The organism is Holophagaceae bacterium, from assembly GCA_016720465.1.
Taxonomy (GTDB): Bacteria; Acidobacteriota; Holophagae; order Holophagales; family Holophagaceae; genus JANXPB01.
The window spans coordinates 1601788-1716842 of record JADKKO010000004.1; the positions used below are offsets into that span (position 1 = coordinate 1601788).

Below are 115055 nucleotides of genomic sequence, written 5' to 3' on the forward strand. Positions count from 1 at the left end.
GGGGCCACCTCCAGCCGTCCATCGGCCATCTGGAAGGTCCAGAGATCGCTGCCATCGTTCCGGGCCGGCCAGCCGTCGAAGGCGCAGATGCCCTTGGCGCGCAGCAGTTCACCCCCGCGGGGCGGGCCTTGAAACAGCGCTTCCAGAGCCGCGGGATCGATGGGGTGGTCCCACAGGATGGAGAGCGAGCGGGCTTCTGCGAAGCTCGGACCTTCAGGCTTGAGCCAACCTTCAGGCAACGGCCGGACATCCCCGAGCCAGGGGTCCGGGGCGCCGGGTGGCGTCTCGCCCTGCCGGGATGGCGCCAGCTCGAGGTGGGGAAAAGCCTGCCGGATCTCGCTCTCCCAAGCCAGGGCCAAGGAAGGGTCCAGATCCGCTTTGCTGATGTGCACCAGGCTGGCGAGGGCGATCTGCCGGCGCAGCAGATCCCGATTCCGCAAGTGGTCCAAAGGGCCGAGGCAGGACACGATGGTGAGGCAGCCCGCCAACCGCAGCCGGCCCTGGAGCCCAGGCTCGTGTTCCAAATCCAGCAGCTCCGTGGGATCCGCCAGTCCCGTGGTTTCCATCACCACGCGCTCCGGCCTAGGCCCGGTCGGCCGGTCGCACCATGCGGCCAGGGCCGCCACCACGTCGGATCTGAGGCTGCAGCAGACGCAGCCATTGACGAGGTTGGCGATGTCCGCCAACTCCGGGCGCTCGGCGTCCACCAGGGCGCCATCCACGCCCACGGATCCGAACTCATTGATGAGCACCGCCACGCGGCGTCCCTGCGCGAGTTCGCGTTTGAGCAGCCGATTCACCGCTGTGGTCTTGCCAGAGCCCAAGGGACCCGTGACGATGAGAACTTCGATCATTCATCCACCCTGCCTCCATGATGCCTTCAACCGACGCCGCCTACATTGCACTCGTGAGCCTGGCCGCCGCGGGGGCGAGGGCTTTGCGGCGCGGACTGCCCCTGGGCTGGCGGTTGCGGCTGGAAGCCTCGCCCCCCGAAAACCTCCAGCCGGGGTGGGTCTGGCTCCACGCGGTGAGCGTGGGCGAATTGATCCTTGCGAAAGGCCTTGCGGAGAAATTGCTGGAGGCCCGGCACCGGGTCCACCTCACCACGGGGACCGCGGCCGGCCTGGCCCTGCTGGGCGAGCGCATCCCGGCCTGGGACCAGGGCAGGGGCTTGCTGAGCGGCGGCGCCTTTCCAGTGGACGATCCGGAGGGTTTGCGGCCTTTCCTGCGAACTCCGCCCGGCGCGTTCATCGCGCTGGAAACGGAACTCTGGCCGAATTTGCTGCGCCAACTGGAGGGTCTTGGAGTCCCCCGGATCATCGTGAATGGGCGGCTGACGGCACGCAGCAGCGGTCAAAGCGGCTTGGGCGGACTGGGAAGGCCCTGGCTCAAGAGGGCCGCGGAAAGGCTCAGCCTGGTGGCGGCCAGGGATGCCGAATCTGCGGACGCCTTCCGTTCCCTGGGCGCCCCCAAGGTCGCCCTCGGCGGCAACCTGAAAGCCGATCTGCCTTCACCGGCGCCCCTGGCAGCCCGTTGGGAGGGCCTTCGGAGCGCCTGGCAGGAAAGTCCGGTCCTCGTCGCCGGAAGCACTTTGGAGGGCGAAGAAGCCCTGGTGCTGGAAGCGTGGATGCGCTTGCGTTCAGATCACCCTTCCTTGCGCCTGATCCTCGCGCCGCGCCAACCCAAACGCTTTCAGCCGGTCGCTGAGTTGTTGAGGGAGCAGGGCCATGGCTTCCTCCGTGCCTCAGGGACCTGGCCCGAGGGCGTGGACCCGTGGCGATCGGTGGGAATTCTCTTGTTGGACACCCTCGGGGAGTTGCCGGCCGTTTATGGGGAGGGCACGGTCGCCCTGGTGGGGGGCGGCTGGCGGGGGAAGGGGGGGCACAACCCCCTTGAGCCGGTCCGATGGGGAATCCCCACTCTGATCGGTCCGGGGTTCCACAATTTCGAGGATTTGGTCGGACCCCTCCGGGCCGCTCACCGGCTGAATGTGGTCGAGGAACCGGGCTTGGAAGCCGCCATCCAGTCCGCCCTCGAAACAGCGCCTCTGAGGGGACCCGGCTGGGGTGGGACGGCCGACCTTCCGGAGGGCCTTGCGGGCGCTCTGGAGACTGTGTGGAATCTGCTGCGGCCCTATCTGCCCGCAGCGATGGGGCCAGGCATCCTTGAAAAATAACCCGTGATTTCCGGTTATTTTGTTACGGCCTAATAGCTGGTCCGCTATCGTAGGGACCAAGTTATTTTGTCGCAGCGGCTTAGTCGATTTGAACACGTGCGGAGATCCGGTCCGATGCAAGAACAACCCCCCCATGTTCTGCTCGTTGACGACGATCCAGCCGTGCTGGGGATGGTCTCGGACGCCCTGAGCCATTTCGGAATCAATGTCCATGCCTTTTCCGAGGGGGGGCCGGCCTTGGCCCTGCTGGAGGATCCGGACTCGCCGCCCATCGACATGGTCATCTCGGACATCAACATGGATGGCATGGATGGCTTCGATGTGATCCTCCGGGTGAAGGACATCCAGTCCAATATGCCCGTGGTGCTCATGACCGGGCAGGCCTCCCTGGAGTACGCCGTGCGGGCCATGCGCATGGGCGCGGCGAACCTGTTCCAGAAGCCGCTGGCCTTGAAGGAGCTGGTGAAGAACGTATTCCACCTGGTGGAGATGCACCGCGAATTCCGCTTGGCCCAGGATGGGCTGAAGGGCCTGCTCAAGGAAACGCGCCATTTTTCCTTCCGATGCGACGAACTCGACATCGGCAGCATCGTCCGCCATCTGACGGACCGGCTGGTGCCCATGGGATTTGCGTCGCCATCAAATGTGGACGTCATTTCCATGGCCTTCCACGAGGCCCTGGTGAACGCATTGGAGCACGGCAACCTGGAGCTGGATTCGGCCATGAAGAGCGATGTTTTCAGCGAGACGGATCCCTACACGGCCCTGCGGCTGGAGCGGCTTTCGGATGAGCATTTCGCGTCCCGGACGGTGGACGTGTTCATGGAATCCACGCCCGACCGTTTCGTCGTCACCATCAGCGACCAGGGCCCCGGATTCGACACCTCGCAGGTGGAATACGCGGCGGAGGATTCCCTCCACAAGCAGACGGGGCGGGGACTTGCCATGATCCAGATGGTCATGGATGAAGTCGGCTTCAACGAGAAGGGCAATCAGATCCAGCTGGTGCTCAAGAAGAAGCCCTGACAAACGAACGAAGGCCCCGCTGCGCGGGGCCTCTTCGCCTGATCCATGCACCGATTCCTAGAGCGCGCCTTCGATGAAGGCCTTGATCTGAGGTTTCGGCTGGCCGCCGACGATTTTGCCCTCGGGCTTGCCGTTCTTGAACAAAATCAGGGTGGGGATGGACATGATGCCGTACTGGCCGGCCACTTCAGGATTCTCATCCACGTTCATCTTGACGAATTTGGCCTTGCCGCTCATCTCTCCCGCCAACTCATCCAGGATGGGGGCGATCATCTTGCAGGGACCGCACCAGGGAGCCCAGAAATCCACGAGGGTGACACCATCCTTCACCGTTTCTGAGAATTGGGCGTCGGTGATGTGGGCGACGAGGTCTGACATGGGACTCCTTCTGGTGTTGGGTGTTGGGTCGAGCGGATCGCACAAGGGGACTCTTCGATCCAGGGCACGGGCCCCAGGATACCAAGGCTTTGGCGGGCGGGGGCAGGGAGGCGGCAGGAGGCATCCTGCCGCGTTCGGATTTTGTGACTCAGGGCACCGGGATCAATCCGTCGGGCGGATGGGAATTTCCCCACTGGGCAATAGTGAAAATGCTCATGTAGCGTTCATTGGTTTCCCGCAGACGCTGCGCCAGCACCTCGCAGAGGGCATAGAGCACTTTGAGGGCGAGGTGGTGGTGGGATTCGATGAGATTCCGCAGATCCTTGAGCGGAATGAAGAACAATTCGGTGCCTTCGTGGGCGATGGCATCCGCCGCCCGGGCGGAAAAATCGATCAAGGCCATTTCGCCGAAAAAGGCATGGGGCTCCAGGACCGTCAAAGCTTCTTCCCCTGTGGGGCTGCTTTTGGAAATGCGCACGGAGCCCTTCACGACGATGTAGAGGCCGTCACCGGGATCCCCTTCCCGGAATATGTAATCGTTGCCTTTGTATGATTTGACCTGGCCGATGATGAGAATCTGGGCGCGCTCGGTCTCATCCAAGTTTCGGAACAGGGGCGATTGGGTCAAAAAGGCGGTGTTGATCACGTCGATCACCGGGGCGCCGGGGCGCTGACGAGTGCCGGATTCAGGGGAAAAATGGCACGGTAGAGGCTACGTCGAGGCCGAAGCCTCGGAGCCCAATGTACTTGGTTTCGTGCCGGCTGAGGAGCCGCATTTCACGGATGCCCAACTGGCGCAGAATTTGGGCCCCCACTCCCACATCGCGATCGCTCGGTCCCACGGTCGCCTTGGCCGGCGATTCGCCCTGGACTCCCTGGGTCGATGCGTGGCGCCGGAGGTAGACGAGGACCCCGCGGCCCTCGGCCTGGATGGCCTTCATGGCGGCCTGGAAGGCGCAGGAGCCTTCCGCGGCGAATCCATGGAGGTCCTCCGGCAGCGATTCAAGGTGGACCCGCACCAGGGGTGGCGGGCCGGACAGGTCCCCCATGGAGAAAGCCAGGTGGCTGCCGCCGTCCAGAAGGCTGGCGAACTTGTGGATCCGCAAGGGGCCCCAGGCGGTGGTGGATTCACGGACTTCCAGCTCCTTGACGATCGGATCGATGCGCAGCCGGTAGGCCACCAGGTCTGCGACGGTCACCATGAGCAGGCCGTGCTTCCCGCAAAAGGGGATGAGATCCGGCACCCGGGCCATGGTGCCGTCGTCCTTCATGATTTCGCAGATGACGCCGCTCGGGTGGAGGCCCGCCATCCGCGCCAAATCCACAGAAGCCTCGGTCTGGCCTGTCCGGGTGAGCACGCCGCCAGGCCGCGCCCGGAGCGGAAACACATGGCCGGGTTTCACGAAATCCGAAGCCTTGGCTTCTGGCGCGATGAGCGCCTGGATGGTGAGGGCACGGTCCTGGGCGCTGATCCCGGTGCTGGTGCCGAGGCGGGCTTCGACCGAGACGCAGAAGGCCGTTTCGAAAGGGCTCGTGTTGTCCCGCACCATCAGCGGGATGTGCAGGCGGTCCAGGGTTTCGCCTTCGAGGGCCGCGCAGATCAGCCCCCGGCCGTGGGTGGCCATGAAGGCGATGGCTTCCGGGCTCACATGCTCCGCGGCGAGGGTCAGGTCGCCCTCGTTCTCCCGGTCCTCGTCATCCACGACGACCACCATCCGGCCCTGGCGGATTTCAGCGATGGCCTCCTCGATCGGGGCGAATGGACCGTTCATGGGTGCCTCGGTTCTGAAAGAATTTCGACGGTTGGGAGAGGTTGGGCTTGCTGTCAGGGCTCATGTTAGGATTCTAGGACACAGCGATCATCTGAATCTTGAGAGGAATACTCTAATGTCCCAGGGTCTCATCCAAGGGTCCATGCGCGAAGCACCATTGCCTGACATCATCCAGTTGGTGAGTCAGGGTTCGAAGACTGGTTGTTTCAACGTGGTGGACGATTCGCGCCGCGCCAAGATCTACCTCAAGGACGGCCGCATCATCCATGCGGTGAGCAGCACGACCGAAGGGCTCGACGCCTTCTACGAAGTGGCGCTCTGGTTGGATGGCAGCTACACCTTCGAAGAAGGCGACCAGAACATTTCGCCCACCATCACCAAGCCCAACGCATCGATCCTGATGGAAATGGGCCGCCGCATGGACGAATGGCGGGTCATCAGCCAGAAGATCACATCCCTGGATCTCTATCCCATCTCGATGCTCCTTCCGGGGGAGACGCCGACGGGCGTGAATCCTAGGGAAGCCAAGCTCCTGGGCATCGTCACGGGCTGGTATTCCGTGGCGGAGCTGGCCGAGGTGACCCAGAAACCCGTCCTCACCGTGGCCAAGGATCTCTACGGCCTGGCCATGGCAGGGCACATCACGCTGAAGGGCGTCCGGTCCGGTAAACGGCCCGTCATCGATGTGCCCAATGCCCCTGCCGCTCAACCGGAGCCCGCGGCCGAACCGGTCCAAGCTTCAAGCGAACCCCCGAAACAAGAAGCGCCCCAAGGTTTCCCGCTCGCCGAGGATTCAGGCGCTTTCCCAAGCGCCATCGCGTCGGGCCCGATTTCCACGCCCCCCCCCGTTTCCGCTGCTCCTACCCATCACATCACCGTGCCGGCTCCCCCCATGGACCCGGTCCGGATGGCCAAATACACGGCCTTCACGCAGCGCATATCGGTCACCGCCAAACAGGTATTGCCGGTAGAACACCATGAGATGGTGAACCGCCTCCAAGCCAAGGCCACCCAGTCCCTTCTCAGCGGCGGCGGCCCCGATGCCGTCAAGGAGATGGCCCTCGGCGTTTCACGCTCCGCGGTGGATGCTGGAGCGGACGCGGAACTTGTGAAGTCCTTGAATGCACAATTGAAGGCGCTCTTCTCGAGCAAATAAAAGGAACCCTTATGCGCCACCGTGGATTATTGGGCCTCGCCGGGGCTCTGCTGGCTATTGTATTCCTGGGACTGGCCTGCGTGGACGTGCCCGGCGGCGGAACCACCGGCGGTACGGTGCTCTACGCCTACGACAACAATGCGCACCAGCTCATCGCATGGGACGCCAGCGCTTTCTACGAGAGCGACAGTCCCACCACGCTGAAGGTCGTGGGCAGCAGCGTCTTCGAGAACAAGATCGGAAATCTGTCCTGGGGCGGCCTCTGCATCGATTCCAGCAAGAACCAGCTCTACCTCGTGAACGAGGCCACCGGAGATGTGGTGCGGGTGAGCAATATCCGCAACCTGAGCGGCACGATCTCTTCCTCCAACACCCAATACGTCGCCAGCTTCGCCCTGGGGTCCAGCAGCGACCGGCTGCCCTCGGGGAAATTCGGCCAGACGGCCGTGGACTCGGCCACGGGGACCTTATACGTCACAGAGAAGAACGAAAGCGACACGCGCATCTGGGTGGTGTCCGGCGCCGGCACAATCCCGGAAGGGGCCACGGTGCAGCCGAGCTCCATCGTGGTTTCCGGCGATCGTGAGTGCACGGGCATCGCCGCCGGAGGCGGCGGCCAGGTCTTCGCCTACTTCAATTCCGGCAACGCCATCGGCATCGTCGACCAGATCAATGGCCCGAGGCTGAGGAAAGGCACTGCCGGCGGGTTCACGAAGGACACTTCGGTGCTCGTGGGCACGAACACCACGCTGGGGAAATACGGAGCCCTGGCTCTGGACACAGGAAACAACCTGCTCTTCGTGGCCCGGCACAATGTGGATTCCGCGGCGAGCGGAATTCCGGTCCTGGCCTTCTCCATCGGCAAGTTCAATGGCGGCGGATACAACCAGGGGCCGGATTTCTCCCTGGGGACCGCCGCGGACCAGGGCAGCATCAGGGTTCTGGCGCACCCAGGCAACAAGGAATGGCTGGCCGCCCTGAATGCCACCGGCGAGGCGCCCGCCAACGTGATCCACATCTGGAAGCTTCCGCGCGATAGCGCCTCGACCGTGAAGATCAAGAACATCACCTCGGCGCTCTTCAAGGGCATCGCGTTCGACGGAAACAATTGATGCTGCAATTGCGGCTGCTGGCCCTGCTGTTCCGGGATGTGCTTCGCGACATCCTGCGGCACCGGGGACAGCACGCGCTGGCCGTGATCACACTGGCCTCGGGGTTGCTGCTGGCCGGCGGCGGATTGCTGCTGGTGGAGGGGCTGGATCGTTGGGTGGACCGCCTGGAATCCATGGCCAAGATCACCATGTACGCCGCTGAAGGCACGCATCTCGACGAAGCGGAAGCGCGCCTCAAACGCGACCCCAGGTTCGTCTCGGTCCGCAGGGTCTCCTCGGCCGAAAACACCCGGAGTTTCCTTGCCACCACCCGCGAAGCGGGGCTCATGCTCCAGAGCCTCGGACAGGAGGCGCTGCCCGAAAGCCTCGAATTGACCCTCCGTCCGGAGCTGCTGCCCGCGAAAAAAGCGATGGCCGTGGGTGAAAGCCTGAAGGAAGTCCCTGGCGCCGGGGATGTCGTGGTGGACCAGGAGCGGCTGGAAGCCATGCAGCGCAACGGCCGCGTGCTGCGGAACGCCCTTTCGAGCCTGGGCCTTCTGCTGCTGCTGGCGGCGGGATTCGCCACGGGAAATGTGATCCAGATGACAGTCCAAGCGCGCAATGATGAGATTTCCATCATGCGGCTGGTGGGTGCAACCGAAGCATTCATCCGCCGTCCCCTCATCCTCGAAGGAGCGGTGCTTGGCCTTGCAGGCAGTGGTCTCGCCCTCACGGGGCTCTTCGCGGCCTGGCTTCCTGTTTCCAGGGGCTGGGGCGGCATCTCCCCGTTTCTAGTGAATCTCGCCCGGGAAGGATTTTTTTCATGGCGCAGCATCCTGGTATTGACCGTCGTGGGGGCCGCCACTGGCGCGGCCGGCGCGGCCTGGGCCTTCCGTGCCACCCAGAAGGAAGAGCGCCAGATGCAAATCGCCATGGAGCGAACCAGCTAAGCAGCGCCCACAAGGCCGCCTGCTTTTTCTAAAGAGGGAGCACACATGATGCGCAAGCAGGAAGCCCTTGACTACCATTCCCAGGGCCGCCGAGGAAAGATCGAGGTGGTCCCTACCAAACCCACCAGCACCGCGCGGGACCTGGGGCTGGCCTACACGCCCGGCGTAGCCGAACCCTGCCTGGAGATCGAGAAGAATCCCGAGGACGCCTACAAGTACACGGCCAAGGGGAACCTGGTGGCGGTCATCTCCAACGGCACCGCGGTGCTGGGGCTGGGACACATCGGCGCGCTGGCCGGCAAGCCGGTCATGGAGGGGAAAGGCGTCCTGTTCAAGCGTTTCGCGGACATCGACGTGTTCGATATCGAAGTCAATGAACTGGACACCGAGAAGTTCATCCAGATCGTCAAGGCCCTGGAACCCACCTTCGGGGGCATCAACCTGGAGGACATCAAGGCGCCGGAGTGCTTTGAAATCGAGAAGCGGCTCAAGGCGGAGATGAACATCCCGGTCTTCCACGACGACCAGCACGGCACCGCGATCATCTGCACCGCGGCGCTGTTCAATGCCTGCGAGCTGGTGGGGAAGAACCTCGGCGAGCTGAAGGTCGTGTTCAGCGGGGCGGGAGCGGCGGCCATCGCGTGCGCCAACATGATGATCGCGGCCGGCGTGAAGCTGGAAAACCTCTGGCTCTGCGACACCAAAGGCCTCGTGTATGAAGGCCGGACGGAAGGGATGAACAAGTACAAGGAGAAGTTCAAGAAACCCACGGCCGCGCGCAGCCTCGGGGACATCATCCCGGGCGCCGATGTATTCGTGGGCTGCTCCGCCAAAGGCGTGCTGACGCCGGAAATGGTGCTTTCCATGGCGCCGAACCCCATCGTCTTCGCCATGGCCAACCCGGATCCGGAAATCGACTATCCGACCGCCAAGGCCGTCCGCAGCGACATCATCATGGCCACCGGCCGCAGCGACTACCCCAATCAGGTGAACAACGTCCTGGGCTTCCCGTTCATCTTCCGGGGCGCCCTGGATTGCCGGGCCACGGAAATTAACGAGGCCATGAAGCTGGCCGCTGCGAAAGCGCTGGCGGCCCTCGCGAAGGCGGACGTTCCTGAAAGCGTGTCGAAGGCTTACGCCGGGCAGAAGTTCACCTTCGGCCGCGAATACATCATTCCCAAGCCATTCGATCCCCGCGTGCTGCTCTGGGTCGCCCCGGCCGTGGCCAAGGCCGCCATGGACACCGGTGTGGCCAAGGCGCCCATTGCCGATTTCACCAAGTACGTCGAACACCTGGAGGGGCTGCAGGGCCGCAGCAAGGACGTGATCCGCACGGTGCTGCACCGCGCCAAGGAAGACCCCAAGCGCATCGTCTTCCCCGAAGGCGACCACCCGCAGATCCTGAAGGCCTGCCAGACCATGGTGGATGAAGGCATCTGCATTCCGATCCTGCTCGGCCACGTGGATAAGATCCGCAGCCTCATCGCGGAGCTGCATCTCGATCTTCGGGATGTGGAAATCCTGGATCCGGAATTGGTGGAGTGGCGGCCGGCCGCCGTCGAGCTCTATTACGAGCTGCGAAAGCGCAAGGGCGTCACGCGCTTCGAGGCGGACCGGCAGACCATGCGCCGCATCGTCTTCGGCGCCCTGATGTGCCGCATGGGCCGGGCGGACGGCCTGGTGTCGGGCCTGACCCAGCACTATCCCGAGACCATCCGACCCTGCCTTGAAATCATCGGTCCGAAAGAGGGTGTGCGGAAAGTCTGCGGTGTCTACACCCTGGTGCTCAAGAACCGCGTGGTCTTCTTCGCGGACACCACCATGAATGTCGAACCCACGGCCGAGGAACTGGCGGAGATCGCGATCCTCACCGCGGATCTGGCGCAGAACCGGTTCGGCATCGAACCGCGGGTCGCCATGCTCTCCTACAGCAATTTCGGCAGCGTCACCCATCCCATCGCCAAGAAGATGCAGGAGGCCGCCCACCTCGTGCAGATGCAGCGCCCGGACCTCCATTGCGATGGTGAAATGCAGGCCGACACGGCCCTCAGCGCTGACATCCTGGCGGAGAACTATCCCTGGGCCGATGTCCAGGGCGGCGCCAACGTGCTCATCTTCCCCGGCCTTTCGAGCGGGAACATCGCCTACAAGCTCATCCAGCGCCTTGCCGGGGCCGAAGTCATCGGCCCCATCACCTGCGGCATGAAACAGCCGACGAACATCCTGCAGCTGCACAGCGACTTGAATGACATCCTGCACCTGACCGCGTTGACCGTGGTGGAGGCGCAGCAGAAGGCTTGATCGATCGGGGGCGGTGGGGCGCGAGGGCGCTTCACCGCCTCATCCGCGTTCCAGCTTCTCCATCCATTTCACGAGCTCTGGATCGCTCCCATCGCTGCGGTCCATGGCCGCGCGGAAATCATCCAGGGCCTTCACCGCTTCGCCGCGCCTGAGGTGGACCAGGCCGCGTTCCTTGTAGGGCAGGCTATCGTCCGGGTCGAGGAGCTGGAGATGGGTGGAAGTCCACAGGGCTTCCTCCCAGGCTCCGGATTTCATGAAACGCAGATGCAGGTTGCGGACCAGGCGCGTGATGATGGCGCGGTGGGGCGTGGGTTTCAGCATGTCGGGTTTGAAGCTGACCCGGTTCGAAGTCGCCCGGGCGACCAGGTCCGCGGCCTCCTCTTCGCCGACGGCGCGGCCGCCGTGGAAAGGATCAATGCAGAGCAGTCCTCCGGTTGACCGCAGCCCCGCGAGAAAATGGCCAGGCAGCCCGATGCCGACGGCATCCAGGCCCAGGCGCCTGGCCACGTCGATCCAGACGATTGAAAGGGAAATCGGCAGGCCGCGCCGACGCGAGATCACCAGGGGCAGCACCGCGTTGCGGGGATCCTCATAGGACTCCCGGTCGCCACGGAGGCCCACGTGGCGGAAGAGATAGTCATTCACCGCGTCCAGGGCCTCCATCGTGTCCCAGGGCAGGGGCATGCGCCCCGCCAGCCGATCGGCCCAGTGTTCGAGCAGGCCCAGGCACGGGCTCGGATCGGGATCCTCCAGCAGCGGTGCGACGGCGTGCATGGCTCCTTCCGCCAGCTGTCCGCAGCCTGGATCGCGCAGCAGGAACTCATGGAGAGACATCCGGAACTACCTGCCGCCGGCGCGGGCGCGCCAGACCCGGCCCACGATGAAGGCGAGCAGCCCGATGCCCATGGCCCAATACACCAGGGGGGTGAAGCTGCTGGTGGCGGCTTCCACTTTTTTCTTTTCCTCGGCCTTACGGATGTTCTCTTCGATGGAGAGCTTCTGCCGGATGTCGCGGGCATCCGCGACAGCTTTCTTCTGGGACTCCCGCGTCTTCTCAAGGTCCTTCACCGTGGGGTCCTGGCCTTCGGGCGCGTTGTCCTGGGTGTCCTGCAGGATGAAAGCCGAGTGGTTCACGGCCTGGAGGCGCGGGCGCCGATGGCGGTTGCGGGAGGGTCGACCGGAAGAGGCCGGTTGGAAGCTGCCCTCTTCGGGGACCTGCTCGTGATCGCCGGCGCTGTAGTCCAAGGATTCAGCAAGATCCTGGATATCCTGGCGCATGCCTTGCATTTCGCGGTGTTGCCGGTTGAGCAGCCCGCCATGGAGCCACAGCAGGCCCACCTGCGCGGCGAGCACCGCCACCAGGGCCGATTGAATCCAGACAGGCTGCCGGGGGTGTGGCGACTCGTTCATCATGCATCCCTTCCCAGAATCAATAGGGTACGGTCATCCCGGTTCTGAGTCTCGAATTTCGCGACGTCCTGGAACACCGCTTCGCAGGCGGCCCTGAGGCTTCCGACCCCCCAGAGCCGCTGCAGTTGCATGCGGAACCGGTCCAGCCCGTATTGCTCGCCCTTGTGGTCCATGGCTTCCGTCAAACCGTCGCTGTAGAGCACCAGCCACTCCTTGGGCTGCAGCAGGCCTTCCTGGATCTGCCAGTCGCCTGGACCTGCGGGGCGGAGGCCCAGGCCCCGGCCGTGGGGATTCAATTCCGTGGTTTCGTGCGGCTGGGTCCCCTGGACGAGCAACGCCGGAGGATGGCCGGCCCGGGCGAGCCGGTAGTGCCCATCCTCGTCCCACTCCAACAAGCAGAGGGTCAGGAAATCGCGCTGGCTCATCAAAGTGCGCAAGGTGTGGTCGAGGGAGGGCAGGATCTCCTCGAGGCTTTGGTCTTCCCGTTCCGTGGCGAACTCCAGAAGCGCGATGGACTGGCTCATGTACAGCGCACCAGCAAGTCCCTTGCCGCTCACATCGCCGACGGCCGCGAGCCAGGAGCCTTTTCCATCGGCGGAACGCCGGTGTTTCACCCAGAGCAGGTCGCCTCCGGTTTCCAGGGCGGGGTCCAGGCGGAGGGCCAGATGGAAGCCCGGGGTTTCCGGCGGTGTGGTGGTGATCATGCCTTTCTGGATGTGACGGGCCGAAGCCAGTTCCTGCTCCATGCGGCCCTGGTCCAGCAGCCTCTGGTGCAGCACCGCCGTATCGAGCACGATGCCGGCCTGGATGGCCACTTCGCGCAGGAGTTCCCGGTCCTCGCGACCGTAATTCAGTTCGGAATATTTGCCTCCCAGCAGCAGAGCCGTGTGGGGCTTCTCGCCCACCAGGATCAGCACCAGCACCTGGGCTTCCAGGGCATCGATGTGGGCGCGGAGGGAAGGATCCTGCTCCCGGATCCAATCGGCCTCGTCGCTGCCCAGGCCCAACACCAGCTCCCGGTTTTCCACTGCGTGCCGGACCAGGGAAGCCGGGATTTCGAAGGTCCTCGCGGGGTAGGAGGCACCGTCTTTTTCAGCGGCTGGAAGCTGGAGGGAGCGGCTGCCGAAAGGCAGCATCAGCATGGTCTGGGGACGGAAGGCATCCCTCAGGGTGGCCTGCAACCCCGCCAGCAGCGCCTCCTCGGAAAAGCGTTTCTTGGTTTCGCGAAGCTGGCCCAGGATGATTTCCCGGGTGGTGGAGAGGTCCCTGCGGAAACCTTTCCGCACGGCCTTCAACATGCGCCGCAGGAGCCACCCGACGGGCAGGGCCGAGAGTCCGAGCAAGGCGCCGATCCAGGCGGGCGGAACGGCCGTCATGCCCTGTGCGAAAAGCCAGGCCAGGCCGCCCAGATAGCACAACAGGACCGTGCCGAGCACCAGGAAATAGGAAAGCCAGCGCAGGATCGCGCGCCGCACATCCAAAAAGCCATGCCGCACGATGGCGTAGGCGAAGGCCAGGGGCAGCAGGGGCAGGGGCGTGAAGAAGACCCAGGCTTCGCGGCGGAAGAGCAGGCTGTTCTTGAAGACGAAACCCAGCACCACCAGCGCCACGAAATCCAGCATCACCGCAGAAGTGAGGATGAGGGCCGGCAGCAAGGCGCGGCGCCGCGAGGCCGGAAGATGCCAGGCCCCGCGCCAAAAGCAGATCGCGCCGGCGATCGCCGCGGCGAAGATCAGGCTCGTCACCAGCAGCTGGAACTTGGGGCCGAACAGGGCGGTGATGAACCCTCCCACCGCCTCGAATTGCCGGGGATCCACATGGGTTTTGAAATATTCCCTGAAGGCCTGCAGCAGGCCGAGCAGGAGGTTGAAAAACCCCACTAGGCCGAAGACCAGGTAGAGCCCCTGGAGGAACCGCCGGTTCTTCCGCAGCGGGAAGGGGTGCGGGAACCGCAGGAAGAAATGGAACCACATGGGAGGCAGCAGCCCCACGGCGAGGCTTCCGAACAGCACCCTCACCCCGTTGAGCCAGGGCGGAAGCGTGCCCAGGAATGGCCGCACCACCAGGGGGACCAGCAGGGCCAGGACGCCCATGTAGAAGAAATGGCGGGCGACTTTGCGCTGGGCCGAGGACACCACCACCAGCAGGCCCAAGCCCCAGGCCACCAGGGCCGACACCACCACGAGCAGGCCGGCGATGCTGAACGGCTTCACCAGCCGGACCGGCTGCTGCAGGGTGCGGCCTTCGCGCTCCAGGGTGTAGACCAGGATGCGGCCCTCGCCTTCCTCGTTGATCCGGTTCTGGGCGTCGTTCAGGGTCTGGGGCGTCACCTTGCGGCCGCTGATGGCCTTGAGCACATCGCCTTCCAGCATGCCTGCTTCCTCGGCCACGCCATTGGGCAGGATCTCCCGGATGACCACCCTGTTCCCCTCCACCACCCAGGAGCACTGGTCATCGGAATAGGAGTAGACCCATTGGAACAGGGCGAAGGATCCCAGGCAGAGCAGCAGGCCCAGTAGACTGGTGAAGATCAGCCGGAACTTGATGCGCTGCAGGGAAGGGGACACTGGATGCCTGAGGAAAAGCCCTGGTGGATTCTGGTGGGTGGGATGCGGAGGCTGGGAGGGGCCCTTGCCGAAGAGCTTGCCCAGGATCATGCGCTGGTGTTGACCGGTTCTCAAGACGCTGATGGGGAATGGTCAACGGAGCTTGCCCGCCGCACTCAGGTCCGGACCTTCCGGTGGAATGCCATGGATCCGGAGCTTGGCCCCCTGATGATGGCAGACCTGGATGGACTTGAAAGCGCCGGAGTCCGGTTGGCCGGGGCGGTGATCGCGGCTGGGACGTTCCCTGAACAACCATTCGGGGCGTGGACCGCGGAGGAACTGGAAATTATCTGGCGCGTGAATTTGAGCTTTCCCATGATGTGCGCCCAGGCGCTTGCGCCAAGGCTCGCCGACCGGAGCTGCATCCAATTCCTGGTGGATACCTGCATCCACCGTCCTTTCCTGAAAAGGCTGCCCTACAGCGCCTCGAAGTCCGGCCTCGCTTCACTGGTGCCTGGCCTGGCGCAGGTGCTCGCCCCCCGCCTCCGGGTGGTCGGCCACGCCATCGGAACGGTGCTTCCCGACCCTTCCATCGACCCCGCCTGGCTGGCCTCCCAAAGCCTGCTCGGGCGCAACGGGGGCCCGGCGGATGTGGCCCGCAGCCTGAGGTTCGCAGCAGCAAGCCCCTACCTGACCGGGGAGATCCTCACGCTCGATGGCGGGCGACGCTGGCGTTGATCCGGGCCATGGCAAAACGGCCCGCGCTGCCCAGCGATCACCACCCTGGGCATCAAGGCCGGTCCGCCATTGGAAACACCTGTTTTTAAGCAGCGGCCTAGGGATATTCCGGAACGGGTCCTAGACTTGAAGGTTTGGACAAGGTCCACGTGCGATTCAAGGTCAACGAGATCTTCCACAGCATCCAGGGCGAGGGCACCCGCGCCGGGCGGACCTGCGTCTTCGTGCGGCTCACGGGATGCCCGTTGCGCTGCGTCTACTGCGACACGGCGTACGCCTTCCATGAAGGCGCTTTCATGGGGCTGGAAGAAATCGTCGCTGAGGTTAAGCGGCGATTGGGACCGCCCCGGAAGGGGCCGGATGCGCCCTTCGTGGAACTCACGGGCGGTGAACCGCTAGCCATTCCAGGTGCGCCGGAATTGTTGAAGTCCTTCCTGGCCCTGGGCTGCGAGGTGGCCGTGGAGACAGCCGGAAGCCACGACATCGCCCCGGTGCCGCGCGAGGTCATCAAGATCATGGACCGCAAGACTCCGGCCAGCGGCGAAGGCCATCGCTGGCTGGAATCGAACCTGGACCACCTGGTCCCCGGGCAGGATGAATTGAAATTCGTGATCATGGACCAGGCGGACTACGAATGGTCGAAAGCCTGGTGCTCGGAACGGGATGTGTGGGACCGCTTCACCGTGCTGTTCAGTCCCGTGCACGGCGATCTTGATCCGGTCTGGCTGGCCGAAGCCATCCTCAAAGATGCGCTGCCGGTGCGGTTCCAGATCCAGCTCCACAAGCTGATCTGGGGGCCCGACCGCAACGGCGTCTAGGCGCCCTCGCGGGGTCCCGGGGCGGCTTCCTATTGCTTCCACTGCTGGAGCTGCTGCTCCAGCGGGCCGGTCACTGCGGCGCCCTGCTTTCTGGATCTGGCCATGGCCAGGGCTTTTTCCGTGAGTTTCACGGCCTGGGCCTTGTCGCCATGGAGATGGAGCAGGCGCGCCTTCACCGCCAGGTTGGCGGGCTGCTCGTTCAGCTTGATGGAGCGTTCGATCCAGCCCAGCGCCTCGCCCATGTGGATCTCCTGGTCGACGCAGTACAGCGCCGCATCGCTCATGAGCTTCCAATCATTGGGCCGTTCCCGCATGGCCTTGCGCATCTTCGCGGTGACGATCTCATCCACATCCACCTCGACGATCAGGCTCACGCGGAGCTTTTCCCAGTAGAGATCCACGTACGCCGTGGCGCTGCTGGCGGGGTAGATCTCGTAGGTCAGCCACTCCGTGTGGGGCACCGCTTTGGGTTTCACGTCCAGGCGCAGCACATCCTCGCGGGGGTCGTATTCCCAGGCTCCCTGCTGGCGGGCGCGTTTGTTCAGGATCACCGTCCAGCGGTCCTGATAGGGGATGGAGAAAAGCGCGTAGGTGCCGGCCGCCACCTTCTGCCCGTTGACCTGCACCGGGTCGCCGAAGCGGATGGTGGTGGCTGCATTGGCGCCGGTGCGCCAGACCTGCCCGTAGGGCACGAGGCTGCCGAAAATCTGCCGCCCCCTCACCGCGGGCCGGTGGTATTGGACTTCCACCGTGGTGGTGCCGATGGTCTGTGAGACGCTGGCTGAAGGGCTCAGCTGGGGGAAGATCGGAGGCGCCTGGGCCGGGAGCGGCCATGCGCAAGCAACCGCCAGGGAATAATATGCAGCTTTATGCATCATGCGCCTTTGACTCCGGATTTCCATTCGGCGAGTTCCCGCTCTTTGTCCGCGAACCATTCCTTGGGTGGCTGCTTGCCGGGGGGCAGCGCCCGGGCGGTCTGGATGGCCTTCTCCAGCCACGCGGCCGCCTCGGGGAGCTGGCCCTGCCACCGCAGGATCCGGGCCTTGGTCTCCTGGTTCCAGAAACTCGTTCCGGCCTTGAGGCTCTTGTCGATCCAGGCGCTGGCGAGGTCGGCCCGGATCTCATGCCTCTGGCAATAGTCCGCCGCCTGGTGCCAGGGCACCCAGTCGGTGTCCGGCGCGGCGGCCAGCTTGGATTCCAGGTGCTTCCAGTAGATCGCCCTGGTGTCGAAGGCCACCGGGAAGCCCACCCTCACCGCTTCCCAGGACAGCTCGATCCGGGCGCTGGATTCCCCGGTGAGCCGGATCCGGAAGTCCAGCCATTCTTCATAGGGAACGCTCTCCACGCCCACCTCGAACCGCAGGAGGTCATCCTTCGCGTCGTAGGAATAGGAGCCCCACTGCTGGGCCTTGCGGCTCAGGACCAGAGTCCAGCGGCCAGGTCCGGGGATGGCGAACAAGGCGTAGGTGCCTGCCGGGACCTCCTTGCCGGCCACCTTGCAGGGGTCGCTGAAGGTGATGGTCGTCGCCGCGTTGGCGCCAGCCCGCCAGACCTGGCCGAAGGGCACCAGGCCGCCCCAGATGACCCGGCCCTTCACCGCGGGCCGGTTGAAGGTCAGCTTCACGGAACTGATGCCGATGTCCTGCGACAGGGTGGTTGCGGGGCTGGTTCGGAGGGGCGTGAGGCGCACCGGTTCGGCGGGCTTCGCCGCGGGTTGGGCGGCTGGGGCCGGGGCCTGGGCCGAGAGCATGGCCGGGGCAAGGAGGAGGGAGATGGGAAGGCGCATGGAAGCTCCAGGCTTTGTTTGGAGTTTAGGGCGTGTTTCAACTCGAGGCGCGGCCGCTTTCAGAATCCATTGGCTCAGTACCCCCGCCCGCGGTCCACCACGTTCAGGACGGGCCGGCCCTCGGCGAAGCGGTGCAGGCTGTCGAGAATGTCCGGGATCAGATCCTTCGGCGTGGAGGGACCGCTGTGGTGGGGGGTGACGGTGACCTTCGGGTGGCGCCACAAGGGAGAGCTGGAGGGCAGGGGTTCTTCCAGGAACACATCCAACACCGCCCGGCCCAGGTTGCCTGAATCGAGGGCTGCGAGCAGGTCTTCCTCCCTCACCAGATCGCCGCGGCCGACGTTGATGAGGGTCAGGTTGGAATTCCCGTGGCTCAGGAAGCGCGCATCCACCAGGCCGCGGGTCTCGGGGGTGGAAGGGGCCGCGAGCACCAGGCAGCGGGCCGCGGGCAGCAGTTCCGGCAATCCATCCGGGGTCCGCAACGGGAATTCGCCATCCTCCCGGGCGTTCCGCACCAGGCCGGTGACATCCATTCCCAGCTCTCGCAGGGCCCGGCCGATCTGTCTCCCGATGCGGCCGAAACCCAGCACCAGCGCGCTCTTGCCGCCGAGGTCCTCGGGGATGAGCTTGGGATTCCAGTGGACCTCCGCCTGCGCGCGGGCGCATCCCTCCAGCCGCTGCGCCTCGCTGAGCAGGTGCCCGCAGACGTAGCGCGCCATCCAGAACCCGAAGTGGCCGTCAGCCCGGGAGATGGGAATCTGAACGGGCAGTTCGGGGTGGGCTACCAGGTGGTCCATCCCCGCGCCGCTGTTCTGCACCCAGGCGAGCCTGGGCATCCCGGCGGCCAGGCCGGCCGGAAGCTGCCAGCAAAAAAGCGCTTCGGCTTCCGCCAGCCAGGCCGGGTCGATGGAGGCCCAGTCCCGTGGATGGGCGCCCCGGATGTCGAGGCGGGGCTCGGCCTCCTTCAATGTCGGAACCCATTCCGCAAAACGATGGTGGATGACTGCGAGCTTGCGCCCAGGATTGCCCATGGATCCAAGATTCCCGAATTAGCGGCTGGGGGGAAGATTCGATTTTTTGTTACAGATCACATCGGATTCCTGGAATGCTATTTAACGATGGGCCGATGCCCAAGGAGGATTCATGAAGAAGCTCGTACTCACCGCCCTGGTCGCTGCCTTCGCCGTGTCTGGTTTCGCCGGTGACACCAAGAAGTGCGATCCCGCGAATTGCAAAGACAAGGCCTGCACCGAGAAGGCTGACAAGAAGGCCTGCAAGGAAGCTTGCAAGGATGCCTGCAAGGACAAGAAAGCCTGCGAAAAGAAGCCCGAAGCCGCCAAGGCTCCGAAGGCCTGATTTCCGACAACAGGTCCAACCCGCATGGCTGAATCCTCGGCCATGCGGTTTTTTTTTAGGCCGAGGCAGGCTCTAGGCTTTCCCTCGCGTGGTAGCTGCTCCGCACCAGCGGGCCGCTTTCCACACGCTGGAAGCCCATTTCCAGGCCCTTCCGGCGGTACATGTCGAATTCCTCAGGGTCCACATAGCGGTGGAGCGGCAGGTGCGACCGGGTCGGCGGCAAATACTGGCCCAGGGTGGCGATGTCCACGCTGGCGGCGCGCCAATCCTTCATCAGCTCCAGCACCTGTCCGGGGGTCTCGCCAAGGCCCACCATGATGCCGCTCTTGGTGCGCAGGCCGGGATGCGATGAGTCCCGGCGCGAAGCCGCCCGGCGCAGGACCGTCATGGATTGCTCGTAGTCCGCGTCTGGACGCACGCGTTTGTAGAGATGAGGCACCGTTTCCACGTTGTGGTTGAGCACTTCAGGGCGGGCCGCCAACACGGCATCCAGCGCCTGGCCGTCGCCGCGGAAATCGGGGATCAGGACTTCCACGCCGCAACCCTTGTTCAAAGAATGAATCCAGCGAATGGTATCCGCGATGTGCGCTGCGCCCCCATCCGGCAGATCATCGCGGTTCACCGATGTCACCACCGCGAACACAAGGTTGAGCGAGGCCACGGCTTCGGCCACCCGCTGGGGTTCCTCGGGGTCCAGACCACCGGGCTTGCCTTTGCCCACGCTGCAAAATCCGCAATGCCGCGTGCAGATGTCTCCCATCAGCATGAAGGTGGCCGTGCGATGCACCCCCCAGCATTCGTGCAGATTGGGGCACCGGGCCTCCTCGCAGACGGTGACAAGCTGCTTTCCGCGCATCAGGGCGGCGACCTCGTCCACGACTTCGGGGGCCGGGATGCGGATCTTCAACCAATCGGGGCGCTTGCCGGGGAGGACAGGGGGGCGGGCCATTCAATGATTCTCCAGGGAGTTGTTGCAATACGCAACGAGGTGGGGTCCGCGAAGGAGGCATCCCGAGGCCAGGCGCTTGGCCGAATCCGAATCCATGCCGCCAGATATCATGGGAATGAATGGTTTTGTGAACTGTGACGAAATACCGGCTGCTTGGCCCTTCTCTTGCCACTTCCCAGGGTGTAGAAATTTAGAAGGCCACAAGCTCAACCGGCAACCACCCCCTTGCCTATTCAGGCAGGCTTTTCTAGAGGTACTCATGCGCCGCACTCAACTCGCCCTTCTCGCCGCCGCCGCGATTCTCGCCGTGGCCGGCCCCGCCGATGCCAAGCTTCCCTATGTGAAGAAGGCCAAGGATCTCGGCTTCACCTACATCCAGAACTGCGCGTCCTGCCACGTCGACAAGATGCCGAAGAAGGAAGCGAAGGGCGAACCCTTCGGCGAAGTCGGCAAATGGCTGATGGCCCAGAAGGCCAAGAACAAGGCCGCCGAAGTGGATGTGGCTTGGCTGAAGGACTACAAAGCCAAGTGACCGTCCGCTTCCGTCATGAAGCACTGATGGCTTGAATGGCGGATTGAAAGACCGGACCCGGCAGATTCCGATGAAGGAATCCGCCGGGTCCGCTTTTTTGTTCCCAGGCTGCCGGTTGGGGGCCCTAGTTGCTGAGCTTGGCGTCCTCGACGATCACGGCGTAGGTGTATCCCGATCCGAAATCCTTGTTGACCCTCACGATGCCCTTCACCAGGACCACATCGCCGACTTTGGCCGTGCCCTGGGTGGTGATGGTGAGGTCATTGTCGCCTTTGCCGGCATTGCCGCTTCCATCGCGGAGATGGATCCAGTTCTTGCTCATGACCTGGGAGGTGAACTTCACGACCTTGCCGCGGACGGACACCGGCTTTTCCTTCAACTCCGTTTTTTGAGCATGGATCTCGGCGACGGTCCGCGCATCCGGGCCCGTTGCCTTGTCCACCTTCACATCCGGAACGCCGTCGGGCCCCTTGGCCGCCGCAGCGTGCTGCATGGCTGGATTGGCAGAGGCCGCAGGAGCCTCCAGGGTGCCGAAGAACACCACATCGAATTTCCGCTTCAGCGTCTTCGATTCGAAGTTGTCCATCTGCATGGGATTGAAGACGGTGACCTCAGCGCCCTTCGCGAGCTTGGTCTCCGGCACCGCCGCCCAGACTTCACCTTTGGCGCTCTGGATTTTGAGGTAGCTGTAAGGCGAAGCATCGATCCGTTCGAGGAGCTTGCCCGTCAGGTTGTTGGCCGGGGCCGGGGCCATGGCCGGGGCGGCGGCAGCTTTGGCTGCCTCAGCCTGGGCCGCGGTCGGCGGATTGTTTCTTTGGCATCCCGCTAGCGCCGCAAGGGCGAGGAGAAGAGCTGGAAATGGGCGCATCGGCGAAACTCCATGAGAAATGGATTGTTGCGGGCTGGACTCCCCGCTCTTCCCAGAATAAACCATTCCGGCCCCCGGACTCCTGAGATGGGCATCACATGCCTTTTTGTTCCCGTCCCGGGGATTGGATGCCGCTGCGCTACAATCGTCCCATGCCTGAACTGCCTGCCCCTGAGCCCCTGCTTGAGCCCCTGCAAGCCCCGGCTGCCCCCTCGCGGATCTTTGAACCCCCGAAAGGTTTCGAGACCAAATTCAGGGATCTGCCCCTGCACTTGTCGGCCTTCGAGGGCCCCCTGGACCTGCTGCTGCACCTGATCCGGGAGCAGAAGCTGGACATCGTGAATCTACCCATGGCGGACGTCACGCGGCAATACATGGACTACCTCCTGCTCATGGAGGAATTGAACATCGAGATCGCTTCGGAATTTGTGGCCATGGCGGCCCAGTTGCTCCAGATCAAGTCGAGGCTGATGCTGCCCCGCGCTCCCCAGGGATTGGGGGAACCGGATCCCCGCGAGGACCTCATCCAAAGGCTGCTGGATTATCAACAGGTCAAGGAAGCCGCAAGGGAACTCTCCGCCCGGGAATCCGCCTGGCAGTCCGTGGTCTACACCAAAGGGCTGGATATCCAGGAGCATGCCCGCACCGAGGAGGAGCCGATCCGCGCGACGCTGTTCGACCTCCTTTCCGCCTATCGGGATGCTCTGAAACGCCTGCTGCCGCCGCCTCCGGTGGAATTCCGCACACCGCCCAAGAGCATCGAACAGCGCATCCAGGAAGTCCTCGCGCAGCTTGCGGACCACGGCTGGAAGCCTTTCGCAGGCCTGCTGGCCGACGCGCTGACCCGCGAAGAACTGGTGCTGACCTTCCTGGCCCTGCTGGAATTGGTGCGCACGGGGCGGATCAACCTGGTCCAGGTCGAGGCCTTCGGCGAGATCCGCGTGCAAGCGGCCTAGAGGAGCGGTATGGAACCCATGGATCCCGGTCTCGTGGAGGAATTGCGCAAGCATGTGGCCATGGCCCGTGTGATCGGCTTCTCCCTCTGCTTCCTGGCGCCGGCCATCTACCTGCTGCTGCTGGTCCAAATGGCGTTCCATGGGAATCCCCGGCCGCTGGTGGCCGGGTTCCATTCGGTGCCCTGGGGCGATCTTCGGATCATCGTCCTGTCCATGGCCGGCCTGGCCCTCCTGGCTGCGGGCCCCTACCTGGTCCATCGGTTCTGGGCCCGGGCGAACGCGGCTGAGACAGCTGAAGGAGTCTTCGCGAATCTCCGCGCCGGCCATATCCTCCATTGCGCAATGCTCGAATCGGTCGCGATTTTCGGCCTGGTATTGGGCTTCACGGTGGGCACCGGGGCGGGTCCCGTCTGCCTGGTCATGTCGCTGGTTCCGCCGGTGGGCTACCTGTTGTTCGTGCCGGGGGCGCGGCCGCGGCTGCGCCTGCTCTCGCTCCGGGCCGCGGGGCTTCCCGGAGGGCGCCTCGCTGGCCCGACGGACCTCCATCAGGGAGATGGCCGTGGCGCGCCTTGAAGATGCGGACCTAGACGCCCTGCATCGCGCTTATCGCTGGGCCTACCTGGCCGGATTGACGCTTTGTGTTTTCTGGCCCTTGATGCTGCAACTGGCGTTCACCGAATTCATCGCGCCAGGGCAGAACCCGCCTGATGGAGTCGTCAAGCAATTGGGCTACACCTTCACCGGCCTGGTGCTGCTCTGCGCGGCCTTCGTGACCTGGCGGTCAGGCAAGGTCCGGGCTGGCTTCTGCGCCTTAGCCGCCGCAGCCAGGCCCAGGGCGATGGCCCGGGAAATCCTGCTCTATTCGGCGCTCTTCGAGGTGAGCTGCTTTTTCGGTTTGGCCTATTGGGCCCTGGCGGGGCATGAAGGCGTGCGCTTCGCCCGCAGCTTCATCGTGCTCACCAGCATCATGTTCTTCTGCTTCGTGCCGCGTTTCGACGCATGGCGCCGCGCCGCCGAAGGCGAGGCCTGAACGATCCGCTTATTCGGGCGGCATGGCCAAGTTGTTTTGTCGCGTGGGCCGACTCAAGGTTATGCTTGGTGACTCTTACTGCTCCCATGGCCCAAAAACCCCCAAAAGACCAACGCGCCAAGCCCGTCGAGGCTGACCGCACTGTGCGCCTGCCCCGGAAAGGCCTGGGACTCGAGAAGGATGAACCCACCCAGGCGCTTCAAATGGGCGCGCCCGCGGCCGATTCCACGCTGCGGTTGAAGCGGGACGAGATGTCGTTGGAAGAGCCCACTGTGGCGCTGAAGGCCGGTGTGCCCGCCGCCGACTCGACCCTGCGGTTGAAGCGGGATGAGATGTCGCTGGAAGAGCCCACCGTGGCGCTGAAGGCCGGTGCGCCCGCCGCGGACTCGACCCTGCGGTTGAAACGGGATGAGATGTCGCTGGAAGAGCCCACCGTGGCGCTGAAGGCCGGCGTGCCCGCCGCGGACTCGACCCTGCGGCTGAACCGGGACGAGATGTCCCTGGAAGAGCCCACCCAGGCGCTGGAGCGGCCTGCGCTGCGGACCGCGATGGAAGTGATCGACGAGGCGACCAAGGTCGAAACGCGCCAGGCGAAGCCTTCGGTGATGCTGCCGGATGCCACGGATATCCCGTCCTGGGAAGAATCCACCCAGTTCTTCACGCCACCTGCCGGTGGCCACGCGGACTCGACGCTCCACCTGCCTCGTCCGCTGGAGCCCCCCCCGGCCGCGGTGGATCCCAGCGATTCCATGGATGAGACCTTCCCGAACGCTCCCGCGGCGCCCAAGGGCCAATCATCGCCACCCGCGCCCATGGAAGCGGCCAACCTGATGCAGGTAGTGGAAGGCCCGGACCTGGAAGAAGACACCCTGGTCCTGCCCGACCTGCACGAGCTGGATGAACTCCAGAACGCCATGAAATCCACCACGATGATGCCCGTGATGGAAGCGCCCGCGGCTCCGGAACCGCCCGAGCCCATGGAAGCCACCACCATCCTGCATGTGGAGCCAGCCGCCGAACCCGCGCCAATGGCGAAGACCATGGTGATGCCCGTGATGGAAGCGCCCCCAGCGCCGGAGCAACCCGAGCCCATGGAAGCCACCACCATCCTGCATGTGGAGCCAGCCGCCGAACCCGCGCCAATGGCGAAGACCATGGTGATGCCCGTGATGGAAGCGCCCTCGGCGCCGGAACAACCCGAGCCCATGGAAGCCACCACCATCCTGCATGTGGAGCCAGCCGCCGAACCCGCGCCCGCGCCCATGGCGAAGACCATGGTGATGCCCGTGATGGAAGTGCCGCCAGCGCCGGAACCGCCCGAGCCCATGGAAGCCACCACCATCCTGCACGCGGAGCCAGCCGCCGAACCCGCGCCCGCGCCCATGGCGAAGACCATGGTGATGCCCGTGATGGAAGCGCCCCCGGCGCCGGAACAACCCGAGCCCATGGAAGCCACCACCATCCTGCACGCGGAGCCTGCCGCTGAACCCGCGCCTGCGCCCAGGGCGAAGACCATGGTGATGCCGATGGTAGAACCGCCATCGGCTCAAGAAAAACCCGGGCCCATGGAAGCAACGACCATCATGCCCGTTTCCGCCGAGGATCCATCGGCCTACCTGACCCGTCAGGGCCAGTCCCCTTGGCCCCCATCTTCCAAACCGGTGGAGCAATCCCCGGCTTCCACCCAATTGATGTCCGAGTCTCTGCTTTCCATGGCCAAGGAGGCCACCAGCCGCGACCTTGATTCGGCCCTGGCCCCGGTGCCCCCGGAGGTCACGGCGATGGAAGATGATTCGCCGCTGGCCAGAGCCTCGGAACCGCCCGCTGCGCACCCCCCGGCGCGCCCCTTCGGCCACGCGCAGGACCGGACCGTTGACACCTCCTCGGGCATGGCGATGACCCCCTCCACGGTGCTCATGCCCGTTCAGCCCCCGCTGGAGCCCACGGCGCCCATCCAGCGCCCGGCACCCGCGCCCACGCCCATGCCATCAATAGCAGCCGAAAAGCCAAGGCCGCAGGCATCGCAGCCGATGCCATCCGGGCCCGCGAAACCCAGGCCTGGCGAACCTGTGGCGGCCGTCGTTCCGCCGTCGGTTCCGGGCTATCCCGACCGCCATGTGCCGGCCCCGCCCCCTCCCCCCAGGCCTCAGCCCAAACCCGCGGCCAGTCCTGTCAAGGCGCTCAGCCCGGCTCCCCTTCCGATGGCGGCGCAGGCCAAGGCCGCCGGAAGCTCCTCCAAGCTCTGGATTCCGATCGCCATGGGTTTTTTACTTTTGGTCATCGGCGGAATCTATTTCGCTTTTTTCAGGACTTCCCTGAAAACAAACCTGCCGCTGGTGGCCTTGCCCAACCAGGGCAGCGAACCCAGCCTGCCGGTCCCGGCGGATATGCAAGGCACCCTCGCCCAGGCCAAAGGCGGCGACAGCAAGGCCATGCACATGCTCGGGGTGAGCTTCTACTACGGCCTCAACGTGCCCCAGAACAAGGCCGAGGGCCTGCGTTGGATGCGCAAATCCGCCGAGGCGGGCAATGAAAAGGCCAAGAGCGATCTCCGCCAGATGGAGTCCGAGGGCCGCTGATCAGGTCGGCTAGGCCTCGGGCGCGGAGTCGCGCCAGGCCAGCACCTTCGCCACCGCCGCAGGGCCGATGGCCGCGCGGAGATCAGCCTCCGGGACGGTTCGCACAGCCCCAACGCTTCCGAAGGATTGAAGCAGTTTTTTGGCTGTTGCGGGGCCGATCCCCGGGATTTGCGTGAGCTCTGTCTGGAGGGTGCGCTTGGCCCTGAGATTCCGGTGATAGGTGACTGCGAAACGATGGGCCTCATCCCGGATGCGTTGCAGCAGTTGTAGCACCGGGGAGGATTTCGGGATGCGGAAGGGTTCGCTCCGGCCCGGACGGAAGACCAGTTCCTCCTTCTTCGCGAGGCTGGCCAGTTCGAGATGGTCGAGCCCGAGATCCTTCAACGCTGCTTCGGCCGCATGCAACTGGCCCAGGCCGCCGTCGATGAGCACGAGGTTCGGGAATTCCTGGCCCTCTTCCTTCAAGCGCTTGTAGCGGCGGGTGACCGCCTCGTGCATGTTGGCGAAATCATCGTTCTGCTCGTTGCTCATCTTGAAGCGCCGGTAGCGCGCCTTGTCCGGGACACCGTCGCTGAAGACCACGCAGGAGGCCACCACTTCGCGGCCCTGGCCATGGCTGATGTCGAAGCACTCCATGCGGCGCGGGACGTGGGAGATGCCAAGGAAGGCCTGCAAGCCTTCTAGCACGGCTTCGTTCAGCCGGGCCGGTTCGAACTTCCGTTCCAGGGCCATTCGCGCGTTTTCCTGGGCCATGGACAATAAATCGACTTTTTCACCCTTTCTCGGGATATGGATGGCGGGTTTCGTCCCCCTCAGGGTGCCCAGCCAGTCCCGCAGGAGGTCCGCATGTTCGGGCTCCACTTCCACCAGGATCCGGGCCGGGACGGGTTCCACGGCATAGACCCGTTGCAGCACTTCAGCCAGCACCGCGCCGTCGAAGGTCTCGATGTCGTCCAGGATGTATTCATGGCGGTCCACCATGCGCCCTTCGCGCATGACCAGCCGATGCACGCAGGCCCGGCCATCCAGCACCGCGGATCCGTACAGGTCCGTATCCTCCTGGTCGGAGCTGGCGGCCTTCTGCCGCGTGAACCAGGCGTCCAGCTGCTGCAGCGCGTCGCGGTGGTGGGCCGCCAACTCGAAGGCGGATACCTCCGCGGCCTTCCACATGGCCGCTTCCAGGCGGGACTTCAGCTCATCCCGCTTGCCTTCCAGGAAGAGTTTCGCTTCCTTCGCCTGCTCCGCATAGGCTTCCTGCGACACTGCGGCGATGCACGGGGCTGTGCAGCGGTGCAGCTGGTACTTCAGGCAGGCGCGCCCGCGCTTGCCGTCGATGTCGATGTCGCAGTCGCGGATCTGGAAGAACCGGTAGACCAGTTCCGCTGTCCGGTAGGCGGTGCTCGCCGGGAAGAAAGGCCCGAAATAATAGGCCTTGTCCTTGAGGACCTTCCGGGTCACATAGACCTTGGGGAAGGCCTCCCGGGTGAGCTTCACGTAGGGATAGCTCTTGTCGTCGCGGAGCAGGATGTTGAAGGGCGGCCGGTGCTCCTTGATCAGGTTGTTCTCCAGGACCAGGGCTTCCAACTCTGTTTCGCAGACGATGAATTCCAGGTCCCAGATGCGCGCCACCAGCCGACGGGTCTTGGCGTCCTTTGGGGAGGCGGTGAAATAGGACTTCACGCGGTTCCGGAGCACCTTGGCCTTGCCGATGTAGAGCAGGTTTCCTTCCGCATCGCGATACAGGTAGCAGCCGGGCTGCGTCGGCAAGTCCGGCAGTTTCCGTTGTAGGAAAGGGCTTTTGTCGAGGTTCGTTCGGGGCGCCACTCATCGAGTCTATCTCAGCGCTTGAAGGACCGCCGGATCATGATCAGCAGGAAGAGCGCGAAGCCGCCCATCACGATGATCCCCCAGTTTTCGTTGGAGAAATCGCCCATGTGCGATCGGTAGTTTGTCGTCTTCTGGGCGGGGTCGCCGCTGGAATCGCTGGGGGTTTCCTGCAGCACGGAGAGCAGGGGGAGGCCGGGGCGTGGCATGGAGGAGTTCCGAGAATGGGTGGTGACGATTCTAGCGCGCCGCGCGCCAAGCGGATCAATGCGGAATATTCTGGATCCATGCTGAAGCTCGAATCCTTCCCCGTCGGCCCCCTAGGCTGCAACTGCAGCCTGCTCTGGAACCCGGACACGGGAGCCGGCCTTGTGGTGGACCCGGGCGGAGATGGCGCGAAGATCCGCGCGCGGGTCGCGCAGGCGGGATTCCGGGTGGAGGCTCTGCTGCACACCCACGCCCACTTCGACCACGTCGGCGCCACCAGGGAACTGCAGGACCTATGGCAATGTCCCGCCTACCTGCATCGCGGCGACGGCTTCCTCATCGAGAACCTGGACATGCAGACCGGAGGGTTCGGGTTTAGCGCAATCCCGAAGCCCGACATGCAGGATCTCAACCCTGGGGACATCTTCGCGGGACTGGCCACGCTCCACACGCCCGGGCACACACCGGGCTCCTGCTGCTTCCATGGGGACTTCGAGAAGGGGAAGCTGGTGCTCGCCGGCGACACGCTGTTCTGCGGCGGCATCGGCCGCACGGATCTCTGGGGCGGCGATTTCGGCCAGTTGGAACAGAGCATCCAATCCCAACTCTATGAGCTGGATGCGGGAGCGCTGGTGATTCCCGGCCACGGGCCGGCCACCACCATCGGCGAGGAGGCCGAGAACAACCCTTTCGTCAGAAGGAGCTGACCTTTCAGGTCTTCGCGGGCGCTGGTTTGGGGGGCTTGGGATCCGGCGCGGCGGCCAGCAGGTTCGTGAGCAACGATTGCCCGGCCGGAATGAGCGTGATGGTCGCGCCGCCGTCCAGAATGCGCTGGGTTTCCATGACGGTGAACATGGCTTCGGAGACAGCGGGATCGCGGGAGATCTCATCCAGAGCAGCGCCGACGATCTGGGGGCGGATGGCGCCGGCTTTCGCGAACTCCACGGCCGCCTGGCGCTCGGCGGTGCTGCTGATGATGTTCACCTGATTGGTGCCGTCCTGCTTGATGGACGAGGTCACCTGGCGCAGCCGGTTGACGACCTTGCTCTCGATCTGGCGGATCATGTCGTGGTCCCGGAAGTGCACCTTGCGGATGTAGATGGATCCCAGCCGGTAGCCCCAGTCGTGGGATTGCGGCGAGACCTCATCCCGCACGGTCTGGCTCATGGTGTGGCGGTTGGCCATCATGTCGCTCAAGGGCATGTTGCTGAGGCACCGGACGGTGGAATTGCTCACGTTGGCGCCCAGCGAACCGCGGGGGTCCGTGTTCTTGAACAGGTAGGCCACGGGGTCGCTGATGAACATCTCGTACCAGATGCCGATGCCCATGGGCGCGCCTTCTTCGGAGTTCACGGGCTGGCTGCGCAGGTATTCCTGGTCCAGCCGCAGATCGATGTCGTAGCACTTGCCGACCCAATTGATGAAGAGCGCCCGCCAGCCGAGCTTGAACCACAGGATGTGGAGACCGGGCTCGTCCAGCACCGCGATGACTTTTCCGAAGAGCACGTAGACCTTGCAGCGGCGCTCCTGGACGATGGCGTAGAAGCCGAACATCCGCGAGAGGGCGAACAGGATGGGCACGCCGATGAGAGCGGCGAAAAAAGCGGCGAAAGCGGCGATGAGGGTCAACATCACTTCACCTCCTTCACCAGGCGGCCAGCCTGGGCGTAGAGGCCGAGACCCACGTTGCGCACGTAGGCACCGAGGGCAGCTTCGCCGCCATTGGCCTTGAGTTCCGCAAGCTGCGAGGCCATGAGCCGCAGGGGCTCCACCTCGGCCTGGGCCTTGAGGGTTTCGATCTCCACGGCCCGCCTGGACTGGACGATCTTCTGGTCCGCGGAGGCCTGGGCCAGGCTGATGTCCGAGGACACCTGGTTGTGCGCGGTGTTGATGGCCGCCAGGGCCGATTCCACTTCCGGGGGCGGGTCGATGCTCGTGATGAGCGAGGCGTCCAGCTGGACCCCGTAGCGGGCGGCCGAGGAGCCGCATTCCTTGTCCATGTGCTCGTTGATGTCGCGCAGGTTCTTGCGCAGGTCATTGATTGAAATTCCCGTCTGGACGGCGGGCGTGCCGTCGGCGGCGTTGGGCGCCTCGAAGTTGGCGATGCGCTCCCGCAGCACCGACACGAAGTAGCCCATCACATGGGCGATGGGATTCTTCACGCCGAACACGTAGGCATAGAGGTTCCGCTCGCTGATCTTGAAGCGGATCTGGCCCGAGAGGCCCGTGTTGAGCTGGTCCTTGGTGACGGCCTCCAGCACGGTGCCGCTCTGGTTGGCGCTGGGCGTCATGGGATCGAAGGCCATGCTGACGGTCTCCGTAGCGATGGAGACCTTGTAGACCTGTTCCCAGGGCCACTTGAAGTAGGGGCCGCCCGGCGGGATGACCCGGACCTGGGGATAGGTGTAGCGCAGCTTCTCGTCGGCGTTGAGGGATGCCGAGATGGGATCCTCGGCGGTGGTGGCGTCCCCCAGGCGCTGGGCCCGCCCGAAGGAAGTCTTCACGGCCCGTTCGTTCTGGTTCACGGTGAAGATCCCCGCCACCAGGTAGCGCACGAGGAACCAGGCGATGAATCCCAGCAGCAGGCCAAAGGAAATTCCGGCGGTTATTTCGGGCAGCATGGCAACTCCTGGGATTTGATGCCTGAGTGTATCCAGAGCGGTGCGGATGAACATGTGCTGTCGGGCACGATCAGCCGACTCCTATTGGTAGTGAAGCAGGTAGTTACCCCTTCGTGCGAAGATAGGCCATCTTTCCGGAGGATGATATGGAAGCGATGTTCGCTGGCATGACATGCATGACGCCCATCCTCGTGTTCATCGCCATCTGGGTGCTGAGCTGCCTGCGCGTGGTCAACGAATACGAGCGGGCGGTGATCTTCCGGCTGGGGAAGGTGCTGCCGCAACCCAAGGGTCCGGGCCTCATCGTGATCTTCCGGCCCATCGACAAGGCGGTGGTGATCTCCCTGCGGACCGTCGTGCTGGAAGTGCCGAGCCAGGATGTCATCACCCGCGACAACGTGACCCTGAAAGTCTCCGCGGTGGTCTATTCGAAGGTGGTGAATCCCCTCCAGGCCGTCGTGGGCGTGGAGAACTACCAGTGGGCCACCAGCCAGATCTCCCAGACCACGCTCCGTTCCGTGCTCGGCGAAGTGACCCTGGACGAATTGCTGGCGGACCGCGAGAAGCTGAGCGGACGGCTGCGGGAGATCATTGATTCCGCGACTGAACCTTGGGGCGTGGAGGTCACCGCCGTGGAACTGAAGAGCGTGGACCTGCCGGAGCAGATCCAGCGCGCCATGGGCAAGCAGGCCGAAGCCGAGCGGGAAAAGCGCGCCAAGATCATCGCCGCCGAAGGCGAGCTCATGGCCAGCCAGCAGCTCCTGGACGCAGCCAACAAGTTGAGCCAGAACCCCACGGCCATCCAAATGCGCTACTTGCAGACGCTGACGGAAATCGCCGTGGAAAAGAACAGCACCATCGTCTTCCCGCTGCCCATGGAAATCATGAAGGCGTTTGAGAAAATCACAGACAAGAAAGACTGAAACCGCGAAAGCCGCGAAAGAACGCGAAAAAAATATGCTTTAATTCGCGTCCTTTCGCGGGATTTAGCGGTTCTATTTTTATGAGAACATCGTCCGCGGAGGATCCATGGAATTAGGCCCCTGGGACGTCCAGATCATCAGCGGCGGCACCTTCCGGCTGGACGGCGGCGCCATGTTCGGCACGGTGCCCAAGGTCGTCTGGAACAAGATCTACCCGGCGGACGAGGACAACATGATCCTCATGGCCACCAACTGCCTGCTCATCCGCGGCGAGGTGGACGGCGCGAAGCACGTGATCCTGGTGGACAACGGGAACGGCGACAAGGAGCCGGACGATTTCATGGCCCGCTTCAAGTTCCAGGGCCGGGGCGTGCTGGATGCCGGACTGGCGGAGCACGGCGTGAAGCCCGAAGACATCACCCTGCAGATCCTCACGCACTTGCATTTCGACCATGCGGGCGGCAGCACGCGCTTCGATGAGGCGGGCCGGTTGGTTCCAAGTTTTCCCAATGCCCGCTACCTCGTGCAGAAAAAGGATCTCGAGGACGCCCGGCATCCGCACCTGCGCGTGAAGGCCAGCTACCTGGCCAAGAACTGGGAACCACTCGAAGCCGCGGGCCTGCTGGAGACCGTGGAAGGCGACGTGGAAATCCTCCCTGGCATTTCCGTGCGTCTGGTGCCCGGGCATATCGAGGGGCTCCAGGCGGTGGTGGTCCGCGGCGGTTCGCGGAAACTCATGTACATCGCCGATCTCATCCCAACCGCGCGCCACATCCAACCGGCCTGGGTCATGGGCTACGACCTGGACGTGGTCACCTGCGTGGATGTCCGGCAGCAGCTGCTCTCGGAAGTCGCCGGCACGGACACGGTCCTGGTGTTCGAGCACGACCCCGAGATTCCGAGCGGCACCGTGGGCCAGGATGCGAAGGGAAGGTACGTGGTCACGCCGGTCCTGGTGTGAGCGGTTGGGAAAGCTGGTCTTTCTCGTCTCCCAGCGGCGGCGCGAGGGGGCTCCAGGTCCTGGGGATCACGATGCAGGAGCCTTGGATCAAGTCCTGGATTCAGCCCGGACCACGAGCACATCTCCCTGGGCGTTGCGGATGACCCGGTCGGCGGTGCTGCCGAAAAGGAGCGCGTCCAGGGCGCCATGGCCCACATTCCCGATGACCAGCAGCGTATCGGCGTCCGCTTCCGCCACCAGCATCCTGGCGGTGTTGCCGGCTCTGATGAGGGAGGTGCTCCCCGGGTAGGCCGCCAGCCACTCGTCCAGCAGATTCTTGGCATCGGGTTCCAACTTCTGGAACCACCCTGGATCCGCCATGGGCGCGTAGGGCTGGAAGACCGCCTGGGCTGGCTGGGGCATCACGTGCATGGCGATGAGCGGAACCTTGAGCCGCGCCGCCCATTGGGCGGCCCGTTCCAGGGCCCGACGGCTGGCTTCGGAAAAATCGATGCCGACGAGGACGCGGTTGATCATGGGAACCTCCATGGATCGACCCCAACATAGGTCAGGGAGGTCGTCGCTTTCCGCACAACCTCCCAGAACGCTCGTTGCAGGCCTCCCTTGGCGGCCAGGCCGGGACAGCCGCAGGCCGCGCCCCGCGGAGGATTGCTGCTAGGCTCTCTCCGTGCGCATGGCCCTGCTGTGGAAGGTGCTGGGATCGGCCCTGGGGGGCTACGCTGCCCTCTGCCTGCTGGTGGTGGCGTTCCAGCGCCGGCTCATGTACTTTCCAAGCCGCCTGCCGGAGGCAGATGCTGTGCGGGAAGCCAAGGGCCTGGGTCTGGCGGCGTGGCGCGACGAGCAAGGGAAGCTCATGGGCTGGCGGACGCCGGAAGCCAGGCAGGGCGTCCGGGTGCTGGTCTTCCACGGCAACGCCGGCTGCGCCCTGGACCGCGGCTACTACCTTCAACTATTGGGAAGCGCGGACGTGATCCTGTTCGAGTATCCCGGTTACGGCCCGAAGGCTGGCGAACCATCCCAGGACGGCTTCGTCCGAAGCGCTGTGGAGGCCCTGGCCCAGTTGCGGAAGGAATCTCCGGGGCCCATCTGGCTCCTGGGGGAAAGCCTGGGCAGCGGCGTGGCTTCGCAGGTGGCCGCCCGCAGCCCTTCGGAGATCACGGGCCTGTTGCTGGTCACCCCCTTCGCGCGTATGACCGACGTCGCCGCCCACCACTACCCCTACTTGCCGGTGCGGTTCCTTATGCGGGACCGCTGGGATAACGTGTCGGCGCTTGCGGGCTTTCCAGGACCTATCGGCCTCTTCATCGCTGGCCGCGACGAAGTGGTCGGTGCGGCCCAGGGACGCCTGCTCGCGGCCAGCCTCGGCCCCCGGGCCCGGCTCTGGGAGCAGCCCGAGGCCGGCCACAACAGCTTCAGCACCCGCCCCGAAGCCCACCCCTGGCCGGAGATCCGCGGCTTCCTGGCGGGATCCCCGGCTTCTGCCAAACCGACCGGGCCTTAACGGAAGATCTCCCCCAGGAAGTCCTTCATGTGACGCCAGCTGCGGATGGCCGCGGGCTGGTTGAAGGCGGCCCCCTTGGCCGGGTCGTTGCCCGCCTCCTTCTGGGTGAAGGCGTGCACCGCTCCAGCGTAGGCGATGAAGATATAGTCCGCCTTGGCGACCCTGGGCGTTTAAGAACTGAGAACTCCCGTTTGCTGGCCGTGACATCATATTTGCCATATTCGGCCCAGCCCGGTGCAGACCATGGCCTTCCTCGAAGGAACTCGGATCGGCCCCTACGAGATCGTGGGCAAGATCGGCGCGGGCGGCATGGGGGAGGTGTATAAGGCGCGGGATCCCAAGCTCGGTCGCCTGGTGGCCATCAAGGTGCTGCCAACTGATTTCGCGCAGGATCCCGAGCGCTTGCGGCGCTTCGAAACGGAGGCGCGCTCCGTCAGCGCGTTGAACCATCCGAACATCCTGACCGTGCATGATCTCGGCACCCATGACGGTTCACCCTTCCTGGTCATGGAACTGCTGGAGGGCGAGACGCTCCGGGAACGGATGGCGGGCAAGCCTTTGCCCGCGCGCAAGGCTGCTGAGATCGGTCTGCAGGTCGCTCGGGGCCTCGCCGCCGCCCACGGCAAGGGGATCATCCATCGGGATCTCAAACCCGAGAATCTCTTCATCACGCTAGAGGGGCACGTCAAGATCCTCGACTTCGGCCTCGCCCGGATGCGCAGCGCCGAGAGTCTCGGAGGCAGTTCGGAGAATGGTTCCACCGTGGCTCTGGGAACCCGTCCGGGGATGGTGATGGGGACGGTGGGATACATGGCCCCCGAGCAGGTCCGGGGGGAGGAAGCCGGTCCCGCCGCGGATATCTTCTCCATGGGATGTGTGCTGTTCGAGATGCTCGCGGGGCGAAGAGCCTTCCAGGGCGACAGCGCGGTGGCGGTCCTCAATGAAATTCTGACCCAGGATCCGATGGGAGAGGGATCGGGGCTCGGAGGGGTTCCCCTCGGATTGGGCAAGATCGTCGAACGCTGTCTCGAGAAGCTGCCAGGTGATCGCTTTCATTCAGCTCATGACCTCGCCTTCGCCCTGGAAGCGGCTTCGATGCCCGGTTCCGGATCGGCAGGGCAACTCCCACGGAGAGGCCGCGAGCCCAGGAAATTGCTGCTGGCCATCGGTGCGATCTTCCTGATCGCCGCTATTTCAGGAACTGGCTGGTGGCTAGGGCGACGGTCGGCGCCCAACCCGATGCCCACCTTCAAGAGCGTGACTTTCCGCAGGGGGACAGTGCTTGCGGCGCGATTCACACCCGATGGCCAATCCGTGATCTACACCGCCGGCTGGGAAGGGGAGGCCCCGCGCATGTTCCACAAGCTTCTGGATAGCGAGGATGCTGTTCCCCTGGGTCCGCCGGGGGCGATAATTCTTTCAATTTCGCGCAAGCGGGAGCTGGCGGTGCTCCTAGAATCCCACCTGACCGGACCCTTAAGTAGAACCGGCACTTTGGCCACCATGTCCATCGCTGGGGATTCACCTAAGCCGATCGAGAACGACATCAGCGCCGCGGACTGGTCGCCAGTCACGGGGGAGCTTGCGATGGTCCGAGACCTCAACGACCATCAGCGGCTTGAATTCCCGAGGGGAAAGCCCCTCTATGAGACCACGGGCTGGCTCAGCAGCCTTCGCTTCTCCCCGGATGGAACCGAGATCGCCTTTCTGGAGCATCCCCTCCGAGAGGACGAGAGCGGCTACCCGGTCCGGTTGCAGCTCGCCGCCTCCAAGGCCCGTTGGCCCGACGCCAAGGCCCGTAGCGCCTTGTTCTACGGCATCGCATGGAGCCCGGACGGGAACGAGGTTTTCTCCGCCCAAGGCAAGCGGGTCACGGCGATCGATCGTGGGGGGAAACAGCGGATCGTGGCAAAGTTGCCGCGGGGGGCCGCCATCCACGACCTTTACTCCGATGGCAGGATCCTCCTGGGCGAGTATTCCATGGGTGTGGGGATGGCCTGTGTGGATGAGAAGGGCCAACGGGACCTCTCATGGCTCAGCTGGTCGCTCGTGATGGACATGATGCCTGACGGAACAAAGGCGGTATTCACCGAATTCGGGACCGCTAAGGAGCCTTGCGTGTCGGCCCTGCGGGGCCTTGATGGCTCGCCCGTGGTCCGCCTGGGAGAGGGCATGGCAACGGGCATCTCACCGGACGGAAGCCTGGTGGCCGCCATCAACCTCGCAACCCAGCAGATCGTCCTTCTGCCAACCGGCGTCGGGGAGGCCCGGATCCTGCCCTCCCACGGAATTCTCAGCTCGGCCCACGCGCGCTTCCTCCCTGATGGAAAGAACATCGTGTTCTATGGACACAAAGCAGGGCAGGCCCCATGCATCTTCGTGCAGGGGATCGATGGCGGGGAACCAAGGGCCCTCGGCGGGAAGGGGGCCGGATTTGGCATGCTGGCAGTCTCCCCTGCTGGTGATCGGGTCGTAGCCACAGGCCCTGACCGGCGCCCGTGGATCTTCCCTCTTACCGGGGAGGCAACGCCTTTTCCTGGAGGAGTGAAGGGAGACTTAGCCATCTGCTGGGGCGCGGATGGGAAGGCGGTGTTCTTCCACTCCCATGGCACCATCCCAGTGCCCATTCGAAAGGTAGATGCTTTCACCGGGCGTTCCGAGGTCGTGCGCACCCTAAGCCCCTCCGATCCAACCGGCGTGCAGTGGGTCGGCCCCGTCGCCATGACCGCCGACGCCAAACGCTACGTATTCAGCTACCACCGCGTGATTTCCGATCTCTATTTGGTGGAGGGCATGGAATGACACCCCTCCCCCGGAACCCGACTAGGTTTCGGAGAAACCACGGAGCGCCGCGGGAACCTGGGGGAATCGTGTGGGCGCCGGGCAGCTTCGTTTTCATCGGTCCATTCGAAGGCATGAATCCTTGATTGATGGAATGCACGCGGTTCTGGATGTCGATTCCAGGATTGGGGAGTAGAGTTTGGGGCGGATCATCCCAAACCCAAACCCACTTTTCCAGGAGGACGCCATGCCCCTCGGCAAGCGCGTGACAGCGGAATTTTTCGGAACCCTCTGGCTGGTCTTCGGCGGCTGTGGCAGCGCGGTGCTGGCGGCGGCCTTCCCGAGCGTGGGCATCGGCCTGCACGGGGTTTCGCTGGCCTTCGGCTTGACGGTGCTCACCATGGCCTACGCCATCGGCGGGATTTCGGGCTGCCACCTGAATCCCGCGGTCTCCTTGGGCCTGGCGGTGGGCGGCCGCTTCGATTGGCGGGATGTGCTGCCCTACTGGGCGGGACAGGTGCTGGGCGCCATCGCCGGCGCGGGACTGCTCTTCAGCATCGCCAACGGCGCGCCGGGGTTCGACCTGGCCGGCGGCTTCGCCAGCAACGGATTCGCGGAGCACAGCCCCGGCCACTACACCATGGTGGCGGCGCTGGTGATGGAAGTGGCCATGACCTTCTTCTTCCTGTTCGTGATCCTGGGCAGCACCTCGGACAAGGCTCCGGCCGGCTTCGCGCCCATCGCCATCGGCCTCTGCCTGACGCTGATCCACCTCGTCAGCATCCCCGTCACCAATACCTCCGTGAATCCCGCCCGCAGCACCGGGCCCGCCCTGTTCGTGGGTGGCTGGGCCATCAAGCAGCTCTGGCTCTTCTGGCTCGCTCCGCTCTTCGGCGCGGCCCTGGCGGGCTTCATCTATCCCATCGTGTCCGATGAACGCTAGATCCTGGAATTGCGGGATGTGAATTCCGAGCGGACCGCGGTCTGCATTGTAATATAAATTAAATAATTGCATTTATTTACAAACACCACAGATGGGATGATATATATCACAAATTGGCCGGATTGATTGTATTCGCGGGTGGCGGATGTCTATCTTGGTTCGACGGTTCTAGGGCCGGTGGATCTTTCAGAAAAGGCCGTGGGAACGTCCCCGAAGGGAGACCCGATCCCATGTACCCAAGTACGAAGATTCCAGTCCAGGACTTCCTTGAGGCGATCCCGGCCCCGCACCGGAAGGATCCGCACGCCCTGCTCCAGATCCTCATCCAGATCCAGCACGCCTACCACCACGTCCCGCGGGAAGCGGCGGCGCGTCTGGCGGAGGACATGAAGGTCCCGCTGGTCCGGATCCAGGGGCTGCTGAGCTTCTACAGCTTCCTGAGCGCGGAGCCTCAAGGCGACTATGTCATCCACTTCAGCGACAACATCACCGACCAGATGCTGGGCAACCGGGATCTGGCGGCGCGCCTGTGCCATGGCCTCGGAGTGAAGCTGGGCGAGACCAGGAAGGATGGCCGCGTCAGCATCCACCTGACCTCCTGCACGGGGATGTGCGACCAGGGGCCCGCGGCGCTGGTGAACTACCTGCCGGTGACCCGGCTGGATCCGGAGCGCATCGACCGCATCGTGGACCTGGTCAATGCGCAAGTGCCCCTCCAGGATTGGCCGCCGGAGTTCTTCATCGTGGAAAGCCAGATCCGCCGTTCGGACGTGGTCTTCCGCCAGCCGATCAAGCCCGGCGAAGGCATCCGCGCGAGCCTGGAGCGGGGCGGGGCCTTCCTTCCGGAATGGGCCGAGGACATGGCCCCCAACGACGCCCGCAAGCACCATCTGGAGCGGGGGGGCGCCGAGACCCTGAAGGAGATCTACAGCTCCGGCCTGCGGGGGCGGGGCGGGGCCGGCTTCAAAGCCGGCATCAAGTGGGAGTCCGTGCGCGACGGCAAGATCGGCGGCCGCTACGTGCTCTGCAACGCCGACGAAGGCGAGCCGGGCACCTTCAAGGACCGGGTCCTCCTCACGGACTATGCGGACATGGTCTTCGAGGGCATGACCATCTGCGGGCATGTGGTGGGTTCCAAGAAGGGGATCCTCTATCTGCGCCAGGAGTACTGGTACCTGAAGGAACGCCTCGAACAGGTGCTGAGGCTGCGCCGGGAGGCGGGTCTGCTGGGTACGGGAATCCTGGGCACAGCCCTGGATTTCGACATCGACATCCATTTCGGCGCGGGCGCCTACATCTGCGGCATGGAGACGGCCATGATCAAGAGCATCGAGGGCCGCCGTGGAATCCCGCGGAGGCGCTGGCCGTTGCCCGTGCACCAGGGCTATCTGAAACGGCCCACGGTGGTGAACAACGTGGAGACCTTCGCCGCCGCCACAGTCATCAGCGCCAAGGGGGGCGCCTGGTTCGCCCACAACGGCACGGACCAGTCCACCGGAACGAAACTGTTCTGCGTGTCCGGCGACTGCCAGCGCCCCGGCATCTACGAGTATCCCTGGGGCGTCAGCGTCCACGAGGTGCTTCGTGACTGCGGCGCCCTTGATGCCCAAGGCGTGCAGGTCGGAGGGCCTAGCGGCACCATGATCAACGCCCGGGAATTCGACCGCTCGGCCTGCTTCGAGGATCTGGTCGGCACGGGCACCCTCATGGTGTTCGGCCCCCACCGGGACATGTTCCAGGCGGTGAAAAACTTTGCCCTCTTCTTCCAGCACGAGAGCTGCGGCCTCTGCGCTCCCTGCCGCGTGGGAACCACCCTCCTGGCCAACTACGTGAAGAAATTCGAGCGGGGCTGCGGCTCCCCGGTGGACCTGGAGGAGATGCGGCACATCTCGGGATTGATGAAGACCATGGCCCACTGCGGCCTCGGCCAGATGGCGAACCTCCACATCACCGACAGCATGGAGAAGTTTCCGGGCATCTGGCAGAACCGCATGAAGACCACGGAATTCATTCCCGCCTTCGACTTGGATGGGGCCCTGGAAGAAGCGCGGAGCCTCACCGGCCGCACCGATCCCGAAGCCCACTTCACGGCCGACGCGGCATCCCTGGAGGCCTGAGCCATGACCAGCACCTTCTTCCTCGATGGCAAAGAGATTCCCTTCAAGGAGGGGCAGACCGTCCTTGAGGCAGCCATGGACGCGGGCCACTACATCCCGCACCTCTGCTGGCGCCCGGAGCTGGAACCCCATAGTTCCTGCCGGCTCTGCACCGTCATCATCAGCGGAAAGCCCTTCTCCTCCTGCACCCAGCCCGCCATGAAGGGCCAGAAGGTGGAGTGCGACACAGAAGCGCTGAATGCCATGCGGCGGGCCGTCACCCAGTTCCTGTTCATCGAGGGCAACCACTACTGCCCCTCCTGCGAGAAGAGCGGCGGCTGCAAGCTCCAGGCGACTGCCTACCACATCGGGATGCAGGACAGCCATTTCCCGCACCAGTTCCCGAAGCGGGAGCGGGATTCCAGCCACCCCGAAGTGAACCTCGACCGGGACCGCTGCATCCGTTGCGAAACCTGCGTCCGGGCCAGCCGCCAATTGGATGGCAAGAACGTCTTCGCCATCCACGGCCGGGGCATCCGCTCCAGGCTCGCGGTGAATTCCCCCACGGGGCTGCTGAAGGATAGCGAAATCTCGCCAGGGGACATGGCCGTGAAGCTGTGCCCGACGGGCGCTCTGACAGTGAAGCGCGTGGGCTTCGAATTTCCCATCGGGCAGCGCATCTACGACAAGGAAACCATCGCCACGCGGGAACTGCGGGAATTCGCGAACCGGGAGGCCGTCCATGGCTGAGAAACTGAAGGTCGCCACCTGCTCCCTGGCGGGCTGCTTCGGCTGCCACATGTCCCTGCTGGATATCGACGAGCGCCTGATCGACCTCCTGGAAGTCGTGGAGTTCGACCGGAGCCCCATCGACGACATCAAGCACATCAGCCAGCCCGTGGACCTGGGCCTGATCGAGGGCGGCGTCTGCAACGCCGAAAATGTCCATGTGCTGCTGGAATTCCGGAAGATGTGCAAGGTGCTGGTGGCGGTGGGCGAGTGTTCGATCACCGGCGGGATCCCCTCCATGCGCAACAGCTTCACCCTGAAGCAATGCCTGGAGGAAGCCTTCATCCGCGGGATCGGCACCGAGAACGCCCATATTCCAGATGATCTGGAGATACCGCTGCTCCTCGACAAGGTGCGCCCGCTCCACCACATCGTGAAGATCGACTACTTCCTCCCCGGCTGCCCGCCCTCCGCGGACGCCTTCTGGCACTTCCTCACGGAACTCATGGCCGGCAACGATCCCAGCCTTCCCAAGGAACTCATCCACTTCGATTGAGGGGCGGCCACCGATGGTCCCCGAGGTACTCCCATGACCCCCACCGCGAGCATGCAACTGGAAACGGCCGCCCATCCCGAGGCGCTGAAGCGCACGGTCATCGAACCCATCACCCGGGTGGAGGGCCACGGCAAGGTGACCCTGCTCATGGATGAGCAGAACCACGTGAAGCAGGCCCGGCTCCACATCGTGGAGTTCCGCGGCTTCGAGAAGTTCATCCAGGGACGCCCCTACTGGGAGATCCCGGTCCTGGTCCAGCGCCTCTGCGGCATCTGCCCGGTGAGCCACCACCTGGCCTCCGCCAAGGCCGTGGACGCGCTGGTGGGCGCGCGCAAGCTCACGCCGACCGCCGAGAAGTTGCGCCGGCTGCTCCACTACGGGCAGACCCTCCAGAGCCACGCTTTGCATTTCTTCCACCTGGCGAGCCCCGATCTGCTCTTCGGATACGACGCGGACGTCGCCACGCGCAACATCATCGGCGTCATCCAGGCCCATCCGGGCATCGCCGTCCAGGGCGTGAAGCTCCGCAAGTACGGCCAGGAGGTCATCCGGGTCCTGTCCGGAAAGCGCGTGCACGGGGTCTTCGCGGTCCCCGGCGGCGTGAACAAGGGGCTCACCAAGGAGGACCGGGACTACCTGATGATGGATCTCGAGCAGGTCATCGAATGGTCGAAGGGAGCCGTGGACATCGCCCGCGGCCTCTACACCGGGAACCTGGAGGAGAATGCTTCTTTCGGAGCCTTCCGATCCAACTTCCTGAGTCTGACGACCCCGGACGGGAGCTTCGAACTCTACGACGGCGGACTGCGGGCCACGGATGCCGACGGGGGGCGCATCTTCGACCACGTGGCGACCGAACACTACCTGCGGCACATCCACGAGGAAGTGAAATCCTGGTCCTACATGAAGTTTCCTTTCATCGTGGCCCTGGGCAACGACGCCGGGTGGTACCGGGTGGGCCCGCTGGCCCGCATCAACAATGCGGAACGCATGCCGACCCCCATGGCCGAAGAGGAGCGGCGCCGCTTCGCGGCCCTGGGCGAGGGCGGACCGGTGCATGCCACCATGGCCTACCATTGGGCCCGCATGATCGAGATGCTCTATGCCGCCGAGGCCATCCGGGAGCTGCTCGAGGATCCGGACATCCTCGGCCGGGACTTGGTGACCCAGGGCGAACGGAGCCTGGAAGGCGTGGGCGTCATCGAGGCCCCGCGCGGCACCCTCTTCCACCACTACCAGATCGACGAGAACGATGCCGTGGTCAAGGCCAACCTGATCGTCTCCACCACCAACAACAACACGGCCATGAACACGGCGGTGCGCGAGGTCGCGGCCCGCTACCTGGATGGCAAGGAACTCACCGAGGGGCTGCTCAACCACATCGAGGTGGCCATCCGCGCCTACGATCCCTGCCTCTCCTGCGCCACCCACGCCATCGGCAAGATGCCTTTGGCGGTGGAACTGCTGGATGCGGACGGATGCCTGGTGGATCGGCGGGTGAAGCACGCAGATGGCACCAGCGGGGACAGGTGAATCCCTCCCCGCATCCCCCGGTCCCGCCCCGCATCATCGTTCTGGGCTGCGGCAATCCCAGCCGGGGCGACGATGCCCTCGGTCCGCTGCTGGTGGAGCGGGTGGGGCATTGGATCCGACTGCATCCGGACAAGCCCGTGGCGGCCGTGGAGGACTTCCAATTCCAGGTGGAGCACTGCCTGGACCTGGAAGACCGGGAGCTGGCGCTGTTCCTGGACGCGGCGGCCTCTGGGCCGGAGCCCTACGCCCTGGCGCGCCTCCAACCCTTGGCGGATGCCAGCTTCAGCACCCACGCCCTGACGCCCCAGGCGGTGCTGCATGCCTATAGGGCCCTGGGCCACGGGGAGCCGCCGCCCTCCTTCCTCCTGGCGGTCCGGGGCCGTTCCTTCGAGCTGGGGGAGGACCTGAGCCCCGAGGCCCGCAGCAACCTCGAAGCGACCTGGGCCATGCTGGAACAGCTCCTGGAAACCGCAAGCCTGGACCATTGGGATCGGCTTTGCACGCCTTCAGCGCAGGGCCTTCTTCTGGGCCTGGATCAGCGTGTCGAGGGATTGCAGGAACCGTGAGCGGTCCCTGGCCTCGAAGGGCGCCGGCCCCCCGCCGGCCATGCCCATGTCCCGCAGTTGGGCCATGAGCTCCCGGGTGGCCAGGGCGTCGCCCATGGCGTCATCGGTGAACACCTTGCCCCGGGCATCCAGCACCCGCGCGCCCTTGGCGAGGCAGCGCGCGGCCAGGGGGAGGTCCGAGGTGACGGCGATATCGCGGGCCGTGACGCGCTCGGCGATCCAGTCATCAGCCACATCGAGTTGCCCGCCCCGCACCACCACCATCTCGAAGAGCGGATCCCGGGGGATGCGCAAGCTGGAATTGGCCACCAGATGCACTTTCAGCCCGTAGCGCTTGGCAACGCGAAAAATTTCATCCTTAACCGGACAGGCGTCGCCATCCACGTAGAGTTCGATCACGACTGGCTCTCGCTCTGGGCGCGGGCCTCCACCGCGCGGGCCAAGCCATCCAGGACTTCCCGCAGAGTCGCCGCCAGGGCCGGGTCCACGATGCCGCCATCGGACTTCACGCGGCTGCGGCCGAAGGGGATGGGCTGGGAAATCCCAGGAAGGATGCGGGCCGACATGACCGCAAGGGTCTGGGTGAGCCAGGCCAGGGCCTTCTCGCCTCCGGTCGCCCCTGGCGAACTGCTGAGGGCCGCCACGGGCTTGTCCACGAATTCCCCCGAAGCCACGGTCCATTCCAGGGCGTTCTTGAGAATGCCCGGCATGCCGTGGGCGTATTCAGGTGTGCAGATGAGAACGCCCTCCGCTCCACGGATCAGAGCCCGAAAGACCTGGACCGGCTCCGGCGCGTCCTCCGTTTCCAGGCCCGGATCGAAGGGCGGCAGTCCCGCCAGGCCTTCATAAATCGTGATGCGGAACCCGGACGGGGCGAGGGCCTGCGCCGCCCGGAGCAGGGCCGTGTTGGAGGATTCGGAGCGAAGGCTGCCGGAAATGGCGAGGATGTCCATGGAGGACATCGTAGCGGAGGAAGCTGACTCGACCATGCACCTTCCCCGTGAGTGTTAACAGTCGCTCTCAGCCCTTTTTACGTGCCCAGATCTTCGCGAGGTAGGGCAGGGGATCGGGGAATTCGCAGGCGGTGCGGCCCGGATCGAAGGCCACCGGACCGATGCGGCGGATGGCTTCCTCGGCGGCCTTGCGCAAGGTGGCGTTGCGGCCGCCGATGCCGATCACCACGTACATCATCGTGCGCCGCGTCCAGTTTTCGGCCCGGTGGATGTCGGCTTCAATGCGCTTGAGATAGCGGAGCGATGCGGCCTCGTCGAGCGAAGCGCCATCTTTGGCGCAGTGCCCCACCAGGGACCAGCCAGCCCGCTGCAATTTTGGGTCCGCGAGCCAGGCTTCGCGGATTTTCGCGGCCATGGGGGTTCGGCTGGCGAAGGCGGCCAGCGCCTCGGCGGTGGAGGAATCCTTCACTTCCGAAGCCCAGGCCTTCAGTTCCTTTTCGGTGATGGCGCCGGTATCGGCAATCATGCAGGCCAGCAGCCGCGCATCGTGGTTGCCGGTCTGCCACAGCTCGGAGGCCAGGGTGTGGTCCACCTTGATGCGCTTCTGGAGCTTGGCGAGATCGCCGAACTTCACGCCGAACAGGGGTTCAACGGCTCCATGGCGGCACCAGGTCTTCCGCGTCTGTTCGCTGCCGAGGTCTTCCAATTCCTGAATTGCATCATTCAAGTTCATGGCGCCACCAAAGGTTGATTCCGATGATGAAGAGGACCTGTGCCAGGGGAATCCAATTCTTTCACTGTGATCACCACCTTCCCCTTGTGGTGTCCTTTCCCGAAATACCTCATGGCTTCGGTCACCTCGCTCAACCGGTAGGCTCCGTCGATCACCGGCACCACCTTCCCCGCTTCGAAAAGCTCATTCATGTAAGCCAGATCCTTGTTCTGCTTCAGGGCCACGAGGCGGATTTTCTTCTTGGTGGTGAGGGCGATCCAGGGCCCCAGCAGCAGCGCCTGGAAGAGCCGCGCCATGGAACCACCGACGGTGACATAGGTTCCCTGGGGGCTCAAGGCGCGGGCGCAATCCAGGATCGAGCGGCTGGTTTTCACATCGAGGATCAGGTCGTAGGCCTGTCCATTTTTCGTGAAATCCTGCCGGGTGTAATCGATGACATGGTCCGCGCCCAGGGAGCGCAGCAGCTCCAATTTCCCAGGGGCGTCCACGACGGTCACCTCGGCCCCGAACTGTCGGGCGATCTGGATGGCGAAGGTGCCCACACCCCCACCGGCGCCGTTGATCAGCAGCTTTTGTCCGGGCGCGAGCCGCCCCTTGTCGAGCAGGCCCTGCACCGCCAGCATGGCCGCCTGGGGGACCGCCGCCGCCTGCTCGAAGCTCATGCTCGGGGCCTTCAGGGCCAGATCCTTCTCGCGGGCGCAGACATACTCAGCGAAACCGCCCCAGCGGCCGCTGAGATCCCCAAACACCTCGTCGCCGGGCTTGAACGCCCGCACCTGTTGGCCCACAGCCTCGACCCGCCCGGCGATGTCGGATCCCAGGATCTGTTTCTTCGGTTTCAGCAGGCCGAAGATCAGCCGGTTCACGAAGGAGGTCCCATCGAGGCCACCCAAATCCCAATCGTTGATGGATACCGCATGAATTTTGATCAGTACTTCATCATCCTTGGGGACAGGTTTATCAATCTCTTTCAATTCAAGCACATCCGGTGATCCGTATTTCGTGAACACGATGGCTTTCATGGAATTTCCCTGTGGGCACCGATGGGTATGGGTGGAATGGAAGGCCAGACGTTTGATGGATCACCCTGGGATTTCAGCCTCCGCAAGGTGAGCCAGCAGCGCGAGGAAATCGTCAGCTCCGGAGAGCTTTCTTCAACAGGCTGATCTGGCCGGAATGGTAGACGCAGTGGGACACCAGGCCATGGAGCATGAAACCGACGGTGTAATCCTTGCCCGCGACCTTTGCATCCAGGGAAGCGTCCGAAAAGCCGGAGACCACGGCCAAGAGCCGTCGATTGGAATCCTCGAATTTCGCCAGTGACGCAGGCCAATCAGCGGGCTCTGCGGGAAAATCTCCTTCCGGCGGTTCGCTCGCCATTTCGCCTTGCAAGCGAATGAAGAAGACTTCCTGCCATCCGGCAATGTGCAGAATAAGTTCCCGTATCGAATGAACGCCCGGAAAGGGTTTTGCTGTGGCTTCTTCAGCGCTTAGGTCGGACAGGATTTCTGCCAGTGAAAGGCCGTGCCAGGGATGGCCATGAGCCATCTCCTGGATTTCGTCAACCAGGTTCGCAAGTTCAGACATGTGATCACCTTACTCCGTGATTGTGGTGACTGTTTCAAGGTTGAATCGTGGGTTTCTCGGCGACGTTTTGGTGAGGTGGCCTGACGAACAAAGTTAACCGGCCCAACCAAGGGCCGGAAATCTAAAGCATATTGGCGGGTAGCGCACGGTTGGGCCCAAGGCGAACAAGGGATCAGTCATTGTGGTGCCCTGGCTGGATTAAATTCGCCTCAATCTCAAGAAACTCTTCTAGAGACTTATTTGAGATTGTCGGCAGTGTCTTCAACTTTCGTTTCTTCTTTTCAGTATGTTTGAGTTGCTTGGTTAGATGGTCAAGCTCCATCCAATAGGTGCCATCAGAATCGGCTTTGCGCTTCGATTTAATGTAATCCTGAGCGAGAGCAGCATAAGGTAACACCCAGGAACTGAATGAATTCCATACAAGTTCTTCGTTCACTGCTCCGCGATGGACAAGTAGCCCAAGGGTCTCGAAAAATCCAAGAATTTCATCCAGCTCCGCAGATTCCTCGCCATCTTTCAAAGCTTTCGCTGCCTTCATTCGAGTGTCTCTCATCATTGAAGAGTTGAACTGTCCTTCCAGCTTCAAAAGGAGATCAACTCCGAGAGCCAGGCGTGATAGCCGGACTTGATAACAAGTGATGGCAACAACAATCAGTGTGGCAAGCGCAGTGGCCCAGACAGCTGTTTCACTCGGGTTGACCATTCAATACCTCATTACTGATGGAGATGCCGAACTATGAGATGGCCTTACTACCTTGGCCACAGCCACCCAAACGTCCCGGCGGTCAGCAGCGCGTAAATGATCGCATCGGCCAGGTCCTTCAGGACGGCGCTCCAGGGGCGGCCCATCCAGATGGCGCCGGGGAGGGCGCCGAGGCCGTAGGCCATGAAGGTGGCGGTGCCGACGACGCGGAAGACGGTCAGGTAGTGCATTTTCTCCGGCAGGGTCACGTGGCCGATGTAGGCGGCGAAGAGGGAGACCGCCACTGTGAACAGGAACCAGGAGATGAATGAGGGCCCCATCTTCGGCACCCCATTGGGCCGGAGGGTGAGGAAGCCCAGGGGGCCGTCCGTGTACTTCTGCTTCATCGCCTCGCCGCCCATCTCCTTCATGTCGGCGCAATAGGGCAGGACGTACTGGCCCGGCGCCGGGCTGGTCTTGCGGATGGCGTCCCGGACCTCGTCCTCGTTGGCCAGTTGGCGGTAGTCCGAGTTGTGGTACTTGAGCACCATGTGGATGATGCCGCTGGCGACGAACACGAAAACCGCCGAAAGCAGGATGGGCAGCCAAAGGCTTGGGAGCGAGAGCATGGGACCTCCGGGAGTTGGATTTCGGATGGCGGGGGTTGGAAAGTGAGGCCCAGCTTAGCGCTGCGTCCTGCGGTGTCAAGCCCGATGGCCCCGCGCGGCCCCTGGGGCGGTGGTTTCCGAATGCTATCCTGGCCCTCAGGAGACGACTGGCCATGCAGCCGATGCCGATCACTTTGGAGAGAAAGCAGCCACGAAGGGACACGAAGAAAAAACTTCGTGTGGCTTCGTGGCTGCATTCACTTGACGGTCTCGGCCACGCCCCCGTCAAAGTCCCATGAAGCCTAGATCGAAGGTGGTACCGGCGCCTGGGGACAAACCCGGACTTCATCCACGCAATCCCCACCGCCAGGGCTACGATTTCGGCCAGCTCATGGCGAGCTGTCCTGAACTGCGGCCTTTCGTGGGGCCCAACGCCCATGGCGGCGAGTCCATCGATTTTGCGGATCCGGCCGCGGTAAAGATGCTAAATCGGGCGTTATTGAAGCATGTTCATGGAATCGCCCACTGGGACTTGCCACCCGGTTTCCTGTGTCCGCCGGTGCCGGGCCGGGCGGACTACCTGCACTACCTGGCGGACCTGCTGGCCGAAGGCCATGGCGGCGTGGTCCCCACGGGAGCGCGGGTGCGGGTGCTGGATATCGGCGTGGGCGCCAACCTCATTTATCCGCTGGTGGGCCAGGCCACCTTCGGCTGGCGGTTCCTGGGTTCCGATATCGATGCGAAGGCCCTGGCGGCGGGGCGGCGGATCCTGGCGGCGAATGGCCTTTCGCAGGCCATCGAATTGAGACAGCAGCAACCGCCGGCGATCTTCCGGGGCCTCCTGAAAGACGACGAAACCTTCGACCTGTCCCTGTGCAACCCGCCCTTCCACGCTTCCCTGGAGGAAGCCCAGGCGGGGTCGCAGCGCAAATGGACGAACCTGGGCCGGGGCGGTGCCAGCACGGCCACGCCCGCCTTGAATTTCGGCGGGCAGGGCGGAGAACTCTGGTGCGTAGGCGGCGAGGCGGCCTTCCTGCGCCGCATGATCGAGGAGAGCGCGGCGATTCCCGAGCGCTGCCTGTGGTTCACCAGCCTGCTTTCCAAATCCTCCAATCTGCCGGGGATCCTGCGCGCCCTGAAATGGGCCCAGGTGCGAGCCCAGCGGGTCATCCCCATGGCCCAGGGCCAGAAGCGGAGCCGCATCGTGGCCTGGACTTACTTCTCCCCGGAAAGCCGGGAGGCCTGGGCGCGGGAGCGCTGGCGAACGCGCTAGTGCCGCAGACCCACCGGGGGAAGGAAGGCTCCCGGGTGGGCTGGATCCTGGAAGCGGATCGTGGGATCGCCATCGGCGATGAGCAGGTCCGGCCGGCCATCGCCATTGAGGTCCCCCATGGCCACGGACCGGGGACCGTAATATCCGTTGTAGATGGCCCGGATCCCGAAGGCCGCCGGCCCGGCCTCGCTGGATTGGAAAATCGTGAGGCTGCCGGGCCAGCCGGGCGCTCCGTAATTGGCCACCACGATCTCCGGCTGGCCGTCGCCGTCGAGGTCCCCGATGGCCAACGCGCAGGCGGAGGCGTCCTGGGTCACATAGTCCTTCAGGGGCAGGAAGCGGCCCGCCTGGCCTGGATCCTGGCGGAGGATCCCCAAAAGGCCCAGGCGCCCCGCATCCTCCAGGGCCAGGGCCACATCCTTGCGCCCGTCGCCATCCAGATCCGCAACTCGCACCTGATTGGGATAGCTCCCGAGGGTGTAATCCACGGCCGCCAGGAAGGCGCCGCTCAGGGCGGGGGACTGGAGCAGCACCGACAAGGTTCCGGCCCCGGTGCCTGCCGCGAGGTCCAGCCGGCCGTCGCCGTTCAGGTCAGCGATGGCCAGGCAGGTGGGCTCGGCATTCAAGGGCACCATCACGGGGCTTCCAAACGCGGCCAGCCCGGTCTGGAAGAAGATCATCAGATTATTTCCGCCCCGGGCCGCCACGGCGATGTCCACGTCGCCGTCCCCGTCCAGGTCACCCAGGGCGAGGTCCAGGGGATCCCGGTTGCCCAGCGCCAGGCTCCGGGGGGGCATGACGGTCAGGATGCTGGGACCCGTGAGCAGCAGGGAAAGGGTGTTCCCCGCGATGGGGCCCGGAATCATCTGGGTATTCGCCACCACCAGATCCGGGAGGCCATCTCCATCCAGGTCAGCCGCCGCCAGGGCGATGGGGTCCGAGCCCGCGTCCTGGCGGATGGGATCCTTGAAGGTCCCGGGCCGGGTGGCGTCCTGGTAGCGGCGGCTCACGAAGCCCGGGTGGGGCGCCCCGCCGCCGTAGGTCGCCAGGGCGGTCACCGCGTCGGGCCGGCCATCGGCGTCGAGGTCGGCGATGGCCACAGAGCTGGCTTCGTCAAAGGGGCGGTTGTCCCGGTGGTAGGTCGAGGATCCGCCGCAGCCCGCAAGGAAGAACAGGGATGCGCCGAGGCCCAGGCGGTTAAGGGGGCAGGTCGGTCGAAGCATGGACATCCTCCACTTGAAGCGCGAAATTCGTCTATCAGGATGGGGCGGGGCCTGGATCAGGCAAGGTCAACCGATGTTCACATCGCGGCCCTGCACCCTGCGACAATTGATATCCCAGAAAATTGCTTTATCGAGGTCTCATGGCTCGCCGTCCCGAACAAGTCCGCAAATCCGTGAAGGACCATCTGGAGGATCTGCTCAAGGGCCACCGGGAGGCAGCGTTCACCGGGCCGGAATCGGCGCTGAAATACCTGCGGCGGACCCTGGAAGGACAGGGCAGCCTGCCCAATGCGGTCAAGGCCGTGGCCTATGATGCGGTCGCGGACGCGGAAGCCCAGCTCCAGCGCTGGGAGGCGGCGGACGAAGCCGTGAAGCTGGTGCTCGCCCATCTCCCGTCCCTGGAAGAGGATCTCGGCCATGGCTACCGGGCCCGCCTGGAAGCCATGACCTGCTTCGAGCGTGGCATCCAGGCCCGCAGCGAGCTGGGGGATTTCCACGGCGCGCTGGAACTGTGCGAGCGCGCCATGGAGTTGAACCTCGGCGCCCATTACACCGCAAAACGGGACAGCCTGGACTGGGCCAGGTAGGGCTGGCCACGACGGCTTTCCATCCGCCTTGGCCGGGCATGGAATTTGTGGCAATTGGTACAGTTCGGACCGGCTCCGTGGATAGGCTCCAGGGAAGAGTAAGCTCGGATTCCAGGCCCGGTTGCCTGCATACGCGTAACCGCCCCATCAAGGAGACCGCCGTGGAATTCAAAGACAGCCAGAGCGCGCTGAACCTGCTCAAGGCCTTTGCCGGGGAGAGCCAAGCGCGGAACCGCTATGCCTTTGCGGCTGGGATTGCCCGCAAAGAGGGTCTGGAACATGTGGCTGCCATCTTCGAGGAGACCGCGGACAACGAGAAAGAGCACGCCAAGCTTTTCTACAAGCAGCTTGCCGGACTGGCTCCGGGGGCTCTGGAGATTGCCGCTGTCTATCCGGTGGTATCCGGAGACACCGCCGCCCAGCTTCAAGCCGCAGTCGACGGCGAAAATGAGGAATGGACCTCGCTCTATCCCGAATTCGCAAGGATCGCCCGCGAAGAAGGTTTCCCCGAGGTCGCCAAGACCTTCGAATGGGTCTCCAAGGTGGAGAAGGAACACGAGGCCCGCTTCAAGCGGCTGCTGGACCACGTGGTGAACGGCACCGTGTTCCAGCGGGGCGAGAAGATCTATTGGCGTTGCCGCAATTGTGGCCACATCCACGAAGGCACCATGGCGCCCAAGCTCTGCCCCGTCTGCTTGCACACCCAGGCATTCTTTGAACCCGTGGCGGAACGGTTCTGACCGACAGGCGCCAACGGTCGGGATTGAACGGGCACCTGGGTTAGAATGTAGCCAACGCCAAGGTTTCCCATGTCCTTCACTCCAGGTTCCAAGCACGGCCAGATGGCCGACATCAACATGACGCCGATGATCGACGTGATGCTGGTGCTGCTCATCATTTTCATGGTGGCGGCGCCGATGTTGACCACCGGGGTGGATGTGAACCTGCCAGAGGCCAAGACCGGCAAGAGCCTGGAAGCTGAGGCCCTGACCGTGACCCTGACCGACGACGGCCGCATCCAGTTCGGCAAGACCTTCGTGCAGCTCGGTGTGCTGCAGAAACAGCTGCGGGAGCAGGCCAAATTGGACCGTAAGCGCCCGGTGATGGTGCGGGCGGACCACAATCTGCCCTACGGCCGGGTCATCGCGGTGGTGGACAGCATCCGCGAGGCGGGCTTTTCCCAGGTGGGTTTTGTCACCCAGGCCTCCCTGGAAGCAGAAAGTAGGTAATGAGCCAGGAATTGTACGTCCTCCTCCAGGAGCGCGCGGCGCTGGGACGGATCCGTTTCCCGGTGGCGCTGGCGGTGGGCGGGACGGTGCTGGGCCTGCAGTTGGGGCTGGTGGCCCTTTCGGTCTTCGTGGGCCGGACCCAGGAAGGCGCTCCCGAAGCGAAGAAAGTGACCTGGGTGACCCTGCCGGGCGTTGCACCCACCGGACCCAGCGGCGGCAGCGGCCCCCAGATCCAGGGCGACACGGGCCAGCGCATCCGCCGCGTGGAGGATGTCGCCCCCAAAGTCACCGAGCGGCCCCCAGGCCGGGTGCCGGATGTGGTGGGCAACACCAAGGCCTCGGCGCCCATCAAGGGCACGAACCCCGATGCCGCCAGCAAGGGCAAGAGCGCGGATTTCTCGAAGGGCAAGACCGCCGCGGCCAATCCGAAAATCGGCGCGGCAGGGCAGGGCGATGGCAGCGGAGTCGGCGTGGGCGTGCCCATACCGGGACTGCGGGCCAGCGGCACCTCGGATGGCGGGACGGGCCTGGTGGGCGGCCTGGACCAGAGCAATTTCCCCTATGCCTGGTACGTGCAGAACATGCAGAACACCATCATCCGCAACTGGAGCCGCACGACCAATGCCCAGGGGCGGGTCGGCGTCTACTTCCGCATCCTGAAGGACGGCACGCTGGAAGGCTGGAAGGTGGAGAGCCCCAGCGGCAATTACGCCCTGGACCAGAGCGCCATGAACGCCGTCCGCCGCACCGGCCACATCCCCCCGCTGCCGGATGATTTTCCGGGAAACGAGCTGGGCGTGCATTTCTGGTTCACCTATCTGGGGAATTAGGGCCGGGGCTTCGGTCCCGGGGCATCAATTCAATCCATAACTCCGCCGCAGGAACCACTCCCACACCGCGGCGGGCAGGATCGCCTTGGCCCATCCGGCCAGCCGGGCTTCCGGGCGGATCAGGATCCTTCGGGGCGGATGTTTCCGGGTGAGGGCTTTCAGGATGCGGCGGGCGGCCTGCTCGGGGCTTCCGGCATAGCGCTCGGCCTGCCGCTTCCGGGTCCTTATGAAATTCGCGAGTATGCGCGCGTAGGGCGTGCCCTGGACCCGGTCTGGCAGATCGCCCCAGGTCTTGGCGATGGTGTCGCGGAATGAGCTGGCCACCGCGCCGGGTTCCACCAGCACCACGGGAATCTCCCGCCCGATCTCCAGGCGCAGGGTCTCCGCCAGGGCCACCACCGCATGCTTCGACGCATTGTAGGGCCCCGCCAAGGGGATGCTCAGGCGGCCCAGCATAGAGGCCACCTGGACGATGCGGCCTTCGCCCCTCGCCGCGTTCTTGCGGATGAGCGGCAGAAAGGCGTTCGTGACCGCCTGGAGCCCCACCACGTTGGTCTCGAATTGCGCCCGCAGTTCTTCGGGCCTTACGAATTCGAGGGGACCCATCTGCCCGTAGCCGGCGTTGTTGATGAGGGCCACCAGGCGCAGGCCGGAACAGCCCGCGACGGCGTCGGCGAGACTGTCCGGAGAGGTCACGTCCAGACCCAGCCGGCGCAGGTCCTCGCCATCGGGGAGGTCCGCCAGATCAGGCCAATGCCGGGCGGTGGCCACCACTCCCCAGCCAGCCGCCCGGCAAACGCCCACCAAGGCCTTCCCGATGCCCGAGGAGCAGCCTGTGATCAGGACCCAGGGGCGGGAAGGCTCGGACACTTCTATTTTTTCGCTCCGGCCTTCTTCGGCGCCGCGGTCTTGGGCTCAGCCTTCGCCGGGGCGGCCTTGGATTCCACGGAGGTGGCGGTCATCGCATAGAACACGGTCACCTTGTCGCCCTTCTTCAGGCCCTCGGCGCCCTTGGTGCCCTTGGGTAGGTTGATCTGGAAGGCTTCGCTGCCCTTCGTCACCGTGATGGTGTCGGCGCTGATATCCGTGATGGGACCCGTCACCTGGTAGCTCTTGGCGCCCGCGGCGTAGCCGAGGATGGCGCAGGCCAGCAGGCCTCCGGCAATGAGGAAGGAAGATCGAACGCGCATATGCGCCTCCTAATGATGTGATTGAGGGAATGAATAGAAGGTCCGGACCATGCTAGCACTGCCGCGTGCCGGGCCGTTCACTGCGCGTTGTTCTCGAAATCATTGAAGAGGATCTCGAAGGTGTCCGGGTCGTCCCACATGATCCAGTGCCAGGCATCCACGAAATAGGACACGGTGAGTTTGGGGAGCGCGTCGAGCCCGATCTGCTTCAGGGCTTCTTTTTCTTTGGCGGGATCCGGGGACAGGACGGTGGAGGCGAACAGCGTGACCGGCACCTTGATGGTGGCGGCCCGCGATCCCAAGGAATCAATGCCCAGCGCCCGGATGTAGGCCTTGAGCACAGGCGCGGGAACCTTCAAGCCGTCCTTCACCAGCTTCGTTTTCTGGGCCTCGCCTTTGCAAAGCCCGCCGAAGAATTCCGTTAGCGCTGCGGTGGCGTTGGCGTCCAGATCCTTTTCGAGCTTGTCCGTGACTGCCTTTGAAATGGGCGCCAGGGCGCTGTCCACGAGGATGATGCCCCGCGTGGTCTTGGGATCCGCAAGGGCCACGCGGACCGCGATGGCCCCCCCGATGCTGTGGCCGACGAGGACGACCGGTTCCATTTTCTGCTTGCGGATGAGTTTGACGATCTCGCCGCCGATGGCGTCCAGATCTGCGGAGCCATCTTTCATGGGCAGCGCAAAGCCGTTGCTGTCGCCGTGTCCTGGAAGATCCACGGACAGCACCGTGTGGTCCTTCTTCATGCGCTTGGCCAAGTCGGACCAGGCCTCCCGGCTGCCGCCGAGGCCGTGGATCAGCACCACGCCCGGGCCCTTGCCCTCTTTCTTGAAGGCCAGTTCAGAGGCGGCCGCCAACGGCGATGAGAGGGCCGGAAGGATGGATAGGAGGGCTACCGTGAGTAAAGGTTTCATGTGAAGAAGGATGCACGTTTAAAAAATTCTGACAAGGTTGAATCCGAGGCTCCATTCGCCGCTGCGGTTGGGACCGGTTCCGGCGTAATCCCCGCTGAGCACCTGGTTTGGGGTGGTGCCTCGCACGTTGGTGGCCAGGAGGGTGAAGCGGTGCCCCTTGGTCCTGAACACATAGCCTAGGGCCCAGCCGTTCTCCGCCTCCCGGGTGGTGGTGGAATCCACAAATACCTTGAGATCCTTCACTTTGGACGGACGCGGATAATATTCGCCGATGAGGCTGTGGCGTTCGGCCATGTCCCACCGGATACCAGCTCCGGCGGTGGTGACGCCTTTGCGCTGGGTGCTGGTGGAACTCAAATAGGTCGGGACCACCAGCAGCGTGAAGCCGCCCCCGCTCCAGGAGAGGGGGAGTTGGACCGAGGTGCCGACAATGCCTTCCCGGGAATTGGGCGTGAAGTCCTGGTCCTTGATCGTTTCATCGAAGCGCTCGATCCGGATCGCGGCGCGATAGTCGGGCCTCGACACCAGCACCTGATGGAGGGCGATCGTGAAGGTCTTGTTGTCCGGCGTGCGGTAGATCTGGAAATTGGTTCCGGGCGTCGAGGGCACTGCAAAGTCCAAGCCGAGTCCGGAGAAGGAATAGCCATCCAGCCCGAAGGCATCCTTGCTGTTGTTCCGCGCCGGCTCCTGGAAGCGGTGGGTGAAGCGGTAGCTGAAGCTCGCGCCCATGAGGCCCTGGGTCGAGGCCAAATTGAGCCAGAGCGGCACTTCGCTCTGCTGGGCGGGCGCCACGGTCGAAACGGCGGCCAAAGCGAGGCCAAGGAAGATCGGAAAGCGCATGATGTCTCCTGTGGGTGGCTCCACAGGGTGCCATGGTTGGGACCTGAGCGAAACCCAGACTAGGTCTCAACGCGGAACCCAGGATCCATCAATACATCTGCTTGTTCACACCGTTCACGGTTTCGCCCTCCCCGCTGGCGGGGGGCTCGGTGTAGAGGTGCATGGACTGGCCTTTGGTGGGCAGCTTGCCCATGCCGAAATAGGTGAAGAGTACGAAACCCCAGGCGAACACGCTGGCCCAGACGGCCTTGCGGCCCTTGTAGGCGGGTGCGTAGTGCATGTGCAGCACGGCGCCATAGACCAGCCAACTGATGAGCCCCCAGTTTTCTTTCGGATCCCAGGCCCAATAGTCGCTCCAGGCGAACTTGGCCCAGGTGCCGCCGGTGATCAGGCCGCAGGCCAGCATCAGGAATCCGAAGCGGATCCATTGACGGTTCATTTTCTCGAAATTGACCTCGGTGGCGCCCAGGGCGCGGGCCCAGAAGGAACCGGGTTCGAAGCGGCGGTCCCCGGGGGTCGCCAGCGCCAGGATGCCCAGGACGAAAGCCACGGTGAGGCTTGCATAACCGGTGAAATAAATGGTCACGTGGGGCAGGAACCAGGCGCTTTGAAGGGCGGGCGGCAGGGTGATGATTTCGATATCGGCCTTTGCCAAGGCATAGGTAAGGGCGGCCCAGACGACGAGCAGCGAAAGGAAACCCAGCAGGCGGACTTTCTTGGTCCATTCCACCGCCAGGGCCAGCAGGCCGAAGATGAAGCTGAAATAGATGAGGGATTCGTAATAGGTCTTGGCGGGCACCCGTCCCGCGGCGATCCCGCGCTGGAGGAGCAGGAAAGCGTTCAGCAGCCAGGCGGCCAAGAAGAGGATCCTCGCGGCCTGGTAGATGCGATCCTTCCCATCCTTGAAGCAGGGACCGAAATGGCTGCAGGCATAGGCGAGCAGCGCGGAGACGTACAACCCATAGGTGAATTGGAAGATGCCGTCGGCCTTGATGAAGGTGGCGTAAAGCTGGACCATCAGGCCTCCTTCTTCTTGAGCACGGGTTTCAGGTAGAACATCCAGACCAGCCCAGTGATCAAACAGAGGAAGCCCGCGTAGACCAGCCAGAGACCCGGCTCATGGACCACCATGATGCCGCTGACGCTAGGATCTTCGGGGTTGTAGTTGCTCTGGTAGAACCAATGGCCCCGGAAGATCAGCGGATCGTTGACGCTCACGGTCTTCTTCGCGAGTTGGCGGCCCACGGCGTCGAGCACCACCAATTCCGACCGGAAATCCTTCGGCTCCGTGTCCTTGGCTTTGTAGATGACGCCGATGCTCCGGTCGAAGAAGGTCTCCGGCCTGGGCAGGCCGTCGGGACCGAGGGCGTCCAGCCATTTTTCTTCGCTCCGGCCGGAGCCCGGATCCCAGATTTTCACCCTCAGCACGGGCCGTTCGAATTTGAGCGCCTCCTTGGGATCTGGATGGGGCACGAAGGCCGGGATATAGTCCGCATGGTCCAGGGCGGCCACGGCCGTGGCTGAAAGGCCTTGCTCCACGATGAACGGCTTGTTGAGCTGGAGCGGCGCGGAGCGGACCACGCGGCCCTGCTCCACCAGACGGATGGCGCGGTCCTCGCGGGTGAACACCACGAACCGCGACTGCCGTTCCTCCCCTTCGCGCACATAGGACAACCGGAGCCCTTTGGGCAGATTGGGACCGTTGAGCTGGTCCGAGAGCCGCGGATTCCTGGCGCTCAGCAACACGCGGCGGGCGGGGGTCCCAGGCACGCGAAGCGTCAATTCCAGCCAGGGTTCCACCGGGTTCTGGCTGCGGCTGGTGGCCCGGGGGGCGCCAGCCTTGTCCTTCTCCACGGCGAAGTCGGGGTAGTACTTCTCCACCTTCAGGCTGAAAGCCGGAAAGTCCCAGGTGGCGCCGACCTTGGCTTCCTTCTGCGCGGCCATGCCCTGGTAGGCGAGCAGGACCTTTTCCGCCTGCGGCGCCTTGGGTTTCAGCCGCTCCAGGAGATCCGCGGACCAGCGGTCTTTGTACACAACCGCGAAGCGTCCGCCGGGTTCATCGCGGCGCGCGGCCTGCTCACGGCGGGAGAAGAGATCCCCGATGACCGGCTGCGGCTCGCCGATGCCCAGCATCACCCGGAGGGCTGGGTTCTCCGGGGCGTTTGGATTGTCGACGAATTCACCGGCGTCCAGGGCGTTCGGGATGGACTGCTCCACCGAGAAGCGGAGCTTCGAGAGGGGCAGGCGGGCATGGACGCCCGGCTTCACTTCGTAGGCCTTCGGATTCTTTTCAAACCCGCCCTTCCCATCCGGTTGGACGAACGCGTAGAGCTTGAATTCCGGGGCGTGCTGTTCAACCGTGAATTGATCGAGCTGGAGGCGGAATCCGGGAAGCGGGTAGGGTTTTCCAGGATCCGGCCGCATGTGCTTCATCTTGTAGAACGTGTTCGTGGGCTCTCCGGCTCTCAGCTCGTTGAAGGCACGCACATGGCTGAACCGGCCCCAAAGGGCGCCCAGGAGGATCACCGTGGTGGAGACGTGGACCAGCAGGAAGCCGATGCGATGGGCTGGGTAGGGCCGCCGTTTCCAGGCCACCGCCAGCATCGAGAGGGCGAGCAGGGAAAGCAGGGCGTAGAACCAGAGGCTGTGGTAGAGATCCGCGGAATGGGTCCAGGCGATGAGTTTGCGGACCGATGGCCCATAGAACCGCGCATAGAAATCCGGCGTCTCATCCTGGACCACCACGGTCCCCAGGACCACGGCCAGGGCCATGCAGCACATCTGGCTCACGGCAAAGGGCACCGACGTGAGGAGCTGGTAGAACCCGTCGCGGCGGACGAGGAAAGCCGCGCCGTAAATGGCGGCCGCGAAGGCCATGAAGGCCGCCACCTGCTGCCTGGCGCTGAAACCCTTCAGGTCGAGCAGGCTCTGCACCGCCATCCAGGCGATGATCCAACCAAGCAAGGCGAGGAGCTGCGATCTTGAATTCTGGTGAAACGGCTTGGAGGTTGTGGTTTCACTTGGGGCAGGCCGGGCTTCAGTCATGCGTTTCAGCTTTCACAAACGGCCTAGATCAGGGCCAGCAGCCCCAGAAGGTAGAAGCTCAGCTCCACGCGCATCTCGAAACGGGGTTTTCCGGTGGAGAAGCGCTCGTGGTAGTACCAGAGATAGAGCAGCGGATAGGCGGCGCACGCGCCGAGGATCACCGCGATGGCCAGGGGATGCACGTGGCTGTGGTTGGCGAAGGTGAACCAGAGGGATCCACTCAGGCCGATGGCCAGCAGAAGGATGAGCACCATCTTGGCCCTGGGCTTGCCCAGCAGGATGGGCAGGGTCTCCCCTGCCGAGCACCTGGTCGTTTTGCATGTCGCGGATGTCGTAGATCACCGTGCGCGCATAGACGAGCACCGTCACGAGGCCCAGCGCCACCAGAGCCTTCGCGTCCCAGGTCCAGGGCCAGAAGGAGTGGCCTTTTTGCCACACGGGAAGGGCGATGGCGACCACGCCCAGGGCCATGGCCACCAGCACGTCCTTGGACCCCGGGATGGAGCGCAGGCTCCAACGCTTGCCGCCGAAGGGGAGCTCGACCTTGTACATAAGGCCCAGCAGGCTCGCGCCGAACACCACCAGCAGCGGGCGGATGCCGATGGAGGCGGCGGTGGCGAGCGCCACCAGCAGCGACGCCAGCGCCGTGGCGATCAGGGTCCTGCGGTTGCGTTCTAGGAACCGAGCGCGGCCTGGTCCCTTGGTGCCGAGGCCCATGGGATCCAGGAACGGCGTGAGCAGATACATGGCGAGCAGGTAGGTGCCGGTGATGATCGGATAGCGCCAGCTCAAGCCCAGGCCCATCCAGACATGGACGCCCAGGGTCATGAGCGCCGCGCCGATGGCCATCATCAGCGGAGTGCCGAAGGCCACGAACATGAAGCGGGTGAACCGGCTCGGCGCGTCGCCGAGCTGTTCCAGGGTGTCCACGACTTCGTCCACCAGCCAGGTGGGCGTGGAGGCGCCTGCGAGGACCCCCACGGTTTCGTTGCCTTTGAACTGCGTCAGATCCAACTCCGAAGCGGTTTCAACGTATTGGACAGGCTTGCCATAATGCGCCGCGAGCTCGGCCAGGTGCTTTGTGTTGCTCGAAGCTTTGCCGCCCACGACGATGACGTAATCCACTGCCTGGGCGAGGGTCTTGGCCTCGTCCTGGCGCATCCAGGTGTCCTCGCAGATGGTGTTTTCCAGGATGCAGTCCCCGGAGCGTTCGCGGATGTATTCGGTGATTTCGAGGTAGTCCTTCACGGTGAAGGTGGTCTGGGCCACCACCAGGACTTTTTTCAGCTCCTCGGGGCTCAGCTCCATCGCCTGTCCGAGATTGGCGACGATCTTGGAGCCGTGCTCGGCGAAGCTGCGGTGGGCGATGCTTTCCGCGTGGCCGTGGCTGCCGAGGATCACCGTGAAATAGCCCTTGGGGCTCCACTTCTTGATCTTGTTGTGGACTTTGGCGACCTCGGGGCAGGTGGCGTTGACGATCTTGATCTCGCCGGCTTTCTGGCGGTCCTTGAGGCCCCGCAGATCCTGGATCGGAATGCCGTGGGCGCGGATCACCACGGTGCCCCGGTCCACCTGGTCCGGCGATTCCGCGACCGCCACACCTCGCTTGCCGATGAGTTCCAGGGCCTGGGGGTTGTGGATGATCGGGCCGAGGGTCTGCACATTCTTCTGACCGCTGTTCGAGGCCTCCAGGACCGCGTCCATGGCGCGCTTGACCCCCCAACAGAACCCAGCGGTTTTAGCGACGATCACCTTCATCGGTTGCCTTTCCTGACTAATCCGGTCGGACAATCCAGAATAGCCTCAAAAGGCGAGTCCCGCTCAGTTGCGTGCATTCAGAGGAGCCGGATCCGGTCCCCGGCAACCTCGATGACCCCCTGTCCACGGAGCTGCTTCAGCAGTCTGGACAGGGTTTCGGGAGCCATGCCCAACTGGGCCGCCAGGATCTTTTTGGGCACCTTCAGGTGGAATGCGCCGTCCGGCGCATGTTTGGCGGCATCCTCGATCCAGCGCCTGAGCCGCCCGGCCGCATCCTGGCCGCTGAGTTGCTGCACCTGGAAAGTCAGGCGGTGATGCCAGGCGGCCAGCCCTTCCATGACCTTGAGGCTGAGGTCCGGGTCCTCCCGCAGGAGCGCGAGAAAGGGGTCTTTCGGGAAATAGGCCAGCAGGGTGGCTTCCAGCGCTTCGGCGGTGGCGGGGAAGATGCCGCCGGAAAACATGGCGGCCTCCGCGAAACTGAATCCGGACCGCACCACGCTGAGGGTGGTTTCGCCGCCGGCTCTTTGTCCGGTCCGGAACAGGCGGATCTGGCCTTCCAGCACCACGAAGAATCCCGTGCAGGCCTCCCCCTCGGTGAACAGCAGTTGGCCGGATTCCAGCCTGCGAAGCTGCATCAGCTCGCCCACGACCGCTAGCTGGCTTGAATTCATGGAGAGGAACAATCCGGTCTTGGACCAGAGTCCCTGGTAGGCGGCGGCTTTCATCTCCCGATGGTAGGGCGAAGCCGGGAAATGAGAATGAAAGTTCTGGCTCTCCACCCGGACTTCCAAGTACCGTTAGCAATCGCGATTCCCATACACAGCAAGGATATTTGACGATGGCCGCACCGCTTCTGCCAGTCACGCTGACCTGCAATACCGATCTGCGCTTCATCGACCTGATCCAGGTTGTGGGAAGCGAACTGTTGAAGCACATGAACTTCTCCCAGGAAGATGGTGAGCGGCTCTGGCTCGCCATCCAGGAAGGCATCGCCAATGCCATGCGGCACGGCAACAAGCTGGACAAGCAGAAACCCGTGAAGGTGACCTTCACGCCCACCTCTGAAAAACTCGAGATCCGCATCGATGATCTGGGCGCTGGAATCGATCTGAGCACCATCCCCAATCCGAACCTGCCGGAGAATCTCCTGAAGCCCAGCGGCCGCGGCGTCTATTTCATGCGGGCCGTCATGGACAAGGTGGAACTGGAGCATCGTGCGGATGGCAGCACTCTGGTGCTCGTGAAGTACCGCAAAGGGCACGAAGAAGCCAGCGCCTGATCCACATCCATGGTTCAACTGGTCATCTGAACTGCCAAACTAGGTAGATGACTGAAGACCGCCTTTACCTGATCGATACCTTCGCGCTCATCCTCTCGGTATCCGCTGCGCGGATACGCGAGACCTCGCCGCGGATCGTAGTGGTGATGCATGGCTGAGGACCGCCTATATCTGATCGACACTTTCGCGCTCATCTTTCGGGCCTATTACGCCAACATGCGCATGAAGAATGGCGCGGCGCACACCATGGCGCGGATGCTGCTGGCCATGGTGAACCAGCACCAGCCCACCCATCTGGCGGCGGTGTTCGACACGCCGGAGCCCACCTTCCGGCACCAGATCTACCCGGACTACAAGGCCAACCGGGCCGAGATGCCCGAGGATCTGAAACCCCAGATCCAGCTCATCCGCGAGCTCATCGAGGCCCTCAACATCCCCATTGTGCAGTTGCATGGCTTCGAGGCGGACGACGTGATGGGCACCCTGGCCAGGGAAGCGGCGAAGGAAGGGCTGCCTTCGGTCATCGTCAGCCCCGACAAGGACCTGTTGCAGCTCGTTGATGACGAAGGCAGGATCCAGGTGCTCAACAACCGCGACGGGGAGGTATGGATCGACCGCGCCGGCGTGAAGGAGCGCTTCGGCGTTTTCCCGGAGCAGGTGGTGGACATGCTGACCCTCATGGGCGATTCCTCGGACAACGTGAAGGGCGTGCCGGGCATCGGCGAGAAAGGCGCGCAGACCTTGCTCGAGATGTACGGCTCTCTGGATGGGGTGCTGGCCCACAAGGATGAATTGAAGCCCAGGCAGCGCGCTGGCATCGAGGAATCCATGGCGTGGCTGGAGCTGTCCCGCCGCCTGGTCACCGTGGTGACGGACCTCAAGCTGCCGGTGACGGTGCATGACCTGGCCTATAAAGGGGTGGATCAGGCCCAGGCCCGGGAAGCCTTCAAACGGCTGGGTTTCCAGATGCTCACCAAGGAATTCACCTCCGTTGGCGGAGGGGAAGGCGGCCCCGCCCGCAAGTACCGCCACACCGCGTCAATGGCCGAGCTCGATGCCGCGATCCAGGAAATCCGCCGCGTGAAACGCTGTGGACTGGATACGGAAACCACCAGCATCGACGCCACCCGCGGCCACATTGTCGGCATCAGCCTCGCGTGGAAGCCCGACGAAGCCCTCTACGTCCCGCTGGGCCATCTGAAGCCGCCCACCCAGGACACCGAAGGTTCCCTGCCGGGCCTGCTGCCGGATTCGGGCCTATCGGATTCCGAACTGGATCTGCGGGGAGACGCGGCGGACTACTTTGATTCCCTCGCGTCGCATCTCGACCCGCGCAATCTGAACTTCCGCAAGGTCCGCGGCAAATTGGGGCCGGTTTTATCGGACCCAGCCATCGCCAAAGTGGGGCAGAACCTCAAGTACGATCTGCAGGTCCTGGCGCGCCATGGTTTCGAAGTGCAAGGGCTGGCGGGGGACAGCATGGTGCAGAGCTACCTGCTGGAATCCTCCCTGCGCCACAACCTGGACGACTTGAGTTCACGCTGGCTGGACACCAAACCCATCCCGTTCGAGGCCGTTGTCGGCAAAGGCAAGGCGCAAAAACGCTTTGATGAAGCCGATTTCGACCAGGCGGTGCAGTACGCGGCCGAGGACGCGGACCTGGCGCTGAAGTTGGTGAACAAGCTCGATGCCGCCATGCAGGATGGCCAGCTCCGGCGGCTGTACCAGGAGGTGGATCTGCCGCTGGTGGAGGTCCTCGCCTTTCTTGAGCTTCGGGGAATCCGCGTGGACCTGGCGGTGCTGTCCGCCCTGGCCAAGGACATGAACGCCCAGCGCGACGCGGCCGCCGTGCGCGTGACGGAGCTGGCGGGCGAGGCCTTCAACCTCAACAGCCCCTCGCAGCTTGCCAAGATCCTCTACGACAAGTTGGGCCTGCCGGTCCTGCAACGCACCGCCAAGACCAAGGCCCCCAGCACCGATGAGGATGTGCTCAGCGAGCTGGCCCTCCGCGGCGATGGCGAGATCGCACGCCAGCTGCTGAAACACCGGCAGATGGTAAAGCTCCTGGGCACCTACGTCGAAGCGCTGCCGCTGATGGTCAATCCCGTCACAGGGCGGGTCCACACCAAGCTCCATGCGGCTGTGGTGGCCTCCGGGCGCCTGGCTTCCAGCGATCCCAATCTGCAGAACATTCCCATCCGCACCGAGGAAGGCCGCCGCATCCGGGGCGCTTTCGTGCCCGAAAAAGGCTGGGTGCTGCTGGACGCGGATTACTCGCAGATCGAATTGCGGGTGGTCGCGGCCCTGGCCCAGGATCCCGTGCTGCTGGGCGCCTTTGAGGCCGGGGAGGACATCCACCGCCGCACAGCCTCCGAGGTGATGGGCGTGCCGCTGGACCAGGTCACGGGCGATGACCGGGCCAAGGCCAAGGCGGTGAATTTTGGCCTGCTCTATGGCCAGGGAGCCTTTGCCCTGGCCGCCTCCCTGGGGATCACCACCAAGGAGGCGAAGGCCTTCATCGAACGCTATTTCGAACGCATGCCCAAGGTCGCCACCTGGATCGAAGGCACCAAGGAGAAGGCGTTGAAGGACGGATTGGTGCGCACCCATTGGGGCCGCATCCGCCGCATTCCTGAACTCGAAAGCGCCAACCCAGGCCTGAAGGCCCAAGGGCTGCGGGAAGCGGTGAACACGGTGGTGCAGGGCACCGCCGCGGATATCATGCGCCGGGCCATGGTGCGCCTGCACCATCGGCTCAAGGCAGGAAACCTGCGCGCACGGCTGCTGCTGCAGGTCCATGATGAACTGCTGGTGGAAGCCCCCCCAGAGGAAGTCGAAAGGGCCTCTGAGTTATTGCGGGAAGCCATGGAAGGGGCCGACGATCTTGCGCCCTTGGGCGTCAAGCTGGCCGCAGAGGTAAGGACCGGCCAGAGCTGGCTCGAGTGCAAGTGAAGGTCTTCGGCGATACTGGGTCACCTGGAGAATCTCCCATGAAGATCCTGCTCGTCGGCTCCGGAGGCCGGGAACACGCCATCGCCTTGAAACTGAAGGCCGCGCCGACTCCGGTGGAGCTGTTCGCGGCGCCGGGCAGCGATGCCATCGGGGACTTGGGGACCTGCCTGCCGTTCGCAGCGGAGGATGTGGCGGGAATCGTAGGATGGGCGGCGGAAAACCGCCCGGACCTTTCCGTCATCGGTCCCGAAGGCCCGCTGGTGGCCGGCCTCGCGGATGGCTTGAGGGCATCGGGTCTGGCAGTGTTCGGGCACGAGGCCAAAACCGCGCGGCTGGAGGGCAGCAAATCCTTCGCGAAGGATTTCATGCATCGCTATGGCGTTCCCTGCGCCGCCAGCGTCAGCGTCACGGAGCTGAACAACGGCGAAGCCATCATCAGCACCTGGACCCATGGCTATCCCATCGTGCTGAAGGCCGATGGCTTGGCCGCCGGGAAGGGCGTGGTCCTGGCCACGACCCAAGAAGAGGCGCTGGAAACCCTGCGCAATTTCCTGGATGGGCAATTCGGGGAGGCCTCCCGGACCGTCCTGCTGGAAGCGCCGCTGTCCGGCATGGAGATGAGCCTGCATGTGCTGATGGATGTGGACGCCAGCCACGCCCGGTATGTGATGCTGCCGCCCTGCCAGGACCACAAGCGCATTTTCGATGGGGACAAAGGCCCGAACACCGGCGGCATGGGTGCCTTCGGACCAATTCCTTTCTTGAAGGCCGAGGACATCACGCTGCTCCGCGACCTCCTGGTGGTGCCCACGGTGCGGGGGCTCCAACAGGAGGGGTTGAAGGCCAGGGGCGTGTTGTTCCTCGGCGTCATGTGGACGCCCGAGGGCCCGAAGCTGCTGGAGTACAACTGCCGGTTCGGGGACCCCGAGACCCAGGTGCTGTTGCAGTTGCTCAACGAAGACCTGCCGCAATTGCTGCTGGAGGTGGCCGAGGGGCGCCTGGACCGGGAACGCGTGAAGCTCAATCCGGGCTGCGCGATCTCCGTTGTGCTGGCGGCCGAGGGTTATCCCGACGCGCCGAAGAAAGGCATTCCCATCGAGGTGGGAACCCCTTCGCTCACGGTCATCCACGCCGGCACCAAAAAAATGGATGGCAGGTGGGTGACGAATGGTGGCCGCGTGATCAATCTCAGCACCCACGCGGGGAGCCTGGCATCGGCCCGCGCGAGGGTAGAGGAAGGCCTGGAGTCCATCCACTGGCCCGGCATGCAATACCGCAAGGACATCGGACTCCGGGCCCTGCAGCATGCCGAAGCAGGCCGCTCGGTGCGGGATCCATGGTGAGCCGCTGGAGGTAGGGAGTTCCCATGCTTGATCTCATCCGCGACCTCTATGTCCATCAGGAATGGGCCGACGCCCAGCATTGGCAGGCGGTCCGAGCCTTTCAGCCGGCGTTGGAGCACGAAGGATTGAGGCAGGGGCTCTTCCACATCCACGCCGTCCAGAAGGTATGGCTCGCGCGCTGGCAGGGCGTGGATCTGGTCTTTCCAAAACCCGAGGACTATCCACGCATCGAGGACCTCTACACCTTCGCCAAGTCTTGCCACGCAGCCCTTCGAGGTTATCTGTCCCTCCGCTCCGAACTGGATCTCCAGGCATCCGTGACCTATCAAAACATTCATGGCGAGACCTTCACCCAGCCCTTGGAGGACCTGCTGCTCCATCTTCCGTACCACAGCCAGTACCACCGTGGGCAGACCGCGCGGGCCATGGTCGCGCTGGGCGCCCACTTGCCCGCGACGGATCTGGTGGTGTGGCAGCGGGCGGGTCGACCGAAGGCCGACTGGACGGAATAATCCCGGGAATCGCCAGGCCGGCTGGAATTCTGTTGCAAAGCTGCTGCATTATTAATTTTGGCTCTTCACGGATATGCGGGAAGTGGCACGTAGCAACTGCTTCCGTTAAGAGCAGGCACCGTGGCGTCTTAAAAACACCACGCTGAGGGTAGCGGAGATTGCGGAGGGAAGCGGAGGAAGTAAAGGGGCGGGTTCATCTTTGGCTCTTTCCTGGGTTTCCTATGTGCCACGATTCCGGCAACGGCATCCGGCCCTCAACCCCCACCTGACCTGATTAGAACGAAAGCCAGACTCTTTTCTCCGCTACCCTCCGCGCCTCCGCTGCCCTCCGCGTGGTTAGCTTTTCCCTCAATTCCGTGAAGAACCTAAATTTTCAAGCGCCTGTTGCGTTTTGGTTGTAGCGCAGCACCGCATTACTGGAAACGGTTGGACCAGATGTTGTAGCGCGCACCGTCATGCTGGTACCACACCGCCAGGGCGTTGCCGCCGGGATCAAGGGCGATTTGGGGGTAATAAGCGTGACCCGCGTTGTCAGTCTCGATGAGCGCTGCCGTGCCCCAGCCGCTGCCGATGGTGTAGCGGTTCGCCCACATGTTGATGTGCGTGCCGTCATGCTGCGCCCACACCGCCAGCGCGTTGCCGTTGGGATCAAGGGCGATTTGGGGCTGAGAGGCTTCCCAAGGGTCGGATTCAATCAGCACCGCCACACCCCAGCCGGTGCCTGCCAGGTAGCGGTTGGCCCAAATGTTGGAGGCGTGTGTGCCGCCCTCCTGGGACCACACGGCCAGGGCGTTGCCGCTGGCGTCAAAGGCGATTTTGGGATTTCCGGCATCACCAGCGTTGTCGGTTTCAATCAGCGCCGCTGTGCCCCAGCCGGTGCCCGCCACGTAGCGGTTGGCCCAGATATTCTCGCGCAGGCCATCGTTCTGCTGCCACACGGCCAGCGCGTTGCCGTTCGTATCCATGGCGATCTGGGGCCTGGAGGCATCACCCGCATTGTCGGTCTCGATGAGGACCGCCGTGCCCCAGCCGGTGCCGACTGTGTAGCGGTTAGCCCAAATGCTGCGGCGAGGGCCGTCATATTGCCGCCACACCGCCAGGGCATTGCCGCTGGGATCCATGGCGATCTGGACGTTATAGGCATCATCGGTGTTGTCGGTTTCAATCAGCACCGCCGTGCCCCAGCCGATACCGACCGTGTAGCGGTTGGCCCAGATGTTGGTGCGGGTGCCGTCATCCTGGGACCACACCGCCAGGGCGTTGCCGTTGGGATCCATGGCGATTTTGGCCTCGGAAGCGTCCCCGGTGTTGTCGGTTTCAATCAGTGCCGCCGTGCCCCAGCCCGTGCCCGCCGAATAGCGGTTGGCCCAGATGTTGGTGCGGGTTCCGTCATGCTGGGACCACACCGCCAGGGCATTGCCGCCGGCATTCATGGAGATTTGGGGTTCATCGGCATAGCCGGCGTTGTCGGATTCAAGGAGCGCTGGTGTGCCCCATCCGGTGCCTGGTGTGTAGCGGTTGGCCCAGATGTTGTTGCGCGCACCGTCATATTGGGACCACACCGTCAACGCATTGCCACTGGCATCCATGGCGATTTGGGGGCTGGTGGCACTACCCGCGTTGTTGGTCTCGATGAGTCCGGCCGTGCCCCAGGTCTTCGGTGGCGCGGCGGGGTTGACCGCCAGGGTGGCGATGGTGCTGGTGGCTGAGCCTGAACCATTGGTGGCAATGACGCGGTACTGATTGCCGCTATCCCCAGTGCTGGTTGCGGGAGTGGTGTAGCTGTTGGCGGTGGCACCGGCGATATCGGCGAAGCTGCCACCCCCATTGGCGCTCGCCTGCCACTGCAGCGTTGGGCTTGGGATGCCGGTGGCGACCACGCTGAAAGTTGCAGGGTTGGGTGCCGTCACCGTGATACTAGCGGGCTGGGTGGTGAAAGCCGGAATCATCGGAGCCGGATTGACGGTTAGCGGCGCGGCGTTGCTGGTGACGCTGCCCGCGCTGTTGCTCACCGCCACGCGGAATTGGTGGGCATTATCCGCCAGGGGAACCGCTGTTAGGGCGAGGGTGGCATTGGTTGCGCCTGCGACGTCGGTAAAACTGGCACCGCCATCGGTGCTGCGACGCCACTGGTAGTTGATGGTCGTGCCAGTCGCAGTGACCGAGAAACTGGCGTTCTGTCCGGCGATGATGGATTGAGCCGATGGATGCACGGTGATGGTGGGAGCCACCACGGCGGGCTGTCCAGGTGTGTCGTTTCCGGTGCTACAGCCCAGCACGGAGATCAACGCTGGAACACCGGCAAATAGGTATAGACGGGTCGTGCGCATAACTACTCCTGGGTGTGGAATTTGATGGTTTACGGGATGATTTCGGCTGTGTAGTTGCAGGTCCAGTGCCTACCCCCATCCACCCGTGCATTCGCGGTCGAGGATCCGGAGTTGACCGTATTCCAAAGCAGATTCACCGTCGGCCAGAGATCCCAAGATGCGTTCCAACCGGCCACAGAGGTCAGGTCGGGCGTGTCCACTGGGAAGCTGCCACCGCTGGCGATCCAACCGGGACTCATGAGGATCTGCCACCCGCGGGACGAGGTGCTGCCTTGAACCTGGACCACGTTGAAGATGAAGGTCGTGGAATACGGGGCCGCGAAACTAGTGGTGAAGCGCAATTGGGGATGGGGTGACGACTGAGAAAGAAGGACCGTCGGCGGAGTGGCCGCAGCTTGGAAATCGAGGGTCACATCTTGAGGCGTGGCCATCCAGTACTGGCTCAGAAGCATGGGGGACGTGCCATTGCTGGTTGCGTAGTCCGGTGGCATGGCCGTGGCAGTGATGCCTTGAAGATCCCCGGACCTCAGCTTGGAAGCAGGAACCACCGCGATGGGCGGAGGGGTGCCCCCGCCGAAGGAGAAGCTGGTGCCCACCACTCCAACATCCAGACCGGGATTCCAGAGGTGGCAGATTCCAGTGATCACATGGCCGCTGGAAGCGAGACCCGAGAGGGTGATCGCCGCCGAACCTGGAACGAAAGCTTCCGTCCCGCCAAAATTCAGGTCTCCGCCGACCGAGGGATTTGACCCCGAGAGCGGGATGTCCCGCCGCAGGATGCATTTCAAGGTGGCGCCTCCGGGAATGGACTCCGCGGCGAACAGGTCCCCCAATGGTTTCTTCATCACGGCCGGCGCTGTCCACGGGCTGTTGCCGCCTGCGGGGGCGGTGAAATTCGAAGTCCCGGCGATGCCCACATCGATCGCCACCACGTGGCCCTCTCCAGCGGTGTAGGTTCCACTCACTGGCTGGAAATTGGGGCAGGGGTCCTGCATCTGCAACGCCAGCTCGGCTGTGGAGCCCATGAGCACCATGGTGAAGATCTCGTCCGGTCTCACCTGGCCCCGCAGAGTGATGGCCACTGCGCCCCGCCCCGAGGCCAGGGAGAAGGAATAGGCGCCACTGTTGCCCGCGACCGCGGTCCAGGGCCCTGAGCCGTCCTGGAAGGCGAAGAGGATGACATCGTTCTGCTGGAGGCAAGGGATCATGGTGATCTGGGTGCCTCCTGAGGGCTGCGTGACCACCAGGCTGACGGTGGTGGAGGCGTTGGGGGCGCCCGACGCGGTGCCGTTGATCGTGATGGGATAGGTGCCTGTGGCCACAGAGGAGCCCACCGTGAACGTGGCGCTACTGCTGGTGGTAGCCGAGGAGGGGTTAAAGGCCACGGTGACGCCCGCAGGCTGGCCCGAAGCGCTCAAAGCTACGGTTCCGGAGAAACCGCCGGCCGGGACGATGCCAATGGTGGAAGTTCCCGCAGAACCCTTGGGCACGGTCACCGTGGAGGGTGTGGCCGTAAGCAAGAAAGATGGTTGAGCCACGGCAGTTACGGTCAGGTTGCCGACGGCGCTGGCGTTAGGGACGCCGCTCGCGGTGCCTTGGACGGAAAACGGATAGGTGCCCGGTGCGACGCTATTGCTCACCGATAATTGAAGGGTGGAAGAGACGGCAGAACTTGCAGGAGTGAAGCTGCCGGTCACGCCTGCTGGAGCGCCTTGCAGGCTGAAGGCGACCGCGCCGCTGAAACCACCTTGGGAAGTTACCGCCACCATGGTGTTGCCGGTGGATCCCTGTGGGATCGTCAGGGAAGAGGGGAGCAGATCCAGAGAGAATGAGGGCGTCGGACCGGCGACCACCAGCGTGCCTTGCACGATGGCATCGTTCACACCGGTAGATTTCCCTATGAGCGTGAATGGGTAGCTGCCGGACTGGGCTGTGGCGTCCACGGCCAATTGCAAGTTGTACGTCATGGCGGTGGCGGCGGGCCCGATAGTGGGTGTCACAGTAGCCGGAAGCCCGGAGTGGAACCAGGAAACCGAGGCATTGAAGCCCCCTTGGGGTGTCACGGTCACGAGCATCGTGCCGGAAGCGCCCTTCTGGAGATTGAGGTTTGAAGGATTCAGGGAGAGCGAGAAGCTGGGGGTCCCACCGGCATTCCCCCCCGGCGAGCCGTCGCCCCCGCCACCACATCCTGTCTGGATCGCCATTACGAAGGCGAACAACGAAGCGAGGATCGTGCGAAGCAGCTTCGTCTGGCGCATGGAGGACTCCTGTTGACGATTGGCTAGAATCTAGGCCAACCCCTGGCCAGCCAACAGGTACAGATCCCACCTTTCCTCTTGTGCCAGCCCGGCCTACCATCCAGACCACCTGCCTATGCGCGCCCAGGACCTCCATCTCCAACTCGATCCAGACAGTCCGGCCCCCCTGTACCTCCAGGTGGCCAGCAGTCTGGAAGATGCCATCCGCCATGGGCGCATCCTTCCTGGCATGGCCCTTCCCAGCGTCCGGGAGCTCGCCAAGCGGCTCGGCGTCCACCGGAACACGGTGCTGGCGGCTCTCTCGGAGCTCCAGGCGCAGGGCTGGGTGGACACCCGGGAACGGGCGGGGGTCTTCGTGAATGATCAGCTGCCCCAGCCCCAAGGCAAGCTGCTCGAAGGCGGGCCGCCCACGGCGCCAGGATTCGACCTTCCGTCCCGCTTCCTGCCCATGACGGATCCCCTGCCCCAGGAGATGGATCTCTCTGAACCGCGGGCGGACGTCCGAATGGCTCCCACCGAGGCCATGGCCAAGGCCTACCCCCGGGCTGTGCGCCGCAAGGGCGCCGAGTTGCTGGGAGGGGAGGAATACAAAGGGCAATTGCGGCTCCGCCAATCCCTGGCCGCGCATCTTGGAGAACAGCGCGGCCTGTCGGTGGACCCCAAGCGGATCCTCATCACGCGCGGAACGGGCATGGCCCTGAATTTGGTGGCCCAGGCTCTGGTGGGTTCCGAGGGGGCGGACGCGGCGATGGAGGATCCCGGGGATCCATTGGTGCGAGGTCTCCTGAAAGGAACGCCAGGCTTGCGTCTTCACGCCCTGCCCGTGGACGAGGGGGGCGCGAGGATCGACTCCCTCCTGGCCCTGCTTGAACGGGTGCCCCTGAAATTCCTGGTGCTTTCCCCGCAGTGCCAGCTCCCCACGGGGGTCGCGCTTGCCCAACCTCGCCGGGCGAAGCTTCTGGAATTGGCACAGGCGCATCGCGTCGCGCTCATCGAATTGGACCCGGAATACGACCATCACTTCGGATCTGGGCTTCCCCCGCGTCCCCTCGCCGCAGAGGATTCCTCCGGCCAGGTGGTGTACATCGGCAGCCTCTCCAGGGTGCTCGCCCCCGGACTCCACTCGGCCTACCTCACCGCCCCGGGGCTCCTGGTGGACCGCCTCGCGAAGATCCGCCAGCGCATGGATTGGCAGGGGGACCGCGTGCTGGAATGGGCCTTGTCCGAACTCTTCCTCGACGGGGATTTCAACCGGCATTTGAGGAAGCTCCGGAAGGTCGGCCTGGAAAGGCGGGACGCCCTCTTGGAAGCCCTGGGAGCGCACTGCGGAGATTGTCTTTCCAGCTTCCCTTCGGAGATGGGCATGGGGCTCTGGGTGGAGGGGAAGGGCCGCCTGGCGGATCCCGCGAGCTTTGATGCCTGGATCAGGATGTGCCGGGACCTGGGCCTGAAACTTCGCCAGGGATCAACCTTCGATCACGAGGGCCGTCCGAAAGCCGCCACGCGGATCGCTTTTACCGCCTTCGAACCGGAGGAACTCCGGAATGCCGCCATCCGGATGGGCCAGGCCTCCATGCGGATTTGAATCCGGCCCTTCCGGGAGTTCGATGCCGCCACGCGTGGGCGTGGTTCGATCAGCCGCTTCTTTGCTTCCGGCGGGACCACTGCCCCTTCATGGCCCGCGCATCGGCCAACTGCTTCTTCACGAGGTTGTCGTCCGGGGTTTTCGCCAACACGGTGCCTGCCAACTCTTCCTGCAGGTTCAGGACCCAGGTGGGATCCTCACCGCGGCGCACGCGCGATTTCGCCCACTGTTCCACCGTGTCCATGGCCATCGAGGCAAGCAGGACCGAGAACTGCGGGAAGCGGGCCATGCTCTCCTTCCAGTTGTCCCAGACCGCCTGGAATGCGGCCTCCGTCGGCTGTCCGGTGGCCTCCAGCTGCTGCGCGCGCTTGTGCAGGAGGGCCGCCCTGAGCTGGGCTGCGTAGACGGTTTCCCCGCCAAGACTCCTCGCCCGCTCTAGCCATTCGATCCCGATGCCGGCCCAGGGTTCGACCTGCTTATCTCGGACGAGGCCGATTTCGGCCAGGGCCGAGACAATATACACACCGTTCACGGCCAGTTCGGGGAGATCGGGGTTCTGTTCCTGAAGCTCCCGGGAGATCTGGAGCCCTTCCTCCGCGAGGTGTTTCGCTTCCTCCCATTGCTGGCGGCGCACCAGACCCATGACCACCGGATAGCAGGCGAAGACCAGGTTCTTTCTCGGTCGGAGACCCTTCGGATCCAGGCGGACGGCCTCGCGCATCAAGTCGAGGGTCCGCCGTTCATCGGCGGCGGAATCCCCTTTCCGTTCATTCACCACGGATGCCACGTAGGATGCCGTTCCTTGGAGCATGAAGGACTCCGAGGTGGGGCCCTGGAGGGCATCCATCTGCCGGGCCGTCTCGGTGACAGCCTCAAAGTCGGCGGCCCCAAGGGTTTCCCCAGCGGCAAAGCGAGTCATGAGGCTGGAGGCTCTGGCCCACCCCAGGCCCTTCCAAAGCCGGGGATCGCTGCGGGCGGATTCCAAGGCCCGGCGAAAGGCTGCCTGGGCCTCTCTTGATGCCTCCAGGCTTGGCTTCGCATTGCCCTTGCCATCCTCGTCCCATTGGATTTCGAACCAGGCTTCGCCCAGGAGTTTCAGCGCGGCGGGGTCCCCGTTCCGATCCGCCTCCGCGCGGTGCGCGGCCGCCGCCGCATCCTGCCAGCGGCCGTCCAGGTAGGCCGTCTGGCCCTGCAGCATGGCCTGGGCATAGGGGTTTTGCGCGGGCTGGGAGGCGAGAACCGCCTTGGCGGGCTCCAGCAATTCCTGACGGGCCTGGGCCAAGGCCTTTTTCTTTCGTTCCGGATCTTGGATGACGTCCGCGCGTTTCCTGGCCTCATGCCAGAGCTGCCCAAGGGTGTCCCCATAGATCAAGGCTGCGTCAGGACTGCGGAATCCGCCATCCCAGGCACGCTGAAGCAGCGGCTTGGCTTTGGCAGGTTCCGAGAGGAGCCAATGGGCAACGCCGACTGCGTAGGCTCCGGCGGGTTCATGGATGGTGGACTGGAGGCTGGCCATCTGGTTCCGGATCCGTGCATAGGCAGGGTGCAGATCATGAACGGGAAGGAGGTGCTCCATCTTCAAAGAGGTTTCCATGGCCTTGGCTTCGGCCCCTAGTTGGGATGCGGCCAAGGCCTGGCGGGAGGAGCGCCAAAGGGTGAAGCCGCCGAAGGCGAGGCCCAGAGCCGTCACCAGGCTGGCGGCCAAAGCGACGCGGGCGGCGAGAGGATTGCGCTGGCGCCAACGGATCGATCGCTCCAGAAGGGTGGAGGGCGCGGCCTGCACGGCTTCACCATCCAGATAGCGTTGGAGGTCCTCGGCCAAAGCCAGCGCGGTGGCATAGCGGTCCTGGGGGGCCGTGGACATGGCCTTGGCCACGATGCGGGAGAGGTCTTTTGGGATGGAAGGCAATCTGGTTTCCAGGGGTGTTACCGGCCGCAGGCGGATGGCTTCCAGAAGCTTGCCGGGCTCCCTCTCCGCGTAGGGCAGGGCGCGGGCCAGCAGGGTATAAAGAGTCGCGCCTAGGCCATACACATCCGCCCGGCGGTCCAGGGGAGGACAGGATGGATCCAGTTGTTCCGGCGCGGCAAAGGGCGCCGTGCCAGACGGCATCCGCCCTCCCCGCTCGCGGAGCGCCACCAGGCCGAAATCCGTCACCAGGGGATGCACCTGACCCTGGTCTTGAACCTCAAGAAGGATATTCGAAGGTTTGACATCCAGATGGACCAGCCCCGTCCGATGGGCGGCGTGGAGGGCTTCCGCCACGTCCCGGATGGTCTCAACCGCGGTGTCCTGGACCATGGGAAAGTCCGCCAGGGTGCGTCCCGCCACCAATTGCAGCGCGATGAAGGGACGGCCCAGATTCTCTCCGACTTCATACACCTTGCAGATGTTCGGATGCTCCACCCGGGCCTGGGCGCGGGCCTCCTCCAGATGCAACTCCGCATCGCCGGCCTTGAGCAGCTTGAGCGCCACCCAGCGTTGGAGGCGGTCGTCGAAGGCCCGGAAGACCCGCCCATGGCCGCCGGTGCCGATCAGAGCCAGATCGCGGTAGGGACCGATCGTGCCTGGCAGAGGATCCAGTTCCGGCAGGGGACCCGGAGCCATGGTCCAGGATTCCGGGCAGGCCGGGAGCCCTTCGGGGTCCTGCTGGACCGCCCGCCAGAGCAGGCGGTCCAGGTCCTCGGTGCGGAGCAATCCCTTGTCGAGCATCCCCTGAAGCGCGCCACCCCAGGGTGCTCCGGGGGTAGGCGCATCGGTTTGACTGGGATCAGGGTGTGTCGGAAGCATCCCTTCGGCCAAGGCCAAGGCAAGGATCCGGCGTTCCAGTTCCTTCTGGTGCAGGGGTTGATCGGATTGCTCGTTCATTTATCTTCTGATCTTGCACGTGTCGGGTTGGAATTCATATATCTGGTGCTGCGGCCGCGAAGCCTGAAACGGCGGACATACTTGATGAACTTGAACAGAGGGCAAAGGGGTTGAAACAGTTCCGGTCCTCGATTCCTCGATGCGGCCAGCTTCCCACCCGCCTGCTTCCCATGTTTGAGCTTCCCCCCATTTCCCAAAACCCATGCGAGGACCCCATGCTCGACCATCTGCGCGATCTCCTGAACCACATGGCCTGGGCGGATGGCCAGTTCTTCCACGCCTGGTCCAAGGGGCCTAGCGATGACGAGGAATTGCGCGAACGCTGGTCCCACGTGCTCGGCACGGCGGCCTTTTTCACCGAGATCATCCGGGGGGAACATGACCTGCCCTGGGACAAGATCCGGTCCGGCGAAGTGAAGCCCCCTTGGCTGGATCAGCCGTTGAAAAGCTACGACGAGCTGAAGGCCCTCACCCATGCCAATCATGAAAAACTGGCTGCGACTTTGGCGACCTGGAATGATGCCGCGCTCGGGCAAAGCGTCAGCATCCCCTGGTTTCCGGATCCACCCTGCGTCATCAGCCTCGGCGAGGCGGTCCTGCAGGCCGTGATGCACACCCAGCACCATCGCGGCCAGTGCATGACCCGGCTAAAGGACAAAGGTGGAAAGAACTCGGATGTGGACTACATCATCTGGCTTTGGAAGGGACGCCCTCCGGCCCGATGGGCCTGATCCGGCGGGTCCAGGAATTCGGCCCTTCTCATCGGCCTCGCGAGGGATATCCTGGCTTCCATGCGCCCCCTCATCGTCCTGCTCCTGGCCGCGGCCCTGCCGCTCTCCGCCCAGTTCTGGGCGAGGCTCGCCAATCCCTCGGTGGATGTCGGCATTTTGCATCCGCCAGAATTAGGCCTGAAGATTTCGAGGGTGGCCCTGGCGCCCTCGCGGACTCCGCCTTCCATGGAACTGGCGGGCGCCCTTGCGGCGGACCTGCTGCATCAGCGCGAACTGGATGTGGTGGCCAAGGGCGATGTGGATCTGCTGGAACGGGCCCAGGAGATGGCCGCCCGTGGCATGGTGGATCCGGCCCTGGCGGCCCAGTTGGGACGCGCGCTGGGACCCGTGGCGCTGATCGCCATCCAGGTGGACCGCGCTGACATCAAACACCAGGAAAGTTCCAAGGACACCAAAGACAAGGACGGCAAGATCACTTCCACCACGCGCACGCACACCTCCACGCTGGAGTACGACGCGACGCTCCGGGTGGTGGACGGGGCCACGGGAAAGGTGCTGGGCGTGGCGCAGATCCGCGAACGCCCCTCCGCCAGCCTCAGCTCGGACAAGGGGCGCCCGGCTCCGCCCGATGAACGCGAACTGCGCCGGCAGGTCTTCGACGTGGCCCGCGACCGGGTGCTGAGGCTGCTGCTGCCCTGGACGGAGGGCACGAAGCAGATTTTCTTCGACGACAAGGCCTACCTCATGGACCAGGCGGCCGGGCTCATGAAGGCGGAGGATCTTCAGGGCGCGCAGAAGCTAGCAGAGTCCGGCGCGGCCGAGGCCGAAGCCGACGCCGCAGGCGAAGCCAAGCTGCGGGCCCGGGCCGTCTACAACCTCGGCATCGTGGCTTTTGCCCAGGGGAATCCTGCAGCGGCCCTTCCCAAATTCCGCCGCGCCCTGGAGATCCTGCCGGACGCCAGCATCTTCAAGGACGCCCTGAAGGACGCCCAGCGCGCCATGGACATACGCGCGGCCTACGATCGCTATCAGCAAAGCGCCGACCTCACCCCTGCCGCTCGTCCTTCATCGACTTCCGCTGGTCCGGCCCGAAGCCTGGAGGAGCGGCTGGAGGATCTGGAACGCCTGTGGAAGAAGGGCTTGCTCAGCGAGGATGAGTACCGGGCCAAGCGCGCAGAGATTTTGAGGTCGCTGTGAAGCCTGGCTCCGCTTCACCTCACGCCCAGGTCTCCGGGCCCCGGACCTCGCACGGCGCCGGAACGATGAAGCGGTTCCTGCTTCTGGCGTTGCTCGTTCTGTCTCCCGTGGATCTTTGGGCGCAGAAAGAGGTCTACGACCTTATCCACTACACGCCGCCCTCGGCCTGGAAGCAGACCACCTGGAGGAAGGACGAGTCGGTCAAGAATGTCCTCAGCTACACGATGACGGACCCGGAGACCCGCTCCTACTGCCAGATCTTCCTCATCCGTAGCACCACCAGCAAAGGGGACATCAATTCCGACTTCGACAGTGAATGGCGGGAACTCGTCGTCAAGCAGTACCATGCCACCGAGCCCCCAAAGGTGACCGACACCGCCGAGGAGAACGGCTGGAAGGTGAAATCCGGCGTCGCCACCTTCCAGTTCGACGGTGGCACCTCGATCGCGATCCTGACCACGATCAGCGGCTACACCCGGGCCACGAGCATCGTCGCGGTCACCAGCAACCAGCAGTTCACGCCAGCGATCCAGGCGCTGTTGGGCTCGGTCGAGCTGAAGCGGCCCCCGGTGACCGCCGCGGCGCCAGCGAAGCCCGGGGCGGCAGAGACCGCGAAGCCGGCGGCCTTGCAGGGCTTCATGGATTACAACCCCTTCACAAAGACATGGACGTGGAAGGTCAGTTATCCCCCGCCGCAGAAGTAGCCCTCACACATCGATATCAGCCGTTTGAATTTCCTAATCACCCCCATAACGACGCCATAAGTATCATCTGGGCCTATTTGGGTGCTTTGAAACTTTTATATGGCCTTCCAGAGGGTGCGGGTAAGCTTTGTCTTCTTCTTGACCCAGGTGAGTGATAGGTGTAGTAAAGGGCAGGAATCCCGCATGTCAACTGCTCATATAGTCTCATCTGACTGTTACGGCCCTTCGTACCGACCAAGATTCCGACGTCTGGCCCAATCTCCAGCCACCCGCTCCATCTGAATGAATAGATTGAACTTCCGTTACACTCTAAAGTCAATTATTTAGCAAAGTTCAAATACAACTACCTTTCGAGGAGTCGAGTTTTGGCAAAACAATCGGTCTTAAAAGTCCAGGTCCTGGACTCGAGTCAAGTTCAAAAGCTGGTTCAGCTTGTTGATGAGTCAGTTCGCGCTAGTAGCGAAGGTGTACGACATTTTGTTGAACCGACACCAGGAGTTCTCGCCAAATCAAAGAGCAAACGCCATAACATAATCTTCGGGCGGCGCGGATCAGGTAAGTCGAGCCTACTTCAGAAAATTGCGGCTGATTTGACGGTTGATCGCACCCCCATTGCTATGGTCGATCTCGAAACCTTTAAGCAGCACAGCTATCCTGATGTGCTGTTAAGTATCCTGATTAAGAGTTTCCTCGAAGTTAAAAATTGGCTCGACACAGCAGCGACCAATTCCTCGACGAAGACAACTTTCTGGAATCGATTGTTTGGAACAGTGCCTACAAAGCCTGGCTTTAATCGTGAGGCAACGCACGCGCTTTCTGCTGACTTCGACAAGATGATTCTCGAGCTAAACACTCTACTCATGTGTGCGGACGAGTCGAAAATTAGAGATAGCAGCAAGGGCGAAAGCGGAAACGAGAACAAGGCGAGTTTGTCTGCAAAGGTGCCTGGAACCGGTATCGGAGCAGAGGTGACGGCTGGGATGACCGAAAAGACTAGTTCAGAAACTCAAACGTATACGTGAGAAGTCAAGCACGCCGAAACATCATGCGCTACCAAGAGTTGTTTACACGATTGTCTAGGCTAGCGAATGGCCCTTCGTTTTTGTTGCTCGACGATCTCTATCATCTTCGCCTGAGCGACCAGGCAAGCGTCGTTGATTATTTTCACAGGATAGCGAAGGGATCCAACCTTTGGCTGAAAATTGGCACAATACGTCACCGGTCGCGATGGTATGTCCTCGGACATCCGCCAATAGGAATGAAATTGGGCGATGATGCGGATGAGATCGACCTAGATGTCACTTTGGAAAAGTACGATGTCACCAAGGCATTCCTGATGAAGCTCCTCAGTCAATTCGCATCAGAGGCAAATGTTGTGCTTTCGACGATACTGGCTGATGGGGCACGAGACCGGCTGATTCTCGCTAGCGGCGGCGTAGCACGAGACTTTTTGACCATATTCAATCGCTCAGTACAAGTAGCACGCGAACGCCTGATCAGCGGGAAAATTGCCAGGGGATTTAAAATCGGTAGCGAAGATGTGAACGTCGCAGCCGGTCAACAAGGCACATATAAAGAAGAAGACTTCAAGCGAGACACAGGAACTGAGGACCGTGATCGCCTTATCTCAAATTTCAACAATATTCTCGAATTTTGTATAACGAAAACAAAAGCAAATTGCATCTTAATTGAGAAAGACATGACGTCGCCCCACGTTGAAACTATCAACGAACTCGTAGACCTCAAATTTCTTCATAGAGCAAAATTTCGTGTGACCGTTCGAGACCGAACCAGTAGATTATACGATGCTTACATGCTTGACTTAAGTCAATACGCTGGAGAACGCGCCCGTAAAGACTTTGAAATGGTCAAATTTTGGGGGCCCGGCTCTGACGATGCGCTCCGTAAGGCAAGTCTAATTTATCTTGAACGACAGCACACATAGTCCCCCAGAACTCGTAAGGTGGAATTCCTCGGGTATAAGGTTTTTTCAGGCCCCTTTTTGCTGGCACGGTTGGCTATGCACCTCCACAACGGTGCCATAAAAGTTTCAACCGCATCGTGTGGGTGATGCCAGGAATTCAGTGTTCGACGCCTGCGGCTCCGAAGTCCCTGCGCCCTCACATCTCTAAATATGTGTGCAGCCTCCGCTGCTCTGTGAGCAACGACTTCAGGGCTTCGGCGGCATCCTTTTGCGCGCTGGTCTTGCGGCGGCTGGTGGGGGCCTGCACGAGCTGGGCGGGATCGTAGTGGACGCTGCGCAGCATGTGGTCGATGGTGTCGGCCTGGACGATGTGCTGAATCTTGAAATCGTCGTCTTCGTCCACGATGACGTGGGCCTCGTTGGGGGCGCCGAAGAGGTTGTGCCGCATCCCGAGGATGTCCTGGTAGGCGCCGGTCAGGAAGAACGCCACGTAGTAGGGCTCGCCGGTCTTGGGCTCGTGCAGCGGGATTTCGTCGCGCACATCCTTCAGATCGATGAACCGTTCCATCTTGCCGTCGCTATCGCAGGTGATGTCGCACAGCGTGGCGGACAGGGTCGGTTGCTCCTTCAGGCGGTGGATGGGCATGGCGGGGAAGAGCTGGTCGATGGCCCAGTGGTCGGGCATGGACTGGAAGATGCTGAAGTTGGCGATGAGCTTGTCCGCCAGGCTCTTGTTGAGATCCTGGAATTCCTCGGGGATGTATTTCAGGCTCTTGTGGCCCAGGATGCGCGAGAGTTTCCGGCAGACTTCCCAGAACAGGATCTCCCCCTTGGCGCGGTCCTCCAGGCCCAGGTAGCCCAGGTTGAAGAGCGTGAGCAGCTCGTCCTTCTGGGTGATGGCGTCGTGGTACATCTCGCTGAAATTCTTGATGGAGATGTTGTCGCGGGTGTAGGCCAGCTCCTTCAGGATCTGGGGTTCCTTGCCCGTGAGTTCGACCTTGTACTTGGTGTGGGTGGTGTCGATCAGGCCGATGATGTCCACGACCACGATCTGGTGGTAGGCCACGATGGCGCGCCCGGACTCGCTCAGGAGATCCGGCATGGGCACCTGTTCCTGGGCGCAGATGTCCTTGGTGGTGTAGACCACGTCCGCGGCGTACTCCTCGATGGAGTAGTTCATGGAAGAGCTGAACGTGGTTTTGGAGCCGTCGTAGTCCACGCCGAGGCCGCCGCCCACATTGAGGTACTGGATGGGAACGCCCAATTTCCTGAGCTTGGCGTAGATGCGGGTGGCCTCCTTCATGGCGGCTTTCACGCTGCGGATGTCCGTGATCTGCGAGCCAATGTGGAAATGCAATTCCTGGACGCTTTCCATCATGCCGCGCCGGTCCAGGGTCTCGACGGCTTCGAGGATCTCGCGGGTGGTCAGGCCGAATTTCGCGTGGTCCCCGGCGCTGGATTCCCACTTGCCCTTGCCCATGGAGTTGAGCTTGGCCCGCAGCCCCAGCAGGGGCATGACCTTCAGCTCCTTGGCGACTTTCAGGATGAGCGGCAGCTCGGTCATCTTCTCCACGGTGATGAGGCATTTCCGGCCGGCCTTCTGGGCCAGCAGGGCCATGCGGATGAAGCTCTCGTCCTTGTAGCCGTTGCAGAGCACCATGGCGTCGGGATGCAGCTCCATGGAAAGCGCGATCATCAGCTCGGGCTTGGAACCGGCCTCCAGGCCGTAGTGGTACTTGGCGCCGGCCCGGACGATCTCCTCGACCACTTCCTTCATCTGGTTGGTCTTCACCGGGTACACGCCCTGGTAGGAGCCGTCGTAGGCGAACTCCTTGATGGCCTTGCGGAATGCCTCGTGCAGTTCGATGACGCGGTCCGCCAGGATCTGGGGGAAACGCAGGGTCAGGGGCGTGCGGACGCCCTTGCGCCGCAGGTGCTGGACGATCTCATAGACATCCGCCACCAGGTTCTCATCCTGGGTGGGCGCCACTTCCAGGTGCCCTTTGCTGTTGATCGCAAAGTAATCGTTGCCCCATTCCTTCACGCCGTACAAAGTCGCGGCATCCTGGATCGTCCAGTGCTTCATGGGCATCGATAGGGCCTCCCGTGGAAAACGGCCTAAAGCCCTTTATAGGGGAAAATACCGAGTCGTACCAAGAAAAGTTCAGGGCGATCAGATTGCGCCGTGTTCCGCGCTTCCAAGGATCAAGTCCAACGTCCGGATCCAATGCCGGACCCGGACTCGCCTCAGGGCTGTGCGCCGTGTCCGCGCGCGCCATTGGGAAGGCCCGAGACGCAGGCTGGCCGCGGGCTCGGTATGAAGCCGGTTCGGATGGCCCCAGAGTCCGGCATCGCCAAATATCGGGCTGGCGTTCCAGGGGCAGACCTCCTGGCAGATGTCGCAGCCCGCGGCCCAGCCGCTCCGCGCGATGGCCGCGGCGACTTCAGGCGGCGGCTCCGCCTCGGTCTCGATGGTGAAGGTGGTCATGCAGCGGTTCGGATCCAGGCGGAAGGGCATGATGGCCTGGCTGGGACACGCATCTATGCAGGCCGTGCAGGAGCCGCAATGTTCTGATGAGAATGGCTGGTCTGGCGGAAGTTCCGCGTCCAGCAGCAGCACCGCCAGGAATCCCCAGGAGCCCTGCTTGCCCATGATCAGCAGCGTGTGCTTGCCCTGCCAGCCGAGCCCCGCCCGCACCGCCATCTGCCGTTCCATCAGCGGCGCCGTGTCCACGCACACCCGGCCCCGCAGGCCAGGCCTTTGTTCCTGGGCCTGCTTCAGCAGGTTCTGCAGTCGCGGCTTCAGCAGGATGTGGTAGTCCGTGCCCCAGAGGTAGCGGCTGAGTTTCAGGCTGCCGGGTTCGGCTCCTGGGACCGCATCCGGCCGCGCATAGGGGAAGAAGCCCACCAGCGCGGTCCTGGCGCCTTCCATGACCCGCTGCGGATCGAACAATGTCTCCGCATCGAGGTAGGGCAGGTGCGTGGCGCCGCCTTCAGAAAACCAAGCCTGGAGGCGGCCCCGTTCCGCCTCGAAGGGTTCGCAGGACGCGAAGCCCACCCGGGCGAAGCCCAGGGCGAGGGCCTCGGCCCGCAGCCATTCCTTGAAGGCGGGATCGTCCATGGGGATAAGGATAGGGGAAAGGGGAGCGGTGGGCTTTCAGCCCAATCGGCATTAGGCTGGAGGTCCACGAACCCGAAGGCCGAGCGCCAACCGCCCTCCTCCCATGAACCTGCCCAACTACATCACCTTCGCCCGCATTCTCATGGTCCCGATTCTCGTCGTGGTCCTCATGACGCGGGTGCAGAACCATCTGATCATCGGCGTCACGCTGTTCTGGATCGCGTCGCTCACGGATTGGCTGGACGGGTATCTGGCGCGGCGCTGGAACGAAGTCACGGTGCTGGGGAAGCTCCTGGATCCGCTGGCGGACAAGTTGCTGGTGGCGGGCGCGCTCATGAGCCTGGTGGAGCTGAACCTGGCGCCGGCCTGGATGGCCTTCATCATCCTGGCTCGGGAGTTCGCCATCACCGGGCTGCGCGGCATCGCCTCGGAGGAAGGCGTCACCATCGCGGCGGGCACCGTGGGCAAGTGGAAGCTGGGCGCCCAGGTGGCGGCCATTTCCTGCCTGATGCTTGGACCGAAGCTGGACCCATTTCTTCACACGCTGACCAAGCGCGAGATCTTCCATTTCTTCATCCAGCTCAACCGGCCCTACGCCTTCTTCTCCGGCATGGGCATGATCCTGATGTGGATCGCCGTGGCGCTCGCCATCTGGAGCGCGGCGGTGTATTTCAAGGATTTCTATGATGCCGTGGGAGAACGCCTCTTCAATGGTTCAGGCAAGCTCACCGGTAATCCGAAATCCGCAGTGCATGATGATGCCGCCAGCCATCCAGGGCATGGCGGCGATGGGGGCAACATCCAGTGATCCGCCGGTATCTCCTCGCAGGCCTGTTCACCTTGCTGCCGATGGTGGTGACCCTTTGGATCCTGAACTGGATCTTCGGCGCCCTCATCGGCATCTTCCGGGGGCCGCTCGTGTTCGTCTACACGGCCCTGCGCCTGCCGGAGCCGGGCTATTGGACCCTGGCTTTCTTCTCGGCCATCGCCACGATCCTGCTGCTCATGCTGGTGGGCGCCTCGGTCGGGAATTTTGTGGGCCGGCAGCTCCTGTTGTGGATGGATGAGCTGATGCTCCGCGTGCCGGTGGTGAAAGGTGTCTACGGGGCCACCAAGCAGCTCATCAACGCCATCCAGAGCGGGCAGGGCGCCAACAGCGGCGGCGGATTCAAGGAAGTGGTGCTGGTGGAATGGCCCCATCCGGGCTCCTACACCCTGGGCTTCGTGGCCCACCGCGACTGCTCCTGGGCCATGGAGGGCGGCGAGCGCATGATCGCCGTCTACATCGCCACGGCGCCCAATCCCACCTCCGGCTATGTGGTGATGGTGGATGCTTCCAAGGTCCGCCCCGTGCAGCTCCGGCCGGACCAGGCGCTCACCTGGGCCGTCAGCGGCGGCGTCATCATCCCCAGCAGCGCGAGGCTCCCGGAAAAGGGAGACATGTGATGCCAATTCGCAGGCAAAAAAATGATTCACCGCCAAGGCGCCAAGACCGCCAAGAAAAGCCTGCAGGTGTGAATTTAGGTGCTTGTTATCGCGGTATCAACCAAGTTGATAGACGATATACAAAGACTTGGCGCCCTTGGCGTCTTGGCGGTGGGTTCTTTTTCTTGATGAATGAATGCGAGTTAGCATGACTGCCCTTGCTGGCAAGCGCATCCTCGTCACCGGCGCCGGCAGCGGGATCGGGCGAGCGGCGGCGCGGATGTTCGCCGAGCGCGGCGCGGAGCTGGTGCTCGTGGGGCGCCGGCTGGACGCGCTGAAGGAGACGCTTCCGAACGCCCTATGCGTGTCGCTGGACCATTCCGATGATGCAGCGGTGGCGGCCTTCGCGGCCCAGTGCCCCGAGCTGGACGGAATGTTCCTCAATGCCGGCCAGTTCCTGAAAGGCAGTGTTGAATCGTCGGACCTCTCCACCTTCGATCAGATGATCGCCGCGAACCTCCGTGGACCTTGGCTGATGTGCCATCACCTGGGATCGAAGCTCAAGATCGGCTCCAGCGTTGTGTTCACAGGCTCCAACATCGGGCTCCGCGCCATCCCCGACAGCGCCGCCTACAGCATTTCAAAAGCCGGCGTCCACATGCTGACCAAGGTGCTGGCCCTGGAATGGGCGCCCCGGAAAATCCGCTGCAACGCCATCGCGCTCGGCCCCATCCACACCGCCATGGTGGATGCGCGGTTGAAATCCTCCAGGGACCGGAAAGCCGATCTGGCCCGGCTTTCCAAAGTTAACCCGCTCAAGCGGCTGGGCCTCGAAGTCGAAATCGCCGCCCTCGCCGCCCACCTTTTGGGCGATGAAAGCGTCTGGACCACAGGGTGCGTGATTCCCGTGGACGGCGGGGCGGACGCGGTGTACTGAAACCGCTTGAAACCGCGAAAAACGCCAAACTACGCGAATAAGGAAAAGAGCTGTGGGTCTGAATTGAGATCCCGATCTTATTTCGCGTTCTTTAGCGTTTTTCGCGGTTCAGTATTTTTCTATTTCATTGGGATGGCGCCGCCAGCGGGCCAGGTGGTGTCGCCGATGCGCTTGAGGTTCATCTCAAAGAAGCGGATCGGCTCCTTGTCCGGCACCAGGCGGTCGCCGACCTCGCGCCATTCGCCCTTCTTGATGGTCGCGGTGTAGCGGATGGTCATGGGGCCCGCAGGGATTTCCCACACGTAGCCGTCGGCGTTCGGGGTCAGCGCGAAATCGCCGACCATGCCCTGGGCATGGGAATGCATCGTGAATTTCTTGGTGCCTGGATTGTAGGAGATGGTGCCGAAGGCGTTGAACGCGACCTTGCCATCCGTGTCGTAGCCCCGGCCTTCGATGACTTTCACGGCTCCATCCAGGAAGGGGCCGATGCGCTCGGTCTGGGTGAGGGTATGCTTCTCGCCGGAAGGCAGGAGGGTCCAGGCGGCGCCCCGCCAAGCGCCATCCATGAAGGCGAGCGAAGCCATCGCCTCGCGCTGGGCCTTCAAGAGCGCCGCCGGGTCCGGGCGCCCCTGGCCGAATAAAGTCGAGGCCGCCAGTAGAAGCGCAAGCGCCGCGAATTGAGATCTGGCCATTTCAAATCCTCCTGAAAGCAGCGGCCGCATGGGGCCGGGTGATGGCAAGGCCTGATGGTGATGCGGGTCCAGCGCGCATCGCCGGAAATTCCGTCAACGGGCCCTGCGATCCGGCTGGAAGGCGGGAATGGCCCGCCGGGCGGAGCGGGGCTCGGCGCATGGCTCTCGCGAAGTCCTGTCAGACTCACTAGCAGATCTCGGGAGACCGCCACTTGATTGCTGATCCGCCAAGGCCGGTTGCGTGGCCCGAAGCGCCCACGGCCCCATGCTCCGCCGCGGCGCAGGTGGACGTGGACGTGGCGATCGTCGGCGCGGGCATCCACGGCTGCGCGCTGGCCCGCGAGTTGACGCTGCGCGGCATTTCCTGCGCGGTGGTGGACCGGGGCGCCGTGGGCGGTGGCACCTCGCAGTGGTCCTCGCAATTGCTGCACGGCGGCATCCGGTATCTGCAGACCGGCGACATCAGGCAGATGCGCGAAGGCCTGGTGGAGCGCGCCGCCTGGGCCACCCTCGCGCCCTGGCGCGTGAAGTGGGAGAGCTTCTGGATGCCCCATCGCGGATTCTTCGAAGGGCTGTCCCATCGCGTGGGCATCGGCCTTTACGATGCCTGGGGCCGGAACCGGCCCGGATGGCCCCCCGCGCTGCGGCTGGGCGCGGTGCCGTCCTCGGTTTTCGAAGCGGATCCCCGGGCGGCGGCCTCGCCCTTCAGCGGCGCGGTCGCTTACGCGGATCTGATGACCTGGGACCGGGACCTGGTCCGGGATCTGGCGGCATCCAGCGCCGCGATCTGGCTGGATTTTCATGAGATCGAAGGCTTCGACGATGAACCAGGCATTCTCAAAGCCGCGCACGCCCGGGATCTGCGGGATGGCACCCGGCGCACGGTCGCCGCCCGGAAATGGGTGTTCGCGCTGGGGCCCTGGAACGATGCGCTGCTGCTCCGCTGGTTCGGCGATGGCTGGAAGCGCCTGCGCCTCTCCAGCGGCATCCATCTCTGGTTCGACGCGCCGGACCTGCTGCAGCGCGGCTGCGAACACCCGTGGGCGATGCTGCGGGGGGAAGGCCGCATCCTGTTCGTCATCCCCCGGGACGGCCTGCTGCAGGTGGGCACCACCGAGCGGGCCGTGGAAGATGGCTGCGTGCCGATTCTGGAGGCCGAGCGCGAAGAATTGTTCAAGGCGCTGGAGGACAACATCCCATCCGTGCAGTGGCGCAAACTCGCCGTGCGCCTGGAGGAGTCAGGCGTGCGGCCCCTGGTGCGGCCTCCCAAGGACAAGGCCCACACCGCCAACCTGAGCCGCGAGGCCATCCTCGAAACCCATCCGAAATTCTCGAACCTGCGCCTAGTGCTGGGCGGGAAGCTCACTACCGCCCGGGCCCTCATGGACCGCCTCGCCACGGAGCTGAGCGGCCAGGCCTGCCCGGAATCCCGCACGCGCCCCTTGCACAAATGGGATGGACAAAGCGCCGGACTCCAGTAAAATCGAGAGTCCCGCTCATCGCGAAAGCCGTCAGCGGAACTTTGAGAAGCACCGGTCCCGTAGCTCAGCTGGATAGAGCATCAGACTACGAATCTGAGGGTCGTACGTTCGAATCGTATCGGGACCACCAATCAAAACAACACTTACGGCCACCATCAAAAGTGGCCGTTTTTGTTGTTGTCCCACCATTGCCACATTCTTGCCAGAGGCATACATACTCCAGGCCTGTCTCTTGATGGGGTAGTCAGGAGGCCGATAGCTATCGCCTGTATGGGTTGCTTCAACTCAGGTCACCCCTGGGGTGTGGACGGACGCAGTAGTGAGATTGAGAGGGGCAGGGTCTCTCAATCACTTCGGAAAGCGAGAGGGTCTAGGATTCCGAACCCCGCAAGTTGGGCATGACCCTATGCTGAGTGGAACCCCGCACAGAGGGATTGGGTGTGACATTCGGGGAGCATGCCATGATTCCGTGACTCCAAATGTAGTCGACACTAAAGCCCTATCAGCGATTCGATATTCGGGGCTGTTCATGGAAAATGAAAGAATGGCCTGAAGGGATCTCCATGACCGAACCGTTGATCACTTACGCTGGGCTACTGGCGGATATCAAGGGTCGCATTCAGGCGGCCCAGACCCGCGCCGCTCTAGCCGTGAATCGTGAGCTCATCCATCTTTATTGGGAAATCGGCCAGGTCATCCTCCAACGCCAGCAGGTGGAAGGCTGGGGCGCGAGGGTCATTGATCGGTTGGCTTCCGATTTGAAGGAGGCTTTCCCGGCCATGAAAGGGTTTTCTAGCTCGAACCTCAAGTACATGCGGTTCTTTGCAGAACGGTGCCCCGAGGCTCTAATTGGTCAGCAGCCCGCTGACCAATTACCGTGGTTCCACCTCGTGACCCTTCTCACCCAACTGGACAATAATGAGGAACGGGCCTGGCTGGCCGCTCAGACTGTCCAGCATGGGTGGTCCCGCACGACGCTCCAAATCCACATCAAGAACCGCCTCTTCCATCGTCAAGGGCAGGCCGTGAGCAACTTCGAGGCGCGCCTGCCCACGCCTCAGTCCGCACTGGCCCAGGAAACACTGAAGGATCCCTATCTCTTCGACTTCCTGGGACTGGGGGAGAACGCCCATGAGCGGGACATCGAATCCGCCCTTGTCCGGCACATCACACGATTCCTGCTGGAACTGGGGGCGGGATTTGCTTTCGTGGGGCGTCAGTACCGGCTGGAAGTGGGCGGCGAAGAGTTTTTCATTGACCTGCTCTTCTACCACACGCGACTGAAGTGCTATGTGGTGGTGGAACTGAAAGCGACGGCCTTCAAGCCAGAGCATGCAGGCCAACTCAACTTCTACCTCTCGACGGTGGACGCGAAGGTGAAAGCCCCGGAAGATCGACCCACCATCGGCCTGCTGCTCTGTAAAACCAAGAACCGCATCGTGGCCGAGTATGCCCTCTCCGGCATCGAGAAGCCCATGGGTGTGGCGGAATACCAGTTATTACGGGCGCTCCCTGAACCCCTGGATACGACGCTTCCGACCATCGAGGCCATCGAGGCTGAGCTGAGCCTCGATATCGAGGACGACGCACCTGAGGACCAGGTGGGAAAATAGGTCTGCCGACCTCTATGACCACACGGGCCGACATTCTCCAACGCCTCCAAGAATTGGAGGGGGATCTGCTTCAGAAGGAAAGGGAAGCGGAGGCCACCAGGACCCAAATCCAGAGGCAGAGGGCGGCATTGGCTGAACTTGAAACGGCGCAAGCGGCTGCTGGCGCGATTCAGGCTCCGCAGACGCCCAAGGAGAAGGTCGCCTTATTCAGAAGCCTGTTCAGGGGCCGTGAGGATGTCTTCCCCAGGCTGTGGATCAGCCGCAAGACGAAGCGGAAGGGCTACTCCCCGGTATGCGCGAATGAGAATGACCGCCTTCTCTGCGATAAGTTCCAGGGGAAGTGCGGGGCCTGCCCTAACCGTGTCTACGTTCCTTTGAATGACCAAGTCATCGTGGATCACCTCCAGGGCTCCCACGTCATCGGGGTCTATCCGATGCTGCCCGATGAGACATGCCGGTTCCTCGCAGCGGATTTTGATGGCGAAGGTTGGCAGGAGGATGCCCTGGCCTTTATTGCCACCTGCCGCCAGCATTCGGTTCCAGGGACTATGGAGCGTTCGCGATCAGGAGAAGGGGCGCACGTGTGGGTCTTCTTTTCGGCCCCGGTGTCTGCGGCATCGGCACGGAAGCTGGGATGCTTCCTCCTTACAGAAACCATGAACCGGCGGCATCAGTTGAGCATGAAGTCTTACGATCGGTTGTTCCCCAACCAAGACACCATGCCGCAGGGGGGCTTCGGCAACCTCATCGCGCTCCCGCTACAGCAAGGGCCACGCAGGGAGGGCAACACGCTCTTCCTGGATGAGAATCTCCGTTCCTTCCCCGATCAATGGGCTCACCTGGCCTCGCTAGATCGGATGACGCCTGGCGCTGTGGAAGCTTTGGCGGAAACGGCCACCCGCCAAGGCCAAGTGCTCGGCGTTCGTTTCGATCCCCTGGATGACGGCTTGGACCAAACCCCGTGGGAGCGCCCACCTTCGGGCAAGCCACGAAAGGTGCGAATCGCAGAGCCTATTCCCCCCATCTTATGCGCGATCCTTTCGAACCAGCTCTTCATCGAGAAGAAAGGCGTGCCCTCTGGTTTTTTAACTGAGATCAAGCGACTGGCGGCATTCCAGAATCCAGAGTTCTACCAGAAGCAGGCCATGCGCTTCTCCACGAGTGGAACTCCGCGGGTGATCTGTGCGGCGGAGGAGCACTCGCTACACCTCGCCCTTCCTCGGGGGTGCAGGGACGATGTGGAAACGTTGCTCGCGGAACACGGGAGTCGCCTGGATGTCGAAGATCGAAGGAACTCTGGCGAGGCCGTGGAACTTAAATTCCAAGGAACGCTTACTGACCTCCAGAAGGACGGGGCTGCAGCCCTCCAGCCCTACGACATCGGCATTTTCGTGGCGCCCCCCGGCACAGGCAAGACCGTGCTCGGAGCCTACATGGCGGCCCTCAGGGGGTTGAACACCTTGGTGCTGGTCCATCGAAAGCCCCTGCTGGACCAGTGGCGTGCGCAGCTTCAAACCTTCTTGGGACTCGGAGCCAAGGAGGTCGGACAAATTGGAGGTGGGAAGCACAAACCCACGGGTCGGATCGACGTAGCCATGATTCAAAGCCTCACTGGCCGCGAAGGCGTCAGCGATCTTATCTCGAACTATGGCCACGTAATTGTGGATGAGTGCCACCACGCCCCGGCCGTTTCCTTCGAAAAAGTGATGAAGGAAGTGCGCGCTCGTTACATTCTTGGACTGACTGCCACGCCCTGGCGACGAGACGGACTTCAACGGCTGTTGCATTTCCAATGCGGCCCCATCCGATTCCAAGTAGCCGACAAAGCACATGCGGCACAACAGACATTCACCAACCATCTACTGGTTCGTGAAACCCGGTTCATGGGTCAAGGCACCATCCAGGATCTCTATGCCGCCCTCGTCGCGGATCCGCTGCGGAATGAAATGATCCTCCGCGATGTGAGGCAGGCTTTGTTAGAAGGCCGGTCTCCCATCCTCCTTACGGAGCGGCGTGAACACTTGAATTGGTTGGCGGAGGCCTTGAAGGACGCGGCCAAGCATGTGGTGGTCCTTCACGGCGGAGTACCCGCCAAGACCCGCCGAGAAGCGTTGAAGGGCCTTGCTGAGGTCCCAGCGGACGAGCCCCGGCTCATCCTGGCGACGGGTCGCTATATCGGCGAGGGTTTCGACGATCCCCGCTTGGACACTCTTTTCATGGCCATGCCCATCGCTTGGAAAGGAACCCTCATCCAGTACGCAGGTCGCCTGCATCGCAACAATCCCGGCAAGTTGGAGGTCCGAATATACGACTACCTGGACGCATTGATGCCCTTGTTTCGGAGGATGTTCGAGAAACGGCTTCGAGGGTATCGGGCCATGGGTTACTCACTGAATGAGATCCCGGGCCTCCCCTTCCTGGAAGCCCTCCCATAATGCCCTCCAATTTCCACCGAATTCATGCCTTCAGTTTCTCGCCCTTTTCCACTGGTTTATCTTTACTCCGGGCCGGGACATTTCCTCTTTCAATGCCGAGGTAATCCAATGTGCCGTTCCTTGAGATGAAGTGGCCAGAACCCGTGCCCTACATCGCCACGGCTTTCGGGTGGACGATGCGCTCGAAGTCTTTGTAGGCCATGCGGACGACTTCGGCGTGGTTGCCGGCGTTGAAGGCGATTTCATCGTCCTCGGCGAGCCGGGGATCCACCAGGACCTCCATGCCGAAGAGGTTGCCGAAGGGAGGCATGGCGCCCACCTCGCAATCCGGGAAGTCGAAGCGGAATTCGCCCTCCTTGGCGATGCCGACGTGCTGCACCCCCACGGAGCGCCCGAGGCGCTCCACACTCACATGCTTCGTCGCCGGAAGCACGGCCATGGCGAGCCGGCCGTCCAGGTCCACGATCACCGTCTTGGCCATGTCCTTGCCGCTGACATGGGCCGATTCCGCGGTCTCCATGGCCGTGTAGGCCGTGCGATGGGGGATCGAGATGTACTTCACGCCGTTGGAATCCAGGAAATCCTTGAATCGAGGGGCGAGCATACGACCTCCTTCTTTGAGAGATGCACCCAAGGATCGGTCCGGAGGGGAGGGGGAACAATCGGGAAAAACGGGGCGGCCCCAAGGGTTTCCCAAGCACATGGCAGGACGGCTTAGAGGATCGGCTGGAGGGGCAGCGTTCCCCAGAAACGGCTGGACCGGCGCTTGCCGGGAGTGGCGTGGGAATCGGGATTGTCGCGGAGGGCATCCCAACTGTTTCCGGGCTCCATGTCCCGTTCGATCCGCAGCTCCACCTGCCGGGCCGCGTCCGGACTGGGGATGAGCACACCCACTTCGGTGTTCAGGTTGGCGGAGCGGGGATCGAGATTGAAGGTCCCGACGAAGAGGGTTTTCCCATCCACCACCAGGGTCTTGGCGTGGAGGGAAAGGGTCGGTTTCCAACCCTTGCCAAGGGCCGATCGCGGGACCAGGTCGCCCATGATGGCGGGCTCCGGCTTGAATTCGTAGACCCGGATGCCTGCCTTCAGGATCGCCTTGCGCTGCTTCTGGTAGCCGCTGAAGGCCTGCAGGTTGTCGGTGGATGCCAGGGAGTTGGTGCTGATGCGCACTTCCACGCCCCGTCGCACCAGGGTCCTGAAGAAATCCAATCCACTGGGGGACAGGACCACATAGGGGGATTGGATGGTCACCCGATGGCGGGCCGAGCGGAGCAGGTCCATGAGCGCGCCGGTGGTGCGGCCCCCGCCCCCGAGGCCAAAATGGTTGTCGTTCTTGCCGGGCAGATCGCACAGGAAGGCAGCATCGGACCAGGCCATTCCTTCGGTCAACTTCGTGAATTTCTGCGTCAGGTTCTGGGTGGCTTCCCGCACTTCCGGCGCATAGTTCTCCCGGTTCCCCGCGTAGGCATGGAGCTCTGAATAGATCGCCTGGATGCGCGCCGGGGTCAATTTCCGGACTTCGCCTTCCAGGAGCCGGTTCACGGGAACCGCCAGCGGGCTGGCCCAGAAGCGCTCGAAGCTGGCGTTGATGTCCGCCACGATGGGGCCCAGCACCAGCACGTCCCGGTCTCGGAAATTGTAGGTGTGGTCGAAATCGTAGTATTCGTCGGCCATGTTCCGGCCGCCGGTGATGGTCACCAGGCCGTCGAAGGTGGCGGTCTTGTCGTGCATCCGCTGGTTGGAGGCGCGGAATCCGGTGGCCAGGTTCACGATCCGCTTCACCTTCGAGGTCCCCACCGTGTGTTTGGGGTTGTAGATGCGGATCTCGAAGTTCGGGTGGGCCGCCAGGGCCACCATGGCTTCCGGTGCCGCATCGATCAGGAGATCGTCCACGAGCACTCGCACTTTCACGCCGCGCTGGGCCGCCCGAAGCAGCGCTTCGGTGGCCAGGATGCCCACGTTGTCCGCGCTCCAGATGAAGTACTGGATCTCGATGCTGCGGGTGGCCTTGTCCGCCAGCCAGCTCCGGGCCAGCAGGGATTTCTCACCCTCCTCCATGACGAAGGTGCCCGTTTTTCCCGGATGGGATGCCTGGAGCGATTGGACGGTGCTCGCGATCTCCCCGGTGGGGGGCTGCCCGGCAGCGCCCGCCTGCGCGGCGGCCAGCGCCAAGGCCAGAATGAGTTTGAAGATGGTCATGATTCCCCGGTTGCCGATCCGAGCGGCCGCACCCGGGTGATGATAGCCCCGGTGGATTTGGCTTGGCCGTTTCATGCCCTCGATTTGACGTAGGGAGTGTTTCATCTTGATCGGATGAACTCGGGCGATGGGAGCTCGTCAATAATATAAACTATTGATAATAAATATCTTAAATAATGGTCTGGAAACTGCTCTCCCCCATGATGGTTCTCTCCTCTAGGGGGGGCGGCCCCTTGGGGCGGAAGCGTTGAATCTGTCCCTTGGAAAACAATCTCATCCTGTGCGGCAGGACCCGAGGTGTTGCCTATCAACAAGGAATGAAGGAGCGAAAGATGAAAAGCAAAGTGGTTCTGCTGATGTCCTCGGTATTCATCCTCACCGCATGCATGGTGCGTTCCACACCTAGCGGTGGACTGGAAATCATCCCGATCTTGCCGACGGTCGTCGAAATCGATGACGACTCTTATTACCAGCACAACGGGTACCACTACTTCTATACCAATGAGCGGTGGTACTACTCGAACGAAAGGGATGGCCGCAGGACGGAATTGCCGAGGTCCCATTGGCCGCGAGAGACTCGGCACAGAGGCCGGAATCGCCACTAAACGCCAACTAAGCGCCGGAGGTGCTTTTGAGCGATCAAGTCCCCATCAAGGCTCCCCGACGGCCCTTCCCGGTCCGCCTTTTAATCTGGACCGTGTTGGTGGTGGGCGCGGGCGTGGCAGGCATCTACCTGGCGGATGAACTGGTCCTGGCGCCTCGGCGAAGGATGGAAGCCAAGGTGGCCAAACTGGAATTGGAAACCGTCCGGCTCAAGACTTACCTGAAACTTCTGGAATACACTGAGCGCCGCGCCCAACTTGAAGTGATCTCCCAGTCGCTGGATTCCACCGGCGAGACCGTGAACAAGCTCCGTTTCACGGAATTGGATCCCCAAGGCGGAGTGGTGGGCGCGCAGCGCATCCTGGAGATCAAGGGTGAGGAAGTCTACGTGGACACTTTGGTCATCAAGTTCGAGGACCACTTCGTGGAGTTGGGCGATCCCTTGAAGGGAAAGGCCCTATTGCTCTTCCGGCGCATCTTCACCAACCGCGTCAGGCCGGATGAAGGCTACGTTCTGGACCACAATGGCATTCCTCCAGAGATCTACGCGGGCCGGACGGCCACGACTCCCTTCGAGCGGGATCTCTGGGCGAGGTTTTGGAAAGTGGCCAACAGCGAGCAACTGGCCAAGCAGGCTGGCGTGAAGGCTATGCATGGCCAGGCCATGTACGGCAGGCTTGTGCCCAACATGGTGTACACGCTCGTGATGCGTTCCACCGGAGAAATGACCATCCCCGCGCCCAAGGCGCCCTAGGAGACCGGGCCAGCTGGGATTCGGTCACCTCTACGGCTGCCCTTCCTCCATCAGGGCCGACAGGGCCTTGAAGGCTGGGTGGTTCTTGTCCCTCGCCCACTCGAATGCCACGGATTCGTGGTTGGTGATGGTGGCGCCGGCGGCGGCCATGCGGTCCAGGGCATGCCTGCGGTGCTCCTCGCCCCGGCCGCTGACCGTATCCCCGGTGAACTGCGTGCTGTGGATCCAGCAGGTCGAGCACTATCTGCATCATGCAGACATGGGCTTCGAGGCCGGCCGTAGGCTCCAAATCGCCATTTGTGACGTGGATCACCACACTCAGGCGAGCCCGCCGTGCAATGTTTCTATCACCCATATCCTTGCCATCCCGACTTGAAGTGTTTCGATGAGGAGAATCTCGTTGAATAAGGGCAAAGTACCCCAGCAATTGATTGTTTTGAGCGCGATCGCCGTGGTCCTCATCGCCGGGTTTTTCGCGATGCGCGCTTACCTGATCCCGAAATCCTTTGGCCAATACGGCCACTATCGCGCGGACGCGATCAACGAGGTCCGGAATCTCCCCGTGAGCTACGCCGGCGTGAATGTCTGCGCAGGCTGCCACGAAGAGGTGTTCGAGAAGAAGGCCAAGGGCTTCCATCGCGGCGTCACCTGCGAGGTCTGCCATGGTCCGGCCGCGGCCCATGCGGAGGACGCTTCCATCAAGCCGGAGGCCCCGCGCCAGCGCGGGGGCTGTCCGCTTTGCCACAACTACAATCCCGCGCGGCCGACCGGGTTCCCGCAGATCATCACGGCCGAGCACAACCCCGGCAAGGCCTGCATGTCCTGCCACAACCCGCATGATCCGGTGCCGCCCAAGACCCCGGAGGATTGCGGTGTCTGCCACCGCAGCATCGCCGCCCAGAAGCTCGTGTCGAAACACTCCTCGGTGGAGTGCACCACCTGCCACCAGGTCCCCAAGCAGCATTTCGTCAACCCGCGCGTGAACCGGGTCGGCAAGCCCACGAGCAACGAATTCTGCGGGAAGTGCCATGGGAGCGAGGTCAAGACCATGCCCCTGGTTCCCAAGGTGGAGACGGCCAAGCATGCGGGCCGCTACCTCTGCTGGGAATGCCACTATCCCCATTCACCGGAGAACACGCCATGAGCATGGACATGAATGAACCCCAGGAGAGCGGTTCCAAAAGGGTGGGGCGCCGGAAATTCCTCGATCTGGTGTTCAAGGCCATGCCCGCCGCGGGCATCACACTCGGAACCTGCGGACTGTCCATCAGCTCCCTCAGCGGGGAGGAGGACAAGAAGCTGGAGCCCCCTTCGGAAAAGAACAATTACGCCATGGCCGTGGATATCCACAAATGCATCGGCTGCGGCCGCTGCGCCTACGCCTGCAAGAAGGAAAACAAGGTCTCGGACGATCCCCACACCATGCGGACCTGGGTCGAGCGCTATGTGATTCCGGTGGAGGGGGATGCCATGGTCGACTCCCCGAACGGGGGCATCGACGGGTTTCCGGATCTGCCCGAGACCAGCAATGTGCTGAAGAGCTTCTTCGTGCCCAAGCTCTGCAACCACTGCTCGAATCCGCCCTGTGTCCAGGTCTGCCCCGTGGGGGCGACCTTCCAGACCAAGGACGGCGTGGTGCTCGTGGACGAGAAATATTGCGTGGGTTGCCGCTATTGCATCCAGGCCTGTCCCTATGGCGCCCGCTACATGCATCCCGAAAAACACGTCGCCGACAAATGCACCTTCTGCTACCACCGCATCGCCAAGGGCCTGGTCCCCGCCTGCGTGGAAGTCTGCCCGACCCAGGCTCGGGTGTTCGGCGATCTGAACAAGCAGAGCAGTCCCATCCGGCGGTTCCTCAGGTTCAACGCGATCAAGGCGCTGAAGCAGGAGCTCAATACGCGGCCGAAGGTCTTCTATGCCAACGCCGATTTGGAGGTCAGGTAAGCCATGGAACCCACCCTCGTCATCGCCATGCTGGAGCCATTCAACGGGTACATCTACCCGAATGAATACTTCCTGCAGTGGGAATTGCTGATCGTTCTCTATCCCTACCTCACGGGACTCGTCGCGGGAGCCTTCATCCTGGCCTCCCTGGAGCGCGTCTTCCACGTGAAGGCGCTCCTGCCGGTGTACCGGCTGGCCTTGCTCAGCGCCCTGGCCTTCCTGATCGCGGCGCCCCTGCCCCTGATGGCGCATCTGGGGCATCCGGAACGGGCCCTGGAGATGCTCGTCACGCCGCACACGGCCTCGGCCATGGCGATGTTCGGCTTCGTCTACGCCTGGTACCTGCTGGTGGTCCTGCTCCTGGAGATCTGGTTCGATTACCGGGCCGATATCGTCCATCTTTCCAATACGAAGACCGGGGTCATGAAGTATGTGTACAAAATCCTGACGCTGGGCGCCACCGACGTCTCCCCGGAGGCCTTGCGGTTCGACGAAAAGGCCGGCCGCCTGATCACCATCATCGGCATCCCGTCGGCCTTCATGCTCCACGGCTACGTGGGATTCATCTTCGGTTCCATCAAGGCCAATCCGTGGTGGAGTTCGGTGCTGATGCCCATCGTGTTCCTGTTCTCGGCCATCGTATCGGGGATGGCGGCGGTGCTGCTCATCTACATGGTCGCGTCCTGGGCCCGCTGGAAGCCCATCGACATGGCCTGCGTGAACAAGCTGGCGGAATTCCTGCTGTACGCGATGCTGGTGGATTTCACCCTGGAAATCCTCGACTTCATCCACCGGCTTTATGAATCGGAAGAATCCATCCACATCCTCTCGCAGCTTATCTCGGACCGGCTGTTCATCAGCCTGATCATCACGCAGGTGTTGATCGGCGGACTGCTGCCGCTGTTCGGAATCCTGGTGGGCCGCTACGGGAAATTCCCCGACGAGATGCGCAAGATGCTCTATTTCCTGGTGGGGATCCTGATCCAGGTCGGCATTTTCAGCATGAGATGGAATGTGGTCATCGGGGGCCAGATGTTCTCGAAGAGCCTGCGCGGCCTCACCATCTACAAAGTCCATTTGATGGGCATCGAGGGGCTCCTGGTGTCCATCGGATTCCTGATCCTGCCCCTGGCGGTCCTGTTCGTGCTGCTCAGGCTGCTGCCGCCCTGGCTCAACGAAAAACAAGAAGAAGAGGCCGTTCCGGTCGCCTGATGGAGGGTTCCGTGAAAAAGATCTCCCGTTTTATGGTGCTTGCGGCCGCCGTTGCAGGCGCGGGCGGGATCGCAGAGGCCAAACCGATTTATAAAAAAGAGATCGGCATTACCTACTGCACTGTCTGCCATGTGAGCGACAAGAAGGCGCCCAACGCATCGAACCCCTTGTGGAAAAAAGCCAAGGAGCACAGCGCCAAGCTCGCCGAGGGGAAAGGGGATTTCGCCGGGAAGAAAGCCTGCAACGACTGCCACAAGGGCAAGCAGAAACCCCCAGCAAGTCCGGGCGTTCCGCCCAAGAAAGGGAAGGGAACCAAGGCGAAGGCAACCAAACCCGCCTGAATCAAGCCCTAGCACGGTCGTATTGGAGGGGCCAGCCCACTTTCTGACCCTGGTCTTCGGCCGCATGCAGCGGCCAATGGGGAACCCGCGGGAATTCGCGGGCCGGCAGGACCATGTCCGCATCTCCGTTGCGGACAATCTGGTCCGCCTACTGGAAATGGTATCTTTAAGGCAGCCTCTCGACCCTTCATCACTCATATGACCATCCGCGGATTCGCCTGTCCGCCCTCTGCGCCCTTGATGCCCGCCGCGCCCAGAAGCCGTCCGTTCCAGACCGTGAGGAGACCATGAAGATCGCCGTTCCGAAGGAATCCAGGGAGCACGAGAACCGCGTCGCCCTGGATCCCGACTCCTGCAAGAAATTGGTCCAGGCCGGGATCGAGGTGTCCATCGAAGCGGGCGCCGGAAGCAGCGCCTTCTTCTCGGACGAGGCCTACCGGAAAGCCGGGGCTTCGGTCGTTTCCGACCCGGCTGAACTGCTGGGGTCGGCGGATTTCACGCTGAAGGTGAACGCGCCCGGGCTGCGGGCCGACGGCCGCCACGAGGCCGACTTGATGAAGCCCGGATCCATGCTCCTGGCTTCGATCTTCCCCACCCGCAATCTCGAAGCGGTGAAGAAACTGGCTGACCGGAAGATCACGGCCTTCTCCACCGACTGCATCCCCCGCACCACCCGCGCCCAGGCCATGGACACCCTTTCGAGCCAGGGGAACATCGTGGGCTACAAGGGCGTCCTGCTGGGCGCGGTGGAATTGCCCAGCTATTTCCCGATGTTCATGACCGCCGCGGGGACCACCCTTTCGGCCAAGGTCTTCGTCATCGGCGCGGGCGTCGCGGGCCTCCAGGCCATCGCCACTGCCAAGCGCCTGGGCGCCAGCGTCACCGCCACGGATGTCCGCCCGGAGGTCAAGGAGCAGATCGAGTCCGTGGGCGGCAAATACATCGGCATCGAACTGCAGCAGAATACTCAAGGAGGGGGCGGCTACGCGGCGGAACTGTCGGCCGAGGACAAGGCCCGTCAGGCCAAGATGCTGGCCGACCACTGCGCCCAGGTGGACGTGGTGATCACGACGGCGCTCATCGGCGGCGTCCTGGCGCCGAAGCTCCTGGATGAAAGCATCGTGAAATCCATGAAGCCCGGGTCGGTGATCGTGGACCTGGGCGCCGATGGCGGAGGCAACTGCACCCTGTCCAAGGTCGGCGGCAGCATCGAGGTGGGCGGCGTCAGGATCATCGCGCCAACGAACCTGCCCTCCAGCCTGCCACACCACGCCAGCATGCTGTTTTCGCGGAACCTGCCTGAACTTCATGACGGCGTTCTGGAAGCAGGATGAGAACCGTTTCGACCTGGACTGGAACGACGACATCCTGAAAGCCTGCGCGGTGGTCCACGATGGCGTGGTCCTGCATGGCCCGGCCCTGAAGGCCTTGCAGGCTCTGGATCCGCCCCAGGCCTGACCCATAGCGGAAGGAGAATCGACTTTATGCGCCTTTCTGAGAACGCCACCGCCGCCGTCCAGGCGGACCCGGGTCCTGCGCCGGGAGGACATGGCCAGCTCGATTTCATGGGCGCCCTGTTCGTGTTCATGCTGGCCAGCTTCATCGGGATCATGGTCATCCAGCGGGTGTCCCGGCTGCTGCACACGCCGCTCATGAGCCTCACCAACGCCATCTCCGCCATCGCGGTGGTGGGCGCCATCATCGTGTCGGCGGGAAAGGACTATCCGCCCTACATCGTGGCCCTGGGCCTGGTCGCCATCATCTGCTCGACCACCAACATCGTGAGCGGCTTCCTCATCACGGACCGCATGCTGAAGATGTTCAAGAAGCAGGGCGGGGCCGGCAAATGAACCCCGAAAACCTCGTCCAGCTCCTATACCTCATTTCGACGGCCCTGTTCATCATGTCGCTCAAGTGGATGAGCGATCCAGCCACCGCCCGGAAAGGGGTTTTCTCGGGCGTGGCGGCCATGCTACTTGCGGTCGTGGGCACCTTGGCGGGTGTCTCCATCACGGGCGGAACCCATTATTGGTGGATTCTCGGCGCCTTCATCCTGGGTTCCGCGATCGGTTATCCGCTTGCCCAGGTCCCCTTGACCGCGGTTCCGCAACGGACGGCGCTTTCCCATGCTTTCGGCGGGTTGGCGGCGGGCCTTGTGGGCACCGCGAAATATTTCCTCTATTTTGGCCGGGGGGACGCGCCCTCGCTATCGCCCTTCATCATGGTGGCGCTGGTGGCGGAGATCCTGCTTGGCTTCCTGACCTTTACCGGTTCGTTGATGGCCGCAGGAAAGCTGCAGGAGGTGAAATGGATCCCCCAGCGGCCCGTGACCTATCCGCTGCAGAATGTCGGCAACATCGGCCTGCTGATCGTGGCCGTGGGGCTGGGGCTGGCGCTGATTCTGAACCCGCTGGCGGGCTGGGCCCCCTATGCCTTCATGGGCGTCATCCTTCTGGCTTTGGCCTTCGGCGTCCTCATGATCCTGCCCATCGGCGGCGCGGACATGCCGACGGTCATCTCGATCCTGAATGCCTATGCGGGCCTTTCCGCGGTCGCCATGGGCTTCGTGCTCAACAACAAGCTGCTGATCATCGCGGGCGCCCTGGATGGCAGCTCCGGCCTGATCCTGTCGATCATCATGTGCAAGGCCATGAACCGTTCCTTTGCGAATGTCCTGTTCGGCGCCTTCGGCCAGGCTCCGCAGGCCAGCGCGGCAGGCGAAGCGAAGGCCTACAAGAGCGACACCACCGAGAGCGCCGCGCAGGTGCTCGGCCAGGCCAACCTCGTGGTCATCGTCCCCGGCTACGGCCTGGCGGTGGCCCAGGCCCAGCACAAGGTCCGCGAGCTCTATGACCTGCTGAAAAAGAACGGCGTCACAGTCAAATTCGCGATCCATCCGGTGGCCGGCCGCATGCCGGGGCACATGAACGTGCTGCTGGCCGAGGCCGAGATTCCCTATGACGACCTGGTGGAAATGGACGTCATCAACGGGGACATGCCCCAGGCCGACGTGGCGCTCATCATCGGCGCCAACGACGTGGTCAACCCCGCCGCCCGCTCCGACAAGAGCAGCCCGATCTTCGGCATGCCGATCATCGACGCAGACAGGGCTCGGGCCGTCTACGCCATCAAGCGCTCCAAGAACCCGGGCTTCGCCGGCATCGACAACGAGCTCTACTTCCTCGACAAGACCTTCATGCTGTTCGGGGACGCCAAAGCAGTCGTGGGCGAACTGGCCAGGCATCTCGCGGATGAGGGCGGAGGGCACTAGCCATCAAGGACCATAGCGGGTGGCGTCCGCACAGGATTGAATGGACCACTTCAGGGCAGGTCTACCTCCGCTTCTGATGCTTGAAAGATGTTGATCTCCATCACAGTTGCAAGGTGCGGAATGCGGACTGCGCTGATTTATGAACTAAGATTCACAGAGAGCTATTTATAAAGAATCCTACAGAACCGCGCACAGTGGCTTTTACGGCGAACACGGACTGGCGGGGGGTGGTTTGCCGGGACTGCGGCGAATCAGTCTTGGCCGCTAGCTGTCTGATGTCTTGCTTGATGGTGTTCTACCAAGACCTGGAGTAATCGCATGAGTAAGTCCTCGAACTACGTGCTCCCCATCGCCAGTCTCTGTTGCGCCGCCTTTGTGTATGTCGCGCAACAAATGAGTGGCGCCTCGACTGGCTGCCTCACCGCCATCCTGATCTTCACATCCCTGGGCCTGGCGATCGCCGCCTTGATACGCACCTCGAATGCTCCGGTGGATGAGAACTTCGATGCCAAAGCGCTCTGGGAGGCCATCGCGAAGTTGAGGGTGGAAGTGGATTCACTGCGGAAACAGATCCACACCCAGGAGAACGTACTCAAGGACTCGTCCGCAGCGAAGGAAGACACCCACCCTGGGGTCGCGATCCCCCCTCCGCTGAAGTCGGTGATCGTCCAGCCATCAAGGCCCGCACCGGAATTCCGGAGTCCTAAAGCTGCCTACCCCGTCATCCCGGAATTGCCGAAGGCGCCAGAGCCGGAACCTGCCGTGCTTCCCGTGATCGCGACGCCAGGTCTGGCCGTAGCGGCAGCAGCGTTCGAAGTCTCGCCGCCCCCAGAGATCCCGGCCCTCCCCGAGCTTCCGCTGGCGCCTCCCGCCCTTCCTGTGCCTGAGCCTGTGGTCTTTACCGCCGCGCAACCCGCAGCGATCGTGGAACCCATCGTGCCAGCTTTCATGAAGGCCGAGGAACCCATCGCGCCCGAGCCTGCGCCCGAGCCGGAACCTGTCGTCGCACCAGGGTCATTAATCCCAGAATCTATGGCCCCATCCAGGCCGCAATGGGAGCCGTTGCCTGCGCCCGTTCCCCTGCCACTTCCAGGCCGACCAGCTTTCAAGCCCATGGTCCACCTGCCACCCCGTCGGAGATAGTGGAAAAGCCGCGGCGCAACATGGAGGACTTCCTCGGGACCCAGCTTTTCCTCAAAGCGGGGGTCGCCATCCTGGTGATCGGCGTGGTCTTCGCCATGGGCCTGGTGTTCCAGCGCATGGGGCCCCTTGGAAAGATCCTCATGGGCTACCTGGGCGCTCTCGCCATGCTCGGCGGGGGACTGTTCGCGGAGCGGAGACCCACCTACATGACCTTCGGCAGGGCGATCATCGCCGGGGCCTGGGGCATCCTGTATTTCGTCACCTACGCGGGCGGCTTCATCGAAGCCAGCAAGGTCTTTCCCAACCAGTCCGCGGCCATCATTGCGCTGCTTGTCGCCGCCGCTGCAGCCGTCGCCTTCTCGCTGCGCTACCGAAATGAGTGGACCACCACCTCGGCCTTCCTGCTCATCTTTCTGGGCCTCGGAACGGCGGCCTGGGAACTGCAGCCCACCTTCAATCTCACCAGCACGCTCATCGTGGCGCTCGCCATGGCAGTCCTGGTCTGGCGCACCGGATGGGTGCGCTTATTGGGTTTTGGCGTCCCGGCCACTTGGGGCACGCTCACTTTCTGGATCATCCGCCGCCCCAGCCTCGCCGCCGATGCCAGCCTGCTCATCACGCTGCTGCTGTGCTGGGCTGCCTTCCAGCTCGTACTCGTCTTCTTTGATGGGGACGAGGACCGGGAGCGCTGGATCGGCCTTTCCCAGATCGGCAACTTTCTCGGCGGTTTCGGCCTCTGCCTGCACCAGACCTTGCATGAGGGACGTCCCTGGATCTGGGCAGCCGGATTCGGCCTGGCGAATCTCCTGGTCGCCTGGGCCTACCAGCGCCGCGGACGCCGCACCATGTACCTGCTGGCGGCCACGGAGGCTTTCGCGGCCCTGGCGTTGGTGACCCCGCTCAGACTGGGCTGGAAGCATCACCTGACCCCGGTCTACCGACTCCTCGGCATCGAGATGCTCCTGGTGGGAGGCATCGTCCTGAAGGAAAAATATTTCCGGCGGATCGCCTACGGCGCGTTCTGCTTCACGCTCCTGGACATCCTCATCACCAAGCTCGATCCGGCCCTCGGCATGGGCAGAACCCTGTTGCTGGCGACGGCATCCGGTCTCTGGCTCCTCAACGCGGGCCTGCTCAGGACCTTCTGGAAAGAGACCTGCGAAGCGGCCCACGAGATCCCCATCGCTCCCTACTTCTTCAGCGCTGCAGGCACCTTCCTGCTGGGTCTCTTCATCTGGTTCGAGATTCCGGTCCGGAACTTGGGCAGCGCCTACGCCCTCCTGGCCCTGTTGTGGCTGGCTCTGGGATGGCTGAAAGGGCAGCGGGACACCCTTGCCGAAGCGCCCGTCCTGGGCTTCGTGGCGCTCGGCTCCGCCATCTATGCCTTGGTCTCCATTCCAGGAGAGCCCGGAACTGTCATGGCGCGCTGGGCAGGTGCGGGGGGCACCGCCCTGTTGCTGGGTGCCGGTAGCGCCCTGGCCCGCAGGAAACCCCATGAGGATGTCCCTGAAGAGGTAGCCCCATCCATTACGGCGTTCTTCGGATATCTCGGCGTGATCGCGACTTGGGCCTTGCTCTTCCGTGAACTTCCGGTGGCCTTGGTGGGCACGGGCTTCGGAATCCTGGCGATGGCCCTCATGGGCATCGCCGCCATTGGAAAATTCAAGGACGTCGCCACTTCGGCCTTCTTCACCTTGGCCGCGGCGCTGCTAATCCTTCTGCTCAAACCCGTGCCATCAGGCCCGCCCCTCTGGCACGTCACCCTCCATGGGTGGTCGCTGCTGAGCGTGTCCGCCGCCGCCTTTGCCATCGAAGCGATCGTCAGGTTCTCCAAGGACGAGACGTTTCTCTCCGAATCAGCCTGGACGGCCGCCCGCAGGTTCGCCGCGCTTTCCGGGTTCGTGCTGCTGCTGGTCGCGGCCTACACCGAGCTGCCCTTGGCCTGGCGGGCCACCGGCTTCGCGGCCCTTGCCGTGGTCTATTTCGGGATCGCCCTCTGGCGGGGCCACAAAGACCGCGCCAGAGGCGCCCTGGTCCTCTTCGGGTTCGCCCTGGTCCTGCTCTACGCAGAGCCAGCCCCCGCAACGCCCGGTTTGTGGCACATCAGCCACCGCGGGTGGTCTTTATTGGGTGTCGGCGCGATGGCCTTCATACTGGAGTGCCTGATCCGCAGGCCCGCCTCTGAGGCTCTGTTCACAAAGACAATACGGAACTGGGCGATGTATGCCGTGAGCATCCCCGGGCTCTTGCTTGGATGCCTCGCGCTCTATACCGAGGCCCCCACTCCGTGGATCGCGGTCTCCTTCGGCGTCGCAGCCATCGGCTACCTCCTTTTGGGCATCCGCTGGTGCCACAAGGACCGAGCCTATGAGGCTTACCTGTTGCTGATCTTCGGGCTCCTCACCCTGATCGCCAAGCCCGCCTCGCCGCAAGTGGGGTGGTTCCACCTCGGCATCCGTTCCTGGACGCTCATGGGCCTTGGGGCCACTGCCTTCATTCTGGAATTCATCTCCCGCCGGGATGGCGCCAGGGAGGTTCTGGGCGAAAAATGGAGGCAGGAACCCATCCTGTTCACGAGCCTCGTGGGGCTTGTGCTGGCCGTCCTCGTCCTTTTCATCGAGGTCCCCGATGCATGGCTCGCCGTGACAATGTCAGGTTTAGCCGTGCTCCATCTGGGCCTCGGGATGCTCTGGTCCCATCGGGAGCGAGCGCTCGCCTCCTTTGGCCTCATGGGGTTGGCCTTGGTGCTGCTCTGGGTCAAACCAGCCTCCACCATCACACTGTGGGGGGCCATCACGCTCCATGGCTGGACTCTGTTGGGGGTGGCCCTGGCTGCCTTCCTTTCCGAAGCCATGATCAGAATCCCCGCGGCTCAACGCGTGCTCAACGAGCGCGAACGGCAGGGCGCGCTCTGGTTTCATTCTCTCTCGGGCCTAACGCTTATGGTCTGCGCCGTCTGGACCGAAGTTCCTGATCCCTGGGTGGCACCGGCCTTGGCCTTCCTCTCGCTGCTTCTGCTGGGCATCGGCCTGTTGCTGGGTTTCAAGGAGCAGGTCCGGGGCTCGATCATCGTCGGGATGGTCACCCTCATCGCCCTGCGAGAGTTTGGCTTCCAAGCCCATGGGACCTGGTTCCACGTCGAGTATCGCGCCTGGAACCTGGGCATCTTGGCGACCCTGGCATTGACCCAAGAGTGGATCCTGGGCGCCTGGACCACTGCCACCGAAAAGCTCGACGAGCAGACCGTGGAAGCAGGAACGATCTTCAATAGCTTGGTCGGAATGGGCCTTCTGATCCTCCTGGCCGTGTTCGAATTCAAGCCTCTCTGGGTACCCGGCTCGCTCATGGCCTTCGGCCTGCTCTGGATGGTCTGGGCCCGCAAGCGCCCGTCCATTCTGCATGGCGCGGAGGCGCTGATTTTCGCATCGTCCTCCCTTGGCTGTGTGGTCGCGATGGTGGCCCAGATTTGGATGGTCCCAGGCCAGATCCAGGGCTTCTCCGAGCGCATCCTGGCGGTGTGCCTGGCCCTCGTTCTGGCGTACCTCGTCCACCGGGAAATTCATGGAGCCGTGGTCGAAGAGAAACGGGAAGACCTCCAGCTCCGGGACCTCATCCCGGGCCTGGAAGGCTATGGCAACATCCTACTGATCGCGACAACCTCCATCCTTGCCATCTTCATCAAGACCGAAGCCATTGAACAGCATAGGGACCAGCTCGTCCCCATCCTGTGGGGCGCACTGGCGCTGGCCCACTTCGAGCGCGGACGCGCCCTGGAGCGCTCCACCTGGCCTTTCCTCGGCCATGCCCTGATGGGGGCCGGACTGATCCATAGCCTGCTGGTCAACCTGGCCATGGATCAGGTGGCCATGGGCCTCAGCCTGCGCCTGTGGGCGTGCCTACCCCTCCTTGGGGCCATGGCCGTCGTCTATGGCCTCTGGAACCGGTTCCACCAGGGCGTGATCGATGGCGACCACGAATGGCTGCGAAATTCCTACCTCTACGCCGCCCAGTTTGTCCTGGGTGCGGTGCTGTTCTACGAGGTGAGGCGGCCCTACGTGTTGACCGCCTGGGCCATCCAGGGGGCGCTCACGCTTTTCATCGGCGCCTGGAAGCAGGACACCCATTGGCTCCGGGCAGCCCTGCTCTTGGCCTGTGCCAGCACCTTGCGCGCTTTCGGCCAGAACTTCTTCCACTGGGATGCCTTCGTGCCCAGCGGCGAGAATCTCGTGGCCATCCCGGTCGCATGCGCAGCCCTCCTGTCCGGCTATGTCCGCCTGAGGCTCGCGAATCCGCGCGCGGAGGAGGATGGAATCGAAGGGACCCAAACCGAGTTGTTCGCCGGACGGCACCGCATGCCCTGGTTCATCATGCAGGCCGTTCTCCTTGCCGCGTTCATCTGGCAGGAAGCGACCGGAACCTCCCTGACGGTCTGGGCGACGCTCTTCGGGTTCGGAATGGTGGGCCTGGGCTTCGCCGTTCGGGAACGCTTGGCGCGGCTGCTCGGCCTGGGCATCCTCTCGGCCTGCACCCTCAAGCTCTTCATCTGGGATTTGCGCGGCCTCCAAGGCCTCCCACGCGTGGCTTCGTTCATCGCCCTCGGCGTGGTGCTGATCACCGTCAGCTTCGTCTACACACGGTTCAAGGACCGCCTGGAAAGCCTGCTCTAGGCGTTGCCATCCACTGGAAGGAACACAGACAGAACCCGAAGTCCTCCATCCACCCCTCGTGTGGTTTCGAGGCCAACTTTTATTGAGCTGGGGTCCGGCCCGCTCAGTGCGACCCGGTGATGTAGTGCTCCAGCTGGGTGATGATGAAGCCCTGTTCGGAAATCACGCTCTTCACCACGTCCCCGACCGAGATGACCCCCACGACCTGGTCTCCTTCGATGACCGGCAGATGGCGGATGTGCTTGTCGGACATGAGGGCCATGCACTCTTCGATGCTCTGCTCGGGCCTGACGCAGACGACTTTGGGAGTCATGATCTGCTGCACAGTAAGGTCCTTCGAGGAGCGGCCGGCCAGCGCGACCTTGCGGGCATAGTCCCGCTCGGAAAAGATCCCGGTCAAGCGGTCCCCCTCCATGACCAGCACGGCGCCGATATTCTTTTCGGCCATGAGTTCCAGGGCCGTGAATACCGTGGCTCCCGGGGCCACCGACCAGAAATCCGACCCCTTTTCGCGGAGGAGTTGGTCGACACGTTTCATGGTTCGCTCCCAATCGAATCTGCTGTCCTGAAAGTTGATATCGGATATTACTCCGGATCAGCAGGAAATGCTGGGATTCTGATGCGATGTCTTTGAAACTGCACGGATTGATTCCATCGAAGGGCGGCTCCAGCAGCGAAGCATTGCTGGGGCTGTTCCTGCAATACCTCGAAGCCAAGGACCTCATCCTCTACCCCGCCCAGGAGGCGGCCATCCTGGAGGTCTTCGAAGGCCGGAATCTCATCCTGAACACACCTACGGGATCTGGGAAATCCCTGGTGGCCACGGCGCTTCATTTCATGAGCCTGGCCCGGGGGCGGCGATCGGTCTACACCTGCCCCATCAAGGCGCTGGTGAACGAGAAATGGATGGCGCTCTGCCGGGAATTCGGAGCGGAAAACGTGGGCCTCAGCACCGGCGACGCCACCGTGAACCGCGATGCGCCGATCCTCTGCTGCACCGCGGAGATCCTGGCCAACATGGCGCTGTCCGAAGGCGAGGAGGCCTTCGCCCATGACGTGGTGATGGACGAATTCCACTACTATGCGGACCGCGAGCGGGGCGTCGCCTGGCAGGTTCCGCTGCTGATCCTCAAGCGGACGCGGTTCCTGTTGATGAGCGCCACGCTCGGCGACACCAGCTTTTTCGAAACGGAACTGACGCGGCTCAACGGATTGCCCACGGCGACGGTGAAGTCCAGCGACCGTCCGGTTCCGTTGGGCTTCACCTACGCCGAAACACCGCTCGCTTTCACGTTGGAGAAGCTGGTGGAAAGCGGAAGGGCGCCGGTGTACGTGGTCCATTTCACCCAAGCCGATGCGGCCGCCAGCGCTCAGGACTTCACCAGTTTGAATGTGTGTAGCAAAGAGGGAAAGTCTGCCCTCGCCGCCGAGCTTGAGGGCTTCAAGTTCAACAGCCCCTACGGCCCCGACATGAAGCGCTGGCTGCGCCAGGGCATCGGCCTCCATCATGCGGGGCTCCTCCCCAAGTACCGGATCCTGGTGGAGCAGCTGGCCCAGAAGGGGCTGCTCAAGATCATCTGCGGGACGGACACGCTGGGCGTGGGCATCAATGTTCCGATCCGGACCGTGTTGTTCACCAAGCTCTGCAAGTACAATGGCGAAAAAACGGGCATTCTGAGCGCCCGTGACTTCCACCAGATCGCAGGCCGGGCTGGCCGCAAAGGTTTCGACGACGTGGGTTACGTGGTGGCCCAGGCACCAGAGCACGTGATCGAGAATCTGCGGTTGTCCCAGAAACCCGGCAAGAAGTTCGTGAAGCGCCAGGCTCCGGACCGCAACTACGCCCACTGGGACGAAGACACGTTCAAGCGCCTGATCGTCGCCCAGCCCGAGCGGCTGGGCTCACGCTTCCAGGTGTCCCACGCCATGCTGCTGAACGTGCTCAGCCGCAAGAGCGACGGCTGCCTGGCCATGCGCCAGCTCCTCCGGGACTGCCACGAGACGGACCGCCAGAAAGATGCTCACCGGAGACGCGGCTGGCAGCTTTTCAGGGCGCTGGTGGCGCGGCGCATCGTGGGGTTCATGCCGCCAGATGCGTCGGGCCGCAGGCTGCGCGTGAACGTGGAATTGCAGGACGACTTCTCCATGAACCAGACCCTGTCCCTTTACCTGATGGACACGATTCCTTTGCTGGATTACGAATCGCCGGACTATGCCCTGGATCTGCTGACCCTGGTGGAAAGCATCCTGGAAGATCCGGATCAGATCCTGCGGAAGCAGTTGGACCGGGTGAAGGGCAGGGCCATCGCCGAGATGAAGATGGCGGGCATCGAGTACGAGCAGCGCATGGCGGAGCTGGAAAAGCTGGAATACCCCAAACCCCTGCGCGAATTCATCTACAGCACCTTCAACGAATTCGCGGACAAACATCCGTGGGTGGGACAGGAGAACATCCGCCCCAAGTCCATCGTCCGCGAGATGTTCGAAAGCTACCTCAGCTTCGCCGACTACGTGCGCGCCTACGACTTGCAGCGGGTCGAGGGACTGCTGCTGCGCCATATCCACAGCACGTTCAAGGTGCTTGCCCAGACCGTTCCGGATGGACTAAAAAACGACGAAGCGTGGGAGATGCAGGCCTACCTCGGCGCCATGCTCCGCCAGGTGGATTCCAGCCTGCTGGATGCCTGGGAGAAGATGCAGAACCCCGACTACGTGCGGGATGAAGCAATCCTGGCCATGCCCGGCGCCGAGGAAGCCGCCAGGGACATCACCCGCGATCGCAAGGCCTTCCACGCCGCCATCCGGTCGCAGGTCTTCGTGTTCCTGCGCCGCCTGGCCTCCAGCGACTGGGAGGATGCTCTGCAAAGCTTGGAATCGGCGCCGAACGTTCCGCCGTTGGATGGCGAGGAGCGCCCCTGGACACCCGAGCGGTTGAAGGCCATGGTGGCGCAGTATCTCGCCAGCCACCAGGGGCCGCGTCTGGATCCCGAAGGCCGCAATGCCCGCCACACCTACATCCAGCCCAAGGCCGGAGCCCCCGCGATCGTGGTCGTCCAGCAGATGCTCGTCGACAACGAAGAACTCAATGATTGGACCGCCGAGTTCGAGGTGGACCTGAACGCATCCCGGGAAGCCGGCCAGCCGGTGATGCGGCTGATCAGGATGGGGGAATACCGGTAGGCCACATCGATCTGGTATAGATCGGCCTCAAGATTCCAAAACATAAAAAAATTATTAGCCACAAAGAACACAAAGTTCACAAAGAAAAGCATTTCAATTATTTCAACTTTTCAACTTTTCAACTTTTCAACTTTTTAACTTTTCAACCTTGTATTCTTTGTAGCTAATCATCCTTTTTTGTTATTTGTTCTATTAAATTCAGCGAATCTTTGTGGCGCAATTTTATTCAGCTTGGCCTGATCCTCGCTGCGGTGACTTTGTACTCCGGGGTTTCGGTGAAATTGTCTCGGCCTTGTCCGGTAGCCCGGTTCACGAACGCTTCCGGGTTGTGGAAGACGCCGAAGCATTCGCCGGGCCGAACCACGTCGGTGATCCACGCATGGGCGGGGAATTGGCCGTGGCGGGTTTCCACCACCACGGGGCCGCCGTCCGCGATCCCTAGGGGGCCCGCATCCTGCGGATGGATCTGGATCCAGTCGTCCCGCTGGAGTTCGCGGTTGCGGGTCCGCCCGGTCATGGTGGCCGCGTTGAAGTGGTAGAGCGTCCGGCCGGTGTTCATCAGCAATGGGAACTCGGCCGTGGGGATTTCAGCGCTGGGCCGGTAGGCCAGGGCCCTGAATGCGGCGCGAGGGCCTTTCGGAAAGCGGCCGGCATGGAGGACGGTGGTGCCCGGATGGTCCTCGGAGGGGCAGGGCCATTGGATTCCCACGGATTCGATCCGCGGATAGGTGATGCCTCTGGCCACCGGCCAGACCTGGCGGATCTCTTCCCAGACGGCCTCGGCGGCAACGGCATCGGTGGCGCCAGCGTCGAGGAAAGCGAAGTGGTCCGCGAATCCCAGCCGCTGCCCCAGCAGGCAGGCGACCTCGAGATCGGTCTTCACGCCGGGATGGAGCGGGATGGCCGCCCGCACCCGCTGGACACGGCGTTCGCCGTTCATGAAGGTGCCCTCTTTTTCGAAGGAGCTGGCCACCGGCAGGAACACCGTCCCGAAGGCCTTGGCCGTTTCGGTCATGAACAGGTCCACCACCACCATGGCGTTGAGGCGCCCCAGGGCCTCGGCCGTGCGGTGGGCGTCCGGGTTGCTGAGCAGCACATCGTAGCCGAACACCACCATGCCCTTCAGCCGGCCTTCGAAAGCCGCGTCCACCATGCCCATCACCGACAGACCGGCGGTTTCGGGGATGGGCACTCCCCACACCTGCTCGTGGAGTTCCCGGGCGGCGGCGATGGGCTGGTAGCCGGTGAGGCGCGAGGGCTCGCAGCCCATGTTCGCGCTCCCCTGGACGTTGTTCTGGCCCCGGAGTGGATTGACTCCCGAGCCGGGCTTGCCGATGTTGCCGGTCAGCAGCGCGAGCTGGGCCAAAGCCATGACGCCCTCGGTGCCCTGGATCTGCTCGGTCAGGCCCAGCCCGTTGATGGCCAGGGCAGGCCGTGTCGAGGCATAGAGCCTGGCGGCTTGCCGGATGGATTCTGCGCCGACGCCGCAGACCTGGGCGGCGCGTTCCGGAGGCCACTCTTCGGCCGCGGTCCGGAAGGCCTCCAGGTTCTCGGTGCGGGCTTCCAGAAAGGGACGATCCTCCAGGCCTTCCGCGAGGATCACCTGGGCCATCGCCAGGAGCAGGGGCAGGTTCGTGCCCGGGCGCGGCGCCAGATGGACCGAGGCGTGGCCGGCGAGCTCGATGCGGCGGGGATCGATGACGATGAGCGGTATGCCGGCCAGGGCGCGCTGCTTGATGCGGTTGCCCACGATGGGGTGGTTCTCGGTGGGATTGGCGCCCACGATCATGATCAGGGCGGCCTTCTCGATGTCTTCGAAACTGTTGGTGGCGGCGCCGGTCCCGAAGACCTGGCCCAGGCCCGCGGCGCTGGGCGCGTGGCAGACCCGGGCGCAGCAGTCCACGTTGTTCGTGCCCACCACGACGCGCGCCAGCTTCTGCACCAGGTAGGAGTCTTCGTTGGTGGCGCGGGAGGAGCCCAGGAAGCCGATGGCGTCGGGTCCGTGCATTTCCCGGATGCGCCGGATGGCGGCGGCGGCCTCATCCAGGGCCTCATCCCAGGAAACCTGGACCCACTCGCCATTCCGCCGGACAGCCGGTTGCGCCACGCGGTCCGGGGCATCGACGATGCCCGTTCCATAACGGCCCTTCACGCACAAATGGCCGGCATTGACGGGGGAATCCATCAACGGGCGCACGCTCGCGATGCGGCCGTCCTTGACGCCGATTTCCATGCCGCAGCCCACGCCGCAGTAGGGGCAGGTGGTGCTGGTCCAGCTATCCGGGATGCCATGGACAAAGTGCGAAGCATCCTCCAGCGCACCGGTGGGGCAGGTATCCACACAGGCTCCGCAGCTCACGCAGGGGCTGTGGAGGAGCGAATCCGCGAATCCCGGCGCCACATGGGTGCTGCCACCCCGGTCGATCGCTTTCCACACGAACTGGCCCTGCAGTTCCTCGCAGATCCGGACACAGCGGTAGCATTCGATGCACTGGGACAGGTCCACGCGGATGTAGGGGTGGGTGGTGTCCAACCGGTCGGGATCACCCTTCCCGGCGGGCGCCACGCCGTAGTGGCGGAGCCAGCGGTGGAAGGGTTCATGGGGGTGCGCATCCACCGCGGCGGAAGGATAGTCCCGGGCCATCATGGCCAGCACGCCCCGGCGATAGTCCTCCAGTTCAGGCGTGTGGGTTCGCACGACCATGCCCGGTTCCGCCACGGTGGAGCAGGCGCAGAGATTCCGCTCCTGGCCGGTTAGGGACCGTCGCAAAAAAACCTGTGCAGTTCTGGTTTTTTTGTTACGGACCCTTATGCCGGTCCACCACCGAGATGCGCAAGTTATTTTGCAGCGACGGCCGACTTCAACTTCGCACATCCGGCAAAGCGAAGCCGGCTTCAGACGCGGATCGTGGCAGAGGGTGGGGACTTCCAGGCCCTGCCGGGACAGCACCGTGAGCAGCGTGTCTCCCGGCTCGGCCGTGACCCGTCGATCATTCACTGTGAGGGCCAGTCCGGTCATGGCGATCCACCCGTCCGTAGGATCCTTCGGGGCCCTGCGCGCCGCAAGCTTTTGAAAACAGGCTTGAAAGATTGTTCGTGGCGGGGCTTGGATTCCGGTATTCCGGACCGGGAAACTCTTGATACAAATCACAGCGAATCGGACCCAATTTGTGGCCGCTTCTCCAAGGTTCGGGATAGGTGTCCTTTGCCATGGGGTCGAAGCAGGCGCTGGTTGGAGTCTATAT

General features: G+C 63.3%; 100 protein-coding genes, 1 tRNA gene and 1 pseudogene (1 of these 102 running past the window's edge). 58 read left to right on the forward strand and 44 right to left on the reverse strand.

The window, feature by feature from the left end:
• Nucleotides 1-854, reverse strand: partial view of a GTP-binding protein gene (locus IPQ13_14380; GenBank protein MBL0212077.1) — the 5' portion only. Its footprint begins 148 nt before the window's first position; only the first 854 of its 1002 coding nucleotides appear in the window; it begins with the start codon at nucleotides 852-854; the stop codon falls past the left edge of the window.
• A gap of 17 nt (nucleotides 855-871) precedes the next feature.
• Here IPQ13_14380 and IPQ13_14385 point away from each other — a divergent pair, with 17 nt between their 5' ends.
• A complete protein-coding gene (locus tag IPQ13_14385; GenBank protein MBL0212078.1) occupies nucleotides 872-2176 on the forward strand; it encodes a 3-deoxy-D-manno-octulosonic acid transferase in 1305 nt (434 codons plus the stop codon).
• A 114-nt stretch (nucleotides 2177-2290) separates the two neighbouring features.
• The gene (locus IPQ13_14390) at nucleotides 2291-3202 is read left to right on the forward strand and encodes a response regulator (GenBank protein ID MBL0212079.1); all 912 of its coding nucleotides are present in this window, start codon (nucleotides 2291-2293) and stop codon (nucleotides 3200-3202) included.
• 57 nt (nucleotides 3203-3259) lie between these two features.
• On the opposite strand, the gene trxA is transcribed toward IPQ13_14390, so the two are convergent.
• The 3 genes from trxA to ribB all read right to left on the reverse strand — a co-directional run bounded on the left by trxA (nucleotide 3260) and on the right by ribB (nucleotide 5352).
• On the reverse strand, nucleotides 3260-3580 hold the full coding sequence (trxA, locus tag IPQ13_14395; GenBank protein ID MBL0212080.1) for a thioredoxin: 321 nt from the start codon (nucleotides 3578-3580) through the stop codon (nucleotides 3260-3262).
• 148 nt (nucleotides 3581-3728) lie between these two features.
• Nucleotides 3729-4235 (reverse strand): cyclic nucleotide-binding domain-containing protein, encoded by a 507-nt coding sequence (locus tag IPQ13_14400; GenBank protein MBL0212081.1) that lies wholly within the window; start codon nucleotides 4233-4235, stop codon nucleotides 3729-3731.
• Between the two features lie 31 nt (nucleotides 4236-4266).
• A complete protein-coding gene (gene ribB / locus IPQ13_14405; GenBank protein MBL0212082.1) occupies nucleotides 4267-5352 on the reverse strand; it encodes a 3,4-dihydroxy-2-butanone-4-phosphate synthase in 1086 nt (361 codons plus the stop codon).
• A gap of 115 nt (nucleotides 5353-5467) precedes the next feature.
• Between ribB and IPQ13_14410 the strand changes: the two genes are divergently transcribed.
• The 4 genes from IPQ13_14410 to IPQ13_14425 are packed head-to-tail and all read left to right on the forward strand — an operon-like array spanning nucleotide 5468 to nucleotide 10850.
• A complete protein-coding gene (locus IPQ13_14410; GenBank protein MBL0212083.1) occupies nucleotides 5468-6508 on the forward strand; it encodes a DUF4388 domain-containing protein in 1041 nt (346 codons plus the stop codon).
• An 11-nt stretch (nucleotides 6509-6519) separates the two neighbouring features.
• A complete protein-coding gene (locus tag IPQ13_14415) occupies nucleotides 6520-7620 on the forward strand; it encodes a hypothetical protein (GenBank protein ID MBL0212084.1) in 1101 nt (366 codons plus the stop codon).
• On the forward strand, nucleotides 7620-8549 hold the full coding sequence (locus IPQ13_14420) for a hypothetical protein (GenBank protein ID MBL0212085.1): 930 nt from the start codon (nucleotides 7620-7622) through the stop codon (nucleotides 8547-8549). The genes IPQ13_14415 and IPQ13_14420 overlap by 1 nt, the downstream gene beginning before the upstream one ends.
• Before the next feature lie 45 nt (nucleotides 8550-8594).
• Nucleotides 8595-10850 carry an NADP-dependent malic enzyme gene (locus tag IPQ13_14425; GenBank protein MBL0212086.1) on the forward strand — a complete coding sequence of 752 codons (2256 nt, stop codon included), beginning with the start codon at nucleotides 8595-8597 and terminating at the stop codon, nucleotides 10848-10850.
• Between the two features lie 39 nt (nucleotides 10851-10889).
• Here the strand turns inward: IPQ13_14425 and IPQ13_14430 are convergent, their stop codons facing one another.
• Genes IPQ13_14430 through IPQ13_14440 form a run of 3 tightly spaced genes read right to left on the reverse strand, consistent with a single transcriptional unit; the run spans nucleotide 10890 to nucleotide 14827 of the window.
• Nucleotides 10890-11684, reverse strand: a complete 795-nt coding sequence (locus IPQ13_14430; protein ID MBL0212087.1) for a transglutaminase family protein — start codon at nucleotides 11682-11684, stop codon at nucleotides 10890-10892.
• 6 nt (nucleotides 11685-11690) lie between these two features.
• Nucleotides 11691-12263, reverse strand: a complete 573-nt coding sequence (locus IPQ13_14435; GenBank protein ID MBL0212088.1) for a hypothetical protein — start codon at nucleotides 12261-12263, stop codon at nucleotides 11691-11693.
• The gene (locus IPQ13_14440; protein ID MBL0212089.1) at nucleotides 12260-14827 is read right to left on the reverse strand and encodes a SpoIIE family protein phosphatase; all 2568 of its coding nucleotides are present in this window, start codon (nucleotides 14825-14827) and stop codon (nucleotides 12260-12262) included. Before IPQ13_14440 ends, IPQ13_14435 begins: the two co-directional genes overlap by 4 nt.
• Before the next feature lie 3 nt (nucleotides 14828-14830).
• Between IPQ13_14440 and IPQ13_14445 the strand changes: the two genes are divergently transcribed.
• Together IPQ13_14445 and IPQ13_14450 are read left to right on the forward strand one after the other, a co-directional pair.
• On the forward strand, nucleotides 14831-15544 hold the full coding sequence (locus IPQ13_14445; GenBank protein ID MBL0212090.1) for an SDR family oxidoreductase: 714 nt from the start codon (nucleotides 14831-14833) through the stop codon (nucleotides 15542-15544).
• Between the two features lie 149 nt (nucleotides 15545-15693).
• A complete protein-coding gene (locus tag IPQ13_14450; GenBank protein ID MBL0212091.1) occupies nucleotides 15694-16362 on the forward strand; it encodes a radical SAM protein in 669 nt (222 codons plus the stop codon).
• A gap of 29 nt (nucleotides 16363-16391) precedes the next feature.
• Here the strand turns inward: IPQ13_14450 and IPQ13_14455 are convergent, their stop codons facing one another.
• The 3 genes from IPQ13_14455 to IPQ13_14465 all read right to left on the reverse strand — a co-directional run bounded on the left by IPQ13_14455 (nucleotide 16392) and on the right by IPQ13_14465 (nucleotide 19179).
• Nucleotides 16392-17240 (reverse strand): DUF2911 domain-containing protein, encoded by an 849-nt coding sequence (locus tag IPQ13_14455; protein ID MBL0212092.1) that lies wholly within the window; start codon nucleotides 17238-17240, stop codon nucleotides 16392-16394.
• Nucleotides 17237-18148, reverse strand: a complete 912-nt coding sequence (locus IPQ13_14460; protein MBL0212093.1) for a DUF2911 domain-containing protein — start codon at nucleotides 18146-18148, stop codon at nucleotides 17237-17239. Before IPQ13_14460 ends, IPQ13_14455 begins: the two co-directional genes overlap by 4 nt.
• Nucleotides 18149-18222: 74 nt before the next feature.
• Nucleotides 18223-19179: a D-2-hydroxyacid dehydrogenase gene (locus IPQ13_14465; GenBank protein MBL0212094.1), complete on the reverse strand. Its 957-nt coding sequence runs from the start codon at nucleotides 19177-19179 to the stop codon at nucleotides 18223-18225.
• A 112-nt stretch (nucleotides 19180-19291) separates the two neighbouring features.
• Here IPQ13_14465 and IPQ13_14470 point away from each other — a divergent pair, with 112 nt between their 5' ends.
• Nucleotides 19292-19504, forward strand: a complete 213-nt coding sequence (locus IPQ13_14470) for a hypothetical protein (GenBank protein MBL0212095.1) — start codon at nucleotides 19292-19294, stop codon at nucleotides 19502-19504.
• A 55-nt stretch (nucleotides 19505-19559) separates the two neighbouring features.
• Here the strand turns inward: IPQ13_14470 and lipA are convergent, their stop codons facing one another.
• Nucleotides 19560-20453 (reverse strand): lipoyl synthase, encoded by an 894-nt coding sequence (gene lipA / locus IPQ13_14475; GenBank protein ID MBL0212096.1) that lies wholly within the window; start codon nucleotides 20451-20453, stop codon nucleotides 19560-19562.
• Nucleotides 20454-20712: 259 nt separating this feature from the next.
• On the opposite strand from lipA, the gene IPQ13_14480 reads away from it, so the two are divergent.
• Nucleotides 20713-20985 (forward strand): hypothetical protein, encoded by a 273-nt coding sequence (locus IPQ13_14480; protein MBL0212097.1) that lies wholly within the window; start codon nucleotides 20713-20715, stop codon nucleotides 20983-20985.
• Between the two features lie 124 nt (nucleotides 20986-21109).
• Here IPQ13_14480 and IPQ13_14485 read toward each other — a convergent pair whose 3' ends face one another.
• Nucleotides 21110-21853 carry a nucleotide-binding protein gene (locus IPQ13_14485; GenBank protein MBL0212098.1) on the reverse strand — a complete coding sequence of 248 codons (744 nt, stop codon included), beginning with the start codon at nucleotides 21851-21853 and terminating at the stop codon, nucleotides 21110-21112.
• A gap of 128 nt (nucleotides 21854-21981) precedes the next feature.
• Between IPQ13_14485 and IPQ13_14490 the strand changes: the two genes are divergently transcribed.
• From IPQ13_14490 to IPQ13_14505, 4 genes are all read left to right on the forward strand, one after another.
• Nucleotides 21982-22809: a segregation/condensation protein A gene (locus IPQ13_14490; protein ID MBL0212099.1), complete on the forward strand. Its 828-nt coding sequence runs from the start codon at nucleotides 21982-21984 to the stop codon at nucleotides 22807-22809.
• Between the two features lie 18 nt (nucleotides 22810-22827).
• The gene (locus IPQ13_14495; GenBank protein ID MBL0212100.1) at nucleotides 22828-23382 is read left to right on the forward strand and encodes a hypothetical protein; all 555 of its coding nucleotides are present in this window, start codon (nucleotides 22828-22830) and stop codon (nucleotides 23380-23382) included.
• Entirely contained in the window at nucleotides 23369-23839 is a 471-nt protein-coding gene (locus IPQ13_14500) for a hypothetical protein (protein ID MBL0212101.1), read from the forward strand. The genes IPQ13_14495 and IPQ13_14500 overlap by 14 nt, the downstream gene beginning before the upstream one ends.
• Before the next feature lie 86 nt (nucleotides 23840-23925).
• A complete protein-coding gene (locus IPQ13_14505; GenBank protein MBL0212102.1) occupies nucleotides 23926-26418 on the forward strand; it encodes an SEL1-like repeat protein in 2493 nt (830 codons plus the stop codon).
• 9 nt (nucleotides 26419-26427) lie between these two features.
• On the opposite strand, the gene uvrC is transcribed toward IPQ13_14505, so the two are convergent.
• A complete protein-coding gene (gene uvrC / locus IPQ13_14510) occupies nucleotides 26428-28185 on the reverse strand; it encodes an excinuclease ABC subunit UvrC (protein ID MBL0212103.1) in 1758 nt (585 codons plus the stop codon).
• A 71-nt stretch (nucleotides 28186-28256) separates the two neighbouring features.
• Complete coding sequence (locus IPQ13_14515) at nucleotides 28257-28451, reverse strand: hypothetical protein (protein ID MBL0212104.1); 195 nt, start codon at nucleotides 28449-28451, stop codon at nucleotides 28257-28259.
• Nucleotides 28452-28529: 78 nt separating this feature from the next.
• Between IPQ13_14515 and IPQ13_14520 the strand changes: the two genes are divergently transcribed.
• On the forward strand, nucleotides 28530-29156 hold the full coding sequence (locus IPQ13_14520) for an MBL fold metallo-hydrolase (protein ID MBL0212105.1): 627 nt from the start codon (nucleotides 28530-28532) through the stop codon (nucleotides 29154-29156).
• A gap of 4 nt (nucleotides 29157-29160) precedes the next feature.
• On the opposite strand, the gene IPQ13_14525 is transcribed toward IPQ13_14520, so the two are convergent.
• Together IPQ13_14525 and IPQ13_14530 are read right to left on the reverse strand one after the other, a co-directional pair.
• The gene (locus IPQ13_14525) at nucleotides 29161-30081 is read right to left on the reverse strand and encodes an SPFH/Band 7/PHB domain protein (GenBank protein ID MBL0212106.1); all 921 of its coding nucleotides are present in this window, start codon (nucleotides 30079-30081) and stop codon (nucleotides 29161-29163) included.
• On the reverse strand, nucleotides 30081-31070 hold the full coding sequence (locus IPQ13_14530; protein MBL0212107.1) for an SPFH domain-containing protein: 990 nt from the start codon (nucleotides 31068-31070) through the stop codon (nucleotides 30081-30083). Before IPQ13_14530 ends, IPQ13_14525 begins: the two co-directional genes overlap by 1 nt.
• Before the next feature lie 167 nt (nucleotides 31071-31237).
• Between IPQ13_14530 and IPQ13_14535 the strand changes: the two genes are divergently transcribed.
• Together IPQ13_14535 and IPQ13_14540 are read left to right on the forward strand one after the other, a co-directional pair.
• Complete coding sequence (locus IPQ13_14535; protein ID MBL0212108.1) at nucleotides 31238-31993, forward strand: slipin family protein; 756 nt, start codon at nucleotides 31238-31240, stop codon at nucleotides 31991-31993.
• 106 nt (nucleotides 31994-32099) lie between these two features.
• On the forward strand, nucleotides 32100-32954 hold the full coding sequence (locus IPQ13_14540) for an MBL fold metallo-hydrolase (GenBank protein MBL0212109.1): 855 nt from the start codon (nucleotides 32100-32102) through the stop codon (nucleotides 32952-32954).
• Between the two features lie 87 nt (nucleotides 32955-33041).
• Here IPQ13_14540 and IPQ13_14545 read toward each other — a convergent pair whose 3' ends face one another.
• Entirely contained in the window at nucleotides 33042-33470 is a 429-nt protein-coding gene (locus tag IPQ13_14545; protein MBL0212110.1) for a universal stress protein, read from the reverse strand.
• A 151-nt stretch (nucleotides 33471-33621) separates the two neighbouring features.
• Between IPQ13_14545 and IPQ13_14550 the strand changes: the two genes are divergently transcribed.
• Nucleotides 33622-34455 carry an alpha/beta fold hydrolase gene (locus IPQ13_14550; protein MBL0212111.1) on the forward strand — a complete coding sequence of 278 codons (834 nt, stop codon included), beginning with the start codon at nucleotides 33622-33624 and terminating at the stop codon, nucleotides 34453-34455.
• Here IPQ13_14550 and IPQ13_14555 read toward each other — a convergent pair.
• On the reverse strand, nucleotides 34452-34598 hold the full coding sequence (locus tag IPQ13_14555) for a dienelactone hydrolase family protein (protein ID MBL0212112.1): 147 nt from the start codon (nucleotides 34596-34598) through the stop codon (nucleotides 34452-34454). The genes IPQ13_14550 and IPQ13_14555 overlap by 4 nt on opposite strands.
• Nucleotides 34599-34698: 100 nt before the next feature.
• Between IPQ13_14555 and IPQ13_14560 the strand changes: the two genes are divergently transcribed.
• From IPQ13_14560 to IPQ13_14590, 7 genes are all read left to right on the forward strand, one after another.
• Entirely contained in the window at nucleotides 34699-37257 is a 2559-nt protein-coding gene (locus IPQ13_14560; GenBank protein MBL0212113.1) for a protein kinase, read from the forward strand.
• A gap of 226 nt (nucleotides 37258-37483) precedes the next feature.
• Nucleotides 37484-38179 (forward strand): aquaporin Z, encoded by a 696-nt coding sequence (gene aqpZ, locus IPQ13_14565; protein ID MBL0212114.1) that lies wholly within the window; start codon nucleotides 37484-37486, stop codon nucleotides 38177-38179.
• A gap of 230 nt (nucleotides 38180-38409) precedes the next feature.
• The gene (locus IPQ13_14570; GenBank protein ID MBL0212115.1) at nucleotides 38410-40296 is read left to right on the forward strand and encodes an NAD(P)H-dependent oxidoreductase subunit E; all 1887 of its coding nucleotides are present in this window, start codon (nucleotides 38410-38412) and stop codon (nucleotides 40294-40296) included.
• 3 nt (nucleotides 40297-40299) lie between these two features.
• Nucleotides 40300-41025: a (2Fe-2S)-binding protein gene (locus IPQ13_14575; GenBank protein ID MBL0212116.1), complete on the forward strand. Its 726-nt coding sequence runs from the start codon at nucleotides 40300-40302 to the stop codon at nucleotides 41023-41025.
• Entirely contained in the window at nucleotides 41018-41560 is a 543-nt protein-coding gene (locus IPQ13_14580; GenBank protein MBL0212117.1) for an NADP oxidoreductase, read from the forward strand. The genes IPQ13_14575 and IPQ13_14580 overlap by 8 nt, the downstream gene beginning before the upstream one ends.
• 51 nt (nucleotides 41561-41611) lie before the next feature.
• On the forward strand, nucleotides 41612-43093 hold the full coding sequence (locus tag IPQ13_14585; GenBank protein ID MBL0212118.1) for a Ni/Fe hydrogenase subunit alpha: 1482 nt from the start codon (nucleotides 41612-41614) through the stop codon (nucleotides 43091-43093).
• Nucleotides 43039-43659 (forward strand): hydrogenase maturation protease, encoded by a 621-nt coding sequence (locus IPQ13_14590; GenBank protein MBL0212119.1) that lies wholly within the window; start codon nucleotides 43039-43041, stop codon nucleotides 43657-43659. Before IPQ13_14585 ends, IPQ13_14590 begins: the two co-directional genes overlap by 55 nt.
• On the opposite strand, the gene IPQ13_14595 is transcribed toward IPQ13_14590, so the two are convergent.
• From IPQ13_14595 to IPQ13_14625, 7 genes are all read right to left on the reverse strand, one after another.
• On the reverse strand, nucleotides 43600-44058 hold the full coding sequence (locus IPQ13_14595; GenBank protein MBL0212120.1) for a YaiI/YqxD family protein: 459 nt from the start codon (nucleotides 44056-44058) through the stop codon (nucleotides 43600-43602). The genes IPQ13_14590 and IPQ13_14595 overlap by 60 nt on opposite strands.
• The gene (locus tag IPQ13_14600) at nucleotides 44055-44612 is read right to left on the reverse strand and encodes an NAD(P)H-dependent oxidoreductase (protein MBL0212121.1); all 558 of its coding nucleotides are present in this window, start codon (nucleotides 44610-44612) and stop codon (nucleotides 44055-44057) included. Before IPQ13_14600 ends, IPQ13_14595 begins: the two co-directional genes overlap by 4 nt.
• Nucleotides 44613-44679: 67 nt before the next feature.
• Nucleotides 44680-45345: a DNA alkylation repair protein gene (locus IPQ13_14605; protein MBL0212122.1), complete on the reverse strand. Its 666-nt coding sequence runs from the start codon at nucleotides 45343-45345 to the stop codon at nucleotides 44680-44682.
• Complete coding sequence (locus tag IPQ13_14610) at nucleotides 45342-46367, reverse strand: NAD(P)-dependent alcohol dehydrogenase (GenBank protein MBL0212123.1); 1026 nt, start codon at nucleotides 46365-46367, stop codon at nucleotides 45342-45344. The genes IPQ13_14605 and IPQ13_14610 overlap by 4 nt, the downstream gene beginning before the upstream one ends.
• 112 nt (nucleotides 46368-46479) lie before the next feature.
• A complete protein-coding gene (locus IPQ13_14615) occupies nucleotides 46480-46932 on the reverse strand; it encodes a DinB family protein (GenBank protein ID MBL0212124.1) in 453 nt (150 codons plus the stop codon).
• 172 nt (nucleotides 46933-47104) lie between these two features.
• Nucleotides 47105-47635 (reverse strand): hypothetical protein, encoded by a 531-nt coding sequence (locus tag IPQ13_14620; protein ID MBL0212125.1) that lies wholly within the window; start codon nucleotides 47633-47635, stop codon nucleotides 47105-47107.
• A 47-nt stretch (nucleotides 47636-47682) separates the two neighbouring features.
• Nucleotides 47683-48243 (reverse strand): hypothetical protein, encoded by a 561-nt coding sequence (locus tag IPQ13_14625; GenBank protein ID MBL0212126.1) that lies wholly within the window; start codon nucleotides 48241-48243, stop codon nucleotides 47683-47685.
• Between the two features lie 274 nt (nucleotides 48244-48517).
• Here IPQ13_14625 and rlmF point away from each other — a divergent pair, with 274 nt between their 5' ends.
• Entirely contained in the window at nucleotides 48518-49495 is a 978-nt protein-coding gene (gene rlmF / locus IPQ13_14630; GenBank protein ID MBL0212127.1) for a 23S rRNA (adenine(1618)-N(6))-methyltransferase RlmF, read from the forward strand.
• On the opposite strand, the gene IPQ13_14635 is transcribed toward rlmF, so the two are convergent.
• Nucleotides 49492-50718 carry a VCBS repeat-containing protein gene (locus IPQ13_14635; GenBank protein MBL0212128.1) on the reverse strand — a complete coding sequence of 409 codons (1227 nt, stop codon included), beginning with the start codon at nucleotides 50716-50718 and terminating at the stop codon, nucleotides 49492-49494. The genes rlmF and IPQ13_14635 overlap by 4 nt on opposite strands.
• A 140-nt stretch (nucleotides 50719-50858) precedes the next feature.
• Here IPQ13_14635 and IPQ13_14640 point away from each other — a divergent pair, with 140 nt between their 5' ends.
• From IPQ13_14640 to IPQ13_14655, 4 genes are all read left to right on the forward strand, one after another.
• Nucleotides 50859-51305, forward strand: a complete 447-nt coding sequence (locus IPQ13_14640; protein MBL0212129.1) for a hypothetical protein — start codon at nucleotides 50859-50861, stop codon at nucleotides 51303-51305.
• Nucleotides 51306-51343: 38 nt separating this feature from the next.
• Nucleotides 51344-52045, forward strand: coding sequence for a rubrerythrin family protein (locus IPQ13_14645; protein ID MBL0212130.1), 702 nt, complete (start codon nucleotides 51344-51346; stop codon nucleotides 52043-52045).
• 69 nt (nucleotides 52046-52114) lie between these two features.
• Nucleotides 52115-52534 (forward strand): ExbD/TolR family protein, encoded by a 420-nt coding sequence (locus IPQ13_14650; protein ID MBL0212131.1) that lies wholly within the window; start codon nucleotides 52115-52117, stop codon nucleotides 52532-52534.
• A complete protein-coding gene (locus IPQ13_14655; GenBank protein MBL0212132.1) occupies nucleotides 52534-53364 on the forward strand; it encodes a TonB family protein in 831 nt (276 codons plus the stop codon). Before IPQ13_14650 ends, IPQ13_14655 begins: the two co-directional genes overlap by 1 nt.
• Nucleotides 53365-53388: 24 nt before the next feature.
• On the opposite strand, the gene IPQ13_14660 is transcribed toward IPQ13_14655, so the two are convergent.
• The 8 genes from IPQ13_14660 to IPQ13_14695 form a co-directional block, all read right to left on the reverse strand.
• Complete coding sequence (locus IPQ13_14660) at nucleotides 53389-54234, reverse strand: SDR family oxidoreductase (GenBank protein MBL0212133.1); 846 nt, start codon at nucleotides 54232-54234, stop codon at nucleotides 53389-53391.
• Nucleotides 54235-54236: 2 nt separating this feature from the next.
• Complete coding sequence (locus tag IPQ13_14665; GenBank protein MBL0212134.1) at nucleotides 54237-54554, reverse strand: hypothetical protein; 318 nt, start codon at nucleotides 54552-54554, stop codon at nucleotides 54237-54239.
• Nucleotides 54555-54631: 77 nt separating this feature from the next.
• On the reverse strand, nucleotides 54632-55465 hold the full coding sequence (locus tag IPQ13_14670) for an alpha/beta hydrolase (protein ID MBL0212135.1): 834 nt from the start codon (nucleotides 55463-55465) through the stop codon (nucleotides 54632-54634).
• Between the two features lie 18 nt (nucleotides 55466-55483).
• A complete protein-coding gene (locus IPQ13_14675; GenBank protein ID MBL0212136.1) occupies nucleotides 55484-56305 on the reverse strand; it encodes a hypothetical protein in 822 nt (273 codons plus the stop codon).
• An 88-nt stretch (nucleotides 56306-56393) separates the two neighbouring features.
• The gene (ccsA, locus tag IPQ13_14680; GenBank protein ID MBL0212137.1) at nucleotides 56394-57323 is read right to left on the reverse strand and encodes a cytochrome c biogenesis protein CcsA; all 930 of its coding nucleotides are present in this window, start codon (nucleotides 57321-57323) and stop codon (nucleotides 56394-56396) included.
• Nucleotides 57323-59269: a cytochrome c biogenesis protein ResB gene (locus tag IPQ13_14685; protein ID MBL0212138.1), complete on the reverse strand. Its 1947-nt coding sequence runs from the start codon at nucleotides 59267-59269 to the stop codon at nucleotides 57323-57325. The genes ccsA and IPQ13_14685 overlap by 1 nt, the downstream gene beginning before the upstream one ends.
• A gap of 93 nt (nucleotides 59270-59362) precedes the next feature.
• Nucleotides 59363-61108, reverse strand: coding sequence for a 4-hydroxy-3-methylbut-2-enyl diphosphate reductase (ispH, locus tag IPQ13_14690; protein MBL0212139.1), 1746 nt, complete (start codon nucleotides 61106-61108; stop codon nucleotides 59363-59365).
• 77 nt (nucleotides 61109-61185) lie between these two features.
• On the reverse strand, nucleotides 61186-61833 hold the full coding sequence (locus IPQ13_14695) for a Crp/Fnr family transcriptional regulator (GenBank protein ID MBL0212140.1): 648 nt from the start codon (nucleotides 61831-61833) through the stop codon (nucleotides 61186-61188).
• Between the two features lie 113 nt (nucleotides 61834-61946).
• On the opposite strand from IPQ13_14695, the gene IPQ13_14700 reads away from it, so the two are divergent.
• From IPQ13_14700 to IPQ13_14715, 4 genes are all read left to right on the forward strand, one after another.
• Nucleotides 61947-62387 (forward strand): ATP-binding protein, encoded by a 441-nt coding sequence (locus tag IPQ13_14700; protein ID MBL0212141.1) that lies wholly within the window; start codon nucleotides 61947-61949, stop codon nucleotides 62385-62387.
• 150 nt (nucleotides 62388-62537) lie between these two features.
• Nucleotides 62538-65339, forward strand: coding sequence for a DNA polymerase I (gene polA / locus IPQ13_14705; protein ID MBL0212142.1), 2802 nt, complete (start codon nucleotides 62538-62540; stop codon nucleotides 65337-65339).
• Between the two features lie 38 nt (nucleotides 65340-65377).
• A complete protein-coding gene (gene purD, locus IPQ13_14710) occupies nucleotides 65378-66682 on the forward strand; it encodes a phosphoribosylamine--glycine ligase (protein ID MBL0212143.1) in 1305 nt (434 codons plus the stop codon).
• A 23-nt stretch (nucleotides 66683-66705) separates the two neighbouring features.
• A complete protein-coding gene (locus tag IPQ13_14715) occupies nucleotides 66706-67194 on the forward strand; it encodes a DinB family protein (protein MBL0212144.1) in 489 nt (162 codons plus the stop codon).
• A gap of 413 nt (nucleotides 67195-67607) precedes the next feature.
• Here the strand turns inward: IPQ13_14715 and IPQ13_14720 are convergent, their stop codons facing one another.
• Both IPQ13_14720 and IPQ13_14725 read right to left on the reverse strand, forming a co-directional pair.
• Complete coding sequence (locus tag IPQ13_14720) at nucleotides 67608-69524, reverse strand: hypothetical protein (GenBank protein ID MBL0212145.1); 1917 nt, start codon at nucleotides 69522-69524, stop codon at nucleotides 67608-67610.
• A 29-nt stretch (nucleotides 69525-69553) separates the two neighbouring features.
• Entirely contained in the window at nucleotides 69554-71782 is a 2229-nt protein-coding gene (locus IPQ13_14725; GenBank protein MBL0212146.1) for a hypothetical protein, read from the reverse strand.
• A 115-nt stretch (nucleotides 71783-71897) separates the two neighbouring features.
• Between IPQ13_14725 and IPQ13_14730 the strand changes: the two genes are divergently transcribed.
• Entirely contained in the window at nucleotides 71898-73367 is a 1470-nt protein-coding gene (locus tag IPQ13_14730) for a PLP-dependent aminotransferase family protein (GenBank protein MBL0212147.1), read from the forward strand.
• Between the two features lie 49 nt (nucleotides 73368-73416).
• Here the strand turns inward: IPQ13_14730 and IPQ13_14735 are convergent, their stop codons facing one another.
• Nucleotides 73417-76233: a serine/threonine protein kinase gene (locus IPQ13_14735; GenBank protein ID MBL0212148.1), complete on the reverse strand. Its 2817-nt coding sequence runs from the start codon at nucleotides 76231-76233 to the stop codon at nucleotides 73417-73419.
• A 215-nt stretch (nucleotides 76234-76448) separates the two neighbouring features.
• Here IPQ13_14735 and IPQ13_14740 point away from each other — a divergent pair, with 215 nt between their 5' ends.
• The 5 genes from IPQ13_14740 (at nucleotide 76449) to IPQ13_14760 (ending at nucleotide 80810) form a co-directional block, all read left to right on the forward strand.
• The gene (locus IPQ13_14740; protein MBL0212149.1) at nucleotides 76449-76964 is read left to right on the forward strand and encodes a DinB family protein; all 516 of its coding nucleotides are present in this window, start codon (nucleotides 76449-76451) and stop codon (nucleotides 76962-76964) included.
• 60 nt (nucleotides 76965-77024) lie between these two features.
• Nucleotides 77025-78161: a hypothetical protein gene (locus IPQ13_14745; protein MBL0212150.1), complete on the forward strand. Its 1137-nt coding sequence runs from the start codon at nucleotides 77025-77027 to the stop codon at nucleotides 78159-78161.
• A 65-nt stretch (nucleotides 78162-78226) separates the two neighbouring features.
• On the forward strand, nucleotides 78227-78865 hold the full coding sequence (locus tag IPQ13_14750) for a hypothetical protein (protein MBL0212151.1): 639 nt from the start codon (nucleotides 78227-78229) through the stop codon (nucleotides 78863-78865).
• A gap of 365 nt (nucleotides 78866-79230) precedes the next feature.
• The gene (locus IPQ13_14755) at nucleotides 79231-79887 is read left to right on the forward strand and encodes an ATP-binding protein (protein ID MBL0212152.1); all 657 of its coding nucleotides are present in this window, start codon (nucleotides 79231-79233) and stop codon (nucleotides 79885-79887) included.
• Nucleotides 79888-79910: 23 nt separating this feature from the next.
• Nucleotides 79911-80810, forward strand: coding sequence for a hypothetical protein (locus IPQ13_14760; protein ID MBL0212153.1), 900 nt, complete (start codon nucleotides 79911-79913; stop codon nucleotides 80808-80810).
• Nucleotides 80811-80985: 175 nt separating this feature from the next.
• Here the strand turns inward: IPQ13_14760 and speA are convergent, their stop codons facing one another.
• Together speA and queG are read right to left on the reverse strand one after the other, a co-directional pair.
• A complete protein-coding gene (gene speA, locus IPQ13_14765) occupies nucleotides 80986-82881 on the reverse strand; it encodes a biosynthetic arginine decarboxylase (protein ID MBL0212154.1) in 1896 nt (631 codons plus the stop codon).
• Between the two features lie 81 nt (nucleotides 82882-82962).
• Nucleotides 82963-83910 carry a tRNA epoxyqueuosine(34) reductase QueG gene (queG, locus tag IPQ13_14770; GenBank protein MBL0212155.1) on the reverse strand — a complete coding sequence of 316 codons (948 nt, stop codon included), beginning with the start codon at nucleotides 83908-83910 and terminating at the stop codon, nucleotides 82963-82965.
• Nucleotides 83911-84013: 103 nt separating this feature from the next.
• On the opposite strand from queG, the gene pgsA reads away from it, so the two are divergent.
• The 3 genes from pgsA (at nucleotide 84014) to IPQ13_14785 (ending at nucleotide 86272) form a co-directional block, all read left to right on the forward strand.
• On the forward strand, nucleotides 84014-84718 hold the full coding sequence (pgsA, locus tag IPQ13_14775; protein MBL0212156.1) for a CDP-diacylglycerol--glycerol-3-phosphate 3-phosphatidyltransferase: 705 nt from the start codon (nucleotides 84014-84016) through the stop codon (nucleotides 84716-84718).
• Nucleotides 84715-85356: a DUF502 domain-containing protein gene (locus tag IPQ13_14780; protein ID MBL0212157.1), complete on the forward strand. Its 642-nt coding sequence runs from the start codon at nucleotides 84715-84717 to the stop codon at nucleotides 85354-85356. The genes pgsA and IPQ13_14780 overlap by 4 nt, the downstream gene beginning before the upstream one ends.
• Before the next feature lie 187 nt (nucleotides 85357-85543).
• On the forward strand, nucleotides 85544-86272 hold the full coding sequence (locus IPQ13_14785) for an SDR family oxidoreductase (GenBank protein ID MBL0212158.1): 729 nt from the start codon (nucleotides 85544-85546) through the stop codon (nucleotides 86270-86272).
• A 119-nt stretch (nucleotides 86273-86391) separates the two neighbouring features.
• Here the strand turns inward: IPQ13_14785 and IPQ13_14790 are convergent, their stop codons facing one another.
• Nucleotides 86392-86964, reverse strand: a complete 573-nt coding sequence (locus tag IPQ13_14790; protein ID MBL0212159.1) for a DUF1579 domain-containing protein — start codon at nucleotides 86962-86964, stop codon at nucleotides 86392-86394.
• A gap of 212 nt (nucleotides 86965-87176) precedes the next feature.
• Between IPQ13_14790 and IPQ13_14795 the strand changes: the two genes are divergently transcribed.
• The 4 genes from IPQ13_14795 to IPQ13_14810 all read left to right on the forward strand — a co-directional run bounded on the left by IPQ13_14795 (nucleotide 87177) and on the right by IPQ13_14810 (nucleotide 92493).
• Nucleotides 87177-88445, forward strand: a complete 1269-nt coding sequence (locus IPQ13_14795) for an FAD-dependent oxidoreductase (protein ID MBL0212160.1) — start codon at nucleotides 87177-87179, stop codon at nucleotides 88443-88445.
• Nucleotides 88446-88498: 53 nt separating this feature from the next.
• Nucleotides 88499-88575 (forward strand) — tRNA-Arg (locus tag IPQ13_14800).
• A gap of 433 nt (nucleotides 88576-89008) precedes the next feature.
• Nucleotides 89009-90058, forward strand: coding sequence for a DUF1016 family protein (locus tag IPQ13_14805; GenBank protein MBL0212161.1), 1050 nt, complete (start codon nucleotides 89009-89011; stop codon nucleotides 90056-90058).
• A gap of 14 nt (nucleotides 90059-90072) precedes the next feature.
• Nucleotides 90073-92493, forward strand: a complete 2421-nt coding sequence (locus IPQ13_14810) for a DEAD/DEAH box helicase family protein (GenBank protein MBL0212162.1) — start codon at nucleotides 90073-90075, stop codon at nucleotides 92491-92493.
• A gap of 148 nt (nucleotides 92494-92641) precedes the next feature.
• Here the strand turns inward: IPQ13_14810 and IPQ13_14815 are convergent, their stop codons facing one another.
• Together IPQ13_14815 and IPQ13_14820 are read right to left on the reverse strand one after the other, a co-directional pair.
• Complete coding sequence (locus IPQ13_14815) at nucleotides 92642-93097, reverse strand: YbaK/EbsC family protein (protein ID MBL0212163.1); 456 nt, start codon at nucleotides 93095-93097, stop codon at nucleotides 92642-92644.
• 110 nt (nucleotides 93098-93207) lie between these two features.
• Nucleotides 93208-94692, reverse strand: coding sequence for a phospholipase D family protein (locus IPQ13_14820; protein MBL0212164.1), 1485 nt, complete (start codon nucleotides 94690-94692; stop codon nucleotides 93208-93210).
• A gap of 631 nt (nucleotides 94693-95323) precedes the next feature.
• Between IPQ13_14820 and IPQ13_14825 the strand changes: the two genes are divergently transcribed.
• The 10 genes and pseudogenes from IPQ13_14825 (at nucleotide 95324) to IPQ13_14870 (ending at nucleotide 108630) form a co-directional block, all read left to right on the forward strand.
• The gene (locus tag IPQ13_14825) at nucleotides 95324-96049 is read left to right on the forward strand and encodes a hypothetical protein (protein ID MBL0212165.1); all 726 of its coding nucleotides are present in this window, start codon (nucleotides 95324-95326) and stop codon (nucleotides 96047-96049) included.
• A gap of 400 nt (nucleotides 96050-96449) precedes the next feature.
• A complete protein-coding gene (locus tag IPQ13_14830) occupies nucleotides 96450-97193 on the forward strand; it encodes a hypothetical protein (protein MBL0212166.1) in 744 nt (247 codons plus the stop codon).
• A gap of 80 nt (nucleotides 97194-97273) precedes the next feature.
• On the forward strand, nucleotides 97274-97996 hold the full coding sequence (locus tag IPQ13_14835; protein MBL0212167.1) for a 4Fe-4S dicluster domain-containing protein: 723 nt from the start codon (nucleotides 97274-97276) through the stop codon (nucleotides 97994-97996).
• A 27-nt stretch (nucleotides 97997-98023) separates the two neighbouring features.
• The gene (nrfD, locus tag IPQ13_14840; GenBank protein MBL0212168.1) at nucleotides 98024-99208 is read left to right on the forward strand and encodes a polysulfide reductase NrfD; all 1185 of its coding nucleotides are present in this window, start codon (nucleotides 98024-98026) and stop codon (nucleotides 99206-99208) included.
• Nucleotides 99209-99219: 11 nt separating this feature from the next.
• Entirely contained in the window at nucleotides 99220-99549 is a 330-nt protein-coding gene (locus tag IPQ13_14845) for a hypothetical protein (protein ID MBL0212169.1), read from the forward strand.
• Between the two features lie 287 nt (nucleotides 99550-99836).
• Nucleotides 99837-101007 (forward strand): annotated as a pseudogene (locus IPQ13_14850) (Re/Si-specific NAD(P)(+) transhydrogenase subunit alpha).
• Nucleotides 101008-101114: 107 nt separating this feature from the next.
• Nucleotides 101115-101399 carry an NAD(P) transhydrogenase subunit alpha gene (locus tag IPQ13_14855; protein MBL0212170.1) on the forward strand — a complete coding sequence of 95 codons (285 nt, stop codon included), beginning with the start codon at nucleotides 101115-101117 and terminating at the stop codon, nucleotides 101397-101399.
• Nucleotides 101396-102820, forward strand: a complete 1425-nt coding sequence (locus IPQ13_14860) for an NAD(P)(+) transhydrogenase (Re/Si-specific) subunit beta (GenBank protein ID MBL0212171.1) — start codon at nucleotides 101396-101398, stop codon at nucleotides 102818-102820. The genes IPQ13_14855 and IPQ13_14860 overlap by 4 nt, the downstream gene beginning before the upstream one ends.
• 318 nt (nucleotides 102821-103138) lie before the next feature.
• On the forward strand, nucleotides 103139-103963 hold the full coding sequence (locus IPQ13_14865; GenBank protein MBL0212172.1) for a hypothetical protein: 825 nt from the start codon (nucleotides 103139-103141) through the stop codon (nucleotides 103961-103963).
• Complete coding sequence (locus IPQ13_14870; protein ID MBL0212173.1) at nucleotides 103963-108630, forward strand: DUF2339 domain-containing protein; 4668 nt, start codon at nucleotides 103963-103965, stop codon at nucleotides 108628-108630. The genes IPQ13_14865 and IPQ13_14870 overlap by 1 nt, the downstream gene beginning before the upstream one ends.
• A gap of 103 nt (nucleotides 108631-108733) precedes the next feature.
• On the opposite strand, the gene IPQ13_14875 is transcribed toward IPQ13_14870, so the two are convergent.
• The gene (locus IPQ13_14875; protein MBL0212174.1) at nucleotides 108734-109168 is read right to left on the reverse strand and encodes a CBS domain-containing protein; all 435 of its coding nucleotides are present in this window, start codon (nucleotides 109166-109168) and stop codon (nucleotides 108734-108736) included.
• Between the two features lie 86 nt (nucleotides 109169-109254).
• On the opposite strand from IPQ13_14875, the gene IPQ13_14880 reads away from it, so the two are divergent.
• Complete coding sequence (locus IPQ13_14880; GenBank protein ID MBL0212175.1) at nucleotides 109255-111810, forward strand: DUF3516 domain-containing protein; 2556 nt, start codon at nucleotides 109255-109257, stop codon at nucleotides 111808-111810.
• A gap of 226 nt (nucleotides 111811-112036) precedes the next feature.
• Here IPQ13_14880 and fdhF read toward each other — a convergent pair whose 3' ends face one another.
• Entirely contained in the window at nucleotides 112037-114829 is a 2793-nt protein-coding gene (gene fdhF / locus IPQ13_14885; GenBank protein MBL0212176.1) for a formate dehydrogenase subunit alpha, read from the reverse strand.
• Nucleotides 114830-115055 lie beyond the last annotated feature (226 nt).

Coding starts and splice junctions, on each gene's coding strand:
- IPQ13_14385 (MBL0212078.1), top strand. CDS start 872: ATGATGCCTTCAACCGACGCCGCCTACATTGCACTCGTGAGCCTGGCC.
- IPQ13_14390 (MBL0212079.1), top strand. CDS start 2,291: ATGCAAGAACAACCCCCCCATGTTCTGCTCGTTGACGACGATCCAGCC.
- trxA (MBL0212080.1), bottom strand. CDS start 3,580: ATGTCAGACCTCGTCGCCCACATCACCGACGCCCAATTCTCAGAAACG.
- ribB (MBL0212082.1), bottom strand. CDS start 5,352: ATGAACGGTCCATTCGCCCCGATCGAGGAGGCCATCGCTGAAATCCGC.
- IPQ13_14410 (MBL0212083.1), top strand. CDS start 5,468: ATGTCCCAGGGTCTCATCCAAGGGTCCATGCGCGAAGCACCATTGCCT.
- IPQ13_14415 (MBL0212084.1), top strand. CDS start 6,520: ATGCGCCACCGTGGATTATTGGGCCTCGCCGGGGCTCTGCTGGCTATT.
- IPQ13_14420 (MBL0212085.1), top strand. CDS start 7,620: ATGCTGCAATTGCGGCTGCTGGCCCTGCTGTTCCGGGATGTGCTTCGC.
- IPQ13_14425 (MBL0212086.1), top strand. CDS start 8,595: ATGATGCGCAAGCAGGAAGCCCTTGACTACCATTCCCAGGGCCGCCGA.
- IPQ13_14430 (MBL0212087.1), bottom strand. CDS start 11,684: ATGTCTCTCCATGAGTTCCTGCTGCGCGATCCAGGCTGCGGACAGCTG.
- IPQ13_14435 (MBL0212088.1), bottom strand. CDS start 12,263: ATGATGAACGAGTCGCCACACCCCCGGCAGCCTGTCTGGATTCAATCG.
- IPQ13_14445 (MBL0212090.1), top strand. CDS start 14,831: ATGCCTGAGGAAAAGCCCTGGTGGATTCTGGTGGGTGGGATGCGGAGG.
- IPQ13_14455 (MBL0212092.1), bottom strand. CDS start 17,240: ATGATGCATAAAGCTGCATATTATTCCCTGGCGGTTGCTTGCGCATGG.
- IPQ13_14460 (MBL0212093.1), bottom strand. CDS start 18,148: ATGCGCCTTCCCATCTCCCTCCTCCTTGCCCCGGCCATGCTCTCGGCC.
- IPQ13_14465 (MBL0212094.1), bottom strand. CDS start 19,179: ATGGGCAATCCTGGGCGCAAGCTCGCAGTCATCCACCATCGTTTTGCG.
- IPQ13_14470 (MBL0212095.1), top strand. CDS start 19,292: ATGAAGAAGCTCGTACTCACCGCCCTGGTCGCTGCCTTCGCCGTGTCT.
- lipA (MBL0212096.1), bottom strand. CDS start 20,453: ATGGCCCGCCCCCCTGTCCTCCCCGGCAAGCGCCCCGATTGGTTGAAG.
- IPQ13_14480 (MBL0212097.1), top strand. CDS start 20,713: ATGCGCCGCACTCAACTCGCCCTTCTCGCCGCCGCCGCGATTCTCGCC.
- IPQ13_14485 (MBL0212098.1), bottom strand. CDS start 21,853: ATGCGCCCATTTCCAGCTCTTCTCCTCGCCCTTGCGGCGCTAGCGGGA.
- IPQ13_14490 (MBL0212099.1), top strand. CDS start 21,982: ATGCCGCTGCGCTACAATCGTCCCATGCCTGAACTGCCTGCCCCTGAG.
- IPQ13_14495 (MBL0212100.1), top strand. CDS start 22,828: ATGGATCCCGGTCTCGTGGAGGAATTGCGCAAGCATGTGGCCATGGCC.
- IPQ13_14505 (MBL0212102.1), top strand. CDS start 23,926: ATGGCCCAAAAACCCCCAAAAGACCAACGCGCCAAGCCCGTCGAGGCT.
- IPQ13_14515 (MBL0212104.1), bottom strand. CDS start 28,451: ATGCCACGCCCCGGCCTCCCCCTGCTCTCCGTGCTGCAGGAAACCCCC.
- IPQ13_14520 (MBL0212105.1), top strand. CDS start 28,530: ATGCTGAAGCTCGAATCCTTCCCCGTCGGCCCCCTAGGCTGCAACTGC.
- IPQ13_14525 (MBL0212106.1), bottom strand. CDS start 30,081: ATGTTGACCCTCATCGCCGCTTTCGCCGCTTTTTTCGCCGCTCTCATC.
- IPQ13_14530 (MBL0212107.1), bottom strand. CDS start 31,070: ATGCTGCCCGAAATAACCGCCGGAATTTCCTTTGGCCTGCTGCTGGGA.
- IPQ13_14535 (MBL0212108.1), top strand. CDS start 31,238: ATGACATGCATGACGCCCATCCTCGTGTTCATCGCCATCTGGGTGCTG.
- IPQ13_14540 (MBL0212109.1), top strand. CDS start 32,100: ATGGAATTAGGCCCCTGGGACGTCCAGATCATCAGCGGCGGCACCTTC.
- IPQ13_14545 (MBL0212110.1), bottom strand. CDS start 33,470: ATGATCAACCGCGTCCTCGTCGGCATCGATTTTTCCGAAGCCAGCCGT.
- IPQ13_14560 (MBL0212113.1), top strand. CDS start 34,699: ATGGCCTTCCTCGAAGGAACTCGGATCGGCCCCTACGAGATCGTGGGC.
- aqpZ (MBL0212114.1), top strand. CDS start 37,484: ATGCCCCTCGGCAAGCGCGTGACAGCGGAATTTTTCGGAACCCTCTGG.
- IPQ13_14570 (MBL0212115.1), top strand. CDS start 38,410: ATGTACCCAAGTACGAAGATTCCAGTCCAGGACTTCCTTGAGGCGATC.
- IPQ13_14575 (MBL0212116.1), top strand. CDS start 40,300: ATGACCAGCACCTTCTTCCTCGATGGCAAAGAGATTCCCTTCAAGGAG.
- IPQ13_14580 (MBL0212117.1), top strand. CDS start 41,018: ATGGCTGAGAAACTGAAGGTCGCCACCTGCTCCCTGGCGGGCTGCTTC.
- IPQ13_14585 (MBL0212118.1), top strand. CDS start 41,612: ATGCAACTGGAAACGGCCGCCCATCCCGAGGCGCTGAAGCGCACGGTC.
- IPQ13_14590 (MBL0212119.1), top strand. CDS start 43,039: ATGCCTGGTGGATCGGCGGGTGAAGCACGCAGATGGCACCAGCGGGGA.
- IPQ13_14600 (MBL0212121.1), bottom strand. CDS start 44,612: ATGGACATCCTCGCCATTTCCGGCAGCCTTCGCTCCGAATCCTCCAAC.
- IPQ13_14605 (MBL0212122.1), bottom strand. CDS start 45,345: ATGAACTTGAATGATGCAATTCAGGAATTGGAAGACCTCGGCAGCGAA.
- IPQ13_14610 (MBL0212123.1), bottom strand. CDS start 46,367: ATGAAAGCCATCGTGTTCACGAAATACGGATCACCGGATGTGCTTGAA.
- IPQ13_14615 (MBL0212124.1), bottom strand. CDS start 46,932: ATGTCTGAACTTGCGAACCTGGTTGACGAAATCCAGGAGATGGCTCAT.
- IPQ13_14620 (MBL0212125.1), bottom strand. CDS start 47,635: ATGGTCAACCCGAGTGAAACAGCTGTCTGGGCCACTGCGCTTGCCACA.
- IPQ13_14625 (MBL0212126.1), bottom strand. CDS start 48,243: ATGCTCTCGCTCCCAAGCCTTTGGCTGCCCATCCTGCTTTCGGCGGTT.
- rlmF (MBL0212127.1), top strand. CDS start 48,518: ATGAAGCCTAGATCGAAGGTGGTACCGGCGCCTGGGGACAAACCCGGA.
- IPQ13_14635 (MBL0212128.1), bottom strand. CDS start 50,718: ATGCTTCGACCGACCTGCCCCCTTAACCGCCTGGGCCTCGGCGCATCC.
- IPQ13_14640 (MBL0212129.1), top strand. CDS start 50,859: ATGGCTCGCCGTCCCGAACAAGTCCGCAAATCCGTGAAGGACCATCTG.
- IPQ13_14645 (MBL0212130.1), top strand. CDS start 51,344: ATGGAATTTGTGGCAATTGGTACAGTTCGGACCGGCTCCGTGGATAGG.
- IPQ13_14650 (MBL0212131.1), top strand. CDS start 52,115: ATGTCCTTCACTCCAGGTTCCAAGCACGGCCAGATGGCCGACATCAAC.
- IPQ13_14655 (MBL0212132.1), top strand. CDS start 52,534: ATGAGCCAGGAATTGTACGTCCTCCTCCAGGAGCGCGCGGCGCTGGGA.
- IPQ13_14665 (MBL0212134.1), bottom strand. CDS start 54,554: ATGCGCGTTCGATCTTCCTTCCTCATTGCCGGAGGCCTGCTGGCCTGC.
- IPQ13_14670 (MBL0212135.1), bottom strand. CDS start 55,465: ATGAAACCTTTACTCACGGTAGCCCTCCTATCCATCCTTCCGGCCCTC.
- IPQ13_14675 (MBL0212136.1), bottom strand. CDS start 56,305: ATGCGCTTTCCGATCTTCCTTGGCCTCGCTTTGGCCGCCGTTTCGACC.
- ccsA (MBL0212137.1), bottom strand. CDS start 57,323: ATGGTCCAGCTTTACGCCACCTTCATCAAGGCCGACGGCATCTTCCAA.
- ispH (MBL0212139.1), bottom strand. CDS start 61,108: ATGAAGGTGATCGTCGCTAAAACCGCTGGGTTCTGTTGGGGGGTCAAG.
- IPQ13_14695 (MBL0212140.1), bottom strand. CDS start 61,833: ATGAAAGCCGCCGCCTACCAGGGACTCTGGTCCAAGACCGGATTGTTC.
- IPQ13_14700 (MBL0212141.1), top strand. CDS start 61,947: ATGGCCGCACCGCTTCTGCCAGTCACGCTGACCTGCAATACCGATCTG.
- polA (MBL0212142.1), top strand. CDS start 62,538: ATGGCTGAGGACCGCCTATATCTGATCGACACTTTCGCGCTCATCTTT.
- purD (MBL0212143.1), top strand. CDS start 65,378: ATGAAGATCCTGCTCGTCGGCTCCGGAGGCCGGGAACACGCCATCGCC.
- IPQ13_14715 (MBL0212144.1), top strand. CDS start 66,706: ATGCTTGATCTCATCCGCGACCTCTATGTCCATCAGGAATGGGCCGAC.
- IPQ13_14720 (MBL0212145.1), bottom strand. CDS start 69,524: ATGCGCACGACCCGTCTATACCTATTTGCCGGTGTTCCAGCGTTGATC.
- IPQ13_14725 (MBL0212146.1), bottom strand. CDS start 71,782: ATGCGCCAGACGAAGCTGCTTCGCACGATCCTCGCTTCGTTGTTCGCC.
- IPQ13_14730 (MBL0212147.1), top strand. CDS start 71,898: ATGCGCGCCCAGGACCTCCATCTCCAACTCGATCCAGACAGTCCGGCC.
- IPQ13_14735 (MBL0212148.1), bottom strand. CDS start 76,233: ATGAACGAGCAATCCGATCAACCCCTGCACCAGAAGGAACTGGAACGC.
- IPQ13_14740 (MBL0212149.1), top strand. CDS start 76,449: ATGCTCGACCATCTGCGCGATCTCCTGAACCACATGGCCTGGGCGGAT.
- IPQ13_14745 (MBL0212150.1), top strand. CDS start 77,025: ATGCGCCCCCTCATCGTCCTGCTCCTGGCCGCGGCCCTGCCGCTCTCC.
- IPQ13_14750 (MBL0212151.1), top strand. CDS start 78,227: ATGAAGCGGTTCCTGCTTCTGGCGTTGCTCGTTCTGTCTCCCGTGGAT.
- IPQ13_14760 (MBL0212153.1), top strand. CDS start 79,911: ATGCGCTACCAAGAGTTGTTTACACGATTGTCTAGGCTAGCGAATGGC.
- speA (MBL0212154.1), bottom strand. CDS start 82,881: ATGCCCATGAAGCACTGGACGATCCAGGATGCCGCGACTTTGTACGGC.
- queG (MBL0212155.1), bottom strand. CDS start 83,910: ATGGACGATCCCGCCTTCAAGGAATGGCTGCGGGCCGAGGCCCTCGCC.
- pgsA (MBL0212156.1), top strand. CDS start 84,014: ATGAACCTGCCCAACTACATCACCTTCGCCCGCATTCTCATGGTCCCG.
- IPQ13_14785 (MBL0212158.1), top strand. CDS start 85,544: ATGACTGCCCTTGCTGGCAAGCGCATCCTCGTCACCGGCGCCGGCAGC.
- IPQ13_14790 (MBL0212159.1), bottom strand. CDS start 86,964: ATGGCCAGATCTCAATTCGCGGCGCTTGCGCTTCTACTGGCGGCCTCG.
- IPQ13_14805 (MBL0212161.1), top strand. CDS start 89,009: ATGACCGAACCGTTGATCACTTACGCTGGGCTACTGGCGGATATCAAG.
- IPQ13_14810 (MBL0212162.1), top strand. CDS start 90,073: ATGACCACACGGGCCGACATTCTCCAACGCCTCCAAGAATTGGAGGGG.
- IPQ13_14815 (MBL0212163.1), bottom strand. CDS start 93,097: ATGCTCGCCCCTCGATTCAAGGATTTCCTGGATTCCAACGGCGTGAAG.
- IPQ13_14820 (MBL0212164.1), bottom strand. CDS start 94,692: ATGACCATCTTCAAACTCATTCTGGCCTTGGCGCTGGCCGCCGCGCAG.
- IPQ13_14835 (MBL0212167.1), top strand. CDS start 97,274: ATGCCCGCCGCGGGCATCACACTCGGAACCTGCGGACTGTCCATCAGC.
- nrfD (MBL0212168.1), top strand. CDS start 98,024: ATGCTGGAGCCATTCAACGGGTACATCTACCCGAATGAATACTTCCTG.
- IPQ13_14855 (MBL0212170.1), top strand. CDS start 101,115: ATGGGCGCCCTGTTCGTGTTCATGCTGGCCAGCTTCATCGGGATCATG.
- IPQ13_14860 (MBL0212171.1), top strand. CDS start 101,396: ATGAACCCCGAAAACCTCGTCCAGCTCCTATACCTCATTTCGACGGCC.
- IPQ13_14865 (MBL0212172.1), top strand. CDS start 103,139: ATGAGTAAGTCCTCGAACTACGTGCTCCCCATCGCCAGTCTCTGTTGC.
- IPQ13_14875 (MBL0212174.1), bottom strand. CDS start 109,168: ATGAAACGTGTCGACCAACTCCTCCGCGAAAAGGGGTCGGATTTCTGG.
- IPQ13_14880 (MBL0212175.1), top strand. CDS start 109,255: ATGTCTTTGAAACTGCACGGATTGATTCCATCGAAGGGCGGCTCCAGC.
- fdhF (MBL0212176.1), bottom strand. CDS start 114,829: ATGACCGGACTGGCCCTCACAGTGAATGATCGACGGGTCACGGCCGAG.